This window comes from Pontibacter amylolyticus (assembly GCF_014638845.1).
GTDB lineage: Bacteria > Bacteroidota > Bacteroidia > Cytophagales > Hymenobacteraceae > Pontibacter > Pontibacter amylolyticus.
In genome coordinates this window covers 655,566-770,908 of record NZ_BMFP01000001.1, presented here as the reverse complement: position 1 = coordinate 770,908, position 115,343 = coordinate 655,566, and the positions used below count along the sequence as shown (strand labels likewise).

The 115,343-nt window shown below is 53.0% G+C and carries 96 protein-coding genes (1 of these 96 only partly in view); 34 read left to right on the top strand and 62 right to left on the bottom strand.

Going from position 1 to position 115,343, the window contains the following annotated elements; genetic code table 11:
* The 3 genes from IEV97_RS03415 to hemN form a co-directional block, all read right to left on the bottom strand.
* Window positions 1-647, bottom strand: partial view of a hypothetical protein gene (locus IEV97_RS03415; protein ID WP_188500084.1) — the 5' portion only. The gene continues 13 nt to the left of window position 1, outside the view; 647 of the gene's 660 nt are visible here — the first part of the coding sequence; the start codon lies at window positions 645-647; its stop codon lies beyond the left edge, outside the window.
* A gap of 59 nt (window positions 648-706) precedes the next feature.
* Window positions 707-1,255 carry a CopD family protein gene (locus IEV97_RS03410; RefSeq protein ID WP_188500083.1) on the bottom strand — a complete coding sequence of 183 codons (549 nt, stop codon included), beginning with the start codon at window positions 1,253-1,255 and terminating at the stop codon, window positions 707-709.
* A 272-nt stretch (window positions 1,256-1,527) separates the two neighbouring features.
* Window positions 1,528-2,898, bottom strand: coding sequence for an oxygen-independent coproporphyrinogen III oxidase (hemN, locus tag IEV97_RS03405; protein WP_188500082.1), 1,371 nt, complete (start codon window positions 2,896-2,898; stop codon window positions 1,528-1,530).
* Between the two features lie 229 nt (window positions 2,899-3,127).
* Here hemN and IEV97_RS03400 point away from each other — a divergent pair, with 229 nt between their 5' ends.
* Window positions 3,128-4,240, top strand: a complete 1,113-nt coding sequence (locus IEV97_RS03400) for an alanine racemase (RefSeq protein ID WP_188500081.1) — start codon at window positions 3,128-3,130, stop codon at window positions 4,238-4,240.
* A 67-nt stretch (window positions 4,241-4,307) separates the two neighbouring features.
* Here IEV97_RS03400 and IEV97_RS03395 read toward each other — a convergent pair whose 3' ends face one another.
* Window positions 4,308-5,171, bottom strand: coding sequence for a M28 family peptidase (locus IEV97_RS03395; protein ID WP_188500080.1), 864 nt, complete (start codon window positions 5,169-5,171; stop codon window positions 4,308-4,310).
* A 193-nt stretch (window positions 5,172-5,364) separates the two neighbouring features.
* Between IEV97_RS03395 and IEV97_RS03390 the strand changes: the two genes are divergently transcribed.
* The gene (locus IEV97_RS03390; RefSeq protein WP_188500079.1) at window positions 5,365-6,246 is read left to right on the top strand and encodes a glycoside hydrolase family 25 protein; all 882 of its coding nucleotides are present in this window, start codon (window positions 5,365-5,367) and stop codon (window positions 6,244-6,246) included.
* A 32-nt stretch (window positions 6,247-6,278) separates the two neighbouring features.
* Here IEV97_RS03390 and IEV97_RS03385 read toward each other — a convergent pair whose 3' ends face one another.
* Window positions 6,279-7,019, bottom strand: coding sequence for a hypothetical protein (locus IEV97_RS03385; RefSeq protein ID WP_188500078.1), 741 nt, complete (start codon window positions 7,017-7,019; stop codon window positions 6,279-6,281).
* An 85-nt stretch (window positions 7,020-7,104) separates the two neighbouring features.
* Window positions 7,105-8,916 (bottom strand): glycosyltransferase, encoded by a 1,812-nt coding sequence (locus tag IEV97_RS03380; RefSeq protein ID WP_188500077.1) that lies wholly within the window; start codon window positions 8,914-8,916, stop codon window positions 7,105-7,107.
* Window positions 8,917-9,140: 224 nt separating this feature from the next.
* Between IEV97_RS03380 and IEV97_RS03375 the strand changes: the two genes are divergently transcribed.
* Together IEV97_RS03375 and IEV97_RS03370 are read left to right on the top strand one after the other, a co-directional pair.
* Window positions 9,141-10,454 carry a glycoside hydrolase family 2 TIM barrel-domain containing protein gene (locus IEV97_RS03375; protein WP_229733767.1) on the top strand — a complete coding sequence of 438 codons (1,314 nt, stop codon included), beginning with the start codon at window positions 9,141-9,143 and terminating at the stop codon, window positions 10,452-10,454.
* A gap of 237 nt (window positions 10,455-10,691) precedes the next feature.
* On the top strand, window positions 10,692-11,507 hold the full coding sequence (locus IEV97_RS03370; protein WP_188500076.1) for a nucleotidyltransferase: 816 nt from the start codon (window positions 10,692-10,694) through the stop codon (window positions 11,505-11,507).
* 72 nt (window positions 11,508-11,579) lie between these two features.
* On the opposite strand, the gene IEV97_RS03365 is transcribed toward IEV97_RS03370, so the two are convergent.
* From IEV97_RS03365 to IEV97_RS03350, 4 genes are all read right to left on the bottom strand, one after another.
* On the bottom strand, window positions 11,580-12,092 hold the full coding sequence (locus IEV97_RS03365; protein WP_188500075.1) for a DinB family protein: 513 nt from the start codon (window positions 12,090-12,092) through the stop codon (window positions 11,580-11,582).
* A gap of 29 nt (window positions 12,093-12,121) precedes the next feature.
* Complete coding sequence (locus IEV97_RS03360; protein ID WP_188500074.1) at window positions 12,122-12,607, bottom strand: GNAT family N-acetyltransferase; 486 nt, start codon at window positions 12,605-12,607, stop codon at window positions 12,122-12,124.
* A gap of 3 nt (window positions 12,608-12,610) precedes the next feature.
* A complete protein-coding gene (locus IEV97_RS03355; RefSeq protein ID WP_188500073.1) occupies window positions 12,611-13,036 on the bottom strand; it encodes an EamA family transporter in 426 nt (141 codons plus the stop codon).
* Window positions 13,037-13,132: 96 nt separating this feature from the next.
* On the bottom strand, window positions 13,133-14,161 hold the full coding sequence (locus IEV97_RS03350; protein ID WP_229733766.1) for a phosphatase PAP2 family protein: 1,029 nt from the start codon (window positions 14,159-14,161) through the stop codon (window positions 13,133-13,135).
* Window positions 14,162-15,149: 988 nt separating this feature from the next.
* Here IEV97_RS03350 and IEV97_RS03345 point away from each other — a divergent pair.
* Window positions 15,150-16,613: an aminoacyl-histidine dipeptidase gene (locus IEV97_RS03345; RefSeq protein WP_188500072.1), complete on the top strand. Its 1,464-nt coding sequence runs from the start codon at window positions 15,150-15,152 to the stop codon at window positions 16,611-16,613.
* Between the two features lie 77 nt (window positions 16,614-16,690).
* Here IEV97_RS03345 and IEV97_RS03340 read toward each other — a convergent pair whose 3' ends face one another.
* From IEV97_RS03340 to IEV97_RS03315, 6 genes are all read right to left on the bottom strand, one after another.
* The gene (locus IEV97_RS03340) at window positions 16,691-17,902 is read right to left on the bottom strand and encodes a sensor histidine kinase (RefSeq protein WP_188500071.1); all 1,212 of its coding nucleotides are present in this window, start codon (window positions 17,900-17,902) and stop codon (window positions 16,691-16,693) included.
* Window positions 17,892-18,464 (bottom strand): chemotaxis protein CheB, encoded by a 573-nt coding sequence (locus IEV97_RS03335; RefSeq protein WP_188500070.1) that lies wholly within the window; start codon window positions 18,462-18,464, stop codon window positions 17,892-17,894. The genes IEV97_RS03340 and IEV97_RS03335 overlap by 11 nt, the downstream gene beginning before the upstream one ends.
* Entirely contained in the window at window positions 18,464-19,294 is an 831-nt protein-coding gene (locus tag IEV97_RS03330) for a CheR family methyltransferase (protein WP_188500069.1), read from the bottom strand. Before IEV97_RS03330 ends, IEV97_RS03335 begins: the two co-directional genes overlap by 1 nt.
* Window positions 19,284-23,339, bottom strand: a complete 4,056-nt coding sequence (locus tag IEV97_RS03325) for a response regulator (protein WP_188500068.1) — start codon at window positions 23,337-23,339, stop codon at window positions 19,284-19,286. Before IEV97_RS03325 ends, IEV97_RS03330 begins: the two co-directional genes overlap by 11 nt.
* 162 nt (window positions 23,340-23,501) lie before the next feature.
* A complete protein-coding gene (locus IEV97_RS03320; RefSeq protein WP_188500067.1) occupies window positions 23,502-24,026 on the bottom strand; it encodes a DUF421 domain-containing protein in 525 nt (174 codons plus the stop codon).
* 93 nt (window positions 24,027-24,119) lie between these two features.
* Window positions 24,120-24,518, bottom strand: coding sequence for a GNAT family N-acetyltransferase (locus tag IEV97_RS03315; protein ID WP_188500066.1), 399 nt, complete (start codon window positions 24,516-24,518; stop codon window positions 24,120-24,122).
* Window positions 24,519-24,862: 344 nt separating this feature from the next.
* On the opposite strand from IEV97_RS03315, the gene IEV97_RS03310 reads away from it, so the two are divergent.
* Complete coding sequence (locus IEV97_RS03310; protein ID WP_188500412.1) at window positions 24,863-25,078, top strand: hypothetical protein; 216 nt, start codon at window positions 24,863-24,865, stop codon at window positions 25,076-25,078.
* A gap of 160 nt (window positions 25,079-25,238) precedes the next feature.
* On the opposite strand, the gene IEV97_RS03305 is transcribed toward IEV97_RS03310, so the two are convergent.
* The 15 genes from IEV97_RS03305 to IEV97_RS03235 all read right to left on the bottom strand — a co-directional run bounded on the left by IEV97_RS03305 (window position 25,239) and on the right by IEV97_RS03235 (window position 46,422).
* Window positions 25,239-25,700: a hypothetical protein gene (locus IEV97_RS03305; protein ID WP_188500065.1), complete on the bottom strand. Its 462-nt coding sequence runs from the start codon at window positions 25,698-25,700 to the stop codon at window positions 25,239-25,241.
* 92 nt (window positions 25,701-25,792) lie between these two features.
* Window positions 25,793-26,296, bottom strand: a complete 504-nt coding sequence (locus IEV97_RS03300) for a hypothetical protein (protein ID WP_188500064.1) — start codon at window positions 26,294-26,296, stop codon at window positions 25,793-25,795.
* Window positions 26,297-26,374: 78 nt separating this feature from the next.
* Window positions 26,375-26,743 carry a methylglyoxal synthase gene (locus IEV97_RS03295; RefSeq protein ID WP_188500063.1) on the bottom strand — a complete coding sequence of 123 codons (369 nt, stop codon included), beginning with the start codon at window positions 26,741-26,743 and terminating at the stop codon, window positions 26,375-26,377.
* 266 nt (window positions 26,744-27,009) lie between these two features.
* Window positions 27,010-28,212, bottom strand: coding sequence for a threonine synthase (locus IEV97_RS03290; RefSeq protein ID WP_188500062.1), 1,203 nt, complete (start codon window positions 28,210-28,212; stop codon window positions 27,010-27,012).
* Window positions 28,213-28,274: 62 nt separating this feature from the next.
* The gene (locus IEV97_RS03285; protein WP_188500061.1) at window positions 28,275-29,180 is read right to left on the bottom strand and encodes a LysR substrate-binding domain-containing protein; all 906 of its coding nucleotides are present in this window, start codon (window positions 29,178-29,180) and stop codon (window positions 28,275-28,277) included.
* Window positions 29,181-29,254: 74 nt separating this feature from the next.
* Window positions 29,255-29,500 carry a hypothetical protein gene (locus IEV97_RS03280; protein WP_188500060.1) on the bottom strand — a complete coding sequence of 82 codons (246 nt, stop codon included), beginning with the start codon at window positions 29,498-29,500 and terminating at the stop codon, window positions 29,255-29,257.
* A gap of 116 nt (window positions 29,501-29,616) precedes the next feature.
* On the bottom strand, window positions 29,617-32,346 hold the full coding sequence (locus IEV97_RS03275) for an alpha-L-rhamnosidase-related protein (RefSeq protein WP_188500059.1): 2,730 nt from the start codon (window positions 32,344-32,346) through the stop codon (window positions 29,617-29,619).
* Window positions 32,347-32,790: 444 nt separating this feature from the next.
* Window positions 32,791-33,969 (bottom strand): aldose epimerase family protein, encoded by a 1,179-nt coding sequence (locus tag IEV97_RS03270; RefSeq protein WP_188500058.1) that lies wholly within the window; start codon window positions 33,967-33,969, stop codon window positions 32,791-32,793.
* A gap of 19 nt (window positions 33,970-33,988) precedes the next feature.
* A complete protein-coding gene (locus tag IEV97_RS03265) occupies window positions 33,989-35,575 on the bottom strand; it encodes an alpha-amylase family glycosyl hydrolase (RefSeq protein ID WP_188500057.1) in 1,587 nt (528 codons plus the stop codon).
* A 427-nt stretch (window positions 35,576-36,002) separates the two neighbouring features.
* Window positions 36,003-38,471 (bottom strand): glycoside hydrolase family 31 protein, encoded by a 2,469-nt coding sequence (locus tag IEV97_RS03260; RefSeq protein ID WP_188500056.1) that lies wholly within the window; start codon window positions 38,469-38,471, stop codon window positions 36,003-36,005.
* 145 nt (window positions 38,472-38,616) lie between these two features.
* Window positions 38,617-39,657, bottom strand: coding sequence for a SusE domain-containing protein (locus IEV97_RS03255; protein WP_188500055.1), 1,041 nt, complete (start codon window positions 39,655-39,657; stop codon window positions 38,617-38,619).
* Window positions 39,658-39,732: 75 nt separating this feature from the next.
* Entirely contained in the window at window positions 39,733-41,358 is a 1,626-nt protein-coding gene (locus tag IEV97_RS03250; RefSeq protein ID WP_188500054.1) for a RagB/SusD family nutrient uptake outer membrane protein, read from the bottom strand.
* Between the two features lie 11 nt (window positions 41,359-41,369).
* A complete protein-coding gene (locus tag IEV97_RS03245; RefSeq protein ID WP_188500053.1) occupies window positions 41,370-44,663 on the bottom strand; it encodes a SusC/RagA family TonB-linked outer membrane protein in 3,294 nt (1,097 codons plus the stop codon).
* Window positions 44,664-44,680: 17 nt separating this feature from the next.
* Window positions 44,681-45,715: a FecR family protein gene (locus IEV97_RS03240; protein ID WP_188500052.1), complete on the bottom strand. Its 1,035-nt coding sequence runs from the start codon at window positions 45,713-45,715 to the stop codon at window positions 44,681-44,683.
* A 143-nt stretch (window positions 45,716-45,858) separates the two neighbouring features.
* On the bottom strand, window positions 45,859-46,422 hold the full coding sequence (locus tag IEV97_RS03235; protein WP_188500051.1) for an RNA polymerase sigma factor: 564 nt from the start codon (window positions 46,420-46,422) through the stop codon (window positions 45,859-45,861).
* Window positions 46,423-46,633: 211 nt separating this feature from the next.
* Between IEV97_RS03235 and IEV97_RS03230 the strand changes: the two genes are divergently transcribed.
* Window positions 46,634-49,453 carry an alpha-amylase family glycosyl hydrolase gene (locus IEV97_RS03230; protein WP_188500050.1) on the top strand — a complete coding sequence of 940 codons (2,820 nt, stop codon included), beginning with the start codon at window positions 46,634-46,636 and terminating at the stop codon, window positions 49,451-49,453.
* A gap of 83 nt (window positions 49,454-49,536) precedes the next feature.
* On the opposite strand, the gene IEV97_RS03225 is transcribed toward IEV97_RS03230, so the two are convergent.
* Window positions 49,537-50,991 (bottom strand): M48 family metalloprotease, encoded by a 1,455-nt coding sequence (locus tag IEV97_RS03225; RefSeq protein WP_188500049.1) that lies wholly within the window; start codon window positions 50,989-50,991, stop codon window positions 49,537-49,539.
* A 136-nt stretch (window positions 50,992-51,127) separates the two neighbouring features.
* Window positions 51,128-51,769 carry a dioxygenase family protein gene (locus tag IEV97_RS03220; protein WP_188500048.1) on the bottom strand — a complete coding sequence of 214 codons (642 nt, stop codon included), beginning with the start codon at window positions 51,767-51,769 and terminating at the stop codon, window positions 51,128-51,130.
* 114 nt (window positions 51,770-51,883) lie between these two features.
* On the opposite strand from IEV97_RS03220, the gene IEV97_RS03215 reads away from it, so the two are divergent.
* Window positions 51,884-52,345 carry a DUF4268 domain-containing protein gene (locus IEV97_RS03215; protein WP_188500047.1) on the top strand — a complete coding sequence of 154 codons (462 nt, stop codon included), beginning with the start codon at window positions 51,884-51,886 and terminating at the stop codon, window positions 52,343-52,345.
* Between the two features lie 89 nt (window positions 52,346-52,434).
* Here the strand turns inward: IEV97_RS03215 and IEV97_RS03210 are convergent, their stop codons facing one another.
* A complete protein-coding gene (locus IEV97_RS03210) occupies window positions 52,435-52,677 on the bottom strand; it encodes a DUF3820 family protein (protein WP_229733765.1) in 243 nt (80 codons plus the stop codon).
* A 473-nt stretch (window positions 52,678-53,150) separates the two neighbouring features.
* Here IEV97_RS03210 and IEV97_RS03205 point away from each other — a divergent pair, with 473 nt between their 5' ends.
* Window positions 53,151-53,915: an oxygenase MpaB family protein gene (locus tag IEV97_RS03205; protein ID WP_188500046.1), complete on the top strand. Its 765-nt coding sequence runs from the start codon at window positions 53,151-53,153 to the stop codon at window positions 53,913-53,915.
* A gap of 65 nt (window positions 53,916-53,980) precedes the next feature.
* Here IEV97_RS03205 and IEV97_RS03200 read toward each other — a convergent pair whose 3' ends face one another.
* The 3 genes from IEV97_RS03200 to IEV97_RS03190 form a co-directional block, all read right to left on the bottom strand.
* A complete protein-coding gene (locus IEV97_RS03200; protein WP_188500045.1) occupies window positions 53,981-55,039 on the bottom strand; it encodes an ArsO family NAD(P)H-dependent flavin-containing monooxygenase in 1,059 nt (352 codons plus the stop codon).
* Between the two features lie 269 nt (window positions 55,040-55,308).
* The gene (locus tag IEV97_RS03195; protein ID WP_188500044.1) at window positions 55,309-58,584 is read right to left on the bottom strand and encodes a S41 family peptidase; all 3,276 of its coding nucleotides are present in this window, start codon (window positions 58,582-58,584) and stop codon (window positions 55,309-55,311) included.
* Window positions 58,585-58,647: 63 nt separating this feature from the next.
* Window positions 58,648-59,958: an NCS2 family permease gene (locus IEV97_RS03190; protein ID WP_188500043.1), complete on the bottom strand. Its 1,311-nt coding sequence runs from the start codon at window positions 59,956-59,958 to the stop codon at window positions 58,648-58,650.
* Between the two features lie 321 nt (window positions 59,959-60,279).
* Here IEV97_RS03190 and IEV97_RS03185 point away from each other — a divergent pair, with 321 nt between their 5' ends.
* Entirely contained in the window at window positions 60,280-62,748 is a 2,469-nt protein-coding gene (locus tag IEV97_RS03185) for a TonB-dependent receptor (protein ID WP_188500042.1), read from the top strand.
* 30 nt (window positions 62,749-62,778) lie between these two features.
* The gene (locus IEV97_RS03180; protein ID WP_229733764.1) at window positions 62,779-63,600 is read left to right on the top strand and encodes a Mut7-C RNAse domain-containing protein; all 822 of its coding nucleotides are present in this window, start codon (window positions 62,779-62,781) and stop codon (window positions 63,598-63,600) included.
* A gap of 65 nt (window positions 63,601-63,665) precedes the next feature.
* On the opposite strand, the gene IEV97_RS03175 is transcribed toward IEV97_RS03180, so the two are convergent.
* Window positions 63,666-64,739 (bottom strand): 3-oxoacyl-ACP synthase III family protein, encoded by a 1,074-nt coding sequence (locus IEV97_RS03175; RefSeq protein WP_188500041.1) that lies wholly within the window; start codon window positions 64,737-64,739, stop codon window positions 63,666-63,668.
* Window positions 64,740-64,903: 164 nt separating this feature from the next.
* A complete protein-coding gene (locus tag IEV97_RS03170) occupies window positions 64,904-65,554 on the bottom strand; it encodes a CatA-like O-acetyltransferase (protein ID WP_188500040.1) in 651 nt (216 codons plus the stop codon).
* A gap of 172 nt (window positions 65,555-65,726) precedes the next feature.
* Between IEV97_RS03170 and IEV97_RS03165 the strand changes: the two genes are divergently transcribed.
* The 4 genes from IEV97_RS03165 to IEV97_RS03150 all read left to right on the top strand — a co-directional run bounded on the left by IEV97_RS03165 (window position 65,727) and on the right by IEV97_RS03150 (window position 74,385).
* Complete coding sequence (locus tag IEV97_RS03165; protein WP_188500039.1) at window positions 65,727-66,353, top strand: OB-fold-containig protein; 627 nt, start codon at window positions 65,727-65,729, stop codon at window positions 66,351-66,353.
* A 5-nt stretch (window positions 66,354-66,358) separates the two neighbouring features.
* Entirely contained in the window at window positions 66,359-68,494 is a 2,136-nt protein-coding gene (locus IEV97_RS03160; RefSeq protein WP_188500038.1) for a flotillin family protein, read from the top strand.
* 52 nt (window positions 68,495-68,546) lie between these two features.
* The gene (locus IEV97_RS03155; RefSeq protein WP_188500037.1) at window positions 68,547-69,278 is read left to right on the top strand and encodes a PH domain-containing protein; all 732 of its coding nucleotides are present in this window, start codon (window positions 68,547-68,549) and stop codon (window positions 69,276-69,278) included.
* Between the two features lie 139 nt (window positions 69,279-69,417).
* Window positions 69,418-74,385 carry a DNA repair ATPase gene (locus IEV97_RS03150; protein WP_188500036.1) on the top strand — a complete coding sequence of 1,656 codons (4,968 nt, stop codon included), beginning with the start codon at window positions 69,418-69,420 and terminating at the stop codon, window positions 74,383-74,385.
* 50 nt (window positions 74,386-74,435) lie between these two features.
* Here the strand turns inward: IEV97_RS03150 and IEV97_RS03145 are convergent, their stop codons facing one another.
* The 3 genes from IEV97_RS03145 to IEV97_RS03135 form a co-directional block, all read right to left on the bottom strand.
* Window positions 74,436-74,948 (bottom strand): DinB family protein, encoded by a 513-nt coding sequence (locus IEV97_RS03145; RefSeq protein ID WP_308419844.1) that lies wholly within the window; start codon window positions 74,946-74,948, stop codon window positions 74,436-74,438.
* A gap of 85 nt (window positions 74,949-75,033) precedes the next feature.
* Window positions 75,034-75,723, bottom strand: a complete 690-nt coding sequence (locus tag IEV97_RS03140; protein WP_188500035.1) for a helix-turn-helix transcriptional regulator — start codon at window positions 75,721-75,723, stop codon at window positions 75,034-75,036.
* A 329-nt stretch (window positions 75,724-76,052) separates the two neighbouring features.
* Window positions 76,053-77,150: an AhpC/TSA family protein gene (locus IEV97_RS03135; RefSeq protein WP_188500034.1), complete on the bottom strand. Its 1,098-nt coding sequence runs from the start codon at window positions 77,148-77,150 to the stop codon at window positions 76,053-76,055.
* 503 nt (window positions 77,151-77,653) lie between these two features.
* Here IEV97_RS03135 and IEV97_RS03130 point away from each other — a divergent pair.
* Both IEV97_RS03130 and IEV97_RS03125 read left to right on the top strand, forming a co-directional pair.
* Entirely contained in the window at window positions 77,654-78,493 is an 840-nt protein-coding gene (locus IEV97_RS03130) for an MBL fold metallo-hydrolase (RefSeq protein ID WP_188500033.1), read from the top strand.
* Window positions 78,494-78,516: 23 nt separating this feature from the next.
* Window positions 78,517-78,774 carry a hypothetical protein gene (locus tag IEV97_RS03125; RefSeq protein WP_188500032.1) on the top strand — a complete coding sequence of 86 codons (258 nt, stop codon included), beginning with the start codon at window positions 78,517-78,519 and terminating at the stop codon, window positions 78,772-78,774.
* A gap of 424 nt (window positions 78,775-79,198) precedes the next feature.
* Here IEV97_RS03125 and hflC read toward each other — a convergent pair whose 3' ends face one another.
* The gene (gene hflC, locus IEV97_RS03120) at window positions 79,199-80,137 is read right to left on the bottom strand and encodes a protease modulator HflC (RefSeq protein WP_188500031.1); all 939 of its coding nucleotides are present in this window, start codon (window positions 80,135-80,137) and stop codon (window positions 79,199-79,201) included.
* Window positions 80,138-80,140: 3 nt separating this feature from the next.
* Window positions 80,141-81,118 (bottom strand): FtsH protease activity modulator HflK, encoded by a 978-nt coding sequence (hflK, locus tag IEV97_RS03115; RefSeq protein ID WP_188500030.1) that lies wholly within the window; start codon window positions 81,116-81,118, stop codon window positions 80,141-80,143.
* Between the two features lie 227 nt (window positions 81,119-81,345).
* Here hflK and IEV97_RS03110 point away from each other — a divergent pair, with 227 nt between their 5' ends.
* Window positions 81,346-81,957 (top strand): hypothetical protein, encoded by a 612-nt coding sequence (locus IEV97_RS03110; RefSeq protein WP_188500029.1) that lies wholly within the window; start codon window positions 81,346-81,348, stop codon window positions 81,955-81,957.
* Between the two features lie 49 nt (window positions 81,958-82,006).
* Here IEV97_RS03110 and IEV97_RS03105 read toward each other — a convergent pair whose 3' ends face one another.
* The 4 genes from IEV97_RS03105 to IEV97_RS03090 all read right to left on the bottom strand — a co-directional run bounded on the left by IEV97_RS03105 (window position 82,007) and on the right by IEV97_RS03090 (window position 85,155).
* Entirely contained in the window at window positions 82,007-82,372 is a 366-nt protein-coding gene (locus tag IEV97_RS03105; protein ID WP_188500028.1) for a spore germination protein GerW family protein, read from the bottom strand.
* Window positions 82,373-82,580: 208 nt separating this feature from the next.
* The gene (locus tag IEV97_RS03100) at window positions 82,581-83,603 is read right to left on the bottom strand and encodes an LLM class flavin-dependent oxidoreductase (RefSeq protein ID WP_188500027.1); all 1,023 of its coding nucleotides are present in this window, start codon (window positions 83,601-83,603) and stop codon (window positions 82,581-82,583) included.
* Between the two features lie 145 nt (window positions 83,604-83,748).
* Window positions 83,749-84,450 (bottom strand): DsbA family oxidoreductase, encoded by a 702-nt coding sequence (locus IEV97_RS03095; RefSeq protein WP_188500026.1) that lies wholly within the window; start codon window positions 84,448-84,450, stop codon window positions 83,749-83,751.
* 75 nt (window positions 84,451-84,525) lie between these two features.
* Entirely contained in the window at window positions 84,526-85,155 is a 630-nt protein-coding gene (locus IEV97_RS03090) for a nitroreductase family protein (RefSeq protein WP_188500025.1), read from the bottom strand.
* Window positions 85,156-85,271: 116 nt separating this feature from the next.
* On the opposite strand from IEV97_RS03090, the gene IEV97_RS03085 reads away from it, so the two are divergent.
* From IEV97_RS03085 to IEV97_RS03075, 3 genes are all read left to right on the top strand, one after another.
* Window positions 85,272-85,712 (top strand): winged helix-turn-helix transcriptional regulator, encoded by a 441-nt coding sequence (locus IEV97_RS03085; protein ID WP_188500024.1) that lies wholly within the window; start codon window positions 85,272-85,274, stop codon window positions 85,710-85,712.
* Window positions 85,713-85,833: 121 nt separating this feature from the next.
* A complete protein-coding gene (locus IEV97_RS03080; RefSeq protein WP_188500023.1) occupies window positions 85,834-87,246 on the top strand; it encodes a DUF1800 domain-containing protein in 1,413 nt (470 codons plus the stop codon).
* A 24-nt stretch (window positions 87,247-87,270) separates the two neighbouring features.
* Entirely contained in the window at window positions 87,271-88,482 is a 1,212-nt protein-coding gene (locus IEV97_RS03075; RefSeq protein WP_229733763.1) for a DUF1501 domain-containing protein, read from the top strand.
* A gap of 160 nt (window positions 88,483-88,642) precedes the next feature.
* Here the strand turns inward: IEV97_RS03075 and IEV97_RS03070 are convergent, their stop codons facing one another.
* From IEV97_RS03070 to IEV97_RS03060, 3 genes are all read right to left on the bottom strand, one after another.
* Complete coding sequence (locus tag IEV97_RS03070) at window positions 88,643-89,788, bottom strand: putative sensor domain DACNV-containing protein (RefSeq protein WP_308419842.1); 1,146 nt, start codon at window positions 89,786-89,788, stop codon at window positions 88,643-88,645.
* A gap of 212 nt (window positions 89,789-90,000) precedes the next feature.
* Complete coding sequence (locus tag IEV97_RS03065; protein WP_188500022.1) at window positions 90,001-91,599, bottom strand: M20/M25/M40 family metallo-hydrolase; 1,599 nt, start codon at window positions 91,597-91,599, stop codon at window positions 90,001-90,003.
* A gap of 157 nt (window positions 91,600-91,756) precedes the next feature.
* Window positions 91,757-92,305 carry a pseudouridine synthase gene (locus IEV97_RS03060; protein WP_229733762.1) on the bottom strand — a complete coding sequence of 183 codons (549 nt, stop codon included), beginning with the start codon at window positions 92,303-92,305 and terminating at the stop codon, window positions 91,757-91,759.
* A gap of 395 nt (window positions 92,306-92,700) precedes the next feature.
* Between IEV97_RS03060 and IEV97_RS03055 the strand changes: the two genes are divergently transcribed.
* Genes IEV97_RS03055 through IEV97_RS03040 form a run of 4 tightly spaced genes read left to right on the top strand, consistent with a single transcriptional unit; the run spans window position 92,701 to window position 95,356 of the window.
* The gene (locus tag IEV97_RS03055) at window positions 92,701-93,129 is read left to right on the top strand and encodes a hypothetical protein (RefSeq protein WP_229733761.1); all 429 of its coding nucleotides are present in this window, start codon (window positions 92,701-92,703) and stop codon (window positions 93,127-93,129) included.
* A gap of 15 nt (window positions 93,130-93,144) precedes the next feature.
* Window positions 93,145-94,239 carry a toxic anion resistance protein gene (locus tag IEV97_RS03050; protein WP_188500020.1) on the top strand — a complete coding sequence of 365 codons (1,095 nt, stop codon included), beginning with the start codon at window positions 93,145-93,147 and terminating at the stop codon, window positions 94,237-94,239.
* Window positions 94,239-94,427 (top strand): hypothetical protein, encoded by a 189-nt coding sequence (locus IEV97_RS03045; protein ID WP_188500019.1) that lies wholly within the window; start codon window positions 94,239-94,241, stop codon window positions 94,425-94,427. Before IEV97_RS03050 ends, IEV97_RS03045 begins: the two co-directional genes overlap by 1 nt.
* On the top strand, window positions 94,424-95,356 hold the full coding sequence (locus IEV97_RS03040) for a hypothetical protein (RefSeq protein ID WP_188500018.1): 933 nt from the start codon (window positions 94,424-94,426) through the stop codon (window positions 95,354-95,356). The genes IEV97_RS03045 and IEV97_RS03040 overlap by 4 nt, the downstream gene beginning before the upstream one ends.
* A 371-nt stretch (window positions 95,357-95,727) precedes the next feature.
* Here the strand turns inward: IEV97_RS03040 and IEV97_RS03035 are convergent, their stop codons facing one another.
* The 5 genes from IEV97_RS03035 to IEV97_RS03015 form a co-directional block, all read right to left on the bottom strand.
* Window positions 95,728-97,044, bottom strand: a complete 1,317-nt coding sequence (locus tag IEV97_RS03035; protein ID WP_188500017.1) for a sensor histidine kinase — start codon at window positions 97,042-97,044, stop codon at window positions 95,728-95,730.
* A 1-nt stretch (window position 97,045) separates the two neighbouring features.
* Window positions 97,046-97,720, bottom strand: a complete 675-nt coding sequence (locus tag IEV97_RS03030) for a response regulator transcription factor (protein ID WP_188500016.1) — start codon at window positions 97,718-97,720, stop codon at window positions 97,046-97,048.
* A gap of 26 nt (window positions 97,721-97,746) precedes the next feature.
* Window positions 97,747-98,679 carry a hypothetical protein gene (locus tag IEV97_RS03025; protein ID WP_188500015.1) on the bottom strand — a complete coding sequence of 311 codons (933 nt, stop codon included), beginning with the start codon at window positions 98,677-98,679 and terminating at the stop codon, window positions 97,747-97,749.
* 73 nt (window positions 98,680-98,752) lie between these two features.
* Window positions 98,753-99,682 carry a hypothetical protein gene (locus IEV97_RS03020; RefSeq protein WP_188500014.1) on the bottom strand — a complete coding sequence of 310 codons (930 nt, stop codon included), beginning with the start codon at window positions 99,680-99,682 and terminating at the stop codon, window positions 98,753-98,755.
* A gap of 226 nt (window positions 99,683-99,908) precedes the next feature.
* Window positions 99,909-101,465, bottom strand: a complete 1,557-nt coding sequence (locus tag IEV97_RS03015; protein ID WP_188500013.1) for a protein adenylyltransferase SelO — start codon at window positions 101,463-101,465, stop codon at window positions 99,909-99,911.
* Window positions 101,466-101,651: 186 nt separating this feature from the next.
* Between IEV97_RS03015 and IEV97_RS03010 the strand changes: the two genes are divergently transcribed.
* Entirely contained in the window at window positions 101,652-102,581 is a 930-nt protein-coding gene (locus IEV97_RS03010) for a 2-hydroxyacid dehydrogenase (RefSeq protein ID WP_188500012.1), read from the top strand.
* Window positions 102,582-102,995 carry a VOC family protein gene (locus IEV97_RS03005; RefSeq protein ID WP_188500011.1) on the top strand — a complete coding sequence of 138 codons (414 nt, stop codon included), beginning with the start codon at window positions 102,582-102,584 and terminating at the stop codon, window positions 102,993-102,995.
* A gap of 108 nt (window positions 102,996-103,103) precedes the next feature.
* Here the strand turns inward: IEV97_RS03005 and IEV97_RS03000 are convergent, their stop codons facing one another.
* The 5 genes from IEV97_RS03000 to IEV97_RS02980 form a co-directional block, all read right to left on the bottom strand.
* Window positions 103,104-103,622, bottom strand: a complete 519-nt coding sequence (locus IEV97_RS03000; protein ID WP_229733760.1) for a GNAT family N-acetyltransferase — start codon at window positions 103,620-103,622, stop codon at window positions 103,104-103,106.
* Window positions 103,623-103,655: 33 nt separating this feature from the next.
* Entirely contained in the window at window positions 103,656-104,543 is an 888-nt protein-coding gene (locus tag IEV97_RS02995; protein WP_188500010.1) for a dienelactone hydrolase family protein, read from the bottom strand.
* Between the two features lie 225 nt (window positions 104,544-104,768).
* On the bottom strand, window positions 104,769-105,092 hold the full coding sequence (locus IEV97_RS02990) for a type II toxin-antitoxin system PemK/MazF family toxin (RefSeq protein WP_188500009.1): 324 nt from the start codon (window positions 105,090-105,092) through the stop codon (window positions 104,769-104,771).
* Window positions 105,083-105,328 carry an AbrB/MazE/SpoVT family DNA-binding domain-containing protein gene (locus IEV97_RS02985; RefSeq protein ID WP_188500008.1) on the bottom strand — a complete coding sequence of 82 codons (246 nt, stop codon included), beginning with the start codon at window positions 105,326-105,328 and terminating at the stop codon, window positions 105,083-105,085. The genes IEV97_RS02990 and IEV97_RS02985 overlap by 10 nt, the downstream gene beginning before the upstream one ends.
* Before the next feature lie 841 nt (window positions 105,329-106,169).
* Window positions 106,170-106,805, bottom strand: a complete 636-nt coding sequence (locus IEV97_RS02980; protein ID WP_188500007.1) for a phosphatase PAP2 family protein — start codon at window positions 106,803-106,805, stop codon at window positions 106,170-106,172.
* Between the two features lie 400 nt (window positions 106,806-107,205).
* Here IEV97_RS02980 and IEV97_RS02975 point away from each other — a divergent pair, with 400 nt between their 5' ends.
* The 6 genes from IEV97_RS02975 (at window position 107,206) to IEV97_RS02950 (ending at window position 113,260) form a co-directional block, all read left to right on the top strand.
* A complete protein-coding gene (locus IEV97_RS02975) occupies window positions 107,206-109,656 on the top strand; it encodes a TonB-dependent receptor (protein ID WP_188500006.1) in 2,451 nt (816 codons plus the stop codon).
* A gap of 203 nt (window positions 109,657-109,859) precedes the next feature.
* On the top strand, window positions 109,860-110,426 hold the full coding sequence (locus tag IEV97_RS02970) for an RNA polymerase sigma factor (protein WP_188500005.1): 567 nt from the start codon (window positions 109,860-109,862) through the stop codon (window positions 110,424-110,426).
* Complete coding sequence (locus IEV97_RS02965) at window positions 110,423-111,235, top strand: HEAT repeat domain-containing protein (RefSeq protein ID WP_188500004.1); 813 nt, start codon at window positions 110,423-110,425, stop codon at window positions 111,233-111,235. The genes IEV97_RS02970 and IEV97_RS02965 overlap by 4 nt, the downstream gene beginning before the upstream one ends.
* 4 nt (window positions 111,236-111,239) lie before the next feature.
* Window positions 111,240-112,109, top strand: coding sequence for a DUF4097 family beta strand repeat-containing protein (locus tag IEV97_RS02960; protein ID WP_188500003.1), 870 nt, complete (start codon window positions 111,240-111,242; stop codon window positions 112,107-112,109).
* A 44-nt stretch (window positions 112,110-112,153) separates the two neighbouring features.
* Window positions 112,154-112,969: a DUF4097 family beta strand repeat-containing protein gene (locus tag IEV97_RS02955; RefSeq protein ID WP_188500002.1), complete on the top strand. Its 816-nt coding sequence runs from the start codon at window positions 112,154-112,156 to the stop codon at window positions 112,967-112,969.
* Between the two features lie 84 nt (window positions 112,970-113,053).
* Window positions 113,054-113,260: a hypothetical protein gene (locus tag IEV97_RS02950; protein WP_188500001.1), complete on the top strand. Its 207-nt coding sequence runs from the start codon at window positions 113,054-113,056 to the stop codon at window positions 113,258-113,260.
* 207 nt (window positions 113,261-113,467) lie between these two features.
* Here IEV97_RS02950 and IEV97_RS02945 read toward each other — a convergent pair whose 3' ends face one another.
* Window positions 113,468-113,902 carry a hypothetical protein gene (locus IEV97_RS02945; RefSeq protein WP_188500000.1) on the bottom strand — a complete coding sequence of 145 codons (435 nt, stop codon included), beginning with the start codon at window positions 113,900-113,902 and terminating at the stop codon, window positions 113,468-113,470.
* Between the two features lie 126 nt (window positions 113,903-114,028).
* Between IEV97_RS02945 and tcmP the strand changes: the two genes are divergently transcribed.
* Complete coding sequence (gene tcmP / locus IEV97_RS02940; protein WP_188499999.1) at window positions 114,029-115,153, top strand: three-Cys-motif partner protein TcmP; 1,125 nt, start codon at window positions 114,029-114,031, stop codon at window positions 115,151-115,153.
* Window positions 115,154-115,343: the final 190 nt, after the last annotated feature.

Below are 115,343 nucleotides of genomic sequence, written 5' to 3'. Positions count from 1 at the left end.
TCCTCTTCTTCGGCTTCCTCTTCCGGGTAAGCGTTCAGCTTGATCTTCTCTATCTGCAAGTAGGTTTTGAACTGGTGGATCAGCTTGTCCATTTCCTTTTCCTTCTGCTGCAGGGCGTCCACCTCTTCGTCTGATGTTTGCAGCACTGGGCGCAAACGGTTCAGGCTTTCTTTCATCTGAACCACAGCGTCTTCGGTATGGTTGATCACCTCCTGGTTTTGCTCGGCGGCCATGGCCAGTTGCAGCTGCCCGATGTACATTTCCAGAAACTCGACCATGTCCCAGGGGTTATTGGGGCGGTTCCAGGTGAAGCCTGTGTTGCAGCGACGGCACTTGTAGGTATTGCATTTCCAGCTGTACTCGTTAGTAGTGGAACCGGTGCGCTTCAGCATGTCGGCTTTGCTGCACTTGGGGCACTGGGCATTGTCTTCGATGATGTTGAGCAGGCGCTCCCGCTTGTCCATGATGGCGCTGCGGTTGGTGGCATGCGTCATCAGCTGGGTCTCCAGGTTCTGGCAGGCAGCAGTCAGTTGGGAATGCTCCGCGCTAAGCTCGCCTTCCTCCATCAGCTTGGCAGCACGCTTGCTAAAAAAGCGTATCAGTTTAATCAGTTCTCTCTCGTTGGGCTTCAGGGCGGCTTGTTTCATGGGGCTTCTATTTGTTCAAAGTTACGAAATCCGCGGCAAAGCACGAATTGTTGCGCTGATTAGCGCGTCTGCTTCGCCTCGCGGCTGCGTTTGTAAATACGGATGGCCAGCATCAGCAGGGCCGAGAACAGCAACAGTCCCATAATACCCCACACCATGCTCAGCGCACTTTTGAGCACCACCAGAAACACAATGGCGATCAGGAAAACCGTGGCCACCTCGTTCCAGATGCGCAGTTGGGTGGAGCTATAGCGAATGATGCCGTTTTGCTGTTGCTTGAAGATGCTGTGACAGAGAAAATGGTACACATAGAGGCACACCACAAAAACGATCTTCCAGATAAGCCAGCCTGGAAATGGGTCATACAAACCAAGCGTGATGACAATGCTGGTGCCGAGGATCAGAGTCAGGATAGCCGATGGCCAGGTGATGCCGTACCACAGGCGCTTCTGCATGATTCGGAACTGGTTCTGCAGAATACTACGCTCTGGTTCCGGTTTTTCCGCCGCTTCCGCAAAATAGATGAACAGGCGCACGATATAGAACAGGCCTGCAAACCAGGTAACCACAAAGATGATGTGCAGCGCTTTCAGGTATAAGTAAGGCATATGCTAGTGGGGGCTGTTTAGGCAAAGGTAAGGAAAACAATGGCTGAATCTTTACACAAGGCCCCTGGACAAAGGATTTTCAGGATTTAAGAGAGCCTCTACACCCATCAAGAAAAAAAGCAGGAGCCCGAAGCACAGGCGAGAAGCCAGCGATGCTACAGCACAGTTGCTATACCTATCCCTATCTCCGAATAAAACAAAAGCCCGGCATACCTTGCGGTACCCGGACTTTGTTCTTCAGTCTGAATAATTACTAAATCAATCCTCTCACCTTAAACAGACTTACTGAAAATTGGCACGGTTAATTTGCTGGCCCACAGGCGGGAATCCAGGCACATGGCGATGTTGCGCAGGAAGGGCTTGCCAGCCGGCAGTACCTGTATGTCGTGGTTGCTGTACTCTACCAGGCCATCGTCGGCAAGCGGCTGCAGGCGCATGAGGGCATCTACAAAGTAAGGCAGTTCCTCTGGGTCCCAGCTGGTGTAGTCGCGGCACATCAGGTTCTGGATGTGGGTACGCAACAGCATGTCCTCACCAGTCAGTTCATGGCCTTTCAGGATCGGCAGGTGACCGGTGTGTACCGCTTCTTCGTAGGCTTCCACTTCTTTGATGTTCTGCATAAAAGCTGTACCAGTGTCAGAGATGCTGGAGCAGCCCAGGCCGATCAGCAGCTCGGTGTGGCGTGGGGTATAGCCCATGAAATTGCGGTGCAGGGTGCCGTTGGCAGATGCAATGCAAAGCTCGTCTTCCGGCAGCGCGAAGTGGTCCATACCTGTCTCGATGTAGCCGGCCTCTTCCAGCATGGCTCTGCCCAGTTCGTACAATCCGCGTTTCACTTCTGGCGCGGGTAGGTCGGCCTCAGAATAGCGGCGCTGGCCTTTGCTCTTCCAGGGCACGTGGGCGTAACTGTAGAAGGCGATCCGCTCCGGGCGCAGCTCTTTCACTTTCTCGATGGTCATGCGCACGCTCTTGGCTGTCTGGTGTGGCAGCCCGTAAATGATGTCGCCGTTGATGGAGGTATAGCCGATCTCGCGGGCTATGTCAAAAATCTCTTTTGTCTTTTCAAACGTCTGGATGCGGTTGATGATCAACTGCACATAGGGGTCGAAGTCCTGTATGCCGACGCTCAGTCTGCGGAAGCCCAGGTCGTAGAGCACCTGCAACTGCTCGCGATTCGTCGCGTTGGGGTGCACCTCGATGCTGAAGGCCGCATCCGGCGTTGTTTCGGTCTTTTCCAGCAGACGCTCCAACAGGTTTTTGAGGTTGGCCGCGCTGAAAAAGGTCGGGGTGCCACCGCCCAGGTGCAGCTCGGTAATGCGTGGTTTCTCGTCGAAGAGCGCCAGGTACTGGTCCCATTCTTTGAGCAGGGCCTCCAGGTAGGGCGACTCTACTGCGTGGTTTTTGGTGATGCGCTTGTTGCAGCCGCAGTAGGTGCACAGTTTCTCACAGAAGGGCAGGTGCAGGTATAGGCTGATGCCTTCTTTGCTGTTTGTCTTGCGGAAAGCCTGCTGCACATGGCTCTTCCAACGTTCTTCGGTCAGGGGTTTTTCATCCCAGAACGGCACGGTAGGGTAGCTGGTATAGCGTGGCGACGGTACGTCGTACTTGGCCAGTAGTTCAGCAGGGGTGACAGCAGTATTCATATTTACTCTTTTTAATTCTATACCGAAGCAGACGTCTGCTCCATTACGGTTACAAAGGTCGGGCAACCTGACCGCCCAGGAAATGATATTTGTCAGTCAGCGCGTTTTTTCTGAAATTTAGGACAGGGAAAAGGGTGATATTTGTCATGAAAAATAAATTTCGGGATGAAGAATCCAGGAGCTATACCTGCTCCAACCCTGCCCGTTATACCTGTTAAGTCCTACTATTATGCTCGATCATATTACCCAAACCACGCTCTTACTCGACGAAGAAAAATGCCGCCGGAACATCGCCATGATGGCCGACAAAGCGGCCCGCAACCACATCCGGCTACGTCCGCATTTCAAAACGCACCAGTCGGCGCAGGTAGGCGAGTGGTTCCGGGAGCGGGGCGCCACCGGCATCACGGTGTCGTCGCTTAAGATGGCCCGCTACTTTGCCGCCCACGGCTGGACCGACATCCTGGTGGCTATACCTGTGAATATCCGGGACATGGCGCTGGTGAACGAACTGGCGGGCAAAGTACAGCTACATCTGGTGGCCGTCAACATCGAAACGGTGCAGGCGCTGGCAGAAGCTTTGCAGCATCCGGTCAATCTTTGGCTCAAGCTCGACACCGGCTACCACCGCACGGGCATTCTGCCGCACAGCCACGAGCAACTCGACGCCATTGTGGCACTGCTGGAACAAAGCGACAAGCTGCATTTCACAGGCGTGCTCGCCCACGACGGCCATACCTACAAACAAACCGATGCGGATGCCATCCGCACCATTCACCATACCACCGTTTTCCTCCTGAACCTGGTGCGTGACAGGTATAAGGTCCGCTTCCCGGAACTGAAAGTATCCATCGGCGACACGCCTTCCTGCAGCATTTTGCATACCATTACCGGCGTAGACGAGATCAGGCCGGGCAATTATGTGTTCTATGACCTCACGCAGCAGCACATCGGCTCCTGCGATTTCAATCAGATAGCAGTGTGCATGGCCTGCCCGGTCATCGCCAAGCACCCGGAACGCCACGAGATCATCGTGCACGGGGGCAGTGTGCATTTCTCCAAAGACAGCCTGGTGGGGGCCGGCGGTTCGCAGATTTTCGGGCGTGTGGTGGAATTGAGTGAGGACGGTTGGTCGGAGCCGCTGGAAGGTATAGAAGTGGTCTCGCTGTCGCAGGAGCACGGCACCATACGCGCCAGCAAAACGCTCTTCGACAGGTATGAGATCGGTGACTTGATGGGAATTCTGCCCGTTCACTCCTGCCTGACAGCAGATGTGATGGGGAGCTACACGACCCTGGATGGCAAGCGACTGGAGCATCTGTCAGGTATAGGGCAGGTATAGGTTAGCCTGAAGACGACTATACCTGTGGCCGGTGTCTGACGGAATTTAGCTAACAAGCACCGGTCTTTTACAGGCGGATGAGCGCCCCATATACGCCTGCCACCACTGCTGCCATCTTGTCAAAATCAAGTGTGTCGATGGTGTCGCTGGGCTGGTGGTAGTGCGGGTTGCGCAGGAAGGACGAGTCGTTGATCATGATGGCGTTGATGTCGTATTTCCAGTAGTTGCGGTGGTCGGAGAGACCCACCAGCCCAAAACTGGCCGGCAGATTTACCGATTGCACATCGATATCCGTATGCTGGCGCATGAGGTCGCGCACTTGTTGGGTATAGGCTTCCTGCCCTGTTTTGCCGACCACCACTATAAAATTGCCTGTATGCGGGTAGTGCCTGGCCAGTTCCGGGTCTGGAAACTTCTGCGAATGGGGTTCATCCGAAAAATAACCGATCATTTCATAGCAGATCATGGCCCGTACCTTTACTTTCTGTTCGTGCAGTTTTCGGGCGTGCACGGCGCTGCCCATGTCCTCACTGGCAAAGAAGGGCGGCTCCTCCAGACAGTAGGCGACCAGTTCGATGTCATACTGTAGCGGTGGCTTGTGCTGGTGCAGGAGCCGGGCAGTTTCGAGCAGGCCGGCCACACCGCTGGCGTTGTCATCGGCGCCGGGTTGGTCCCCGCATACGTCATAATGCGCTCCCACCACAATGCGCTCGGCACTGCTTTTTCCCTTAAACAGGGCCACCATGTTTTTGTAGGTCTTATTGTCGACTTTAAAGGGCTGCTCCTGCACTTCACAATCCAGCTTCTCCAATTCGCCTTTGATGTACCGGACTGCCTCCTCCAATGCCTCCAGGTTTAGGTAGTTTCGTGCTGGTTCTATACCTGTCAGCCGCTCCACATCGTGATAAAGTCGCTCTTTGCTGTTTTCCATACCCTCACTTTCTTGTAGACTTCCTTTTACGGTATTGGCTGGATCTGTTTTGCTACTAACGGGCAGGATGGTGGTCTACAGAACCCCCGAACCCGCTCACAGGTATAGCCGCCTTTGCTGCCAATCTTTTTTAACCAGACCTATACCTTCCATTTGCGTGAAAGGCATATCTTTGCCTTCCCCGCAGCAAACCATGAGCACCGTTAAAACGCCCGCACCGCTAAAGCCCATCAAGACGCCCAGGAAGGCCACGCAGGCCCCGAAGGCGCCGCGTGCTGCGCCTAAGCGGAAAAAAGGGAAGAAGAAGCAGTCCAAACTGCCGTTTTGGATCGGGGTGGGAGTAGTGGCAGCTATCGGTTTGCTGGTGCTCTATGTGGAGTTCTTTCGGGAAAAGGAACAGCCCATCTGGCCCGAGGGGCATAGTCCGCTCGGCAATACCATACTAGGTATAGACGTGTCCAAGTACCAGCGCAAGATCAACTGGGAGAAGGTGCGTGACAACGATGTATCTTTTGCCTTCCTCAAAGCCACCGAAGGCGTGAAGCTGAAAGACAGCCACTACGAACGCAACTGGGAGGGAACGCAGGAAGTGGGCATTATCCGGGGAGCCTACCATTTTTACCGGCCAAACGTGTCGCCTGAGGAGCAGGCCCGCAACTTCATCCAGACGGTGGTGCTGCAGCCCGGCGACCTGCCGCCCGTGCTGGATGTGGAGGTGCGAGGCAAGCAACCGCTCAACCACTTCCGGGGCGATATCAAGGAGTGGCTCGTGCACGTAGAGCGGGCCTATGGCGTCAAGCCGATCATCTATACCGGCTACAGCTTCTACAAGGATTACCTGGAGGGCTTCTTTGACGAATACACCCTCTGGATTGCGCACTACAACGTGAAAGAGTTGCAAATGCAGCGCACCGACCGGGCCCTGCTCTCGTTCTGGCAGCACACCGACCGAGGCGTGATCGAGGGTATAAGGGGACCCGTGGACTGCAACATCTTTTACGGTACTAAAAAGGACATCCTGAAGCTGTGTATACAACCCTCAGAGCCCGCAAAAACAGCAAAGGCGCAACGATAAGCTGCGCCTTCGCTGTTTTTTGCTATACCTGTTTACCAATCGGTATTCCAGCGGTTCTGGGCCGTGTTGAATTCACGTGGGCGGTTCTGGCGGTCGCGGTCACTGCTGCTTTGGTTGCGTGACTGCAGGTAGCCGCTCGATCCGTAGTCGCCTTCGCCATACCGGCTGCGCGATTGGCGGTTATACCCACTGCCCATGTAGTTGCCCTGGTCGTCGCCATAGTTGGAGCTGTAGTAGTCGTCGCGCTCAAAGTCGTAGCGCTCCTGCCCGCCACGTCCCTCAAAACGGCGTGACACCTCGTGTCCATAAAGATCCTCGCGGTCGGCGCCATAGCGGTTGTGGCGGCTGTAGTCACGGCCTTCCTCGCGGTAGCCGCGGTTGCCCATCGATCCTCTGCCTTCACCGCTATACCTGTGCTGAGAGCCCATGCCGCTGTCGAAGGGGTGACTCGAATCGTGGCGGCCGCCCCTGATGTCGCCGAAGCCCTGGGCACCACCGTAGCTGCCCATGCTGCCGTAGTTGCGGGAGGTGCTGTAGGTGTTGCTGTCGGTGATGTTTGGGTTAGAATAGTTGCGCGAGCCACCCCGCTCATTGCCCTGGTTGCCCCAGGTGCCCTGGTAGCTTTCGTTGCCATAGCCTCCGTGCGCAGCGGAGCCGTAATCGTCAAAACGATAGCTTCTGTCCTGCTCCGGATGACGGTAGCGCTCTGAGCGGTGGGTATGGAAACCTCCTTCGTGGCGGTCGTAATCCCGGTCTGATGAGTGTCTGTTCATAGTTATAAGTTTTAGCGTTTTACATCAATACACTATACTTATAAACGGGAGCGAACGTCAACTGTTGGGCATTTTCTACCCGGACTTACTGAGGGGTGTTCAGCAGGTTGGCGGGAAGGATCGTGTGGGTTCGGGCGGCTGATTTGACCGGCTTTTGTACGAGTGGCTTGTCCTGCCGCTGGGAGGTGCTATACGGCTTGTAGCCAAACAGCAGGAAACTGGTCGAGACAGCCACCGACACCATGGTGATGACAATGGCCACGTACCGGATACCGTCGTAGAAGCTGTGGCGCGTACGCCAGATGGCCAGCCGGAGCGGCTGCAACACAGGCTGCAGGGCGCTGGCGTGCAACACATTGTGGCGCACCCACTGAATGAATTTCTCCTGTCCGATCACCACCACCGAACCCAGTATACCGATGTTCACCAGCGAGAACATCGCCATCATCTGCACATACGGGTTGGTATAGAGGTGCCCGTACAGGTGCTGGCTGTAGGCAATGGCCCCGAGCATCAGCCCGATCATTGCGATGTTAGGCAGGCTCAGCAGCCAGTTGTTCTTTGGCTTGTCGTCCTTGGGCGTTGGAATATAAGGCACCTTCACCCGGAAAATGGAGTAGATGAGCCCCAGCAGGAAGATCCACCAGGTGCCGGTGCGCAAAATGCCGCCGAACAGGTGAAAGCCCTTCTCGTTTTTCTCGTGGTACCAGCGCTGCGCATACTGCCGGATAGCGATGGAGATCAGAAAGAAAGGCGTGAACATGATCAAAAACTCACCCAGCGACACATACCACGGAAACTCTGCCATGATCAGGGCCAGCGAAGGAATCAGGAAATCGATCAGGTTGAACACCCCGAAGAGGTAGTAGAACGGAAGCGTGCCGTAGTGAATGCGTTGCCGCCAGGTGAAGTGCCTGAACAGCCTCGGGTATACCGTGAAGAGCAGTTCAAACGTGCCGCGGCTCCACTTTACCTGCTGTTTGTAGTAAGCCGAAAGGGTGCCGGGCACCAGGCCACGGTTCAGGATCTTGGGTACGTAGACGGATTTCCAGCCCTTGGCGTGCAGTTGCATGGCGGTGTGCATGTCCTCGGCCAGTCCGGCGGCATGCCCGCCAATGCTGTCGAGGGCGCTGCGGCGGAAGGTGCAGTTGGCGCCGATGGCCTGGGCGGTGCCGTGGGCATTCATGCCCATCATCATCGGTCCGTAGAAATTGTAAGTCTGCTCGGCGGCACCATAGGCCACCAGGCTTTCCTTCTGGTTATAATAGGCCTGCACGCACTGCACATAACCTATTTCCGGGTCTTCAAAGTAAGGGAGCACCTCATCCAGAAACTCCGGCACGGGCACGTGGTCCGGGTCCAGCACCAGGCAGATGTCGCCGGTGGCCTGCTTCAGGGCATTGTTGATGTTGCCGGCTTTGGCGTTGATCTTCTGGGTACGGGTAACATGGATCACGCCCAGACGCGCGCATTCTTTTCTAAGGAATGGGTCATCGGCCTCGTCGCAAAGGTAGGTGGTGTGCGGGTAGCGGATGCGCTGAATGGCCTCCAGCGTGTTGATGATCATGTCGTAGGGCTCGCCGGGGCAGAACGTGGTGAGCACATCGACCTTAAACTTGGTGCGTAGTTTGGGCTTGACCGGCACGCTCACATCAAAGTAGTGGTACCACTCATGCAGGGTGCGCAGAAGTTTGAAACCCAGCGCAGTCGTCAGCATGATGTAGAGCGGCAGGTAGCCGATATGGTCTTTGTCGATGAACCAGTAAAGAAAAAGTGCCATCGTGATGAGGCCCATCACGATCATCAACCGGATTGTCAGGATGTCTTTCTGTTTCGGGGTAACGCCGGGAATAGAAGCTTGCTGCACTTTCGGATTACTGGCAGGAATGTTATACATCAGTAAAAGGGGTCGTGTATTATCTTAGGGGTGGCTTAATTATCATGCAAGTGCTGTTTTGTATGAATCGGGGTTACCTGGCACAATAACATCTGAGGTTTATACTCGTATTAGCCTCAAAAGTTCTAATGCTTTACCCTGAATTTTATCACACATATCCCCGCTATACCTAACTTATGTTCACCCACAGTACGGTTTATCTTACCAGTAAGAGTACAATTTTATTGTTTTGCTTACTCCTGGTCAGCGCTTGTTCATTCAGAGCATCTGATAATCAGCAATATGCCAAACAAGGCCGCACGGTAGAGGTGGTGAAAGAAGGTGACAAGTATACCCTGTACCGCAATGGCGAACCCTACTTTATAAAGGGAGCCGCAGGATATGAGCATTTCGACAAAGTGGCGGCCTATGGGGGCAATTCCATACGGGTATGGCACACGGATGAGGACACCCAGCGCATTCTGGACGAGGCGCATCAGCAAGGCCTGAGCGTGATGCTGGGACTTTGGATGGAGCGGGAGCGGGAGGGCTTCAACTACTACGACAAAGACGACGTGGCCGCCCAGAAAGAGCGTCTGCGTGCGGAAGTACTCAAATACAAAGACCACCCTGCTCTGCTGATGTGGGTGGTGGGCAACGAGCTGTACGCCGAAGGGTCAAACGTGAAGGTATGGGATGCCGTGAATGGCGTGGCCGAAATGATTCACGAAATCGACCCCAATCACCCCACCACGACCACGGTGATGAACGTACCAAAACAGGTGGTGAACCTGATCCGCCGCCGCTGCCCGGCCATCGACATCCTGTCCATCAACTCATTTGGCGCTTTGCATGACCTGCCAACCGAATTGCGCGACACGGACTGGGATGGTCCCTATGTTATAGCCGAGTTCGGGGGGCGGGGCTATTGGGAAACCAGGACCACTTGGTGGTATGCACCCATCGAGCAGACCAGCTCGGAGAAAGCCTCCTTTGCCCGTGAGAGGTATGAGAGTACCGTGCTGGCCGATCCTGACCGCTGCCTGGGTGCCTATGCTTTTATCTGGGGCTACAAGTACGAGACGACTCCAACCTGGTTCAGCATCATGACCGAGACCGGCGAGGAAACCGAAATGGCGCAGGTGATGCGGGAAATCTGGAGCGGAAAGCGCGACTTCAACCGGGCGCCGCATATTGCTTACCTGTCACTCAAAGGCATCTTCCCATTAGACCAGGTATACCTGCAGCCCGGCGAACTGTCCACGGCCGCTGTGTTTGCGACCGATGCCGACGGTGATAGTCTGCGGGTTGAATGGGAGCTGCTGCCCGAGACCGTGAGCGAAGACGGCAACGCCATCAAAGAGCAAAAGCCAGACGTTATACCTCATGTGATCCAGCAGGCGGCAGGCAACAGCGTCACGCTGAAAGCCCCACAGCAGGACGGCGCTTACCGGCTGTATGCCTATGTGTATGATGGCCAGGGGAACGTGGCCACCGCGAACTTTCCGTTTTATGTAAAGGCAGGCAACACCTTTAGTTCAGCTTTGGATTTTTATTAGGTCAATCATTGTCTGGTTAAACTATTTGGTTGGTTTTTAGGCTTTTTTCAATGTCTTGTCCTGTGTTAATCTTTATTTAGTAAGCGCTACAACCAATTTGGCGCTTCAGCAGTAAACCACTTACCTCAGTTTTAGAGTTTGGAGTAGTACAATTTAGACTGTTTCCGATAGTGGCAGTCTTCAGGCCATGCTGTCTCCTGCTGAACATTTCAATGACCCTAGAGCCTGAATGAATACATGAGCAAGCAACTGAATAATACAAAAATAAAGAAGGCCGAAACTTCCGGAAAAGCAATCGGAACAGTGGCCAAAAACGGACAGAAGTCCCCAAAAAAGCTGGAGGCGGAAGACTTTTACAAGGAGGCGCTGAGCCTGCTGGTAAAAAGCGAAGCAAAATTTCTGGTAGGCGGCGGACTGGCCCTGGATAAATACACCGGCATCAACAGAGCCACCAAGGACCTCGATGTTTTCTGCAAAGTAGGAGAGTGCCCCCGCATTCTCAAGACCTTCGCCGAGGGTGGCTACGATACCGAAATGACTGATCCCCGCTGGCTGGCCAAAGCCAAAAAGGAGGATCACCTGATGGACCTGATCTATAACAACCCCGCCAGCCTCTGCCCGGTGGACGACCGCTGGTTTGAGTATGCCACCGAAGGCGAGCTATACGGTGTAAAAGTAAAGTTCATGCCGCCTGAAGAGCTGATCTGGTGCAAACTGTATGTGCAGAACAGGGAGCGTTACGATGGCTCCGACATCAACCACCTCATCCTGCGCTGCGGCGAAAAGCTGGACTGGAACCGCCTCTGGTCCTATACCGAGCAGCACTGGCAACTGGTGCTGGCCCAGTTCATGAGCTTCCACTTCGTGTACCCATCCGACCGCGACATCATACCCCGCTGGCTGATGGACGAGCTGCTGCTGCGTGCCAAAGAGCAGTACGATGTGGAAACCCCCAAGGAGAAAATCTGCCGCGGGCCCTACATCGACCAAACCCAATACGGCCACGACATCACGGTATGGGACTACAAAGCACTGACTATGCGGACAATCTAATTCCTATACCTGCCAATCAGGTATAGGCTGCGTAAAATCGCCATTGCTCCAAGCTTGGCGATTTTTTGTTTTCTAGGTATTAGAAATCCGTGCGCTTTGCTCCTGTACCTGCTCAGAGGTAAGCCCAAAAATAGGCGGAGTTGGCACACCAAGTATGCTAAGGTAGGTATAGAGGTGTGCCCGGTGGTGGATTTCGTGCTCCACCAGCGCACGCAGCCACTTCCAGCAGGTAATTTGGCCGCCTCCGGGCGTCTGGATCTTCTGCTGCAGGTCCTCGTCGGACAGACTGCTGAAAATGGCCAGACTCTCCTGATGCCTTTCCCGGAAAAACGCCAGCACCTGCTCCGGACCATCGGCCAGCTCCTTGCCGCAACCGGTATAGGCAGCGGGTCTGCCCAGCACGGTCTCGGCATACAGGTAGCGCTCTATGGCCGCGATGTGACGTATCTGATCCGCAAAAGTGAACTTTCCCTTGTGGTAGGTCCAGTTGTAGTGGTCGGTCGGTATAGAGGCGATAACGCGCTCGGTGCGCTGCCGGATCTTGCTGTAGTAGTCCAGAAAAGAAGGTATGTTGCTGATTTCCATGAGTTTTTTAGCAAGATACAAGATTGTGATCAGAACAAGTTGCTTCGTCGCTCCAGCAGAATGGTATTGCGCCATACCCCGTGCAGCTGGGCAATGCGGTCGCGGTAGCCGATCTGCCGGAAGCCGTGCCGCTCCTGCAGGCGCAGGCTGGTGGTGTTATCGGCAAAGGTGGAGGATTGCAGCGTCCAGATGCCATTGGATTCGCTCTCTTCGATCATGGCGCGCATCAGCTGGTCGGCTATACCTCTGCCCCGGTGACGGTTGGCGATGTAGATGCTGAACTCTGCCACGCCGCGGTAGCATGCTCTGGAAGAAACAGGCAGCAGCGCCACCCAGCCCAGCACTTCGTCATTTTCGATGGCCACCAAACGGGTATGCGGCAGGTGGTTGCGGTCCCATTCCTCCCAGGTGGGCACTTCGGTGTTGAAAGTTGAATAGCCTGTCTCCAGGCCCTCGCCGTAGATGCGGAGCACCTCGTGGGCATGCTCCGGCCGCATAGCTACAAGTAGTATCATTGCTTATTTCCAGATCAGAATCAGGGTGCCGCACAAAATCACGCCCATACCGAGCAGCAGGCGCGGGGTGAGCGGCTCATTAAGCAGAAAGTAGGAGAGACCCACCGTCACCAGTATACCTGCCCGGTCTATGGTCGCCACCACCGACACATCGGCTGTTTTGATGGCTTTGAAGTACAGAATCCAGTAGACGGCAGTGCAGGCGCCGGCCAGTATGAACCAAGTGAGCGTTTTGTTGTCGATCAGCCGGGCTGTTTTGAGTCCGCCTGCGTAGAGCGCGTGCCCGAGCACCATCATAAACAGCACGCCCGTGCGTATAACCAAAGCCAGGTGCTCGTTGGCATTGTTATTCATTCCCATCTTCGCAAACACCATTGCCACGCCCCCTGTGAGCATGGCAACGAGTGCATATCCTAACCATGGTTCCATTATGCTATTAATTTCAGGCTGCAATAGTACGATAGGTTTTGTTCTCTCGCTAACGCTTGGGTGGATTTTATTCGCGGCCTGCCTGCCTGATCGCTCTTACTTCTTTGTAAGCTGGTTAGCGGCTCTCACCCGTGCTATTTCCGCTTTCATGGCTTCCAGATCAGTGCGGAATTTAGGGCTCTTCATCAGCTCGTGCACAAACTGGCGGGCAAATTCTTTTCCGGCTTCCGAGTCGCTTGGGTAGTGCACCCCACGTGTTTCTCTGGAGAAGGCCATGTCACTGGCAACACCCAGGAAGTGATCCTGATACTCCGGGAAGATGTGGCCTAGAATGTAGGCATGCACGTGCGAAGTGGAAGAGTGTCCGCTCGGGTAGGAGGCGTGGCCGGGTGCTTCGAGGTTTTCGAGGCGGCTGTCCAACTGGTATGGTCTGGGACGGTTGTAGTCATTTTTGAGCGAGAAGATATAATAAGTAGCATCCTGGATCACGTGCTGCAGCACCTGCGCAGTAACCGGTAATTTTTCTGGATTGAACCATAGACCCAGGTCACGCCCAATGTAGAAAAGGCTGTTGAGGTTTCGGGTATAGTCGGCATCGGTCGGGTTGGTGGTCAGTGGGTCGTAGTACACGGCAGCCATGGTTTCGGTGCGGTTGATGGCTTCGGCATTCCGGGTCTTTTGCAGGTATAGCAAAAAGTCGAGTTCGGCGCGGGTTTCGGCGGAGCTATTGGCCGGAAAAGGCTTCAGTTTGAACTTGCTTACCGGCACATGCAGGTATACCGTGCGCAATTTCAGGTAGGCACCCCGTTTGAAGTCTGCAGCTGGAAAGGTGATATCATCCAAAGACCGGATGGCCACATCCGACTTATTTTCTTTTGCGGATTTCTTGCCGCCATCAAACACCATAGCCGTTTGGGCAAGCGCCGCTGTTTGCAGGGCCACGCTGCAGAGCAGGACCAAGGCGAGCGTGAGTAGGGTAGAGGCCCCTTTATGCTGGCGCTCACAAGCAGCTTTGTTACAGGTATGCTGCGCATCTGGCTGCTGTTCCTTTGCCGTTTGGTTGCTTTGCTCAGCTTTCTGATTTTTGATTGACTGCGGTGTTGCGAATTGATAGATCGGTTCCATATGATGAATTGTTTAGATGTTTTTGATTCAAATTCATCAGGATGACGGGGAGGGGAGCGGAAAGACGCAGGGTTTTGGAAAATAATTTAAAGCAGGTTTTGGGAATAGAAGATTGGTGGGATTCCCTCGTGCACGATTGTCATCTTCCTGCCTCTTCGAATGGGGATTTTGGCTTCTCTATCTGTCATCCAGAAAAGATCTTGGTTGAAGGGAGAATAGGCAGTTACTATAATCTGCCCCTCCCGAGAGGGGAATTTTCAGCAGCCACTTAATTGTCAGGTATAGCATTGTGGCTTCTGCGGCTCCCTTGCTGTACCGGATCCAACCACCCCTGCCCCTCCTTGTCTAAGGAGGGGAGTTTCTGCCACTACTACTTTACAGGTATAAGTGCTGTAGTTAATTACCCCATCCCGGCCTTCCCCTTTTATCGAGGGCCCCTACCCCCAGAACAGGGGAAGGAGCGGTGCACGATTAACATCCCCCTGCCCCCTTCAAAGGGGGACTTCTGTAGCTGCCACTACACAGGTATAAGTGTTGTGGCACACACCACTGACAGGTATAGCAGGCTAACTCGCAGGGAAGCTTTGAAACAAATAGCTGTGCCCGGTGCGCTTTTCGGCGCTCCACTGTTTGAGCGGTCAGCGAGTTTGGAGCGTCTTGATTTTTTTGCTTACTTTTTTCATCAAGGAAAAAAGTAAGTGCCCGCCGCACAGGCGAAGCTATACAACAATTCAAGTAGCTATACCTGCAACGGCAGTTGCTACAAAGCAAAGTTTACATTCTAGGGCCAGAGGCCCCACCATATAAGACACGAGCGAGGACGCTTGCGCCATCCAGTGGTCATAGACTACAAAGCAAATCTGTTTGCTATACCTACAACCGATACACTTACAAACCAAAACCTTTCCCATATTCTTATTACCTTAGCACCTCATTGCCGCAGGCAACTACAGTTAATAATTTCAACACTAGATATAAAAAACCATACATGAGCACTGAAGTAAGAGCACTCGAGCCGAAAGCCCTCTGGAATAATTTCGCTGACCTGAACGCCGTGCCGCGGCCATCCAAAAAAGAAGAGCGTGTCGTTGCGTTCATGATGGAGTTCGGTCAGAAACTCGGCCTGGAAACTATCAAGGATGAGATCGGCAACGTCATCATCAAGAAACCCGCCACACCGGGTATGGAAGACCGCAAAACAGTCTTGATCCAAAGCCACGTGGACATGGTGCACCAGAAAAACGCAGACACCGAATTCGATTTCGACACGCAGGGCATCGACATGTATGTGGACGGCGACTGGGTGAAGGCCCGTGGCACGACACTGGGCGCCGACAACGGACTGGGCGTGGCTTCCATCATGACCTTGCTGGCTTCGACCGATATCGAGCACCCGGCTATTGAGGCGCTGTTTACGATAGACGAAGAGACGGGTATGACCGGTGCCCTTGGCCTGAAAGGCGGGATACTGGAAGCTGACATCATGCTCAACCTCGACACCGAAGACGACACCGAACTGACCATCGGTTGCGCCGGCGGTGTGGACATTAATGCCAGCGGCACGTACCAGCCGGAAGGTATAAGCGGCGACATGAAAGGCTACAAGGTTAGCATCAAAGGTCTGACTGGCGGCCACTCCGGTATGGACATCTACCTGGGTCGCGGCAACGCCAACAAACTGATGAACCGTTTGCTGCACCAGGCCGCTGAAAAAGTGGGCCTGCGCATCGGCTCCATCGACGGGGGTAGCCTCCGCAACGCTATTCCGCGCGAGTCAGTGGCCGTAGTGGCTATACCTGCAGGCGAGACAACCGCTTTCGAAGATTTTGTAAACGAATTGACAGCGATCCTCAAAAACGAGCACGCTACGACCGATCCGAATCTGGTTGTGGCGGTAGAGCAAATAGAGGCCCCGGCACAGGTACTGCCAGCCGATTACCAGGCCAAATTGTTGCGGGCACTTTATGCCACTCACAACGGGGTATACCGCATGAGTCCGGATATTGAGCACCTGGTGCAGACCTCCAACAACGTGGCCCGCGTGCTGGTGCAGGACGGCAAACTGACCGTACAGTGCCTCACCCGCAGCTCCGTAGACAGCGAGAAAATGGATCTGGCTGCCGGGATTAAAAGCGCCCTTGAGTTGGCAGGCGCTTCCGTGTCACTGAGCGGGATGTATCCAGGCTGGATGCCTCGTCCGGGTGCCGGCATCGTGCAGCTGATGAGCGACCTCTACAAAGAGAAGTACAACGGGGAAGCCCACGTAAACGCCTGCCACGCCGGTTTGGAGTGCGGTATCATCGGTGCAAACTATCCGGAAATGGAGATGATCTCGTTCGGCCCGAACATCCGCGGTGCCCATTCACCTGACGAAAAAGTGCAGATCAGCTCCGTGCAGAAGTACTGGGATTTCCTGCTGGATACCCTGAAGCGTATACCTGCCAAGGCGTAACACTAACGCTGGCTAAAATGGAAAGCCCCTTTCGGAATTATCCGGAAGGGGCTTTTTTATACCTGGATGCTGAGTTCTTATACCTCCTTCAGGTATACCCTGAACTCGGAGCCTTTGCCCTGTTCGCTGTCGCACTCTATTTTGCCGTCGCAATTCTCCACGATCCGCTTCACGATGGCCAGGCCTACGCCAGTACCCTCTACGTGTGCATGCAGGCGCTTGAACATATCAAATACCTTCTTCTTGTCATCTGATCTTATACCAAGCCCATTGTCCTTTACACGGAACACAGTATAGGCGTTTTCGCGGTAAGTACTGACCTCGATCAGTGGCTGACGCTCCGGTGAGCTATACTTGATGGCATTCGATACGAGGTTGTAGATAATGCTGCGCAGGTTCTTTCGCGAAAAAACAATTTCCGACACCTCAGAAAAGTCTGTGTCGATCGTAGCGTCGTATTTGAGGATCAGGTCCTGAATGTTCATTGTCACATCATCGATCAACTCTGCAAAACGTACGCTTTCGCTGGGCGTTTCATCCTGGTGCTGCAGCTTGGCCACTTCTGTCAGGTCCATCAGCGTGTGCTTGAACCGACCGATGGCATCCTGTATCATGTGCATGATAATGTTCAGTTCACCATGATCCGGCTCCGGGTTATTCAATACCTCTCTTAGCGCAACGGCCAGTCCTTCAATGTTGTTGATCGGGGCCTTCAGATCGTGGGAGGCGGTGTAGACGAAGTTGTCCAGGTCTTTGTTCACGCGGGTGAGTTCGGCGGTGCGGGCCTTTACCCGTTCTTCCAGCTCACGGTTGATCTCCTGCGTGCGTTTGTGGGCAAGCTCTACTTCTTTCTTTTGCAGGTAGAACCGCACGAAAGCCGCTACTTTGGCCTTGGTGATGGCAGGGTGCAGGGGTTTGAACAGAAAGTCCACGGCACCGGCCTCGAATCCCTCCATCACATGCACATCCTGCTGGTTGATGGCCGTGACGAAAATGATCGGAATGTCGCGTGTTTTGGAAATATCCCGCAGGTAGCGGGCTACTTCATAACCGTTCATGCCGGGCATCTGCACATCCAGCAAAATAAGGGCTATCTCTTCCTGCAAAGCTACCTTCAGGGCCTCTTCGCCTGAACTGGCAAGCAGGTACTCGGTATTGTCGCCGTCTTCCGACAGCAGGCTCACCAGGCTGACCAGGTTTTCCTGCTTGTCGTCCACGAGCAGTATCTTTACCGGATGGGTAGAAGTAGGCAAGGTCGTAATAGGTAAGATATCGTGGTCAGTGTCCATGTAAGGTTAGCAAATAAGCTTGTATGCGCTCAACATTTAGGATACTACAGCCGGGTGTGCTATGGATGGCTGCCAGCGGCATGGTAGCAATTTCCGCTTCGCCAGGGTGCTGCACAATGGCAGTGCCCCGTTTGTCAAATATATGCTTTAATCCTGAACTTCCATCCTTGCTGGCGCCACTAAGTAGTATCCCCACCGTATTTTCCCCGAAAACATCAGCTGCGCTGGTAAAAGTTACATCAATGGAGGGGCGCGAGTAGTTCTCCAGCTCCGAGTCGTCGAGCGAGAAGGTATGGTCCTTTTCGAGCAGCACATGGTAGTTGGCCGGGGCAATGTAGACGTGGCCCGCCTCCAGTGGCGCTTTGTCATCAATCTCCACCGCTTTCAGCAGCAGCTTTTTTTCGTAGAGTTCCTGCAGACTGCCCTCCTGGTTGCGCAAACGGTGCAGCACGAGCACGATGGGAACGCTGTAGTCGGCGGGAAGTGCCTGCAGTATTTTCATCGACGCCTGTATGCCGCCCCAGGAGCCACCAATTACGATCAGTCTGGAAGTGTCGTGCATCAGGAGTTTTTGCGGTATATGCGGTTATTTTTGTCTACAAAGTCATACCTGTCGCTGATGCCCGACATGGCCAGCGTTTCTTTTTTACCCAGTGCCAGGTAGCCCAAATCCACCAGACTCTCGTCGAACAACTGGTAAACGCGCTCCTGCAGCGCCCGGTTAAAGTAGATCAGCACGTTGCGGCACACGATCAGGTGAAACTCGTTGAACGAGCTGTCGGTAGCCAGGTTGTGCGGGTAAAACACCACGTTCCTGACGAGCGACGAGTTGAACTTCACGCTGCCGTAGTTGCTGGTATAGTATTCCGCGAAATCGCGCTTGCCGCCTGCCGCATAGTACGCTGCGGTATAGGCTGTCATGTTTGTGGCCGAGAAGATGCCGTCTTTTGCCTGCCGCAGCACCTTCTGGTTGATGTCGGTGGCGTAGATCTTGGTGCGGCCCAGCAGCCCCTCTTCGTCCAGCAGGATCGCCAGCGAAAAGAGCTCCTCGCCGGTAGAGCAGCCCGCGTCCCATACCTTGATGAAAGGGTAGGTGGAAAGGATCGGCAGCACGTTCTCGCGCAGCGACTTGTAGAAAGTCGGGTCGCGGAACATCTCCGTCACGTTTACGGTGATCTCCTGCAGGAAATTCTCGAAGAAGAAACTGTCCGTGAACAGAAACTTGCGCAGGTCTTCGATGCTCTGCAGGTGCTTCTGCCCCAGAAAACGCCTGATACGGCGGTACACCGAGGCCCGGGCATAGCCACTGAAATCGTATCCGTAAGCTGTGTGTATTTCCTTGATGAGCGCCTCTACCTCCAGCTCAAACAATTCATCCGGATCAGGCTTCATACAACCACACCCGCATCAGGGTCAGTAACTTATCGGTATCTACTGGTTTCGGAATATAGTCGGAAGCGCCGGCTTCGATGCACTTTTCTCTGTCTTCTTTCATGGCCTTGGCGGTGAGTGAAATGATCGGCAGTTGCTTAAAACGTAAATCCGCCCGGATTCGTTTTGTCGCTTCTATACCGTCCATTTCCGGCATCATCACGTCCATCAGCACCATGTCTATACCTGTCTCAGTGTCAAGTTTTTCCAGAGCCTCTTTGCCATCATAGGCGGCCACCACCTGCATGCCGTGCAGTTCCAGCAGACTGCTCAGCGAGTAGATGTTGCGCACATCGTCGTCCACCACCAGTATCTTCTTGCCGCGCAGCACTTCCTCGGGCACGTGCAACTTCATCTTGAACTCGTTGCCCGGCGGCAGTTTCTGGTTTACCTTGTGCAGGAAGAGTTGCACCTCGTCGAGCAGGCGCAGGTATGAGTACTCGTTTTTGATGATAATCGTGTTGGCAAACTCTTTCAGCTTCGTCTCTTCCTCTTCGCTCAGGTCCTTGCCGGAGTAAATGATGATCGGAATGTCGCCGAGTTTGGTCTGCGACTTGATCTTCTTCATCCAGTCGTAGCCCTTCATGCCCGGCAGGTTGAGGTCGAGGATGATGCAGTCCACTTTTTGCTTGGCCAGCACCTTTTCGGCTTCTTCGGCAGAGTAGGCGGAGGTAGACTTGAGTCCGTGGGCCAGCAGCAGTTCGGCCACGGCTTTGTTCTCGATCTCGTTGTCCTCCACGATCAGGATGTTCTCGATGTTCGCACCAGACCTGTTCACGATGGAGCCGAAGGCCTTGTTGAGCATCTCGAGCGTCACCGGTTTCGGCAGGTACTCTTCGTTTTCGGCGTGCTCCCCGATGACCTCTTTGTCGTAGGCCGACATCACATGCACGTTGATGTGGCGCAGGTTTTTGTCTTCGCGCACTTTCTTGAGCACATCCCAGCCACTCATATCCGGCAGCTGGATGTCGAGGAGCATGGCGTCGGGTTTGTGCTGCAGGGCCATGCGCAGGCCCTCGCGACCCGTAAAGGCCTGGTGCACCCGGAAGTTCTTGGCCTTGGCGAAGTCAGCCAGGATGTCGCTGAAGCCCTTGTCGTCTTCCACGATCAGCACACAGATGTCTTTTTTGTCTTCACGCTCCATGTCCCGGAAGACCTGCCCCATGCTTTGGCTCTTTTGCTGGCCCGCTGATAGGACGGCCTCGGCAGGCTGTGCAACTGGCCTATGGACCTGGTGCTGCTGCTGCGCAGGTATAGCCGAACCGTTTACAGCCCCTGACGGCACGCGCGGCAGGTATAGCGTGAAGGTACTGCCTTTGCCAGGCTCACTCTCCAGCATCAGCTCGCCGCCCAGCAGGGTTGCGAGTTCCTTGCTGATCGTAAGGCCCAGACCCGTGCCACCGTATTTGCGGGTGGTGGAAGTGTCGGCTTGCTGGAAGGCCTCGAACACCACCTCCTGCTTGTCCTGTGCTATACCTATACCTGTGTCGCGCACGGCAAAGGCCACCACCTCCTGTGACTCGCGCAACTGCTCTGATTTGAAGGCAGGACGCTCGGTAACCGGGTATACCTTGAACTCTACTTCGCCGCCCTCGTCGGTAAACTTAATGGCATTGCCAATGAAGTTTTTCAGGATCTGCTCCAAGCGGAAGCGGTCGGTCACGATACTGTCGAAGGCGCCTGGCAGGTGGCGCTCTTTGAAGTTGATCTGCTTTTTGGCGGCCAGTTCCCTGAACATCGACTCCATTGAAATATCGGAGAGTTGCAGCTCCTCTGTTTCCAACTTCACCATGCCTGACTCAATCTTGGAGAGGTCCAGTATCTCATTGATCAGGCGCAGCAGGTCGTTGCCCGACTTGTGGATGATGTGGGCATGGTCGATCTGCTTGGTCGACAGCGTGTTCTCGGCGTTGTCAGCCAGTAGGCGCGACAGGATCAGGATACTGTTGAGCGGGGTGCGCAGCTCGTGGCTCATGTTGGCCAGGAAATCGCTTTTGTACTTGCTCACGGTTTCGACCTGCTGTATTTTCAGTTCGATCGCTTCACGGGCATCCTCCAGGGCCTTATTCTTGGCGCCCAGTGCCTCGTACTGCTCTTCCAGGAGTTGTGCTTTTTCTTCAAGTTCGGCGTTCTTTTCCTGCAGCTCTTCCTGGTTCACGCGCAGTTCTTCTTCCGAGGCTTTCAGTTCGGCATTGAGCTGGCGCAGTTCCTCCTGCTGGGTTTCGAGCTCCTCGGCCTGGTTTTGTGTTTCGTAAAGCAGCTCCTGAGTTTGCAGGTGCGCCTTCAGGGTATGGATGAGGACCGAAATACGCTCGGAGGCGGAGTCGAGCAGGCGGCGCTGCACGTCGGTGTAAGGCGTGCGGGAAGCCAGCTCCAGCGCCCCCACGATGGTGTTGCCAAAGTAGAGCGGTATGATGATGACCGTGGCGGGTTCGATATCGGAAAGGCCGGTGCGGATGCGCAGGTATTCTTCCTGCACGCCCTCCAGCACCTTTACCTTGCGCTCCTGCACGGTCTGGCCCACAGTGCCGGTTCCGACTTCAAAAACAGGCAGTTGCGCTTTGTTCTTTTGCAGACCGTAGCTGGCGGCAGGCTCCAGTTTGCCCGTGTTGTTGTGTAGGTATAGCACGCCGGCTTCGGAGTCGGTGTAGTTGCAGAGGTAGGAGAGGGCGTGTTTGGAGACGTTGTCGAGTGTGGACTCGCCCCCGATCAGGTTGCTGAGTTCGGCCACGCCCGTGAGCACCCAGTTGCGGTTGGCATTGTCGGTGGTGAAGGAGTGCAGGTTTTCCTTCATGGTGCGGATGGACAGGCTGAGCGTGTCTGCTTCGCTCTGTGGCTCCACATCCATGTCGTAGCGTCCCTCGCCAATGGCTTTGGTCACTTCCGAGAGTATCACCGTTTTCTTGACCACCCCTTTGAACGAGTCTGCCACGCTGCCAATCTCGTCGGTACTGTCGATGTCGATCTGCACGTCGGTGGCACCCAGCCGGATGCGGTCGGCCGCGTTTTTGAGCTTGGCAAGCGAGCCGGAGATCAGGCTGATGATGTAGTACGACAGGAAGCCAACCAGTAGCAGGATCGCCGCCAGGCTGGCAAACAGTACCTGCAGGTAGCGTTCTTTGCGCTCGCTCTCGGCTTCAACTCCAACTCTGATCTGGTCTATCAGGGCCACCTCCGCTTTGCGAAGGGCTTCGATGTTGTTGGTGAAAAGGGTATAGACTTTGAGAGGCTGAAACCTGTTCAGGTCTGTTTCGGGATTCTCCTGAAATGTCTTCAGAATGGCGTCCCCGCGCTTGTACTCGTCAGACACCACGATCTGCTGTACCACATTGACCGCCTCATTTTCGCCATAGCGGTAAAACTCTCCCAGAGCAGCGCTGTGCGCCGCGTACTGCGCCATGAGCTGTGCATAATCCTGGTACGAGAAGATGCCTTCCTGCAGGGATTTCATGAGCTGGCTACGCATGCGTGCAAGGTGTATTTTTGCCTCCGACAGACTCTTGAAGCTGATCAGTTGCTTGCTGATTTCAGCATTGTTAATGCCGATGGCGCTGGCATCCATGCGGTTCAGCATGCTGAAAATAAAGTCAGAAGAATAGCGCCGGAAGTCCACAGCGTCGAGTGTGCCCTTGTCGAGTTCGCTGCGGTATTTTTTAAGGTCATCCAGCATGCTGAGTGCTGGCAAAGCCCGGTTGTTCTCGCTCAGGAAATTGGTTAACTCCAGTCCGGCCGCATCTGTCAGACCGCGTTGGGCGCGGGCATCCAGCATAAAGGCGGAGTCGCCGGCAGAGGCGGCCAGGATGCGGGCCCTTTCCCGTTGGAAGGAGTGCACCAGGGCGGAGATCTTTTCGGACTCGTTTAACTGCACCACCTCATTTTGCAGTTTCTCGTTGTCTTCGAGCTCGCGCTGCACGGTGGTGGCCACAAAATAAACGAGCGGGAAGAGGAGCAAAGCTAATAGGAGGAGGAGTTTATCCCTGATCTTCAGGTTACGGATAATGTTCATCGAGTATGCGTAGGGTTAAGCAAGGGTGAATAAGAACCTGTTGAAAAGGCAAGTTAGGAAAACATAAGGAATTTTGGGCGCAGGTTGCTAAAAAGCACAGGCAAGGTACTTCTGCTTATACCTGGGCTTATCAGGGTATGGAAGTGTTGTCAGGTGCCGGGCTTACCCCGGGAAATTGCCGGCGTCTTTCAGTGTGTTAGGCGTGTTGGATCTTAGCGTAGGTATAACCGTTATCTCACCAGTCGATTCCAGAATCATCGCATCAATTCCCGACAGGTCTTCCTGGCCTCCGTTGCGTGCAGCAGAATTGATTTCCTCGATCGTAACACGTTCTCTTTTAAGCGCATCTTTCATAAGTTCACCCTTGTAGAGCAGTAGCGTAGGCTGACTGGTAATAACCTGCTTTACTTGCTTGATGCGAACAGAAAGCCAGGTGATGAGGTACTGCAGGAAGATCAGCACGAAAAATGAGGTGACACCGTCGGCCAGCGATACGCTTTTATTAAGCGAGAGCGAAGCCAGTACAGAGCCCAGGGCTATTGTCACGATAAAGTCAAAGGCATTCATTTTGGAGAGCGTCCGTTTGCCGGAGGCTCTTAACAAAAAGATCATGGCAATATACCCCATGATCGTGACGGAGAAAGTTCTGATGATGCTTTCCCAACTATCAAAGAAGATGTTTTCCATAAGGTACGTATCCCTGGGTTCAGTTGTAGGTATATGCCCCTTGTACTGGATTGTGCTGGTGCGGTTACGGATGAGCGGGAAATAGAGACACCGCTACCTGCTCCGTTTGATCATAAAGCCATTATCTACCTTGTCAAATCCCACTTTCGGGTAGTAGTCCATGGCAGCCGGGGCCGACAGAAGTATCAGCATGCTTTGCTCTCCTATTATCTCCTTCGTCAAAGCAATCAGTTGCCTGCCGATTCCATCTTTCTGATATTCCTTCCGGACGGCCAGGTCTGACAGATAACAGGCATAGCAAAAGTCGGTGAGTGAGCGGGCTATACCTACCAGTGTTTCCCCATCCCAGGCCGTCACCACTAGGTTAGAATTAGCATACATCTTCTCGATGCGCGCATGGTCTGCAGTCGGGCGGTTTATACCTGAGCTGTCGTAGAGGTCGATGATCTGCTGGGTGTCTGGTGTCAGGTCTGATTTGTAGGTGATGTTCATGGGGTAGGAAGGATGTTGGAATTTAGGTTGACTGATTAGTGCAGGCAATGTGTGAGGCGTCAGCCGAACGTAATCCCTGTGCTTTGTTGGCGTATCGTGTTTTTCACCACTTTATTTATTCAGTGTAGGGTTCTGCTCTATACTCAATGAAATCTCTAACCTTCGTCTTTTCAAGTATCTCTAAGTTTAGCTCCCATACTCCACCTTACCACTCCTTCAGACTAGGATAAAGCAGCATGCCTACCATATAACCTTATGCAAATAACTTTTCAGGAACGGTTGGGCATTAAGTAAAACTTCATATTCCAAATGTCGTTTCTAACGAGAAACATAAAAATACTACTATGAATAACTTATTCAGAGGATTGCTTGCTGGCTATGGTGCTAAAAAACTAGGTGGAGGATGCTTCAGTACGATTCTAATTTTTGTAATTATTTGGGTGGTGCTTGGTCAATGTAGCAATACATTTAAATCGAACGAAAGCGAAGAAAACACGACTAATCAAACCGAGATAAAAGAATCTGGATTTGTCACTTTATGTGCCCCCACCATTTGGTAAAAGTTTGTGTGCTTTTATGCTAATTTACTGCCTCCCCAATTATGGGTGTAAGTAAGGCACATGATACATTTCATTAAAACAACTAACGTTGTGGTACATGAGGTAAGCGGGGCGCAGCCGAAGTTTTGCTCATATGCTTTGTTGCTTGATGTTTGTTCTTCTACCATTTGCTCCCTGGCAAGTTGATGAGGGAGTAAACAGAAAGCATTAATATATAAGTTATTCCGTTTACTTTCAGCGTTATTAGACTTAGCTTTTTAAGAGTTTGCTTTTCACGCAAAGCCACCGCAAATAGTGGCAGCTCCAGGATAACTGTGGCAATGAACGCCATGCCCATACCGAAGAAAAACCCTTGCATTTGATAGTTTCCGTAACTTGTTGTATTGCCCCAAAAGTCTGTGTTACCAAGCCACTCAGCTGTAAGGGGAGCAATAAAAAAAAGTCCTGCGACCATAGAAACATAGTTTGCAAGGACTATCAGCCATGTTCTATTTTCTACCTTTAACCTTATCAATAGTCTGCTTTCTACTACCCCAATAGCCGCGTTGATAATCAACAAGTGGAAGAGCCCAAACCACATCATAGGAGAACCAGCGTTAAGTAGAATTAAGTTTAAATTCATCTTTTTGTAATTACAAGTAACGGTTAGTACAGGCTGTGAACGAGGCGCAGCCGAGTGTGGAGCCTGTACAGGGTTATACCTTGTTGTTTTGTCTATGGCACCATATCATAAACAGTTGTGCTGTTGTTCTGAAAGATTTCTGCCTGAATCTTTGTACCTAATGCTACCATCTCTTCAAGGGTCGAATTAGATTCAATTCTGATTACTGGTGCTGGTGTCACGGATGGATAATATGGTTGATTGCCATATGTCGTCATCACACTTTCAAATTTATTCATCTGAGCAAATTCTTTTAGTTTATCAATGAATGGTGTTTGCTCTTCAACCATTGACTCAAACTCGAGGTTGAACTTTCCCTTTTCATAAACGAAGTAGAGGCAGTCAATTCCATTGGAAGTTATGCCAATGAAATCAAATTCTGTTTGCCCATTTTTTAGCTTTGTTAATGTAGTTGTCAGTTCAGCTATTTTTATTCTGTCTGCCATTTGAATGGTTTGTTCATTGTTTGTATTGACTGCCGAAATAGTGTCCGAATTCCCACAGCTTACCAATAAGGCAATTCCTAACAATCGAAGGGTGGAGTTTATTATTTTCATTTATGACTTCAATGTGGTATAACTTGTTCAATAGCGTGAACATACGGTTATTGGTACTATATCAGAAGGACTATATTCCTAATCCTCCCGCTCCAGCACAATCAAATTGGCCGAAGCTCTGTTCAACGCAATTGGGATGTTATTGAGCACTGCAGTGCGAATCAACGTTTGGATGTCGTGCTCGTGGCCGTGCGGGGTTTCCACGTCGATGAAGAAGATCACTTTTTGAATCTGGCCTTGCAGCAGGCGTGCGGCTAGCAGAATGTCACCACCGCTGGGGCCGTGTCCGAATGGCTCAATGTTCATGTCGAGCAGTTCGTTGATGAGCTTGGCGGTATTGGTGGTGCCGATCAGTTTGTATTGGCGGAGCGCCTGCTGGTTTTCCTTTACCCAGTTCAGCAGTTCTGTTTTCTTGTTGTTGTGGGCGATGAGTGCAATCGTTGACATAAAATTTTAGGTATAAGGTATGGGTACAACACCGCTGCCTGGATGTCGCGCAAGTGAAGATAGCGCTTTTCCTATTAATTGTTGATACCTGCAAGTCCGAAAGATTACGGGGTGGCATGAGTCGCAGCACTACTGCAACGGCTTTGTGTATAAAAAAAGCGCCGCCGATAACTACCGACGACGCTTTTTTATAGCAGCCTTGGTGGAAGACCGCTTTTTATCCCGTTTTTGTAAATGGGCACTACAGTAGATCAATCCTTAATCGTTTAATCCGGCTGATAGCTGCTCAGGTTCTCCATGTATTTCTGTCCCGAGCCGGTGTTGAGCAGCAGGATATCTTCATCGTACTGAATGAAGCCGGTGTCCAGCAGTTTACGGGCCGCCATCCAAACGGCTGCTCCCTCGGGTGCTACAAACAGGCCTTCGTTGGTGCCGAGCTCTTTCAGACCCGTGATCATTTCCTGTTCTGAAATGCTGATGGCCGTGCCGCCAGATTCCTGCAGCGTCTGTAGCATCAGCTGCTCGCCCAACGGACGCGGCACTGCTAGTCCGTTGGCGATGGTCGGTTTGCCTACGTAGTTTTGGGCGTTGGCTTGCCTGCCGTAGAACGTCTCTACCAGCGGACGGCAGTTTTCGGCCTGCACCGCCACCATGCGGGGCAGCTTTATGTCTTCCGGCAGCCAGCCTATCTGTTTCATCTCCTTGAAGGCTTTCCAGATGCCGATCAACCCCGTGCCGCCACCGGCAGGGTATAGGATGACGTCTGGTAGTTGCCAGTTGCCTTGTTCGGCAATTTCATAGCCCATGGTTTTCTTGCCTTCGAGGCGGTAAGGCTCCTTCAGTGTCGACACGTCCAGCAGTTCGCCCTTGCTGTTGAGCTCCTTCACTTTGGCGGCACAATCGTTGATCAGGCCATCTACCAGCACCACCTCGGCACCATACCAGTAGCATTCGTCCCGGAAAGCCTTGGGCGTATGGCGGGGCATCACCACGGTGGCGCGCATACCTGCCTTGGCGCAATAAGCGGCCATGGCCACCCCGGCATTGCCTGCCGTAGGTATAATGCAGCCCTCCACGCCATGCTCTTTGGCTTTGGAAATGGCCATGCTCAAGCCGCGGGCCTTAAACGAACCGGTTGGGTTCTGACCTTCATCTTTCAGCAGCAGTTTACGCAGCTCGTGTTTCTGCGCCAGGTTCTTCAGTTCCAGAATAGGGGTATAGCCTTCCCCCAGACTCACGATGTTTTCTTTGTGCAGCACGGGCAGCAGCTCGAGGTAGCGCCACATGGTACCTTCCCGGGTGAGCAATGCCTCTTTCTCAGGCATCACCTCAGGGGCATAGCCAGCTAAAAGCGGCAGCTGGCAGCAGGCCGAGACCGTTTGTTTTTCGAAAGGAGAATAAGGGGCGCCACAGCCGGAGCAGGTAAGGTTGTTCAGGTGGCTAATAAGAGGTTGAATTGTGGTTTTCATATCAGTATCTACGGCAAATAGCACCCCTGATATGACCAAACAAAATAGCTAAAAGGAATAGCCTATTCCATTTTGGAATAATAGCGCTTGGTAAACTGAATGAAATTCTTGTAAGGGAAATTGTTCTCGGTGCCTTTGCGCTGAATGAAGTTGAAGCTCCGCTTGATGGTAAGCCCATTGATGGGCACCTGCACCAGTTCGCCGGACTGCAGCTCTTTGATGACAGCCTGCCGGGGCAGGAAGGAGAGGCAGGTATCTACCCGCACAAAGTTTTTGAGGGCTTCCGTGCCGCCAAGTCTTATTTTGATAGGCAACTCATTCAGCTTCACTTGTTTTTTCTCCAGCGCCATTTCCAGCACGGCCAGCGTACCCGAACCACGTTCGCGCAGCGCCAGCGGAATCTCATACAGGTCACGGATCTCGAGTTGCTGCTTTTTGAGCGGATTGCGCGAAGAGCAGACCGCGATCACCTCGTCCGTCAGGAAAGGGGTATAGGTCACGTTGCTCACCTTGTTGACACCCTCCACAATGCCCAGGTCTATTTCATGGTCGAGGAGGGCTTTGAGGATGTTCTCGCTGTTGCGGTTCTTGAGGTCGAGCTGCACGTTCGGGTTCTTCTGCAGGTAGGCCGAAAGCACGGGCGGCAGGATGTACAGCGAGATGGTGGTGCTGGCCCCCAACACCATGTTCACTTGCGGCGAGAAGTTCTCGCTGAGCTGCTTGAAATCCTGGAACAGCTCGTGCTGCAGCTGCTTGGCCGACAGTAGTTTATCGTACAGCAGCCTGCCGGCGGGCGTGAGAACCACAGTGTTGCCTAGTCTCTCAAAGAGGCCGGTTTTATAGAACTCCTCCAGCGCTTTGATGTGCTTGCTGATGGCGGACTGGCTGATGAAGAGCGTCTGACTGGCTTTGGTAAAGCTCAGCAGCCGTGCCACTTCCATGAAAATCTCGTGCCTGTGAGAGAGCATACCTGTCGAAATGTGTTCCTGCCAATATAACGAAATGCGGTGTGGTTTGGTAGCAGGTATACCTACCGAGGGTATTATTGCTGCTGCGCCTCGATCTGATTAGCCAATTCCTCGTCGGTTACGGCTTCCATCCAGTCTTTGGGCAGTTGCAACCGCACGGTCTGGGCGCCGCCGCTCGGGGTGCAGACTACTGTCACTTCGCCGTTTGTATCTTCAGTCAACTCAGCGGCCTTGTCGGCATTTTCCTGTGAAAGGGTGCCATAAACCTGCACGCAGGTCCAGGTGGTGTTTTCGGTGTCGGTTACTTCTCGTTGTGTCATTCTTCGTGTTTTAAGGTATACCCTATACTCATTTCGGCGGGAGAAGATGCCAGTTCAACAAAAAAGCCCCGGCCTGTTTAAGTCAGACCGGGGCTTTCCTTAATTTCTACCAAAATCTATTGTACCCGGATCATACGCAGGTGGTCGATCATGGCCTGGTTGATCTCACCGTTCATGTTCTCGTTGGCAGGCTCGAAAGTGAGTGACAGTTGATTACTGCCTTTCCCGAGCTGCATCCATACCTTGTTGGTATAGCCCCAGTCGCTCCACTCGCCAATGCCACGCTGCGGCAGCACGACGGTGCCTGCCATTTCCTTGCCCTTGCGGAGGGTGCGCATGGCCGCTTTGTTGTCGGTGTTGATCGGGCCGTTGCCGTTGGCATAGCGGAAGTCGATGGCATACAGACCCGCCTGCGGGGCTGTCACTTTAAAGTGGACGGTCGTGTTCGCCTTCTTGCTCACTTCCACAAAGCCCTTGCCTGTGAAGCCTTTGTAAGGTTGTTTGGCTGGCCGTGCCACTGTCTCAGCTTCGTATACCTGTTCCAGCGCCGTAGGGTATACCGCCACCGGTTCGCTGGCAAAAGAGCCAAAACCTGCCGCATCGGTCGCTATCACCTGATACTCGGCATAGCCATTAGCCTGCACCGCTATACCTGTTTCTTTAGTATCCTGCAGGGCTTTGCCGTTCCGGAGCACAGTAAAGTTTATCGCGCCTTCCACTGGCTTCCAGCTGAGTTTGCCGTTCGCATAGCTCGTCGTCGGGGCAGGCGGCGTGACGTGGTGGGCTACTTTATTCTGACTTCCTTTGTCGCTTATCTCATCAGAAAGCTCGATCTGTACCTTGTGCTGACCGGTGAGGCTGGCAGGTATAGCGGCACCTTCCAGCGGCTTGCCGTCTAGTGTGATGCTACGGATGCTGTTGCCAAAACCCTGCATTTCGATGTCGAGCACGGCGTTCCTATACCTGAAGTTGGAGAGGTGATGCTTGCCTTTGTACACCTCCGGCACAAAGGGTTTGAACACCAGTTTATCCGCCTGAAAATCCATCCCGAAAAGCAATTTGTAGGTCATGCCCAGGAAGCCGCCCACACTCCAAAGCTGACGGTCGGAGTTCACCTGCGTACCAGCATAATCGCCGTTGCTGGCCACGAAGTTCTCTTTGTTGGTCAGAAACAAAGCAGCCGGTCTGTAAATGGCGTTCAGGCTCTCCACGGTAGCGGTTTCGTTACCGGCTTTGGCGGCCGCCAGTGTCCAGTAGGCCTGCACAAAGGGCCAGATGCCGTTGTTGTGGTAAGGCGGAATGTTCGGGATCTGCGGGAAAATACTCGGCACACCAAACTCATATACCGGCGTGTTGGCTACAATACGCTTTGCCCGGTCAGCATCGGCAATGCCAAACAGCACCGTCAGTGCCTCACCCAACGCCTCAGACCTGGGTGACAGTGACAGGTAGTTACGGCCATACAGGTACTGCCCGTAATAGCCCTTGTCTTCCTGCCATAGATGCTGGTTTATACCTTCCTTGATGCGCGCGGCCAGTTGGCTATACCTGTCAGCCGCCTGTTTGTCGTTTAGCATCGTCGCCATCTGGCTCAACAGTACGTTCGCCTGGTAATGCACGGCATTGGTGCCCAGGTTCTGCGAAGCGTAAATGTCAGCCGGTTGCATCCATTTCGGGTAGGTCTGCTCGCGCCAGTCCAAGAACGAGGATTCGCCACGCATCAGGTTCGTTTTCTGGTCGAAAGCGTTGAGCAGATCGTCTTCCATCGAGTTGCGGATGATCTCGTAGGCCTCTTGCAGCCAGTTCTGGTCGCCGGTCACGGTATAGATCTCCCATGCCGCGATGCCCCATACGATGCGGTCGGTAGAAACCGGATAAGCGCCTCCCGTGCCAGTATCCTGAATGATGCGCTGGTTCTTCACTTTGCGCATCAGACTTTTGCGGGCTATCTCCGGCTCGATGGCCGCTAAACCTAACACCAGGGCATAACTGATGTCGCGGGTCCACACCCCGGCCCATTCTTTGCCCGTCCGGAACGTGCTGTCGGCTTCGATGTTCTTCACCACTTCCTCCAGCGTCATGTTGTAGAGCGCATCGGTGAGCACATAGTCAGATTTGTACTGGGGATAATGGTCGATCGGTGCACTCAGCTTCCAGTGCGAGGCCGTGAATTTCTCTTCGCGGTGAGCGTTCATGGTGAGCGTCACTTCATAAATGCCATCGCCGTCCGGGTCCTCCAACTGCATCCCTTCCCGACTCGCCAGGTTGTCGAAATCCCAGGAAAGGGGCGTGGTGTTGCCGGCAATGTAAACCCCCTTGAAATCGTCTTTGTATACCTTGCTGCCGTTGTAGGCCGTGTAAAAGCCGTCTTTCTCAAACGCAGCCAGCACTTCCCGCATATCCACCCGCACGGTCAAAGGCGTGTTCGGCGGCAGAAATGCTTTTGGCGGAGCGGGCGCAGTTGCTTTCAGCTGTTGACTGAACTTGATAAGCGGGGTTTCGCAGCTGCCACCTTCTTCGGCAAGGCAAACGAACTGGTGGTCCATACCCGGCGGCATCTCGTTGTCTTTGCTGTTGATGCTGAACTTGAACATGATCTCCGGCGACTGGAATTCGTTAGCCGGGCTCTGGTAACTGGAGGTGATCTCGGTAGGGGAAAGTGCCTGTGCTACGTGGTCGCCTTGCACTACCCGGTCAGGGTATATGCTGTAGGCTTGGGATTGCCAGAGTGGTGCCGTGACTACCTGTGACTCGGAAACGCCTGAGTCAGGCTGTTGCGTTTTGCAGGCGGTAGCAGTTAGTAGCGCTGCTAAGCTTAATACCTTTATGTACGTGTACTTGGTCATGGTTTATTTTTATGTTGCATTGCTTGCCCTGGCCGGGCGGGCCTCACTTTTTTCCTTGATGAAAAAAGTAAGCAAAAAAATCAAGACGCTCCAAACTCGCTGAACGCTCAAACAGTGGAGCGTCAATTAGTGCACCTGGCAAGTGTTTTTTGTTTCATAGCTGGCATGCAAGTTAGTCTTGCCATACCTGCCAGTGCTCTGTGACGTCTACAACAGTGCTTATACCTGTAGAGTGGCAACTGCAGAAGTCCCCCTTTGAAGGGGGCAGGGGGATGTTAATCGTGCACAGGAAACTGCAGCTACAATGCTATACCTAAAAGTTAGGCAACGGCAGATTCCCCTCTCGGGAGGGGCAGGGGGATGACAATAGTGCACGAGAATCCTGTCAATCCTTCAATCCTGTAAATCCTTGGGGTAGGGGCCCTATATAATGATTCAGACAAGCTATTCCCCCTTCACTTCAAACTTATAAATCGTCGTCTCACTGTACTTTTCCCCTGGCCGGATGATCGTCGAAGGGAAGCTTTCCTGGTTCGGGGAATCGGGGAAGTGCTGGGCTTCGAGGCAGAGGCCGGCGTAGCGGTTGTAGGTTGTGTTGTTGTGGCCGGTAAGGGTGCCGTCGAGGTGGTAGGCGGTGTAGAACTGGATGCCGGGCTGCGTCGTTTGAACCTGCATCACGCGGCCTGTGCTGGGGTCTTCGACTGTCGCAGCAGGCACCAATCGGTCACCTCCGTTTCGCACCACGTAGTTCAGGTCGTAGCCGTAGCCTTGCAGGTTTTCAATGCGGTCGCCTACGCGGGTTGGCGTCCGTAAATCGTAAGGCGTGCCTTTCACTGGTTTCAGCTCGCCGGTAGGTATAAGCGTCTCGTCGGAAGCTGTGAACTGGTCGGCGTGGATCGTGACGATGTGGTTGAGGATATCCTTTTCCTTGCCTGCGCTCAGGTTAAAATAACTGTGATTGGTCAGGTTCACCGGCGTGGCTTTGTCGGTGGTGGCTTCGTAGTCGATCTTCAGGGCATTGAAGCCGGTCAGGGTATAGGTGACCACGACAGTCAAATTGCCGGGATAGCCTTCTTCGCCGTCCTTGCTCACATAGGTCAGCCGGATGGCATTTTGCTTCTGCAAAGGCTCTGCCTGCCACACCACTCTGTCGAAACCTGTGATGCCCCCGTGCAGGTGGTTGGGCGCATTGTTCACAGCTAGTTTATATTCCTGACCGTCCAGGGTAAATTTTCCTTTGGAGATACGGTTGGCATAGCGCCCCACAATGCCCCCGAAATGCGGGTCGTTGGGTACATAACCGTCCACGCTGTCGAAACCAAGCGCCACTTCACCCAGGTTGCCATCCCTGTCCGGTGTCTGGATAGAGGTGACGATGGCGCCGTAATTGGTGATCTTCACGGTCATGCCGCTATCGTTGGTCAACGTATAGAGCTGCACTTCCTGCCCGTTGGGGGCGGTGCCAAAGGACTCGGATTTTATTTCCATGTTGTTCACTTCTTGTTTACTCAAACTTTGTCCGGGCTGGTCCGGCTTGCTGCCGCAGCCTGTAAGCGTCGCAACACTCAGGCAGGCGAACAGCGCCAGGGAGCGCAAGGTATAGAGGCCATTACGTTTTTTCATAAACTCTTTTTGGTTTGGTTTATTTTCTCAGGATAAGGGAACTGTAGGGTGGAAGCTGCGCCGTAGTGCCATTCAGTTTGGCGCCATTGTGCTGATGCAAAAGCTGTTTGTGCTCTTGCAGACTGGCAGGTATGGTGACGCTCACTTCTTTACCGGAAAGGTTGTGCAGCACTAGTACCGACTCATCGGCCATGGTACGCATAAAAGCACTCACCGCCCGGTTGCTCAAATTCACAGGTTCGAGTTCTCCGTGTGTCAGGGGTTTGCTGCTGTTGCGCAGTTGGATGTAGGCTTTGTAGTGGTTGAGGAGGGAGTTCGGATCCTGTGCCTGCTGTGTCATCGGCTTCACGCTTTGCTCGGTGCTAAACTTCGGCGTTACCCAGCTGGTGCGGCAATCATCGTTAGTTTTTGTGTCCCACAGGAAAGGCTCCCGGATCATTTCGTCCGGCTTTTTGCCCAGCATCCCGATCTCCTCGCCGTAGTACACGTACGGAGCGCCTGGCAACGTAAAGAGCAAGGCCGCTGCTACTTTAGCTTTGTTCAGGTCGCCGTTCACCTCGCTCATGATGCGGTTCTGGTCGTGGTTGCTCAGGATGGTGGCGTCCACAAAATCGGGATTTACCTGCTCATACGTATTGATGATGCGGTCATGGTGGATGGCCAGTGAGTCGCCGTTTCCTGTCTTCAGCGCATCGAGTATTTTCCAGCTCATCTCGAAGTTGAAGAGGGCGGGAAGGCCTTTGGTATAAGGAGCTACCACATCAGCCTCAGCCCATACCTCGCCCACCAGGTATACGTCCGGCTTTACCTTTTGCATCTCGGCCCTGAACTCTTCCCAGAAAGCGTGGTTATCAGCCGGTCTGTCGTCCGGGAAAATATGGCGGGCTGCATCCAGACGGAAACCATCCACACCCACTTCCTCGAGCCAGAACTTGCCGATCTTGTAGACCTCTTGTCGCACCTTTGGATTGTCGAAGTTGAGGTCGGGCATGCCGCCCCAGAAGTAGCCAAAGTATTTGTAGTCGCTTCCTTTCACCTCATGCCAGTGCTGCACGTTACGGGAGTCGTCGCCCGTGGTTTTGCCCTCGCCTTTGGTCTGCGGATCGTCTTTGTGCGCCCACACGTAGTAGTCGCGGTAAGGACTTTTCTCGTCTTTGGCCGCCTCTAAAAACCAGGGATGCTGGTTGCTGGAGTGGTTCACCACCAGGTCGATCACCACTTTGATGTTGCGCTTGTGCGCCTCTTCCAGGAAGGTTTTGAAATCCTCCATGGTACCGTAGTCGGGGTGAATGCCGGTATAATCGGTCACGTCGTATTTGTGGTAGGAGGGAGAGGGGCTCATCGGCATCAGCCAAATGCCTTCTATACCTAGCTCAGCCAGATAGTCAAGTTTGGAGGTCATGCCTTTGATGTCGCCGATGCCGTCGTTGTCGGAGTCGCAGAAGGACTGCACAAAGATCTCGTAGCTTACACTGTGGGGCCATTCGCTGGCCTTGGCTTCGGTCGTAGTCCCAGACTCACTGTCGACTACGGTAGGCGTACTGCAGCCCGTCGCCAGGTATAGCGCAGGTATAAGCAGGAGGTGATGCAGGTTTCGTTTTTTCATGGTTGTTCGTTTACCCCACCCCAGCCCTCCCCTAAGAACAGGGGAGGGGGTTTAGGAATGATTAGTTTCGTTATGGCTTTGTAGTATTGTCTTCGTCTATCTGTGTTTTGTATGCTCTCGCTCGCGTCCGGGGAGTATGAGTTAACTCCCTGTGCACGGTTGTCATCCCCCTGCCCCCTTCAAAGGGGGACTTTAAGCTAATACTTTTCCATCTGTCAGCCAGAAAGGATCTTGGTTACAGAGAGGCTTTCAGTAGCTATTACCCACCCCTGCCCCTCACTTTATTGAGGATCCCTATCCCCAGAGGGGAATTAACGTGCAGGATGTCCCCCTTTGAAGGGGGCAGGGGGATGACAATCGTGCACTGGAATCCTGTTAATCCGTGGGGGTAGGGGCCCTCTTTAATCCTGTAAATCCCGATTCAGACTTAATACCCCACCGTAAACTTTCCATTCTCATTTCGTACCACCAGGCTACGCACGCTATACCCAATTCCCGGATTAGCAGTGCCTTGCGGATCAAAGCGTGACACCGGATCAATGAACGAGGCAAAGTCCTCCTGCACGTTAGTGCGCTTTCCGTTGAATTGGAACCGGGTCTTCGCGTCGAAACCGTGCAGCATCAACTTCACGTGGTTGAACTTTGTTTTGAAATTGCCTTCCACATCACCGAACGTAATGGTTTTGCGACGCGGGTCGTAGGTAATCGTGCGCTTGTAAAAAGCACCTTTCTCGTAGTCGTAGCTCTCTCCGTCGTCTTCGTAGTACACAAAGCTGTTGGCCACATCGCCCCGGTATACGTGTACGGTCAGCGTATCCGTCGGCTTTTCACCGGTGTGCTGCACCAGCGACTGCATCGGGATGATGCTGCTTTCTTTCACATAGATCGGCAGCTTGTTGTATTGCACGGCTATCATCTCCTCTCGGTTGCCCTCCTTCACTTCGCCGGTCCAGAGGTCGTACCACCTGCCGCGCGGGAAGTATACCTTGCCGTAGTTTTTGGTGCTCTCAAACGGCATGATCAGGAAGGCCTTTCCGAACTGGTACTGCGACTCGAACTCACCGTTGTATACCTTGTCGTCGTGGGTATAGTCGATGGCCAGCGTGCGCATCAGCGGCTGTCCAGTCTGGGTGGCTTCGTACATGTTGGAGTAGATGTAGGGCATCAGGCGGTAGCGCAGGCTTATAAAGTTGCGGGCGATCTCGGTTACCTCTTCGCCAAAGGCCCAGGGCTCGGCAGAGCGGGTGTTCACCCCGGTGTGGTTGCGGAAGTAAGGGGTGAAGGCACCCAACTGAATCCAGCGGGCAAACAGGCCAACCGGCGCGTTGCCCGTGAAGCCGCCAATGTCCATGGCCGAGAAACTTACACCAGTTACGCCAAGGCTGTTGAGCAAACGTATACCCAGGAGCATGTGACTGTCTTCGGCGCGGTTGTCGCCGGTCCAGATGGCCGAGTAGCGCTGCGAACCGGAGTAGCCGGCGCGGGAGAGGATGAACGGGCGCTTGTTGGGCATGTGCTGACGGGCTCCTTCGTAGCTGGCGCGCGCCATTTGCAGACCGTACACGTTGCGACCTTCCTTGTGCGTCGTGAGGTGGCCATCGTAGTCGAAGAGCACATTGTTCGGCATTTTCTGGCCCCAGGTGGCAATCTCGTTCATGTCATTCCAGAAGCCGTCCACATTCGTGTCAGCAAAGAATTTAATCTCCTTTTTCCACCATTCCCGGCCTTTTGCGCTTGTAAAATCCGGGAAGTGCGTCCAGCCCGGCCATACCTCACCGGCGTAGTATTTCCCGTCAGGGTACTTCAGAAAAACATCGTCTTTGATGCCACGCTCATAGGCGCCGTAGCCTTCTTCGATCTTAATGCCCGGGTCCACGATCACAGTGGTCCGGAAGCCCATGTCCTTCAATTTCTTGTTCATGCCGGCCGGGTCGGGGAAGCGCGTTTTGTCCCAGGTGAAGAGTTTGTAGGCATCCATGTAGTGGATGTCGAGCGTGATGCCGTCGGCAGGTATACGCTTCTCGCGTAGGGTCTGGGCGATACGGAATACCTCTGTTTCGGGGTAGTAGGAGTAGCGGTTCTGCTGATAGCCCAGACTCCAGAGCGGGGGCAGCTCCATGCGGCCAGTCAACCCGGTATAGCTCCCGATGATGTCGGCCAGTTTGGTATGGTAGAAGAAGTAATAGTCCATTTCGCCACCCTGCGCCCCGAAAGAAGAGAAGCGGTTGTTGCTGGCCCCGAAGTTGAAATCGCTCTGGTAGCTGTTGTCGAAAAAGATGCCGTAGTTGAGGCCGTTGTGTATACCAATGTAAAAAGGAAAGGTGGTATAAAGCGGATCCTGGTTGGTCGTGTAGGCATAAGCATCGGTGTTCCAGTTGGTATAGCCGCTGCCGCGACGGTCAAGCCCGCCTGTTTTCTCGCCGAGGCCGATGAAGCGCTCGCCCTTTTGCATCTTTTTGTAAGTGGTCACTTCTTCGCCTATCCAGGATGTGGTCAGTCCTTCTTCATCCTGGTTGATCACTTTGCCGTCGCGGGTATAGAAAGCGACTGAGAACGGGTTTTTGGCGATGCGGGCCTGAAGCGAGTCCGTCTGGATAGTGACCTCTTTGTCGTTCTGGGTAATGTTCAGTTTGGTTTGCTGCGGCTGTGTGACCACGGCATAGGAGAAATCCTTGCCAAGCGGTTGCTTGTCCATGCGCACGCGCACCACGGTTGGGGTATAGACGCTCACCTCTATATGGGTGTTCCGGTCGGTGGTCAGGCTCACTTTCTGGCCCGAGATGTTGACCTTATTGACGGAGCCGACTTCCTTGATGGGGCTGTTCTGCGCATGGCTCGGCAGGTATAGCAACATAGCCAGCAGGAGGGCAGTAAGCGGCATGTAGAAAATCTTCATAGGCGGGATTTTTTCGAAAGATTGAAAACAAAAGGACTTTATATAGCAAACCCGGCCAGACGCTGTAGCCTGCCGGGTTTGCTAAGTTTAAGGGTGCCGTTCGCAGCAGGATACTTCCGTAAAGTCTGTGTGCGAGCGTAGCATCTTAGAGCTTGGTCAGCGTGTAGGTATAGTTACCCGGATTTGCCAGATTCAACACCACTTCGTACCGACCCGCCTCTGCTACCTTGATGTTGGCTGCGCCATACTCCAGGCTGGCATCGGCATTGTCGTCACCGAAATTGATATCCCATTTGTCATTGGCTCTGAACTTGATTTCTCCAACAGACAATTGGAGCGTGGCCTTCCATACCTGAGCAGTCGCATCGTAAGTCATGTCCTGGTCGTTATCCCAACTGCCGGTGGCATCACCTATTACACCCCAAGACGTTTTAATAGCCTCCCAGGTCAACTGGTTGGTGTTGGCTTTGAGCAGGTAGTAGCCTGCGCCGTCTACCTGTAGGTCAGAGCCTTTTGCGACCAGTGTACCTTTGTTGCCGCTGCTTGTTCCTCCAAAGTCGTTATCCCAATTAGGTGCGGGGTTTAACTTGAAATTCGTCTTGTTATCAGGGAAGTTCACATAGCCTTCGTACACACCGTCGTCTTTAACAGATGACACTTTGGGGGCTTTGCCCGGATCCCAGCCCTGGTGGCTGCCAGGTACCCAAAGCGACACGTACTCGATGATGTCGAGGAATGGCGTCACTTTAAATGACACCACGTTAGAGTGCGTCGGCGAGATGCTTTCAGCCACAGAGGACTGCACACGTACCTGCACTGTTCCTTCGTTGTTCGGAGCCAGACCCAGCTGTACGGCCAGCGTGTTCAGCTCTGCTACGGTAAGGGTTTCGCTCAGCATACCCGGTGTGGCTTCTACTTCTCTGGCTGACTCAAAATCACCGCCCTCGGCAATAAACTGCAAGGTATAGGTAACAGCTGCCGGGATGCCATAGTCAGCAGCCGTCCAATTAAGGGTGATCGCGTCCTCGCCTTTATTTTCAGCTGTCAACTCCACACTGTTGGCTGTGGCAGCAAGGGTAGGGACAGCACCCGGGCGCAGTACCAGACGTTCTTCGTCTTTCTCACAGGAGAACAGCACCAGCGACATCAGGCACAAAGTGAATAACTTATTTATCGTGCTTTTCATAATTGATGATTTCAAAAAGTGATTTATCTAACCGGAAGCCTACTGCTAGTGCAGCCAGTTTCCGGTTTTTTCAGATTATCGCGTATAGCCCGGATTCTGCGTCAAGTTCGGGTTAGCAGTCAGGTCTGTGCTTGGGATCGGGTACAGGCTGCGGAATTCCTCTACACCTTTACCCTCCGGAACACCACCTTTCCACGGCCACACATAAGTAGCTGATGTGAACCTGTTGAAGCGGATCAGGTCTGTTCTGCGGTGGCCTTCCCATTTCAGCTCGCGGGCGCGCTCGTTGATGATGAAATCCAGCGTAAGCTGACCCTGGCTGATCGTGCCTCCATTGCCTCTAACATTGCCAGCAGCATCGGTGTAGGCACGACGGCGCAATTGATTCACGTAGCCCAGCGCATCGGCAGCAGAACCGCCTCCACCACGTAGCACCGCTTCCGCATACATCAGGTACACGTCAGCCAGTCGGAACATCGGAAAGTCTGTGTCCGGGTGGTTACCGCTCGGATCAGAGCCTGCTATGCCTGCTCTGTTCACGTTCTTGTATTTCGTGATCGGGTAGCCCTCCGTAAATGTGAAGATGTCGCTAATCTCAAGGCTCTGTCCGTCGGTATGGAACATAGCGCGCTCATCCGGGGTTGCGTTGGTGCTCGGGAAAAGCTCTACAATGCTTTTGGTGGTGCGCAAACCTCCCCAGCCGCCGTTGATGCCAAATGAGGCTGCGTTCATGTTACCTCCCACCGGAGCGTGCACCAGGTAGGTCATACCGCCCCATGTAGTGGTACGCATCCCATCAAAGGTGATCGGGAAAATGATCTCGCTGGAGGTATGGTTATCCGCCAGAAACAGGTGGCCGTACTCTGCCTCCAACTGGTAGCGTCCTGCGTCAATCACCTTTTTAGAGTAGGTTGCAGCTTCGGCAAATTTGCCCTGGCCGGTGTATACCTCCGCATTCAGGTATAGCTTGGCGAGCAGCGTCCAGGCTGCGGCCTTGTCAGCTCTTCCGTACTCAAAGCCCGGCTCTCCCAACTCATTTTCGATGGCGAGCAGTTCGCTCTCCACATAACTGAAAAGATCGGCGCGTGTGGTCTGCTCCGGCAGGAAAGAGCCTACGCGGTCTTCTTCCGTCACAAAAGGCACGTTGCCGTACAGGTCAAGTGCGTGCCAGTAGCTCAGGGCGCGCAGGAAGCGGGCCTCGGCACGGAAACGCCTGGCTTCTTCCAGGTTAGCGCCTGAGATGCCACGCTCGCTCAGCAGGCCGTCCTGCGTTTCGCGGATGAACTCGTTGGTGAGTGATACCTGGTAGAAGATACGGTTGTAAAGCGCACGCAAAAATTCGTTGGCCGGGGTCCAGTCCATGTCATGCAGGTCGCGCAGGTTGCCGTCGTTCCAGGCAATGATCGCCTCGTCGGTCGACAGTTCTTGTGCCTGCCAGTATTGGCGCAGGTAGTTCGAAAAACCCTCGTCGATACCGCTGATGTCGGGACGGCCGGTCGGGCCCTGCTGGCCTGTCACGGCATAGCCGGCGTACATTTTTGCCAGGATGGGCTTGTAGTTGGCAAAGTCGCGGTACACGTTGGCTGACACCACATCGTACTTCGGCTCTATGTCCAGATCGTGGTCGCAAGAGGCAGCCGACAGGGAAATAACGCCTGCCAGTGCTATGTTTCTTATATTTCTGAAATTCAGAGTTCTCATAATGGGACGAATTAAAGATTAACTGTCAGACCTAAGGTGTAGACTCGTGGCCTTGGGTAAAAATTATTGTCTATACCGCTGGCAATCTCAGGATCAAGACCGTTGTATTTGGTGATAACAAACAGGTTCTGGATGTTGGCATTCAGGCGCAGGTTCGCTTTCTCGTTGAAGATGCCGCCCACATTGTAGCCAAAGTTGATGTTCTCCATGCGCAGGAACGAAGCATTCTCCATGTAGTAGTCAGAGAACAGCTGGTAGTTCATGAAGTTGGTCTCCAGCACGTTTGGCGACACGTTGGTGAGGTAGCCCGGGAACATGAAGGAGCGGTAGGCCCCGTTGTTAGAGTATATGTTGTTATACATGTAGTTGCCCACGCTGCCACGCATCACAAAGCCAAAATCGAAGTTGCCGTAGGTCAGGTTGGAGTTGAAGCCCATGAAGAAATCCGGCTCGGGTTTCTTGTAGCGGTAGCGGTCAGCTTCACTGATCACACCGTCCTCGTTCAGGTCGGCATACAGACCTTCGATCGGTTTGCCCTGCTCGTCATACACCTGCTTGTATACATAGAACACATCCGGCGCGTAGCCAACCGTTCTGATCTGGATGTTGTTACCTACGCCACCGGCAATGGTGCCAACCGGGTAGCCTTCAAAGTTTGGATCTTCTACCTTGCTCAGATTCGTGATCTCACGCTTCTGGTACGTGCCGTTAACGCCGATGCTCCAGGTCAGCTTTTCGTTGCTGATGGCCACGTAGTTCAGGGCTGCTTCCAGACCTCTTGTTTCCAGGTTACCAACGTTTGTGATCAACTCATTCACCAGGTTGGTACCGGCAGGAACCGATACAAGTGCCAGCAGGTCACGGGTGTCTTTAAAGAAGTAGTCAAGGCTACCGTTCACTTTGTTGTTAGCAAAGCCAAAGTCTATACCTGCATTGTAAGTGGTAGTTTCCTCCCACTTAATGCCAGCATCATAGCCTTCCGGACGGAGCAGGTTGTAGAACTGGTTGCCTAACTGGTATTGCGCTGTGTTGTCGCTGATGGTATAGCGTGCCAGGTACGGGAAGAAAGGGCCGATGTCCTGCTGACCTGTAACACCCACGCCCAAACGGAGCTTCAACTCAGAAACAGTTGGAGAGTTTCTCAGGAATGCCTCTTCGTTGATTCTCCAGGCCAGCGCCAAGGCCGGGAATGTGCCCCAACGAACGTCATCACTAAAGCGTGAGGTACCGTCACGGCGCACAGTGGCTGTCAGGATATAGCGGTCGAGGAGCACGTAGTTCAGTCGGCCAAAGTAGGAACGCAGGCGGTAGAAGTCGTTTGTAGGAAGTCCTGGCTCCAGGTCGCTAAGCGGTGTGCCCTCTTCGTTAGTTGGGATAAACTGCGGGCTCTCGTTCTCAAACTCCTGGAAAGAGTAACCGGCTGTCGCGTCAACGCGGCTGTTAATGCCGGTCAGGTCTTTCACATAGTTCAGGTAGAAGTCGACCAGGCTGTTTTTCTTCTCTTGCTCAAACCGGGTTCTTCTGCCATTATTTGGCGCCTCGGGCGCGAAGGCGGCAGGGTAGAAAGTAGTGCCGTTGCTGTTGGAGCGGTCAAATCCCAGGTTGAGGTTGGCGCGCAGGTCGGGCAGGAAATGAAGTTTGTAGTCAAACTGCACATTACCGATGTGGCGTTCCACTTCGCCGCGGTCGTCGCGCTGCTCCAGCATACTCACCGGGTTGCGGGTAGCCAGCGGATTATAGCGTCCGTTGGCATCCAGCCACTGGAAGTAACCGCCAAACGCATCACTGCCAGACATAACAGGCTGTGTCGGGTCCATGGCAACAGCCGCTCCAATGGCGCCTACGTCTGCAAACTTGCTGTCAGTGATGGCCCCTTTGTAGTTTAGGTTTACAGTCAGGTGATTGTCGAGGAAACTCGGGTTCAGGTTGACGCCGATCGAGCCACGTTCAAAATTACCTGTGCGCAATATACCATCCTGATTCAGGTAGCCCAGCGACACACGGTAGGGCAGCATACCCACCGAGCCGCCTATGCTCAGGTTGTTGTCTGTGGTATAGGCTGTCTGAAAGATTTGGTCCTGCCAGTTGGTGTTGGCATTGCCAAGCAGCGCGATCTGAGAAGGCGTACCCTGCTCATTCACTACTCTGCGGAAATCGTCAGCTCCTAGCACATCAACAGTTTTGCCTACATCGGAGAGGGAGTGCTGTGTCGTAAAAGTGACCGCGAGCTTCTGCCCGGCTGTGCCTTTTTTGGTCGTGATGATGATCACACCATTGGAAGCGCGCGATCCGTAGATGGCCGTGGCAGAAGCGTCTTTCAGAATGTTGAAAGTCTCGATGTCATTCGGGTTGAGGAAGTTGAGCGGGTTAGCCGCACCTGACACGCCTGAGTTATCGAGCGGTACACCGTCGATTACAATAAGCGGATCGTTGCTGGCATTAAGGGAGCCACCTCCACGGATACGGATACGGCTACCGGAACCAGGCGCACCACCGTTTGGTGTGATCTGAACACCAGCTACCTTTCCCTGAATCAACTGCTCTGGTGTGGTGATCTGCCCCTGCACGAAGTCTTCGGAAGAGATGGCAGTTACGGCGCCCGAAATATCAGATTTGCGCTGTGTACCATAGCCTACTACCACTACTTCCTGTAACGCCTGCGCGTCGGGGCGCATTGTCACATTCACAGTAGCCTGGTTGTTGATGGCCACTTCCTGCGTGGTATAGCCAATGAAAGATAACACTAGTGTGCCGCCAGAGGCGGGTACAGGCAGTTTAAACTCGCCATTGGCATTGGTGGAAGTACCGCGGGTAGTGCCTTTGAGTACCACCGTTACACCCGGCAGTGCTTCGCCGTTTTCGTCCAGCACGCGGCCGCTAACGGTTACATCCTGCTGTACAGTTGCGCGGGGCTTGGCTACCACAGTTGTGGTGCTGGCTGCGGCAGGGCGTGCCTTCAAGATAATGTAGACGCCCCGCACTTTTTTATAGGCGAGGTTATTGCTGGCCAGTGTGGTGCTCAGGTACTCGTCCACGTTCTGCACACCGCCTTTCGGCTCCGGCACAATCAGTTGCACATCATCGGCCAGGCTAGCCTGGTAAGAGAACTGTATACCGTGTGAGTTTTTGAGATCATTGAGCAGATCCTTGAGCGACTTGGCCGTCAGGGCTTGTCCGGAGGTGTGGTTTACTGCAAGGTTCGGACCCGGGCCCGGGTATCCCTGAGCGGTCCCCGGCACCTGAAAGCAGCACAGGGCTACTGCCAAACCAAAGGACCCTAGTCTCTTAGTAGATTTATTTGACATGGATTATGCGTTAGTTTTTATAATGAGCTTATGTATATAGTGTTCTCTTGTTGGGTGATCTGGAGTTCAAATGTCTCAGCCAGCGTGTTCAGGATGTCTTCAGGGTTTTTTACTTCCAGGAAGGCAGTGATGCGCTGACCGGGAAGCTCTTTGCCACTGAATTCTACTTTATAGCCGTACTGCTCCTCAATCAGAGCGCCTACCTCGCGCAGTGTGTAATCGTCAAAATATACCTTGTTGTGCTGCCAGGCAGTGTATAGGTCCGGGTCTACGCGCCGGTGGCTAAAACCGCTTGCTGCAGATACTGTTACCAAGTCGCCGGGCTGCATTTCCATTTGTCTGGTTGCACCGTTTTGTGTGGCGCTCAGCCTTACTTTGCCGCTTGTCAGTACAACCCGGTCTTCCTGGCCGCGGTCATATACGTTAAATTCCGTCCCCAGTACGTTTATTTTGGTGCCTTTACTGGTTGTCACGATAAACTGCTGTCTGTTAGCCTGCTGTGTTACCGAGAAAAAAGCCTCGCCGCGCAGTTGGACTGTTCTGGGCTTGTCTTTTTCCCAATTTTCAGGAATAGTTATACTTGAATTAGCATTAAGTACTATTACGGATTTATCAGAAAGTTGGATAATGCGCTTCTCTCCGTAGGCTGTGGCGTAGGTGACCGGCTCAGCGCTCTGGCGGGTGAAAAGAAGGGCGGCAGATGCCAGCAACAGAGTGATGACGGCTGCTGCCGACAGCCAGGTTTTGAGGGGATAGCCCCAAATCGAGAACACACGGCCACCATCCGGTCCGCGGTCCCGGTCCTGCTGCATCGCTTCCTGCAGTTGCTCCCATACCAGCTGCGCCTCTTCATCGAAACTGTGATCATCGGCCTGCTCCTGCGAGAGCAACAATACCAAACGACGCGCCTCCGCCATTTCCTGCGCCTTGTCGGGGTACTGTTCAGCAAACTGTGACCAGTACAGCATACTTTCCTGCGTAGGATATTTAACCCATTGTATAAAGTCATGGTCGGCTGCCAGTTCAGCGGCAGTGGCTGTTTCGTGGTTCATGTCAGGCGTCTGTTTGTTGAGCGGTTTCAGCGTATAGGCACACGCTATATACAATAGCCGGCAGGGTCAGGAATTATCCCTCCTTTTGGCTGGAAAAAATAAAATAATTGCTAAAGCCTTGTGAGTGAGCGGAAAAATTTTCCTTAGAAGAAGAGTATAAGGAGCAGGAGGGCGCTGTTGTGAAGCAGCTGTTGCAGGCGGGCGATGGCCTTGTAGGTCGTTTTGTATACCGAGTCCTGCCCGATGTCCATGATGGCGGCGATCTCCTCATACTTGAGGTTGGCATAGTATTTCAGGAAGATGACTTCCCGCTGACGGGCCGGAAGCTGCGAGAGCAGCTCTGTGATCCGTTGGCGCGTCATTTCGGCTGTCTGCAGTTGGATCATGGTTTGCTCGTGCGAATCCTCCAGCTCAAAGTGGTAATTCTCGGGCAGTTCATCATGCAGTTTAGCGCGTTTGCCTTTCTTGATGAGTTCGTTGCGGATGGCTTTGAGCAGGTAATGCTGCACGCTGGCAGGGGTGCCGACAGTGGCACGGCTTTTCCAGAGCGAAAAAAACACCTGTTGCAGACAATCGCGTATAAGCTCTTTGTCAGTCGTGATCCGGTTGCCGTAGCGCAGCATGATGGGAGCAAAATGACGGTACAGCAGCGAAAAATCATCTTCGCTTCCCGCTTTATACCTGCCCCAAACTTCCTGCTCGTCCATGCGCGATTGCACCGTTTTCGAAACGGATTACAACAATTATATCAGAATTTAATCGGATATCATACCTTTAGGCTCTGAAAAATATACAATCGTATCTGGTGTTATAACACTAAGGTCAGAGTAGGGACCCGCTTCTATGTGAGGAGATGTCCCCGGTGGTTGGTACGCGCTGTTATGTTCCTGAATCTCTTTTATTTATATAATTCCCTTTATGGCAAACCTATACCTCAACCGCTTGCTGGTGCTTTTTGTTTTTTTGGCAGGTATAGCCTGGCAGGCAAAGGCGCAGGCAGTGCAAACCATACCTGAGTTCCCGACCGGTGACCAGGAAATCACGATCATCTTTGATCTGAAGCAGGCCAAAGATGGGCGCGCCGCCGGACTGCTGGGCAAGACCGACGATGTATACCTGTGGTCGGGTGCGGGCGTTGTGGGCAATCCAAATGCTTTCTTGTACCAGCCGGCTGGGCAGACGAGTTTTAATCAGCCTTTCAATCCGGGCAAGATGACCTCGCTTGGCAACGACCGCTGGCAGATCAAACTCACGCCACGCACTTACTTTGGGGTGCCCGCCGGTCAGACCATCGACAAACTGGGCCTGCTGCTCAAAAACGGCAACGGCACCGCCCAAACCGAAGACTTTATCATCCAACTCTATGACGGCAGTCTGCAGGTAGCCTTGCGCGAGCCGGAGCAGCAGAACTTTTTCGTAGAAGCCAACAGTGCTATACCTGTGCGGGCCGTTGTCTCGGCTAAAGCCGACGTGACGGTGAAGCTGGACAATTCGGTGGTTTACAGTGCCAGCAACACGGACCAGATACAGACGAGCGTCAATGCCGGCAGTCAGCAGGGGGTGCTGCGCACTGTCACCATCGAGGCAAAACGTGGCTCGGAAACCGCCACCCAAAGCTTCACGTTCCGGGTGAGGCCGCAGCCGGTGGTGACAGCGCTTCCGGCAGGTATGCGGGACGGCGTGAACTATACCGGGGCCACGAGTGCCGTGCTGGTACTCTATGCGCCGCACAAGAATTTTGTGTACGCCATCGGGGAGTTTAACAATTGGGAAACCTCGCCGGAATACCTGATGAAGCGCACGCCAGACGGCAACCGCTACTGGATCGAGCTGAACAACCTGCCGGCAGGGCAGGAGGTGGCCTACCAGTACCTGGTGGATGGCACCCTGGCCGTAGCCGACCCCTATACCGAGAAGATTCTCGACCCGGCCATGGACCAGTACATACCTGCCAGCACCTACCCTAACCTGAAAGCCTACCCGCAGGGAGCAGAGGGAATCGTATCCATTCTGCAGACAAACCAGCCGGGCTATACCTGGAAAGTGACGGACTTCGAGAGACCCGATCCGGAAACTCTGGTGATTTACGAACTGCACGTGCGCGATTTTATTGAAGCCCGTAATTACAAAGTGCTGGCCGATACGCTCACCTACCTGAAGCGCCTCGGCGTGAATGCCATCGAACTGATGCCCGTCATGGAGTTCTCGGGCAACGACTCCTGGGGCTACAACCCAATCTTCTTTTTCGCACCTGATAAAGCCTACGGCACCAAAAACGACCTGAAAGCTTTTATAGACAAGGCGCACGAAATGGGCATTGCCATCATCCTGGACATTGTACTCAACCAGGCCGACTACGAATACCCTTATGTGAAAATGTACTGGGACGGTAACCAGCCTGCCGCTAACAATCCTTTCTTCAACCAGCGGGCTACGCACCCTTTCAGCGTTTTCTTCGACTTCAACCACGAGAGTGAAGCCACTAAGGCCCTGGTAGCGCGGGTGAACCGCCACTGGCTAGAGGAGTATAACATCGATGGCTACCGCTTTGACCTTTCGAAGGGCTTTACGCAGAAGAACACCGGAGAGAACGTGGGCGCCTGGAGTGCCTACGATGCCGGCCGCGTCGCCACCTGGAAGCGCATTTACGACGAGATCAGGAGCTACGATGAAACGGCCTATGTCATACTGGAGCACTTTGCCGACAACCAGGAAGAAAAAGAGCTGTCCAACTATGGCATGCTGTTCTGGGGCAATCACAACCACGACTACCGCAACATGGCAAAGGGCGTATTGGCCAATCCGCAGGGAATCTCTTATAAAAACCGCACCTGGGAAAACCCATACCTGATCGGGTACATGGAGAGCCACGACGAAGAGCGGATATTATACGATGTGCTCACCAATGGCACCCGCAACGGCAATTACAACACCCGTACCCTCAGCACTGCTCTTGACCGCGCCAAACTGGCCGCCGCCTTCTTTTTGCCTATACCGGGTCCGAAGATGATCTGGCAGTTCGGAGAGCTGGGCTATGATGTGTCCATCGACCAGAACGGGCGCACGGGCCAGAAACCGATCCGCTGGGAATACCGGCAGCAGCCGGATCGTCAGAAGCTGTACCAGGTATACGCCGAGCTCATCAAACTTAAACTAAACGAACCCGCCTTCGCCACCGATGATTTTGACCTGCAGCTGAATGGCCAGGTAAAGCGCATTTTCCTTTTCCATGAGGACATGGATGTGTTCATACTCGGTAATTTTGATGTGCGGGTGCAGCAGGTAAACGCCAATTTTCCAACTACTGGGATGTGGTACGACTATTTTACAGGCCATGAAAACAAGATAGAAGACCCCGGTCAGGCAATGGAACTACAGCCCGGCGAGTTCCACATCTATACCACCAAAAAGCTCGAAACGCCACAGCCTAACCTGGTGCCCTGGCAGGGACTTGTGCTCTCAGCGGAGGAGGAACTGGCCGAAAGGGGCGTGACCGTATACCCGAACCCCATGCAGGAGGCCACCGTGCTGCACCTGGAGGGCGAGTACCGTGGTCCGGTGCAGGTGCAGTTAGTGGATATGACCGGTCGCAATTTGCAACACGTTCGCTTCCTCAAGCACCAGCAAAGCCACCAGGAGCAGCTCCGGTTACAGCGGGTGCCAGCAGGCATTTACTACTTGCAGGTGGAGCAGGGCGGTAAAAAGTCGGTGCACAAACTGCTCAGGGCAAACGAATAAAGCCCTATCGGACAGGTATAGCGCAAAGCAAAAAGCCCTGCTTCCTATTTGGGAGGCAGGGCTTTTTTATGTACTGGTTATACCTATTTCTTCACCACTTTGATCAGGGTGCCAGCGGGCAGCTGATCACTTAGCTGCATACCGTTGAGCACGGCCAGTTCGTTGTGGCGGGCATCAGGCATGTTGTGGCTGCGCAGCGCCCCGGCCAGCGTAGTGGCCTTCGGAACCGTTACGATGCTGATACGCTCCGGCTTGCGGTTCAGTTTCTCTGGGTCCGAGAGCACCTTGAAGCTCTGCATACTGCCGCTGAAAACCTGGAAGTAGTTGTTGAAGTTCTGTGCCGTGGTAATGCCCATCAGGCTGTAAATGTTTTCGCCGTGCTGGATAAAGTACGTAAGCGTGCGCAAAGGCTGTTGCTGCTGCTGTTGCTGCTGCTGCGGTTGTGGGTCAGCCACGACCGCGATGGCGGGCAGTCCATTCACGGTTACCTGCTTGCTTTCAACGGGCTGCAGGCCGTAATTCTGCAATTGTTGCTGAGCGGCTTCCTGCAGGCTGGCTCCAGGGGCGAGGGTTAGTGCCATCACGGCGCTTCCGTCCTTCGGCCCCATCTGCACCTGCTGCGGGGAGTTCTGGTAGCCCCAGTTAGTTGGGATCGAAAACTGGAATTTCAACACCGGGTGATAGAAAACCTGATTCTCGACAAAGCCCTGTTTCGGGTCTTCTCCGTAGACGATGCCGTCAATCATTTTGAGGTAGCTGTTGCGGCCCACCTTCGGATCGGTCAGGTTCTGCTTCTTTTGTTCCGCATCCGCCAGTTGGTGCACGGTATTGTAACGGTCGCCCGGGTCGGGGTGTGACGACAGGAGAGAAGGGATCGCCTGTCCGCCTTCCTCCTGCTTGCGCTGCAGGGTGGTGAAGAAGTCAGCCATCTCAGAGGCATCATAGCCGATCTTGGTCGAGTACTCCACCCCCAACTTGTCCGACTCCCGTTCCGCATCGCGGCTATACTTGAGCATCAGCAGACCAAGTCCCTGCGAAACCTCCTGCCCATACTGCGCGACCGTAGGCGACAGGATCATGCCGAGCAGCAGGCCGCCCTGCGCCAGAATGGACTTGCTCTGCTGCTGTGCCGAGTGGCGCGCCGTGATGTGTCCGATCTCGTGGCCCAGCACCCCGGCAAACTGCGCCTCGTTGTTGAAGTGGGCCATAATGCCGCGCGTGAAATAAACGTAACCCCCCGGCACGGCAAAGGCGTTGATCACAGGGGAGTCCACGATCTTGAACTCGTAGTTGAGGTTGCTTCGGTGTGAGACCTTGGCCATTTGCTGGCCTTTTTCTTTGATGAAGCTTTGCAGTTTCGGGTCCTCGTAAAGTCCAAACTCTGCTACAATCTGTGGGTCTGCTTCCTTGCCGAGGGCTATTTCCTGGCTCTCCGACATGAACATCACGTCTTTCTTGCCTGTGACCGGGTTGGTCTGGCAGGAGCTGCTTAGCAGGAACACGGACGCCAATAATCCGGATATTATGTTCTTTCTCATCGTTTTATCGTTTTAAGCCTCCCTGACTCCTCCAAAAAGCTGGGTATATCGCGGAGACTGAATATGTAACAAGCAACGATAATGCAATTTTTAAGTTGCAGAAAACGCTTGTCTGGTATCACTAAGCCATTTTTCGCTAGGGAGTATAGTCCGGTATATGCAGCCCCAGCGTGATATCCCGGTGGCCGACGAAAGTATCGCCTTGCCGTTGCAATGTCACAATACCTGAGCCTCCGCGTTCAGGCCTCTCTTTGCGCACTTCCAGGGTTAGGAGCGGATCGTCCTCAAAAAGAAAATCATCCAGGTAGTATTCGTTCTTGTTGGGTTCCTTGACGGTGACGTGTATGTGGGCGGGCTCATCTCTGGATGGGTAGGTCCCGGGCCTGGTGGTGTAGAACGTATACCTGCCGTCAACCCCAGTCTTGATCCAGCCGCGCAGATAGCCGTGCCGCCTGGCCCAGCCTTTTTCATCTCCCTTCTTGGGGTAGATGCCCGTCTCGTCGGTGTGGTAAACGTACAGAATGACATCCGGTGCAGGCGTTTTGCCATCCGGCAGGTAGACCGTACCCGTCAGCTTGAGCTTGTTTTTCGCATCCGGATGAAAGTCCGGCAGGGTGTCCGTCGGGCTGAGCTTTTTGTCGCCGTACTCATGCAGCGCCTCGCAACCTTCGCAGGGGCCTCCCACGTGCCGGGCAGGCTGTTGGGTTTCCCGGTTGTCCTGCGCCTGGCAGCTGGCAGCAGTGATGAGTAGCAGGTATAGGAGAATCATTTTTTTCATGGGCCGCGCACCATCAGGTATAACATCCTTTTTACGTAGCATTTACCGTATAAGGCGACGAGTGCACTATGCACCTTACTTTGTTCTTAATCCTACAATCACCAATTTTACCACATGTATACACGGGAACAGGCTTCTAAACTCAGACAGGCATTCTGGACAGCATTCGGGCAGTACATGTCCCCCGTGCTTTCGGCGGAAGGGATGCCAACCAACTGGATCAATTACAAAACGGGCCTGAAGAACGTGTACTTCCGCATGCAGGCCGACAAAAAACTGGCTTCCATTGCAATCGAGATGACCCAGCCGGACCCGGAGATCCAGCAAATGTTTTTTGAGCAGTTTGGGGCCATGAAGGAGCTGCTGCACGATACGGTAGGAGAGGAGTGGACCTGGGACCTGCACACAACAGACGAAAACGGAAAAGGAATCAGCCGCATCTACACCGAGCTAAAAGGGGTGAGCGTCTTCAGGCAGGACGACTGGCCCGCGCTGATCTCTTTTTTCAAACCCCGCATCATAGCCCTCGATGCCTTCTGGAACGACGCCAAATACAGTTTTGACGAGCTACGCTAGGTATAGGCCTAATGTCTACAAATAAGGCGTGCGCTCTAAAGGCTCAGACGCCTGAAACAACCCTTCATAGCCCTATATTAAGTATAGCACTAGCGCTTGCGGGCCTGCCGCTTGAGTGGCTCCAGCAAGTACTCCAGTCCGTTGATCTTGATCTCGTAAAGGGTGGCCAGCAGCATGCCGAGTTTGCCGGGCGGAAAGCCTTCGCGGGCGAACCACTCCAAGTATGAGACAGGCAAATAGCACAACACCGTGTCTTTGTATTTGCCGAAGGGCATTTTCATGCGCACCAGTTCGGTGAGCATGGAGGAGTCGGGTTGCATAGGCGTATTCATGTTCTCAAAGATAAGGTATGAAGGCAGTCACTAAAAAGCATCCGGAAACAAAAGCTGCGGCACCTCAAAAAAAACCGGCACGTTGTGCTTCATACTTCCCCTGTGGGTGTTCTGCTTTTCAGAAAGTTTGGCCTTACTGGGGCTAGGGCCTGCTTTTCATTCAGGCTAAGGACAGGATCGTAAGATAAAGAACCCTTCTTTGGGATTATGGATGGCCCTAAAAAGAATTCCGCTTAGCCCGTCCCAAAAGTGTGTGGGCAGGCTAAGCGGGGTTCAGTTTGGCTAAAAGCTGAACCTAAAGATAAGCACAAAATTTTTTAGCGTGCAAGCCTTGTTATCGAAAATAAGTATATTGTTTTATTTATGTATTTGATTATCAGCGAAATAAAGTTATTTCAGGCTACATAGGATGTTATGCCACTGAATTTGCATCCTTAGCAGCACATTTCGGCCACCACCTTTGTTGTCTCATTATGGAATACTTTGTAAAGCACGGCAGTGTCGTGCGTGAAATCTGGGGAAAAGGTGACACAATCCTGTTCATATTTGCGGGTGCCTCGGCCGAATTTGCGCTCAACAAGGCGGTGGACTGGCTTTATTTCACCGGACGGCTGCCGGCCGACCCGCTGGGACGCCTGTTCTCGACGGTAGGCTATGCCCGGCAGATCGTGTTTTCGAGCATGGAAGGAGCGCACAAGGCGATCGATACCATGGCCAAGATACACGCCGGGGTGGAAGCCAAACGCGGCATGGCGATTCCTGACTGGGCTTACCGTGATGTGCTCTTTATGCTGATCGACTATTCTATTCGCTCTTTTGAGTTACTGGAGCGGGGCTTGACCGAAGCCGAGAAAGAAGATGTGTTCGAGGTATTCTATCGCGTAGGCACCCGCATGGGCTTGCAAGGTCTGCCAGGCAGCTACCCAGCCTGGCTTCACATGCGACAGCAGCACTTAGAGGAAAACCTGGCGTCCAGCCATTTCACCGCCGATTTGTACAAGCAGTACCGCAAGCACCTGGGGCCGATCAGGTATACGCTGTTGCTGGAAGGGCAGAAATTGATCGTGCCCGGCACCGTGCGCGAACAGCTTGGCCTGAGTAAATGGTCGGCTCTGAGCCCGGTGCTTCGCGTGTACAAACTGAGTCGACACGTGCGCGCCGACTGGTTGATCAAATCCCTGATCCTGCCACCGGCTTACAAAACCGAGATTAAAGAATTGGATGTGCACCCTGCCTGAGCGCTGTAGTTTGTGTGTAGTTGCTTATTTATGTTAAATAAGTGCCGGCTATACCTGAGCCTTTGCTATACCTGCTGCAGGTAGCTTTGGATTTCCGCGACAGTCTGACGGGCGCTGCGACCTACACCGATCAGGGTACCGGAGGCAAAACCGGTCCAGTTGCCGTAGCCAACCAACCACAGGCCGGCTTTCTGTTTTACTCTCGTGCCTTCCACTTCTATTTTGCCTTTCTGGTCTTTTAGCTGCAGGCAGTCCAGGTGGTCGAGCGCATACCCGAAACCTGTGCACCAGATCACCGCATCCACCGGCTCTTTCTGGCCGTTCGTCCATACCACCCCCTCTTCGTAAAAGCGCTGGAATGGCCGTACTGTATGCAAGACTCCACGGCTGCGGGCCTCTTTCACAGGAGGCACCATCACAATATTGCCCACATGAAACTGGGAGGTGTTTACTTCCTTGCCGTGCTGCATGGCATAGTACCGGGCGGTTGCCTGGTCAAAGAGCACACGACCATCTACATCATCGGGTAGGAAAGTCACTTCGTCTAAGGTCACCCAGGTCGTATTTGCCACTTTCGAAACCTCTGCTAAGATCTGGGCTCCAGAATTTCCGCTACCTACTACCAATACCCGCTTGTTTAGGAACGGCTCCGGATTCTTATATTCAGAGGAATGCAACTGTTGGTTTTGGAAAGTGTCGGCACCGGGGTAGGCAGGTATAAAGGGCTTTCGGAACGTACCCGTTGCGCTGACCACGGTGCGTGTCAGGTATGTTTTATCAGCACTCTTCACTTCGAAAAGTCCTTCGCGAAAGCATACTTCCTCTACCAGTACAGGCCGCTCAACTGGAAATTCGTAGCGCTGCTCGTACCTAGTCAGGTAGTTGATCACTTCCTTACGCGAGGGAAAGGCTCCCTGGCTCTCCGGCATAAGCCAGCCGGGCAGACTGCTGAAGGCAGCGGGAGAGAAGAGGGTGAGGGAATCCCAATACTTGCGCCAGGAGGCGCCCGGCGCTGGCTGATCGTCCAGTAGAATGTAGTGGAGCTTGGCTCTTCGCAGATAATAGGCGCAAGCCAGGGCACTCTGACCGCCGCCAATCACCACAGTATCGAAAATCTCTTGCATGTTGCTCAAGGTATAGGAGTGCTCCCGAAGTTAGCAAAAGCATGGTATGTTAGAAAACGCCATATTCATTTAAGGACAACGATTCCTTTCTGTCATCTCGACAGCATGGAGAGATCTGGATTTTGCCGGTGCATTGACAATATTCCAGATTTCTCCCAAAGGTCGAAATGACAATAATCTGTTTAGATTAATCTTACATAAAAGGAAACTATTCATAAAAAAAGCCCCGACAGAAGTCGGGGCTTTCTGGTTTAATGGAAGAGCTTGGCCTATTTCTGGGCGCTTCCCTGTGCTTCTATGTCTTTGAGCAGCTCTTTCACGGCTGCCTCCAGCTGCTGGTCTTTGCCTTTGCTTACGAGCTCGTACGCATTGGCTACTTTCACGTCCGGCTCAGTCTGCAGGTTTTCCAGGTACTGGCCCTGGATATCCTTCACGCCTAGCGGCGGCACGCCCCAGCGTACGCTGCCGTTCTGCAGCATGGCCCATCCGCCGAAGGTACAGGTGCCCGGCACCGGCATACCTACTAACTTGCCCAGTTTCAGGTCGATGTAGCTGTAGGCGAAGCAGTGGCCGTCGCTGTAATTGGCTTCGTTGGCCAGTGCGATGCTCGGCTTGGTCCAGCGGAAGGATGGCTCAAATCCGGTAGAGCGGGTGTCAGTCGTGTAGTCGAGGAACTTCTTGCCGCTTAGGAACATGGCCAGGTCGGCCACCAGGTCACCGCCGCCGTTGTTGCGGGTATCCACCACCATGCCTTTGCGGTTGGCGTACTTGCCCATCACCTCTTCGTACACTGTGCGGTAGCTCGGGTCGTTCATGCCTGGTATGTGCACGTAGCCCAGCTGGCCGTTGCTTAGGCGGTCCACTTCCTCGGCATTGCGACGCACCCAGCGTCTGTAAAGCAGCGGGTTCTCTTCGCCTAGTGTAATCGGCTTCACGGTGATGTCTCTGCTGTTCTTGCCGTTCGCATCGGTCACGGACAAAAGGGTGTTTTTGCCTGCCTTGCGGTTCAGGTACTGCGCCAGGTCCTTGTCAGGGCTGATCGTCTCGCCGTCAATCTTCTCGATGATCATACCTGGCTTCAGGTTTAGGCCGGCCTTGTCCAGCGGACCGCCAACAATGATCTCATCCAGTTTGATGCCGTTTCCGGTATAGGTCTGGTCGTAGAAAATGCCCAGCGAGGCTGTAGCATCACCGTTCGGATCATTTTTGAAGAAACTCGCGCCGGAGTGTGACACGTTCAGTTCGCCTAGCAACTCGCTCAGCATCTCGGCAAACTCGTGGTCGTTGCTGATGTGCGGCAGATAGTTCTCGTAATCGCCTTTCAACTCGTCCCACTTGGTGTTGTGCAAATTGGCGGTATAGAAGGTCTGCTTGGTGCGGCGCCATACGTGCTCAAACATAAAGGCACGTTCCGCGGCCACGTCCAGGTTCATCTCGCCGTCCACCTTCACGGTTTCCTGCTTGTTGTTGCTCGGGTCCAGCTTTACGATTTTGCCGTCTGACTCCAGGAAGAGGTTTTTCTGCTCTTTGTCCCATACCATGCGGGCGCGGTTGGCGTTCAGGGTTACCAGCATTTTGGTTTCCTTGCTGCGCAGGCTTGTCGACCACAGATTGAAGCCTTTTTCGAATTTGGCTAGGTAGTAGAGCGTCTCGCCGTCTTTCGACACCAGGGCGTCGGACAGGCTGGAGGAGTGCAGCGTCAGTTTCGCCTTGCGGTTGGTGATACCGTCCCAGTCGATCTGCAGCGCTTCTTTTTTAGGAGTGTCGTCTTTCTTGGACTTCTTCTTATTCTTGTCCTGCTCTTTTTCTTTCTCCTTGTCCTTTGCCGCTTTTTCCTCCTGCTCTTTTACAAGGGCATAATCTTCCTTGCTCAGTCTGAACTTGTCAAAAGCATCCTGGGTGAAGAACAGGGCATACACGTCGGCTTGGGCACCGCCGCTGTTAGCCTGACTGCGCATGCCGTCGCGGTTGCTGTTCCAGATCATCATCTTGCCGTTCATCATCCATTTCGGCGCGTAGTCGTTGTAGCCACTTTCGGTCATGTTGATCTTCTTGCCTTTGCCGTCAGCCGCGATAATGCCGACCTCGCCGTTGGCAAAACCGGGCTCCGAGTATTCGAACAGAATCCATTTGCCGTCCGGGCTCCAGCTGTAGTACTGGTCGTTGTCCCGCATCGAGAAGAGCTCGGTGGTCGTGAGCAGCGTGCGTACCTGCTTGCTGGCCAGGTTCAGGATCTTGAGGGTGGCACGGTTTTCCAGGAAGGCGATCTCTTTGCCGTCCGGAGAGTACTGCGGATCGTAGTTTTCCTTGTCGTTTTCGATCAGGGGCGTTTCTTTGAGCAGGGTAGAAGCGTAGAAATAAGGCTCCTCCGAACGCACGATATCTGTCTTGTAGATCTTCCAGCTCTTGCCGCGCTCACTGGCGTAGAGCAGCGACTTGCCGTCCGGGGAGAAGCTCACGCTGCGTTCCTGCTCCGGCGTGTTGGTGATGCGCTTGGTCACAGAACCCTCCACGGCGCTCACAAACACCTCGCCACGGTAGATGAAAGCGACTTCTTTTCCGTTAGGCGACACGGCCAGGTCACTGACGCCATTGCCCACTTTCAGGATGCTCTCGTTGTTGTTTCGGGCATCAGTCGCGATGCGGACGCTCACCTTCTGCGCCTGTCCGTTCGGCTTTTTGGTATAAAGCTCACCATTCTGGCTGAAGGAGAGTGTCCCGTCCTTGGCTGCGCTCAGGAAGCGAACCGGGTGCTTTTCGAAGTTGGTCACCTGCTCCGGTTTGGCAGGACCCTGCGCCGCCATCCGGTACACGTTGAAGGTGCCGCTGGCTTCGCTCAGGAAGTAAATAGACTTCTCGTTATCAGCAAAAACCGGGTTGCGGTCTTCGCCCTCGTAGCTCGTCAGCTTGGTGTGCTTGCCGGTCTTAGTGTCGTAGGTCCAGATGTCGCGGGCTACGGAAGACACGTGGTGCTTGCGCCAGGTGTTCTCGCCGCCCTTTCTGTCGTGGTAGAGCATGGTGCTGCCATCACGGCTCAGCTTCACATCTTCGGCCGGTGTCGTGAGCACCTGCTTTACACGGCCCCCCGTAACGGCCACTTGGTACAACTCCGGGTGATAAGCAGTAGGGTACTGGCGGTTGCTGGCCGCATCGAGGCGGGTAGAGCCGAAGTACACCGTTTTGTTGTCGTGGCTGAACTCGTAGGGGAATTCGTTGGCCGAGTGGTAGGTGATGCGCTGGGCCGTACCGCCCGTCGCCGGCATCACAAAGATGTCGAAGTTGCCGTAGCGGTCGCTGGCAAAGGCAATGGACTTGCCGTCGTGGCTCCACACCGGCATGAAGTCATGCGCCTCGTGCAATGTCAGTGGCGTAGCCGTGCCACCCGCAGCCGGCACGGTATAGAGGTCGCCTTGGTAGGTGAAGACGATGGTTTTGCCATCAGGGGAGATGGCAGGGTAGCGCATCCAGGAGGGTGCGTCCTGCGCAGCAGCCGAAAGCGCCGAACCGGCGGTCAGCAATGCTGCCAGAGCAAATTTTCTGATCATAGAGTCTCGGATTGAAAGCCCCTAAGATAAGGAAGATGCCATTAATATGATATAGCCAATGTTTTAATGCGTCTGCATCACCAACGCCAGTACGCAAAAAGCAACGATAACCCACAAAGTAATCGGGATGCTGCGGCTCTGACCGGTCGCTACTTTCAAAACAGCCCAACTCAGGAAACCCCAGATAATGCCCTGTGAGATAGAATGGGTGAAGGGAATCAGCACCATCGCCAGAAAAGCGGGTATCGCTTCATCCATTTTCAGCCAGTTGATCCGGACGATCGGGCGCACCATAAAAGCCCCTACCAGCACCAGGGCAGGCGCTGTGGCGATGGCCGGAATCATGGAAAGCAGCGGCGCCAGGAACAAAAAAGGAAGAAAAAGCAGACCGGCTACCACCGCCGTCAGACCAGTTCGGCCACCTGCCTCTATACCTACCGCCGACTCCACATAGGCCGTGCCGGGACTGGAGCCCAGCAAGCCCGATATGGTGGTAGAAACTGCATCGGCTGTGAGGGAACGGCCCACGTTGCGGGGCTCCCCGTGCTCATCCGTCAGGTTGGCGGCTTCGGCCAGACCCACGAAAGTGGAAAGACTGTCGAACAGGTCCGTGAACACGAAGGCGAATATGACAGGGAAAACCGCAAACTGAAGGGAGTTGACCAGGTCCAGTTGCAACACCAGGCTGAAGTCGGGAGCCGAGAAGACGCCCTGCCAGTTGATGACCGGGGCCGCATCCAACGCCCACCACCTCCCCAGCGGATAGGCAGCCAGCGTAGTGAGCACTATACCTACCAGTATGGCACCGGTCACGTTGCGGGTTACCAGAATAGCCATCAAAAACAGACCGCCCAGAAAAGTGAGCACCGGCGGAGTGAGCGGACCCAGGCCCGTCGTGGTGGCTTCATCCGGCACAATAAACCCGGCGTTGGCGAAACCGATGATCGTGATGAACAAGCCTATACCTGCAGCGATGGCGTAGCGCAACGGACGAGGTATAGCCTTCAGGATGAGGACACGCACCTTAAACACAGAAAGCATGAGGAACACAATGCCTGACCAGAAAACGGCCCCCAGCGCCACCTGCCACGTAATGCCCATCCCCAGTACCGCCGAGTAAGTGAAGAAAGCATTCAGTCCCATACCTGGTGCCACAATAATCGGGTTGCGCGCATAAAGGCCCATCATCAGGCTGCTGAAAAAAGACACAAGTACTGTGGCCGTCAGCGCGCCTGAAAAAGGCATGCCCGCCTGGCTCAGGATGGCCGGATTCACCGCAATGATATAGGCTGTGGCCAGAAAAGAAGTGAGTCCTGCCAGGACCTCTGTTCGTATGCTCGTGTTGTTCTTTTTCAGCTCAAAGTAGGACTCCATGCTTGGACGTGGGTTAGGAAGGTATGGCTGCTCAAAATTAGGGAATATATACGGTCAAGCGTTAAAAATATGTTAAACTCCTGCCTTTTTGCCTCATAATTCCAGCCGCAAAGCAACCCTCTACCTACCGCCTCTCTCTTTTGCTTATACCTGTCATCAGGGGCGTGTCCGATTTCAAAACAGGGTGTTCATTTTCAGACACTTATAAATTGGTTTTAGATCTATTTTTAGGTATAAGTAGCTGTTTATCAGGTGGTTGCATAGATGGCACATAATTAGAATAAGCAATATTAAACTATGAAAAAATAATTACCAGGGCACATGAAAAAAACACTAACTCTCCAGTCTCATCGCAGCGGCAAAGCCTACTGGCTGCTGCTGTTTTTTCTCTTTGTTTACACCTCTGTTTCGGCGCAGCAGGCTACCATTGCGGGCAAGGTGATGGAAGCGGATGACAAGCCCATGGGCTATGCCAACGTGCTCCTGCTCAAAGCGGCAGACTCCTCGCTCGTGAAAGGTACACTCTCTGATGAAAGTGGCGCTTTCCTGTTTGAAGGGATAGACGTGGGCAGGTATAAGGTGGTGGCCAGCATGGTAGGTTTTGACAAGTCGAAGGCCATGGAGGCCAATGTGACGGCAAAGGCAGAAACGCTTAAACTGAGCCCGATTATGATGAGCCAGGCTGCCACGGCGCTGAAAGAGGTGGTGATCGAAGGGCAGAAACCGCTGATAGAGCAGCACCTCGACAAAACGGTGCTGAACGTGGAGAACAGCATTGTGTCGGCCGGCAACACGGCGCTCGAGGTGCTGGAAAAGGCGCCGGGCGTGGTCATCGACCAGAACGACAACATCAGCATGCGCGGTCGCCAGGGCGTGATCGTGATGGTGGACGGAAAGCCGGTGCCGATGTCGGGTTCCGAGCTGGCCAACATGCTGCGCGGCATGTCGGCCAGCAGCGTGGAGAAGATCGAGCTGATCACCAATCCCTCGGCCAAGTACGACGCAGCCGGTAACTCGGGCATCATCGACATTCGCCTGAAACGCGACAAGAGCCTGGGCACCAACGGAACACTCAGCGCCTCCTACGGACAGGGCCGCTTTGCCAAATCGAACCAGGGCGTGCAGCTGAACCACCGAACCAAAAAATTCAACCTCTTCGGCAGCTACAACTACGTGCTGCGCAAAGACTTCAACGACCTGGACATCAACCGTCGCTTCCTGGACGAAAACGGGACTTTCACGGGTGCTTACGACCAGCAGAACAGGTTCGACTTTGTATTCAATAATCACAGCGGCAGGGTGGGGGCCGATTACTTCCTTTCGCCTAAAACGGTACTGGGCGTGGTGGCCAGCGGCTTTGTGTCGGACATAGACCGAGGCACGAACAACCGTTCCAGCGTGATCAACGCAGGCGGACAGGCAGAATCCTCTTTCGTGACGGGCGCTGATGTGGAGCACGGTCGTCGCAACCAGGCCTACAACTTCAACCTGAAGCACACGATCGATAGCCTGGGCCGCGAGATCACCGCCGACGTGGACTACATCAGCTACCGCAACACCGACGAGCAGAACTTTACCACCAACTACTATAACCTGAGTGGCGAGCAGATCCGAGACCCTTATTTGCTGTACGGCACCCTGGACGGTGACCTGACCATCAAGTCTGCCCGCGCTGACTACCGCCAGCCGCTGCGTGCCATCGGAGGTAATTTTGAGGCCGGCCTGAAAAGCAGTCTGGTGACAGCCGACAATGACCTGGCCTTTTTCGACCGTAGCAACGGCGGCAACATACTGGACACAGACAAGAGCAATCACTTCCTGTATGACGAGAACATCAACGCAGCCTATGTGAATGCGAACAAAAAGTGGAAAAAGACGGGGCTGCAACTCGGCCTGCGCCTGGAGAACACCATCGCCAAGGGCAGGCAGCTGACCGACGGTCAGAAGTTTGACCGCAACTATACCCAGCTGTTCCCGAGCGCCGCCGTTAACTACAGCCTGAACAAAAAGCACGACCTGGGTATGTCGGTGAGCCGCCGCATCAACCGACCGTCCTATAACCAGCTCAACCCCTTCAAGAACTTCCTGGACCCAAGCACTTACTCAGCTGGCAACCCCTTCCTGAAACCAGAGCTGTCTTATTCCTTTGAGCTCACCCATACTTTCGATCAGCGCTTCATCACCAAGCTGAGCTACAGCCGCACCACCGACGTGATGGTGCAGGTGCTCTCGCCAGCCGAGGAAGGAGAGAAACTCGTGGTGCAAACCTTCCGCAACCTGGCCTCGCTCGACTATTACGGCCTGACCCTGACAGCGCCTTTCTCGATCGGCAACTGGTTCAACAGCGTGAACAATGCCACAGTTTACTATGGTCACTACAAAGGTTTTGTGGCCGACACTGACCTGAGCAACGGCATCCCGACCTTTAACCTGAACTCGAACAACACCATCAAGCTGCCGAACGACTGGTCGGCTGAACTGGTGGGCGTGTACCGCGGCCGCGAGGTATACGGCTTCCTGGAAGTAGACCCGCTTTGGTTTATGTCGGTGGGCGTGCAAAAGCAGTTCTGGGACAAAAAAGCGAGCCTGAAACTGAACGTATCCGATGTGTTCTATACCAACAAAGTGAACGGCTATACTGCCCTGGCACGCTACGAAGAGAATTTCTACCAGCGTCGCGATACGCAGGTGGCGACCCTGAGCTTCAACTACCGTTTCGGACAGGCGCAGTCCGGTCCGTCACGCCGCCGCACGGGCAGTGCCGAAGAAGAGACGAGAAGAGCGAATTGAGTAAAAGTGAAAGAGTGTTAAGACTGGTTTTTGTTAATTGATAAAGCGCCCGGGTTTTGCCCGGGCGCTTTTACGTTTGGGTGCGTATACCTGTCTGGCTATACCTTGCACCCCATGTCCTATACCGCTAATTTCCGGTTTTACGGCTCCCTGAATGACTTTCTGCGGCCCCGCCAGCGCCATACTACCTTCAGCTATACCTTCGCGGCACACCAAACGGTCAAGGACATGATCGAGGCCATGGGCGTGCCCCATGTGGAGGTTCGGGATGTGCTGGTGAACGGGGAGAAAGTAAGTTTTAGCCATCGGCTTTTGCCCGACGACCAAGTAGAGGTATACACTTACGAAAACGGGGAGGAGACGCTACTTTCAGGTATAGCGGAGCGGCGTTTTGTATTGGATGTGCACCTCGGTTCGCTGGCCCGCGCCCTGCGCATGCTGGGCTTCGACACGGTATACGGGCAACACCTGCATGACCCGGAACTCGTTCGCATTTCCATCGAAGAAAAGCGTATTCTGCTCACGCGAGATGTCAACCTGCTCAAGCACAAGGCTATACCTGCCGGTTACTGGCTGCGGTCACAGCAAACCGAAGCGCAGCTGCTGGAAGTGCTCACCAAGTATAAGCTGGCGGATCTGTTTCGACCCTTCACACGCTGCATGGTTTGCAACGGCCGCATTGTGCCGGTCGATAAACAGCAAGTACTGGAGTTGTTGCCTCCTAAAACCCAGCTATACTTCGACGAGTTTTACCAGTGCCAGCAATGCAGGCGGGTCTACTGGAAAGGCTCGCATTATGAGCGGATGCAGGAGTTGATCCGGCGAATAAAGGAGAAGGAAAGGTATAGCTGATACCGTAAAAAAAACAGGCCCCGCTACTGATAACGAGGCCTGCCTTGCTGATCTTAAACCGATTGCTATACCCGATAGCAGATGGCGTTGATATTCATGCCAGCCCCAACGGAAGCAAACAGGATGATGTCGCCATCGTTGAGTTCGTGCTTCTCATCCTGACCCTTTCGCACAATGTCGTAGAGCGTCGGCACGGTGGCCACAGAGCTGTTGCCCAGGTAGTGGATGCTCATCGGCATGATGTCTTCCGGAATGTCGCGCCGGCCGTAGAGTTTGAAGAGCGCCTGTATCATACCCTCGTCCATTTTCTCGTTGGCCTGGTGGATGAACACCTTCTTCACGTCTTTAATATCCACGCCACACAGATCCAGGCACTCCTTCATGGCCTCCGGCACCAGCTTGATGGCGTACTCGTATACCTTGCGCCCCTTCATCTTGATGTAGCGCACACGCGGGTCGCCGTTCGGCATGTAAGACTTGTTCATGTTGATGTAATAGGCTTCCTCCACGCTGTGGCTGCGGGCGCAGCTGGCCAGTATGCCGCTGCCGTCTTCGGGCACCTGCTGGTACTCCACCACCGAAGCCCCGGCGCCGTCGCTAAAGATCATGCTGTCGCGGTCGTACATGTCGATGACGCGGGAGAGGGTTTCGGCTCCGATCACGAGCGCCTTCTTCGCCATGCCTGCCTTAAAAAAAGCATCCGCCTGGATCATGCCCTGCACCCATCCCGGACAACCAAACAGGATGTCGTAGGCCACGCAATTCGGACTTTTGATCTTAAGGTTGTGCTTTACGCGGCTGGCAAGCGCAGGCACAGCATCCGACTGAATAGTGCCCTCGATGACGTTGCCGAAGTTATGCGCCACAATGATCATGTCGAGCGTTTCAGGATCGATGCCGCTGTTGCGAATTGCTTCTTCGGCGGCGAGCGTAGCGATGTCGGAAGTGGTGAGGTGGGAGGCCACGTAGCGGCGCTCCGCTATACCTGTTATCTTTTGAAATTTCTCAACAACTACGTTCGGGCAAACCCCGATCGGCTCGTTCTGATCAGTGTAGAAATTGTGTGAGGTGAAGTCCTGGTTGGTTTTTACTTCAGTCGGAATATAACTGCCGGTGCCAGTGATAACGGATCGCCACATATTGGTAGATTATAGGGTGAGGAAAAGTCAGTTGGGTACAAGACCCAACTGCTACACAATATATTGGTTGTCACTATATACGGCAAGATAATTCTACCGAAAATGTTTAAACATTATTGCATTTTATACTGACTTCAGGTATAGCGCAACAAATACGTAGAATTCTACAAGGTATAGCGTTGGACCACCCGAGTCAGCTCCTCCATAAACAGATGCATGTGGTAGCCATCCGCCAGGGCGTGGTGCAGTCCGATGCTGATAGGCAGGTATACCTGGTCGCCGCGCATCTCCAGTTTGCCATACCCGATTTTCGGTACGCCCGGGTCTTCTTGTCCGATCGAAAACGCATGCTCCATCCCTCTGAAGGTGAACCAGGGTAGCGTGGTCATGTGCAGCAGGTCTATACCTTGATGGCCGTTGAAGAGCTTTGTGCTTTGCTTTACGGCTGCAATGATGCGGGCGCCTTCGGCACAGAAATCGGCCAGCTTTTCGTGGTAGGGGAAGTGGGTGAATGCGATCTGCTTGTTGTCTTTCAGGATAGTGGTCGACAGGTCCAGGCCGCTATACCTAACCACCTGCCCGTTTTCGATGCGCAGCAGGAAGTTCTCTACCTGCCGGGCAGCCTGCACGGTGGCGTGCATGTAGGCCAGCGAAATAGACAAACCGTGCTGTTTGCAATACTGATAAAGCGGGGTGATGTCGGCTTCTGTGTGAACGTTGAAAAACGGCTGGGTGAAGGTGCTGAAAAAGCGGAAGGTTTCTTCCCGTTCCCACCCTTTGATAGGGATTATTTCTTTGCTGTAGCGGTTCTGCATGTATAAGTAGGACAGTTTCTCGGTAGACTGTCATTTGTAAACGAAAGCGCAAAGATAGGGGATGCTGCACATTTCTCATTTTTTCCAGGGGCGAAATGCAAAAAGTATATGCTTTGTTATGAATATTCTTTTATATTTATAGCACAATACATGTCATTATCTGCAATTGCCTATGAACGAACTTTTACAAGCTACTTTTTCCGCCGTCAACATCATCCCCACCGCCTTGCTGGCCTTCGTGCTGCTGTACTGGCTGGCCGTCATCTTCGGCTTGCTGGACCTCGACTTTTTTGATGTGGAGGTGGAGCCTGAGGTGGATGCCGATGGTGTGTCGGCCGTCAGCTGGCTCAACAATGTGCTGGCCTTCTTCAACCTGGGCAAGGTGCCTTTCATGGTGTTCCTGACTTTCCTGGCGCTGCCCTTCTGGGCGTTCTCGATCCTGGCCAACTACTACCTCAACGACGGCTATACCCTGCTAGGCTGGCTATACCTGATCCCGTCCTTCGTGGGCGCGCTGTTCGTTGCTAAGTTTCTGACCATGCCTTTCGTGCGCGTCTTTTCCGCCATGGAGAAAGAGCACGAATCGGCTGCCAATATCATCGGGCAGATCTGCACGGTTACCTTGCCGGCCAACGGCAACGAGCTGGGGCAGGCTGCCGTGAAGACGACTGGTGCGCCGCTCTTGCTGAATGTCAGAACCACCCAAGGCTCCGCTGTGCAGAAAGGGGAGACAGCGCTCGTGCTTGAGTACAATGCTGAAAACAAATTTTACCTCATAGAACCTTACCAAACCATTTAATTCGCATGCTAGAATCTTTATCCTTGTCTATCGTCATTATACTGGCGGTATTCGCGATTGGCTTTATCGCCATCGTCATCAAAATGTACCAGAAAGCCATTCAGGGCGAGGCCATGGTGCGCACCGGTCTGGGCGATACGAAAGTGTCCTTCTCCGGCATTTTTGTGGTGCCCGTTATCCATAAACTGGAGGTGATGGACATTACGCTCAAGACGATCGTGATCTCCAGAACCGGTTCCGAAGGCCTGATCTGTAAAGACAACCTGCGCGCCGACATCAAAGTGAATTTCTTTTTGCGCGTGAACAAAACGCCGGAAGACGTGATCCAGGTGGCACAGTCGATTGGCTGTAAGCGTGCCTCGGACCATTCGGCGTTGGAGAGTCTGTTCGATGCCAAGTTCTCCGAAGCACTCAAGACCGTGGGCAAGCACTTTGATTTCGTGGACCTCTACCAGAGCCGCGATGATTTCAAGCGTCAGATTCTGCAGACGATCGGCACCGACCTGAACGGCTATGTGCTGGACGACTGCGCGATCGACTACCTGGAGCAAACACCCCTGACCCACTTGAACGAAAACAACATCCTCGATGCCGAGGGTATCAAGAAGATCATCGACCTGACGGCCAAGCAAAAGGTACAGGCTAACCTGATCGAGCGCGAGAAGCAGAAGACGATCAAGAAGCAGGACGTAGAAGCGCAGGAAACTATCCTGGAGCTCGAGAAACAACTGGCAGAAAACGAGGAGAAGCAGAAGCGTGAGATTGCCAACATTAAATCACGCGAGTTTGCCGAGATGGAAAAAGTACGCCACGAAGAGCGCCTGAAAGCGGAGAAAGCCCGCATCGCTACGGACGAAGAAGTAAAAATAGCCGAGCAGAACAAAGACCGCCAGATCCTGGTGGCCGAGCGCAGCAAAGAGCGTACGGATGCCATCGAAACCGAGCGTGTAGAGCAGGCAAGATTGCTGGAGGCGAACGAGAAAGAGCGTATCGTGGCACTGGCGCAGATTGAGAAAGAGAAGGCCATTGAAGAAGAGCGTAAGAACATCCAGGGCATCATCCGCGAGCGTGTGACCGTGGAGAAAGCCGTGGTGGAGGAAGAAGAGAAGATCAAGGATACCAAGGCCTTTGCCGAGGCTGATCGTGTGAAACTGGTAGCTATTAAGAATGCGGAGAAAGAAGCAGAAGAGTCGCTGGTGAAAGAGATCAAGAGCGCAGAGGCGGCCCGTCAGGCGGCGGAGTTCCGTGCGAAGCAAATGCTGATCGATGCGGAAGCAGAGCAGGTATCTTCGAACAACCGGGCACAGGCCATCAAGACCATGGCAGAAGCCGAGGCAGCCCAGGCAGCAGCGATCGGTCTGTCAGAGGCACAAGTGATGGAAGCCAAAGCCCATGCCCGTCAGAAAGAAGGCGAAGCGGAGGCACTGGTGATCAAAGCCAAAGCCAACGCGCAGGCCGAAGCCGACGAGAAACTGGGTATGGTAACTGCCAAAGTGACCAAGGAGCAAGGTATAGCCGATGCGACGGTAGTAGAAAACCTGGCTGCCGCAGAAGAGAAACGCGGTCTGGCAGAAGCCCGTGTGATCGGCGAGAAGTTCACCGTGGACGCCAAAGGTATAGAGGAGAAAGCCGAAGCCATGCGCAAGCTGGATGGCGTGGGCAAAGAGCACGAAGAGTTCAAGCTGCGTCTTGAGAAAGACAAGGCCATCGAACTGGCTCAGATCAACATCCAGAAAGACATCGCCGCTTCTCAGGCCGAGGTGATCTCCGAAGCCCTGAAGTCAGCGAAGATCGACATCGTGGGTGGCGAGACCATGTTCTTCGACCAGATCGTGGGCTCCATCACCAAAGGCAAGCAGGTAGACCGGTTGGTAGGCAACAGCGAAGTGCTGAACACCGTGAAGGAGACCTTCTTCCAGCCAAACGGTAACGGCCATGTAGACTTCCGCGAGAACCTGCAGCAGTTTATCAACCAGTTCGGTATGACCTCCGACGACGTGCGCAACCTGAGTGTTTCGGCCATCCTGCTGAAGATGATGCAAAGCAGTGCCGACGAAAGCACACTCAACACCCTGAAGCAGCTGACTACCACGGCTACGGCTATGGGGATCGCGGATAAGCCGTACATTTCATTGAATTAACCTCACCCCAAACCCCTCTCCTAAAACAGGAGAGGAGCTTTTTATACCTGCGGTGGCGATCATATCAATGCAAGAAGTTTTACAAATAAATAAGAAGCACCAATTAAAATCTATCTCCAACGGAGCATTAGTGATCTTAGGCTATCCTGTAGGTCTTCTGTTACTTTGGTTAAAGGAGTTACTTGGGTTTAAAGGGAGTAATGCGCTTTTAGAGCTCGACTTCTACTTTCTCCTGTTTGGGGTTTGCCTCGTCTCCTTTCTACCAGCATTTTACTTACATATTGTATACTTTCTAACGAATAGAAATACAGTAGTTGAAGTAGATAAGCAGCAGCAACTAATAACAATTAATTACAAAAGAGGCAGGCATATTATACATGCCTCAGATATAAAGCATGTAGTAAGGGTGGTTCAGCGAGATTACCGGCTTCCAGAACAGCAGCAGAATTGGTTTCCTGTTCCATGGAGAAAGTATGGATATCTGAAACTAATCACCCATGACAATACCGTCTTCTTGTTAACATCCCTCATGCTTGACCCGATAAACCCTCCTATAAAGGAAACAGAGACCCAGTACAAATTCCTGCCCGACTTAGATGAAACTGTCGAAGAAGAATTGACACATGCAGAGATTGATGGCCAGCTACGGGTATCAGTAGAAAGCTTTAAGCTAAAATTTAAGAATCACACTGAACAAGAGCTTTTCGAGAAGATTTCTAAGAAGGGGTACAGGAAAGAAGCAGTAATGGCGGCTGAAGAGCTTTTGCATGAAAAATATACTTAACAACAAAAACTATTGCGCACTTAGGCAAACTTTATTAAAACCGTTATAAAAGCCACTAGTACAAAATAAGCCGTGAAAACAATTGGCTTTAACTGAAGCCAAAAACTTACAATCATTCATTCTTAATCCTCCAACCCAAATGGAAGATACCAATACCGCCGCCACACCTGCTGCCGAAAACGTGCAGTTGGAGGGTGGTACCTATGAAATCTTACGGAACCGTCTGCAGAAAAGCGGGGCCGAACTGCGTGCGCAACTCGAGCAGCTGAACCAGGAGCGGAAGAGCGTGTTCGGCGCCATTGAGACGCAGCTGATCACCACCGAGCGCATCACGACCGAGAACAATTGCGTGCCCTGGGACATGGTGCCGGTGGGCTATACCTTGCTTTTTGGCTACAACGTATACCTTGGCCTCAAGTCAGAGGTGGAGCTGTCGGATGTGTTTGGGGTCTATACCTACGAAGGCCACAGCTTCCATCAGCAGCCGTTGGATGTGCTGCAGGACAAGACGTTTCAAGACGATTTTCAAAAGCTCTACAAATACTACAAGAACACCCAGTTTATCAAGTTTGCGCACATCGGCAACTACCTCTACATGGTGTTCCGGGTGGGCAAGGGCCTCAACGATATCAAGACCTTTAAGTGGTTGCTCAAAGGCGGATCCATCACCTATATCGACAACCGCAGCGACCATGAGTATGTGTTCCCGAACCAGCATGATTTCAGCTGGAAGCGCACCACCCGTGAGGCGCAGCGCAAGGGCAAGCACCCGCACGTGTCTATCGAAGATAAGGTGTTCGTGGAGACGGTCGGCGGCGACCTGACCATCAAGGTAGAAGACAATACCGACTCCGGGCGGGGCATTTATTCGGAAGAGGTAGAGGACAAGGACCAGACGCTCGACGACTCGGAGATCTACTACGCCGTGGTAGGCAATATCATCATCCTGAAGATCCGGCCATACCGCGAGAATAACTACCGCTACTTCGTTTACAACTCCAAACTGCAGGAGGCCCGCCGCATCGATGCGCTGGAGCACAGCTGTGTGCTGTTACCAGACGGGCAGGGCATCATTTACGCTTATGGTTACTACCTGCAGACGGGCGAGTTCAAAGCTTTCGACAACAACCTGCAGGACATGCTCTTCGAGAAGCGCATTGCTTCCCCGAATGGTGAGGATTTCCTGTATGTGTTCTACAACAAAGAATCAAGCGTATACCTGTTGCTGTCCTACAACCTGATCACGCAACAGATCGAAACACCGATCGTGTGCCACGGTTACGCCATTTACGAGAACGGGGAGCTATGTTACTTCCGGGCCGATGAAGAGGCGCAGAAGCACCACGCCATCCAGATCTGGCAAACCCCCTACATCGGGCCGAACTTTGTTATACCGGTTACGCAGGAATCTTATCTCTACAAGATTGGCAACAAGGACATTGTGCGGGCCATGGCCGAGAGTAACGAAGTGCTTTCGCTGCTGCACAAGGACGATTCCTACGCCAACCTATACCTTGACCTGATTAAGAAAACCACGGATGTACTGGATTCTTACCACTGGCTCAACCGTGCGGAAACTTACAACCTGGCAGCACCCATTACCGCTATCCGGCAGACGGCCACAGCAGCGGTGGAGGAGTACGAAAAGGTGCTCAGTATCAAGAAAAACACGCAGGCACAGATAAGTCAGGTGCTGGGGCAGGCCGATGGGCTTATCCAGACGCTGAAGTTTAAAAAGGCTGAAAGCATCAACGATTATGTGAAGTATCTGGCCGATTTGCGCGGTATACGCGGCGAGGTGATCTCGCTGAAAGAGTTGCGCTACACCGATCTGCCGACAATCGAAAAATACGAAGCGCAGCTGCAGCAATTCGCGCAGGACACTGCCAACGGAGCGGTTGAATTTCTTCTGCAGCCCAATGCCTTGACGCCTTACGAGAAAAAGGTAAAGGAGATCAACACCGCCATTGAAGGTATAGCCAAAGTGGTAGAGGCTGACGCAACTGACAAAGAGATTGCGGCGGTGTCGGCGGAACTGGAAATGCTAATCGATGTGGTGAGCAACCTCAAGATCGAAGACGCCACCCAGACCACCCGCATCATCGACACCATTTCGGCCATCTACGCCACCTTCAACCAGACCAAAGCCACCCTCCGCCGCAGGCGCAAGGAGCTGCTGAGTCAGGAAGGAAAGGCCGAGTTCAATTCCCAGATCAAGCTCATCAGCCAGAGCGTGGTCAACTACCTCGACGTGTCGGACTCGCCGCAGAAGTGCGAGGAGTACCTGGCCAAGCTCATGGTGCAGTTGGAGGAGCTGGAAGGCCGCTTCCCGGATTTTGATGAGTTCATAGAGCAGCTCACCGTCAAGCGCGAGGAGATTTACAGCGCTTTTGAATCGAAAAAGGTGCAACTGCAGGAGGCGCAGAACAAACGCGCTAACAGCCTGCAGCAAGCCGCCGACCGCATCCTGAAAGCCGTGCAGAACCGGGCTGGCAAACTGACCTCGGTCAACGAAATCAACGGCTACTTCGCCTCTGATCTGATGATCGAGAAGGTGCGGAGCACAGTGGAGGAACTGCTCAAGATCGGTGACACCGTGAAAGCCGATACCATCCAGAGTCGCCTCAAAACGCTGAAGGAAGACGCTGTTCGCCAGCTGAAGGACAAGCAGGAACTGTTCGTAGATGGCGCCAATATCCTGAAGTTTGGTAAGCACCAGTTTTCCGTCAATACACAGCCGCTGGAGCTGAGTGTGGTGCACCACGACGGCGCCATGTACTACCACCTCACCGGCACCAACTTTTTTGAGAAGATCACCGATGACCAGTTCTTAAGCTACCGCCCGGTGTGGGAGCAGACGCTGGTGTCGGAAAACAACCAGGTATACCGCGCCGAATACCTTGCCTTTAAAGTGCTGGAAGCGGCGCAGGACAGAGGTATAGCCGGCCAGCAAACGGAGAACAGTTTGCGCTACCTCACCATAGACGAACTACACAAACTTACCGAGTCGGAACTGACAGATTACGTGAACAAGTTCATGGCTGTCCGCTTCAACGAAGGCTACATGAAAGGTGTGCACGATCACGATGCCGCGCTGATCTTAAGCGCACTGATCCGCCTGATCAAAACGGCCGACCTGTTGCGCTATACCTCCCTCGACCGGTCCTGTGCGCAACTGTATTGGAAGGCATTTGTGCCGGAAGCCAAAAAGAACACGCTTAACCACCAACTCAAAGGTATAAGCGCCATCTTGCAGGTATTCCCCGACACCCACGAGTTTGATGACGTGAAGGCCGATCTGCAGGAGGAACTCTATACCTTTCAACAGGAGACGGGGCTATGCAAAGAGTCTAATGCAGGAGAAGCAGGGGAGTACCTGTTTTACGAACTGACCCGAGGGAATCACTTTGTAATCGACAGTCAAGCTGATGTGCTGTATGGCGGCTTCAGGCATTTCCTGACGGAGCGGAAGGTGCTGCATACTTTTGAGGATTCGGTGAAGGCGCTGCAGGAGAATGTGGCCCACCAATTTGAGCTGATTCAGCACTGGGTTAAAGCTTATATCGCACAGGCTGGTCAGCACGACAAGGCAGAGTTCGTGTCCGAAGTAGCGACCTTGCTATTAACGGACAGCTACAATCCGCTACACGTGGTGCACACGGTGTTGAAAGAAAACCTGCAAGGTATGCAAGGTGCCCACCAACAGGTGCAGGGACAAAGCTACCAGCTAAACTATCACCAGTTCCTGCACAGGTTACGCGACTACACCTCCGGCACGGCTACGGCTTTCACAGCTTTCACAGAGCTTAAAAAGAACATGACGCAGCAGGCAGAGCATGCACTTCGACTGAACGAATTCAAGCCACGCGTGCTTTCGTCTTTTGTGCGCAACAAACTGATCGATCAGGTATACCTGCCGCTGATTGGAGCCAACCTCGCCAAGCAGATAGGTTCGGCGGGGGAGACCAAGCGCACCGACCTGATGGGCATGCTACTTTTGCTTTCGCCTCCGGGCTACGGCAAGACCACCATCATGGAATACATCGCCAACCGCCTGGGCATCATCTTTATGAAGATCAACGGGCCGGCCATCGGCCACCAAGTGACGGCGCTGGACCCGAAAGAGGCACCCAATGCCGCTGCCCGCGAAGAGTTGGAGAAGCTGAATTTGTCTTTTGAGATGGGTGATAACGTGATGATCTACCTCGATGACATCCAGCACTGTAATCCGGAGTTTTTGCAGAAGTTTATCTCGCTTTGCGACGCCCAGCGCAAGATCGAAGGCGTGTACAAAGGCCGCAGCAAAACCTACGATTTCCGGGGCAAGAAGGTATGCGTGGTGATGGCCGGCAACCCCTATACCGAAACAGGGGAGAAGTTCCGCATCCCGGACATGCTCGCCAACCGCGCCGACATCTACAACCTCGGCGACATCATCGGCGACACGGAGGATGTGTTCAAGCTGAGCTACATCGAAAACTCCCTGACCTCCAACACCGTGCTGGCAAAGCTGGCGGCGAAGAGTCAGAAGGACATCTATGCGCTTATTCAGCTGGCGGAGACCGGCAACAGCGAAGGCCTGGAGTTTGAAGGCAACCACTCCGCTGACGAACTCAACGAGTATGTGCTGGTGCTGAAAAAGCTGCTGAAGATTCAGGATGTGATTCTTAAGGTGAACCTGGAGTACATCCGTTCGGCGGCGCAGGCAGACGAGTACCGAACCGAGCCCGCCTTTAAGCTGCAGGGCTCTTACCGCAACATGAACAAGCTGGCCGAGAAGGTGATGCCAATCATGAACGATCAGGAGCTGCAAACGCTAATTTTGTCACACTACGAAGCCGAGTCGCAGACGCTGACATCCGGTGCCGAAGCCAACATGCTCAAGTTCAAGCAACTGATTGGTATCATGACCGAAGTGGAAGCCCAGCGTTGGGAGGACATCAAAGCCACCTTTGTGCGCAACAACAAGCTCAAGGGCTTCGGAGGCAACAACCAGGTAGGGCAGGTGCTCACCGAAATGGAAAACATCTCCGGCGGACTGGCGGGTATAAAAGACGTGCTGAGTCAGTTTAAGCCAAGCAGGCTGGAAGCAGCGGAGGAGCTCTAAGGTATAGCAAAAGCCCCTGCAGGCATAAGACTGCAGGGGATTTTTATGATTTAAAAACCTGTTTCGTCGGCGCTCGGGCCGTAGCTGCCCGGTATGGGAATGTCGAGCAGGCGAAGGTATACGCCCAGCTGCGCGCGGTGGTGGATGATCTGAGAAATAGACATGCGGATGACGTCGGCTTTGGAAGAGGTGCTGTAGATCTGGTCGCCTTCCCGCAAGGTCCAGGGTTGATCCAGTTGCTCGTCCTGGGCCTCGGCCAAGGCAGCTAATCCTTCGGCCTGTGACTTTTCGAAATAGGCCACCAGTTCTTCTGTGTTGGCTATTTTCACAGGCTGGTAAGGATTTTGGGCAAAATCCAGTTCATCAGTCGTCAGTACCATTTTTATCCAGGCTGGCAGTTCGGCTACGTGTGTTGCCAGCTGGATCATACTCATACTTTTTTGGTGAAGCTTCCAGTCGTACTTGTCGGCGGGCACGCGCTCGAGCATTTTGCGGGTGGTTTGAGCTTCCTGCTCCAGTTCTTTCGAGAACAATTCAATTACGGTCATGGAGGTTACTGTCATAGTTTTATTTTTTTAGTTTAAGACAAAGTAACCATGGCCCACTGACAACCCTATGGCAGTGTACTTTGGAAGCTGAATATTTTTTTCAGTAATCGACCGGCAGCAGCTTCATGTAATCGCCCAGCACGATATGGTCTGTCTTTTCAAAAGGCTGTTCGGTGCTTCTGATCCTCAGGATGCGCGAAACACGGAAGTCGCGGTACTCGTGCCGCAGGTGGCACCAGGCGATCAGGTGCCAGTTCAACGCATAGAACACCAGCCCGATCGGCTCTACCAAACGGGCGCTTACTTCCTCTTTTTTGTTTTTGTAGGCCAGCTCCACCATCACTTTTGTGGCAATGGCATGCTGCAGGGCAGCCAGGTAATCGGAGTTGAGCTGGAAGCAGGCCGGGATCTGTAAACGGATGTTGCTGGTCAGCGCTTCGAGCTTTTCCTTCTGCGAAGCCTTCAGCACGTTTTTGACTTTGGTCAGGGCGCTGGAATAATGCGTCTGGATCGACCTGTCGGCAAACCCATAGACCATGGCCTCCATCAGGAGCAGTGCATTGGCCTCTTCGGAGCTGAAGGAAACCGGCGGCAGAAAATAACCCTGCACGATAAAGTAGCCCTTGTGCTGCTCGAAACTCACCGGTACGCCTTGCTCCCCCAGCGCCTTCACATCGCGGTACACGGTTCGGACACTGATCCCGAACCGCTCGGCAATTTGATCTGCTGTCACATATTTCTTAGACTGCAACAGCGTCAGGATACCAAAGAGCCGGTCAATTCTGTTCATGGTTTTAAATCGAGGAGAAAAATGCAAAATCAAGAAGCGCCGTTGTTCCTGTTAGATCATCGTCTTCCAAGTATACGAAAACATTTCTTCCGGCTATGCCAATTCTTTTTCAACTGCAGAAGTAGAAGCCTCCAACTCCTCCTGCAGCCGTAGCCAACATGCTCAAGTTCAGGCAACTCATCGATCTGGCAGGTATAAAAGAGGTACTGAGCCAGTTTAAGCCGAAAAAGCTGGAGGCCGAAGAGTTTTAAGGTATAGCAAGTTTCAATGGAAAGCCCCTGTAGGTATACATCCTGCAAGGGCTTTTTTTATCTCAAATAGTCAGTTCCTCACTTCAACAGACTGGCCAGTTTTTCAGTTAGTTCGGCGCCTTTTACATTAATGGCCGCAATGTTGCCCTCCTGGTCGATCAGGAAGTTATAAGGTATAGCATTCACATTGTACTTCTCAGCTAAATGGCTGTACCAGCCTTTTAGGTCAGTATAATGGATAAAAGGCATCTGGTACTTATCCATGGCTTTCTGCATTTTCTCATCGTCCACATCGAGCGAAATGGCCAGCACCTCGAAACCCTGGCGCTTGTGGCTATCCGCGATTTTGATGAGTTCAGGCATGTCTTTCAAACAAGGTGCACACCAGCTTGCCCAAAACTCAAGCAGCACCACTTTGCCTCTAAACTGATCGAGTGTGAGTTTCCGGTTATTATGGTCAAGAGCAAAGGCCGGGGCTTTGAATCCGACAGCAATAGTATTCTTAGGGACCGTCAGACTCATAAAATGCTGCCCTAGGTCAGAGGTTTGCACTTCTAGACTCAGCGACTTGAACAGAGCCAAAGATTCCTCCGGGTTCTTTTTATCGTAAATGGCAGGCAAAAGGAAGGCGCTCGCATGGGAACTTGGGTGCTGCCTGATAAAAGATATGATTTCTGCTTTCATCAAGGCCTCGCCCTTCTCCACTCGCTCCTTTAGTTCCTCCACTTTCACCCTGTCTTTTCGTTTCATAGCAGCCGCGAGACTATCCTGAATAGCAAGGATACTACCTCCGTTGGCATGCGTGATTCGCTGCTCTAGATCGGCTAGCTGGTTGTTCAGGCTGTTGGGGGCAGAAGAGTGGATGTTTGCCTCATGCAGGTTCTTAACCCCATTGAAAAAAATGGTTCCGGGCTCAACAAAGAAGACCTTTCCCCCGGTATGATCATCTCCTATGCTGACCATGTAAGGCTCGTCGACGGGTAGCGTAAATGAAAACTCCCCGTTTTTCATGAGCACAATTTGTGACAGTGGGTAACTTTTAGAGATCGAAACTACCCGGAGCGTATCGGTCCTGCCGGAGCTCAGCCTGCCTTTAATAACACACTGTTTCGTTTGAGCATTTGCTGCCATGGGCAAAGCAAGTACCAGGAAGAAGAGGAGAAGAAGTTTTTTCATACAGGTGAGGATTTAGCTGAGAGATACAAATGCATTGATCAAACCCGAAGGTTGGGTCATTCTGTCATCGAAAAAGATTCAGCATGCCGCTCCATACAGGTATAACTGCCATATTAGGCCAGGCAGATTCCACCTCGTTCTCCTTTTGCTGATAAAGTGGGTATTTTAGAGAAATTCACGCAACACCTGAACTTTTAATTCAGGCATAGACTTTATTACTTTTAATCTTTAACGGAAAGTGAATACGCTTGTTAAAGTTTTAATATATCAAAAATACAATAATTATCCATGTATGCAACCGAATTCAGGTATAGCTTCGAATTTAATCTGATTCATTTTCTCAGAAAGCAATCATGAAAAGTAACAGGTAATACCTGGTTTAACTTATGCGGCTGGTATAAGCAGACTGGAGATTTTTGCACCTTCTTGTAACAGGGTATAACCAAAATTTAGAACTTCAGCGAGTTGAATTATCCCCTTAAAACCCCGACCTTTGTACCTCTATGCAATTAGCCATCACCTCATTAAATTCCGGCAGCAACGGCAACTGTTACTACATCGGCAACGAGCAGGAAGCCGTGCTGGTGGACGTCGGCATTTCGTGCCGCGAGACCGAAACGCGTATGCGCCGCCTGGGCTTATCCATGCGCAAGGTGAAGGCTATTTTTGTGTCGCACGAGCATTCAGATCACATCAAAGGTATACCGGTGCTAGCGCGTAAGTACAAATTGCCAGTATACATTACGACCAGTACTTTGTACCGCTCCCGCATGGACCTGAGTGGGGTGGAGGTGGTGTCCTTTACAGGATACGATCCTGTGAAGATCGGTGGTTTATCCGTGACTGGTTTCCCGAAGTTTCATGATGCGGCCGATCCACACAGCTTTGTAGTGGAAGGTAATGGCGTAAAGATCGGTGTGTTTACAGACATCGGCGCGCCATGCGACCACGTCATCCGGCACTTCCAGCAATGCCATGCCGCCTTCCTGGAGACAAATTACGACGAGGGGATGCTGGAGCAGAGTTACTACCCTTACTACCTCAAGCGGCGCATTAGCAGCAATCACGGGCACATGTCCAACAAGCAGGCACTGGAGCTGTTTGTGGCGCACAAGCCGACCTTCATGAGCCATGTGTTCCTATCGCACCTATCTAAAGACAATAACTGCCCGAAACTGGCGAAGAGCCTGTTCGAGACCTGCGCCGATGGTACGGAAATAGTGGTAGCCTCCCGATTTGAAGAGACCCCCGTGTATAACATCAGCTGCCAGGGCGATATTTTCGAGCGTACTTTATCTGTCAGCGATATCACGCCGACCGGGGAGCAACTGTCGTTGTTTTAGCCTCTGCTTTATATGCCTGAATAATGAAATTTAAGACAAACAAGAGCGACTTTATCAATACTTTAATCGCTGCCATTGTCTTATTAGTAAGCGGTGTATGGATGATACTGACAGACAAAGTTGCGGTTGGGGTTCATAGCAAAACACTTTCTGTTTCAGGCTATGGCGGACATCTACTGATCTTGGTTAGTTTAATTTTCTTCTATGTCGCCTATCACTGTCTTTCCCCTTTCAGCAAAATCAGGCGGTTTTTTGAGGGTAGGAGAAGAAAGAAAAAGTAAAATGAAGACCTGGCGGTTTCACCCAATCGAGTGGCGATGAAACCTTATTCGATTTGCAACCAATCCCTAGTAGCTTATACCTGCGCCCTCCGCGCATATAAATTTTCTGTGCACGATTCGGACAGGTCGCGACCTGTCCCTACAAACGATTGCAGCTTCTAAATGCCTCTGCAATAATGCTCTGCGGGATTTATCAATCCCGCAGCATACCGTAGGGGATTTCCTAATCCCCGTGTGCCGGTCTTGCAGGTATACGGGGACAAGGATGTCCCCAGCAGAAATGCTTTCGGACATGGATGTCCGAAAGAGCCCAACATTTAGAATGGGAGCGTTCAAATTGGTTTATGCCCGAAAACGACGTTACATTGTAACATTACTCCATCATAACTTACTAACTCCAAAACTCCCCAACTCTTAAACTCCCTCAGTTCGCCCGCTTCAGATACTTATACAGCTCCGAGTCTGTAGACAGGATCACACTCGTTTTATCATCAAACGACTTCTCCAACGTTTCCATAGAGCGGAGGAATGAGTAGAGTTCGCGGGCCTGTGCATTGCGGTTGTAGGCGGAGGCATAGATCGAAGTGGCCTGGGCATCGGCTTTACCTCGGATCACCTCGGCTTCGCGGGTGGCCTGGGAAGTGATCTGGGCCAAGTCACGCTCTTTGTTACCTTGTATCTTGCGCGCCTCTCCCTGACCTTCGGAACGGAACTGATCGGCAATCCTGTTACGCTCACTAATCATGCGGTCGTATACCCGGTTGCGCACTTCGTCCACGTAGTTCATGCGCTTAAAGCGGAAATCCAGGATCTGCACACCCAGGTCGGAGGTACGCTCGTTGGCTCTTTTCAGAATCAGCGCTTCAATCTTGTCACGGCCGACCGTTATTTTTTCCAGGTTCTCCAAATCTTCCATCACCTCGTCCGACACCTCAGGCTCCCGGTTGGTGGAGCGCACGATATCGAGCAGGTCGTGGCTGGCGATGGCGTTGCGGGTCTCACCGTCCAGGATATCGTCGAGGCGTGACTGGCCGGAGCGCTCGTCGCGCAGACGGATGAAGAACTGCAGCGGATTGGTGATCTGCCAGCGGGCATAGGAGTCCACAAAGATGAATTTCTTATCCTTGGTAGGCACCTGGTTCGCATCGCCGTCCCACTCGAGGTAGCGCTTGTCAAAGAACTGCACTTTCTGAATGATTGGGATCTTGAAGTGCAATCCGGGCTGGGTGCGGGGTTCGCCTACGGGTTTACCGAACTGGGTGACGATGGCCTGCTTGGTTTCGTCGAGCACAAATACGCTGGTGAAAAGCAAAGTAAGCAGCAGCACAGCAGCTAGGAGCGATAGTATTTTCGGGGTATTCACAGGCTATTTCGTTTGCGTTTTGTTCTGATTCAGGTTCAGCAGCGGCAGCACGTTGTTGCCGCGCTCGTCCACAATCACTTTGTCGCCTATTTTTGGCAGGATTCGCTCCATGGTCTCCAGGTAGAGACGCTTCTTGGTTACCTCCGGGGCTTTCACGTACTCATCGAACAGTGCGTTGAAACGGGCGGCCTCACCCGTGGCCACGTTCACACGGGTCAGCGCATAGGCCTCGGCCAGCTGTACCGTTTCATCGGCCTCGCCACGGGCACGCGGAATGATGCGGTTATACTCCGACTCCGCCTGGTTGATCAGGGTTTCGCGTTCCTGCTGGGCCTGGTTTACGGCGTTAAAGGAGGGCTTTACAGTTTCCGGGGGATTCACGTCCTGCAGCACCACCTGGTCAATGCGGATGCCGTTCTCGTACTCGTCGCACATGCGCTGCAGGAGCACTTCCATGCTGGTCGCCACTTCCTGGCGACCCACGGTGAGCACTTCGTTCACGGTGCGGTCGCCTACTATTTTGCGCATCGCCGACTCCGACATATCGCGCAGGGCCTTCTCCGCGTCACGCACCTTGAACAGGTAATTATAAGAGTTTACGATCCGGTACTGTACCACCCACTCCACATTCGCCAGGTTCAAATCACCGGTCAGCATCAGCGACTCGTCGTTGAAATCGGCTTTTGAGTACTGGGTGTTCCGGTCTGTATTTGCTGTTCTAAAGCCAAACTCCTGCTTGAGCTGGCGCTGTACTGGGATCTTCTGCATTTCTTCTATACCGAAAGGTAAAATAAAATTCAGACCGGGTTGCACGGTGCGGTCGTAGTGGCCCACATACATCACCACGCCTTCTTCTTCAGGCCCCACCGTTTTGACGGAAGTGAGCAGGAGGATCAGCAAAAACAGTCCAAGCAGGATCTTGCGGAAGTGCTTGCTGAGCAGAAACATATAATACTGCAGGCGGTAATTCGGCTCGGCCATGGGCAATGCGTCAGTTAGTTGATAGCGTTAAGATAACTAAAATATCTCAATATGTTAATGTCTTGATAGGTATTGCCGCGTGGTTTCAAGGTGCTCGTGTGCAGGTATAGACAGGCGCAGCTAAATGTGAATTGGTTGTGATGCAAGCTTTTTCCGGCTTTTCCTCGTACAGGGTAAGACCAATTGAATCGTCTCTGTTTTGTCAGTTTTCCTAGCCTCAAACCGATATGAAAAAGTTCTTCGCACTTGTTTTTACTGTAATGACAGGGTATGGCGCTCATGCCCAAAGTACTCCTTTACCTACAGCCGAGAATCAGGTTAAGACCGCCGTGCTGGCCGCCCCTGCCGACAAGCGGGAAGGCGCCACCGTGCTGGGCTATAACCAGAAAGGGGAGGTGGTGACGTTGCGCAAAGGTACGAACGAACTGATCTGCCTGGCCGACGACCCCAACCAGCCGGGCTTTTCGGTGTCGTGCTACCACCGCGACCTGGAACCTTTCATGGCCCGTGGCCGCGAGCTGCGCAAACAGGGTATGAGCGCCAACGACATCTTCGAGACACGCGAGAAAGAGGCCAAAAGCGGAAAGCTGACATTGCCCAAGCAGCCGACTTCGCTTTTCGTGTACAGTGCGCCAGATGAGCAGGTAAACGCGCGCACCGGTGAGGTGACAGACGGCTATTTGCGCTACGTGGTCTATATTCCGTGGGCCACTGCCGAGAGCACCGGACTTCCGCTCAAGCCTGACCAGGGCGCGGCTGCCATGCCCTGGATCATGCATCCCGGCACGCACGGGGCGCACATCATGATCAACCCGCCAAAAGTCAAAGCAGGACAGTAAACAGCACTATTCCTACGCAGACTGGTGAACGGCCGCTAACTCATCAACGCTAGCGCCTGTTCACCAGTTTGTCAACGCCTTTCAGTATAAAAAAAGCCATTACACCGCTCACGGCAATTATTTTGATGACTCTTTCCGGATCGGGGATGGATCTGAACTTTGTGTTGCCGTCTTTTATTTCGATGTAGCCCACTGGTTTGATGCCCACGCCGCCACCGCCGCCAGTTCCTTCTTCTCCCGCTTTGGAGCCACTACCACCGCCGAAACCATAGGCTGCCTTGGCCGCAGGTATAACCGTTACGCCGTCACGCTCCACGGGCTCACCGTAAATCGTGCTGGCATTTGCTGAAATGCCCAGCCGTTGTGCCAGGCGTTCAATAAAGCTGTTCTGCTCTTTCTTTGCTGTCTCTTCCATGCGCTATTTTGATTTGTTTAATCAGTTGTACGTGAAGGAATCTAATCGTTTCAGAAAGCAAGAGAGAGGCATCCAATTCGGGGTGAGCATCGCCAATGGGCAGGTATAGGTATAAAAAAACAGACCCGAGCATGGTCGGGTCTGTTTCTGAATAGCGGGCCAGGCAGAGTGCCTGCGCCGATTATGTTCTAAGGATCAAGGTATAAGCTTATACCTTGGCCGCTTTCAGATCTATTAGTTCCGACAACAAGGTATAGGAATGCTGCCGCTTCTCCGGATCAAAGATGCCCGTTGAGATCATCAGCTCGTCCACCTGCGTTTCGTTCACATAGGCTTCTAACTCTTCTTCTACCGACTTCTTACTGCCCACAAAGCTGTAGCGCAGCATTTGTTTCACGGCGTATTCCTCCTGCAGGCTCCAGCGGTCTTTCATGCTCTCCACGGGCGGTTGCATCGGCAGGGCCTTGCCCTGAATCACATTCAGGAAAGACTGGTAGAGTGAGGTGGCCAGATGGTTCGCCTCTGCATCGGTGTCGGCCGCCACTACGTTCACACAGGCCATGGCATAGGGTTCCTGCAGCTGTTCAGAAGGGCGGAAACTGTCGCGGTATACCTTGAGGGCATGGTGCAGGGCGGCAGGGGCAAAGTGACTGGCAAAAGCGTAAGGCAAGCCCATAATTCCGGCCAGTTGCGCCCCGAAGGTACTCGAGCCCAGAATCCAGACAGGTATATCCAGCCCTTCGCCCGGTATAGCGCGTACCTTGGCCGTGCTGTTTTCCTTGCTCAGGTACTGGCGCAGCTCGGCCACGTTGTTCGGGAAGTCCTCTACGTTGCCCTGCAGGTCGCGGCGCAGGGCGTGGGCCGTCACCTGGTCGGTGCCGGGGGCGCGTCCCAGTCCCAGGTCGATGCGACCGGGGTACAGGCTCTCAAGTGTGCCGAACTGCTCGGCCACGACCAGAGGGGCGTGGTTGGGCAGCATGATGCCGCCGGAACCCACCCGCAACGTAGACGTGCCACCGGCAATGTACCCGATCAGGACCACGGTGGCGGAACTGGCGATGCCGGGCATGTTGTGGTGCTCCGCCAGCCAGTAGCGGGTGTACCCGAGTTCCTCCACATGACGGGCCAGGGCCAGACTGTGCTGAAAGGAGTCGTGGATGCTCTTGCCGGTGCGGATCGGCACCAGGTCGAGTACGGAAAGCTTTATATCGCTCAGTTTTTTGTCTGCCATCGTTTTTGGTTAATATGTGGGACAAAAGTCGTTTGATTTTACAAAAGCACACTGCGTTAGGCAGCCATCTGAATGAAATGCTTTGGTCTTCAAAAAATCTTTTGTCCTTTGTCTAAAGTTCGTTTGTCTTAGTGCCTGTCAGGGTTTAGCATACCCCACCTACTTCGCAGCTGTTGCCTTCCAGGTCGAGTTTCTGAATAGCAGGTGCGACTTGCTTAAATACATTCAGGAAAGTCTCGGCGGGCTGCGCGCCGCTCACCAGGTACTGGTCGTTGATCACAAAGGCGGGAACGCCGGTTATACCTGCGGACTGCGCGAAGGCTTCCATCTCGCGTACTTCCTTTTTGCCTTCTTCGCTTTCAAAAAAGTTCTCCAGTCGCTCGGCCGGTATGCCCTGTGCTATACCTATTTCCTTGAGTACGGCCGTGTCATTCATCGGGCGGTTATCCGTAAAATAGGCTTTGAACAGGGCGCTGGCTACCTCGTGCTGCACACCGTACTGGCCTGCCAGCCAGATCAAACGATGCCCGTTGAAGGTGTTGTTTATCGGCATGCTGTCCGAAAAGTTAAATTTGATGCCCTCTTCTGCGCCGGCCTGCGTCATGCGCTGGTCCATGGCCGGCAACTGCGACACGATCTGTTCGCCGTAGTTTCCTTTGAAATAGTCGAGGCGGGCCAGGCCGTCCTGAGGGATGTTCGGGTTCAGCTCATAGGCTTTGAAACTGATTTCGGCCTCGTATTGGTTACCCGCCTGCTGCAGCGCTTTGTTGAGGCGGCGTTCGCCCACGTAGCACCAGGGGCAGTTGATGTCGGAGAAGATGTCTATTTTGATTTTCTGCTTTGTCATGGTATTTTATTTAAATGCGTAAGCCGACAGCTACCCGCTAGAGGCAATTGTCGGCTGAACATGCTATACTGAAGCCTATGCTTCCAGTACGAATTTTTCTTTCTGGCGTCTTACTTTCGGCAGTTTGGCCAGCCAATCGTTGTCGGCATCGCGGTAGCCGAGCGGCATCAGGGTAACACTGCGCAGGCCTTTGGCAGGCAGGTCAAAGAGTTTGTCCAATGCGGCGGCGTCGAAGCCCTCCATCGGCGTGGCGTCCACTTTTTCGGTGGCGGCGGCTACCAATCCCACCCCAAAGGCAATGTAGGCCTGACGGGCGGCCCAGTTGAAGTTCTGCTCCTGCGTGTTACGCTCAGCGGTGCTCAGTAGGGTGCTCTTGAAGTCCTGCAGGTTCTCGACAGGTATGCTGCGCTCCGATGCGGTATGCGAAATAAATTCGTCTATGTGCGCAGGAGTCACGTTGTCCCAGGCGGCAAACACCAGCAGGTGAGAGCTCTCCTCAATTTGCGGTTGGTTGTAGGCCACTGATCGGATCTGCTTTTTCAGGTCTTCGTCCTCGATCAACAGCACCGTATAGGGCTGCAGGCCCATGGAAGAAGGAGCCAGGCGGATGGCCTCCAGAATACGTTCTACTTTATCGGAAGGCACGCGCTGGCCGTTCATGCGTTTGGTGGCATAGCGCCATTTCAAAGTTTCTAAGATATTCATGTCTATACAACAGTTAAAAACCCAGTAATGTTTCATAACTAGGTTACTTTTGGTAACTCAAAGGTATTTCTTAAATTTGGACCTGTCAAGCAGGCACTTTAAACACACTTGGTAACATGGAAGTAACTATAGTTGAGAATCAGCGACTTGAGATCCAGAAAAAGATCGATAAAGTTTTGTGCGGCAAAGCAGAGGTGGAGTCCTGCTGCCCGATCAAGGACATTCTGGCCCGTTTCGGCGACAAATGGTCCATCTATACCATCCTCACGTTGGGGAAGGAGGAAAAGGTGCGCTTCAACGAACTGAAAAACCAGATCAGTGGCGTGTCGCAGCGCATGCTCACTGTTACGCTGCGCTCGCTGGAAGAAGACGGCCTGGTGAGCCGCCAGGTATACGCTGAGATTCCGCCCCGGGTGGAGTACAGCCTCACGCCGCTGGGGCAGGGGCTATTGCTGCAACTCCTGCAGCTCGCCGACTGGGCCAAGCTCAACATCGACCAGATCCTGGAGGCCCGGGAACGATACGCAAAAAAGGAAAAACTGGCACAGCTTGCTTAGCAGTTTGTCGGTTTAAACCGGCTGACTTTAAATTTGTTAGATGCCTTGCCTGCTAACATATATTTTCAGGTATATTTAAACCCTGATGAGACTTTTTCATCTAAGTTTAAATGGCATCTGTATGAAAACTTCAGCACGCGAACAAAAGCTACAGCACCTCTACTGGCGGGCGGGCTTCGGTATACCTTTCAGGCCGGATCAGGCAAGCCCTGGTATCAAACAGGCCGTTCGTGAACTGCTTCATGCGTCGGGTCAGGCGACCCCCCTGCAGGTAGCGCTTGCACGCACTGAAGCAGACCCGCAGACCGATGCGCAAAATGCCGAGATGCGCCAGCAGCGACAACGCGAGCGTCAGCAGGGTTTCGTACTGCTCAATAATGCCTGGCTTCAGCAGATGGCTACCTCCGAAGCCCAGCTGCGCGAGAAGATGACCCTTTTCTGGCACGGGCACTTTGCCTGCCGTCTGCGGGAGCCCCGCTTTGCGCTGCTGCAGCACAACACCCTCCGTGCACATGCGCTGGGCAAATTTCCGGATCTGCTGCTGGCCATCTCCAAAGACCCCGGCATGCTGCAGTTCCTCAACAACCAGCAAAACCGCAAACAGCGCCCCAACGAGAACTTTGCCCGCGAACTGCTCGAGCTCTTCACACTAGGCCGGGGACACTATACCGAACAGGACATCAAAGAAGCCGCCCGCGCCTTTACCGGCTGGTCTTACAACCCACAGGGTGAGTTCGTGTTTCGCGCACGGCAGCACGACCGGGGCCAGAAGACCTTTATGGGGAAGCGGGGGAATTTTGGCGGAGAGGATATCCTGCAAATGATCGTGGAGAACCCGCGCACGGCCGACTTCCTGACAGCGAAGCTCTATGCCTTTTTTGTAAGCGATGTGCCCAACCCGGAGCGTATCAAAGACTTGAGCAGCTACTTTTACGAAACAGGGTACGACATCCCCAAACTGCTGGAGAAGATCTTCAGGGCGAAGTGGTTTTACGGACCGGATGTGGTGGGGACTAAGATCAAATCACCGATCGAGCTGCTGGCTGGTTTGCAACGGCAGTTTGACCTGACCTATGCCGATGGCCGCAGTCCGCTGGTGTTGCAGCGGGCGCTGGGGCAGGAGCTGTTCAGGCCCCCGAATGTGAGCGGCTGGGCCGGGGGCCGCAACTGGATCGACAGCTCCACGCTCGCTTTCCGGCTGCGCATCGGGCCGGCGCTGCTGCAGGAGGCGGCGCTGGAGGTGAACCTGAAACCGGACGACGACACCGAACCAACCGCCCCGCGAAAGCGCCGGCAGGATGGCCTACGGACCGTGCGCGCCAAAGCCGACCTGAGCGGACTGCACCAGCAAATGCAAGAAGCAAAGGAACGAGAGCTGATCGAAAAGCTGAGCCAGAAGCTACTGCAAGTGCCGCTGCAACCGGAAACCGCCGCCCTGATCCAGCAGCACATACCTTCAGGAGTCGCACATGCCGATAAAGTCACGCTGCTGACGCTTCGGCTGCTTTCTTTACCTGAGTACCAGTTATGCTAGTTTTCCACCGCTCACGTTTGCACTATGGCAACTAATTCCAGAAGAGAGTTTATCAAAATGTCGGCGCTGGCCTCGGGCATGCTGCTGGTCCCCAATTTCCTGCACGGCCTGGACGGGGGCGGACTGCCGCTGCTGGCCAGCTCCAACGGCAAGCGGCTGGTGGTGATCCAGCTCAGTGGCGGCAACGACGGCCTGAACACGGTGGTGCCCTACCAGAACGACCTGTATTACAAGGCGCGTCCCAGCCTGGCCATACCTTCCCGCGAAGTGCTCACCCTAGAAAAAGGGCTCGGGCTGAACCCGGCGATGGAAAAGTTGCGGCTGCTCTACGATCAGGGCTACGTGTCTGTTCTCAACAGTGTGGGCTACCCGGATCCGGACCGCTCGCACTTCCGCTCCATGGACATCTGGCACTCTGCCAGCGCCTCCGATGAGTACCTGAGCACCGGCTGGCTGGGCCGCTACCTCGACAGCTTATCCGGGCCATCGGCCAACTACGCCGCTATTGAGGTAGACGACACGCTCAGCCTGGCGCTGAAAGGAGCGCAATACACAGGTATAGCCGTACAGGATGTGAAGCGCTTTTTTCAGGCGACCAACGACCAGTTCCTGAAGCAGGCGGCGCAGTTACATGCACAGGACCACACGCACCACCAGGTCGACTACCTCTACAAAACCCTGATCGAGACGCAGCAATCGGCCGGTTACCTGCAGGAGAAAACGAAGGTATACCGGAGTAAAAAAGACTACCCGAACGGGGAGTTCGCCCGGAACCTGAAAACTATTGCCGAGCTGATCGCATCGGGCGTGGAGTCGCGGGTATACTATGCCTCCCTCACCGGTTTCGACACGCATGTGCGGCAGGCGGGGCAGCAGGCGAGCCTCTTGCGGGAGCTCTCGGAGGGTTTGTACAGCTTTGTGGATGACCTGAAGCAGCAGCAGGAGTTTGATAATACCGTGATCATGGTGTTTTCGGAGTTCGGCCGACGCGTGGCCCAGAATGCCAGCAACGGAACAGACCACGGCACGGCCAACAACCTTTTCCTGATCGGCGGGAAACTGAAGCAGGCAGGCCTATACAACGAAGGCCCCAACCTGCAGGACCTTGACCAGGGCGACCTCCGATATAGCATCGACTTCCGGAACATCTATGCCACCCTGTTGCACAATTGGCTGGGTGGAGACGCAGCGGGTATACTGGGCGGTAAGACGCAATTGCTGACCGGGCTTATCTAAGGTTTAGGTATAACAGATTCAGGCGCTTATGCCTGAGCGGCCAGGTTTTTTTATTGTATGACGATCTTAAGGATTGTCTCATTGCTGATTCTCAATCTTGCTTTCAATACGATGCCGTCGAGCGATAAATATTGCAGTTCGCCACACAGAAAACAGACACCTATAGCAGTAGCGAGTCGATGCGGATGGCCTGCACCATGTTCTCGCAGTTAGACCAGCTGAAGATAGTGAATCGACCATCTTGGGAGGCAACCAGGGCAACCGCGTCGCGCTGATCGTGCACGAACTGAGCCGCTGATAAATGCCGTGTGCCACCGCTCACCGCAGGCTGGTCGATTTTTGCCCCGCCACCGATGACGGGTTCTGTCAAAATCAGCTTTTCTACCGGAGAGCTTCCCGGTTTTTGGGTAATCTTGGCGCCAAAGCCATACAGCGCATACTTGTCACTGATGATGGTGGCGCCGTCCACTGCTGTAAAACCGGCCAGCGCATCTATCGCCCGTTTCATCTCATCATGCCATTGCAGGTCCTTGTCTTCTTTCCGCAACATCAACTTGGCCAGTTCCGAATAGGCGGGGCCCACCGCGTAGCGCATCGGGTGCCGGATCGACTGCCGCCATGCTTCCGAACCAGAGGGCACCACCAGCAGGATGCCGCCTTTCTTGTGGGAACGCATCGACACGGCCAGCTGCACCAGCACATTCAGCGACTTGTTCCAAGCACTCAGCGTACTAAAACCCAGCAGTGAGTACAACAGACTGGGGCAGTCAGGTATCTGGATGCTTTGCTCGTCTACAATTTTTACCTGGTCGCCCGTCAGCACGGCCACGTTCACAAATTTGCCGAAGCCATCCTGCCTGCGGTGTTTGATCACCAGCAATCCGGGTTCTGATACATCGAGCACGAAGCAGAAGTCAGGTATACTGCGCGTCATGCCCCAAATGTGCAGGTAATCTCCTTCGTGCCACACGCCCAGGTGGATGCCCGGCCGCTCCACACCCGGCCCTATCTTCGTCAGCACGGCAGGGGACAGGGTGAGGCGGTGCTCAAACAGCAGAGGTTGTTCAGATTGCTCGGGTGGCAACAGAGCAAGGGATATTTTAGGAGACTGCCCTTCTTCCCGTCGCAGGCTTCCCCAGAAGGCGGCGTCGATCATGGTTTCGATGATGCGGGCCGGAGGTATAGCCGCCAGGTTGGTAGCGTTTGCTTCTTTGGCTGCTTGGATCTGCCTGGAGAAATGGTCTTCCGCAATCTGGGCTACTTCGCGTGCGGCCTTGTAAGTCGATTTACCAATCATGTGTGTCATCCGGTTTCAGGTATGGGCGGCAGCACGAAAGCCTATGAGGGTGTTGCACTGCCAAAAGTTTTATACGGCGTTCCGTATGAAAACTAGCAGATTCCTGTAAGAACGGTAGTCGAAGCGGAGACAGGTATAGCCAAAAACAGCACAGCCGCTACAGAAAGTCTGCAGCGGCTGTGCTTTTAGAATACCAGGTATAGCACCTGCGAAATGACGGTTTAGTCTAGACCACCTTTGCGGGTGGCAGGTCTTGCCTCAGGCCAGGTCATTTTTTCGCCTGTGCGTGGGTTCACCGGCATCACACTGCGCTCACGTGATACCAGTTCCGGCTCTTCGCTGGCCATGTAAGCCAGAATAGCCGTCAGGATCACGTTGCTGCGCACGTCGTCGAACACCACTTTGTCGTACGTGTCGCGGTTGGTGTGCCAGGTATAGTTGCCGTAAGACCAGCTCAGGGAGCTAAGCATAAAGGCCGGGATGTTGTGCGGAATGAACGAGGCATGGTCAGAACCGCCGCCGCCCGGGAAACCTGGGTATGAGGTCTGGATGTCTTTGGTGATCTCACGCGGCACGGCGTTCAGCCAGCGGCCCATGTAGTCATAGGAGTTCAGGAAGCCCTGACCAGAGATGTTGGCCACGCGGCCAGTGCCGTTGTCCTGGTTGAAGACAGCCTGCGTCTTCTTCACGATCTCCGGGTTGTCCTCCACGAAAGCGCGCGAACCGTTCAGGCCCTGCTCTTCGCTACCCCAGTGACCCACCAGGATGGTACGCTTCGGGTTCGGGTATACCTGCTTCAGAATGCGCATTACTTCCATCATCAGGATCGTGCCGGTACCGTTGTCAGTAGCGCCGGTACCACCGTCCCAAGAGTCGAAGTGGGCTGACAGGATCACGTACTCGTCCGGCTTCTCAGTGCCTTTGATCTCAGCGATGGTGTTGAAAGTAGGAACCGGCTTCTTGGAGTGCTTCGACTCGGCCACTACTTTAATGCGTGGCTTGCTACCGTTTTCCGCCAGGCGGTACAGCATGCCATAATCTTCCAGCGCGATATCAACGGTAGGGATTTTCTTGGTATAGGCGCTGAAAATCTTGTTCACGCCAAAACCCTGCGACCAGTTCGACATCACGATACCCGCGGCACCAGCCTGCTCCAAAGCAACCGGCAGGGTACGGGCGTTTTTGCCGGTGGCGGCAATGCGCTTGCTCCAGGCAGCGTTCTGCTCGTCGCGCTGTTTCTTCATTTTCTCAAACGACTCCGGCGTGGCGAACTCTTTCCAGTTGTACTCAGGACGGCCGCTCGCCTGGTTCATCGATACCATCACCATTTTGCCTTTCACGCTTGGCAACCAGCGTTGGAAAGCTACAGAGTCAGCAAATTCCGGCATGGTGATCACCTCAGCCGTCACGCCTTTGGAAGGCGTAGATGGGCTCCAGGCCAGCTGCATGCCTTCAATTGATTTCACACGCGGGTGCACCATGTCGATGTGCGTCACACCGCGCTCCCAGCCGCGCCACTCGCCGTAGTTCTGAACACGGGCATCAATGCCCCAGCCTTTGTACTTGTTCACAGCCCAGTCAGCGGCCTGCTGCATTTGCGGGGTGCCTACCAGTCTTGGTCCGATGCCGTCCATCAGTTCGTGGCCCAGTTTCTCGAGCTGCGAGTTTTCAGTGGCCATCTTGATGATGTTCTGGATCACAGGATCCTGTTGTTTTTGAGGCTGTTCCTGCTGCTGCGGACGCTGCGCGAAAGCCACGCTGCTCACACCGCCTGACAGCATTAAGGCCAGGGCCAGCATGTGAATAGGGTTTTTTTTCATGGTAAAGTTTAAGGTATGGATTGTTTGTATAGTAAGTAAAGCGTATGCCCGCTCAAGATAGTAAAATTGTGTTATTTAAGCCGAAAGCCCTCTATAGACTGGTGAATGCCGCTTTGGTTTAATAGCTGCTGAAATTTTAAGGTATAAGCGCTTGCCTTCACCCCAAGTCAAAGTTCTCCACTTCTGTTACAGCACCTGGCTCAAATGCTTCCAGCTGCATATTCCCGATCCGCACACGCACCAGCCGGAGCGTTGGGAAACCGACGGCGGCCGTCATTTTGCGGACCTGCCGGTTTTTGCCTTCCGAGATGGTGATGGACACCCAGCTGGTCGGGCCGTGGCGGTCGTCGCGGATGCGGCGGCTGCGCTCCGGGAAATCGGGTGCATTTTCCAGGAGGAAAGCGGTACAGGGACGGGTGCCGTACTGCTCGCCGTACAGCCCGATGGCCACGCCTTCCTGCATCCGGGCAATGGCTTCCTCCGTGATAAGGCCGTCGACCTGGGCATAGTATTCCTTCTCCACATGCCTGCCGCGCACCAGTTCGCTCGTTTTGCCGTCGGTGGTCAGCAGGAGCAGGCCCTCGCTGGCCTCGTCGAGCCGCCCGATGGCCATGGTGCCGGCCGGGAAATCGTGCAATTCGCCCAGTAGCTTCTTCTTTTTCTTATCGGTGATGAACTGGCTGATGTAGCCGTAAGGTTTATGCAAAATAAAATGCCGGTGCTGCATGCAAGCAAAGGTATAGAATCAGGTATAGCTCAGGCTGCAAAATAGACAAAACCCCCGAATTTATCGGCAAGCCGTGTAAAGGCAGCAGCCCGTTTTCCGTAATAGGACAAACATAAGACACAGTCGCCACGGGAACAGGCGCACGCTATACCTTGTTTATCCTATCCCGGTCCCAGCGACAGCCCGTGCAACCGCTTCCGCGTATAGAAGATGAAAGAAGGCCGGTCAGGTATAGACAGAAACAGTGGAGAAAGGAATCATTCGGGCTTTGATTGGTCAATTCTAAAGACATCCATCCCGCCTACACTTGATTACTTCAATTTATTTTGCTTCATTACATAAGTAATTGAGCTTTTAACTTTATTAATACAAAAGTGATTTTTTGGACATTCTTAATAGCAGCGATATTAGGTTACATTGTGGGGCATTACGTGATGCCGAACCGCAAGCTACGCCAGGCTTTGCAGGATGTACGCAAACAATGCGCCGCCGCACTTGAGGAAGGCAACAAAGGCGTGTACAAGACCATCGTGACCGACAACGGAAAGTCGTCGGAACTGGTGGTGGAAGTGCGCGAACTGGCCATCACCAAGACCGGGCAGGTGAAAGTGGAGTATGTGAGCGCACAGTACCGCAACCCGGATTTCAGAACAAAAAAAGGCGAAGCCCTGCTAAATGAAGTGCGCGACCTGCTGGGCGAGTACCTGCCGCTCAACGACATTGAGTGGTACGAGACCACCGACCGGCACGAAAATATCAAAAAGTACTTAAACTCATTGGACCTAATCAACCGCAACCTTTAGAGGTAATAAAACAAGATGGAAAAAACAGCGAAAACAGAGATTACGATCGTAGAGAATCAACAGAAGATACAGGAGAAAGCCCTGGCGATCTCTAAATCCATAGATCCGGGCAATCCGGAAAGCCTGAGCAATTTTGGGGTGGAAACGCAGCGCAAACTGGGGCACTACTCCAACGAACTGCTGACCAAAGTAAAAGCCAAAGACTCTGGCGAGGCGGGCGAAGCCATTAACGAACTGCTCAACCAGATCAACATGATCAAGATCGAGGAGCAGGAGAAAGGTGGTTTCTTTTCGCGCCTGCCCTTCGTGAAGAAGATTTCTGATAAGTCGAAACAGCTGGCCACTCAGTATAACACCGTATCGGCCAACGTGGACGATGTGGTGGTGAAGTTGGAGCGCACCCGCCAGAGCATCATGAAAGACTCGACCAGTCTGGAAGTGATGTTCAACCAGGCAGTGGAGTACATCCACGAGATCCGCTCCGTGATTGCGGCCGGCAAGATGAAGATCGAGGAAATAGAAACCGATTTAATTCCGAAGCTGCAGGATGAAGTGGAAACCAGCGGGCAGGACGAGCTGGCCGTGCAGCGCCTGAGCGACATGATCGCCTTCAAGGAGCGCCTCGAGAAAAAGGTGCACGACTTCCAGCTGTCGCACACCATCGCCACGCAGTCGATGCCGCAGATACGTATGATCCAGACCACCAACGATGTGCTGGCCCAGAAGATCCAGAACTCGATCGTGACCGTGATTCCGGTATGGCGCCAGCAGGTGGCCATTGCCCTGGGTTTGGAGAAGCAGCGTAAGGCTCTTGAGATTCAGAAAAAAGTGACCGACACCACCAACGAAATGCTTCGCAAAAACTCGGAGCTGCTCAAGAAAAACGTGGTGATCGCGGCACAGGAGAACGAGCGCGGCATTGTGGATGTGGAGACGCTCAAGAAAGTGAACAAGGACATGGTGGAGACGCTCGACCAGGTGATCAAAATTTCGGAAGAGGGCAGCAAGAAGCGGGCGGAAGCCGTAAAAGAACTGGCCCAGGTGCAGGAAGAACTCAACAGCAAGATCATCGGCACGTTCGGCAAGTCCAAACAGATTGAGATTGAATAATGATATATAAAGGGGATAAGAAAGAAGAAGAACTAGCCGTCCGGCACCGCATCCTGAGCGACGAACAGGAGGCGGTGCTGGACCTCTATATCCAGCACATCGACAATGTGTTTGAGGAGATGAAACTCTCGGAAAAGCTGCAGGTCGAAATCGAAACCCAGCACCTCAAACGCATCCTGACCAGATGATGGGTTTTTTTCGTTCACTTTTCGGAATGGGGCAGGAGAACACCCGTACGGTGGTAGCGCACCCTGGTGCCGCCGACGCCCGCGCCATGCAGTACATCCGCGCTTCCAATGCCAGGCTCAACGCCCTCCACAGGCTGTACGAACGCTACCAGCACACACCGCACGCCGATAAACTGTTGGCCGTTTTCGAAAAGACCAAGCTGGTACACAACTACCTGGTGACGCGCAAGCGCATACAGGAGCTAGAGCTGTTTCATGTGCAAAACACGGAACACTTCATCAATACCTTCACAACGGTGATCAACGTGCACGAGCGGCACATCAAGGACAGCTATATACCGGAGCGCGAAAAGCCAAAACCGGTACCGCAGGTACAGAAGCCGCGTCCTCCCGGACAGGCGCAACCGCGTCCGGCTGCTCCGCCACGCCAGGATAATCCCGGTCATCCCTTTGAGTCGAAGGTAGAACAGGTGCTCAAGCGCATCGAATCCGAAACGATCAAGGGCATCTATACCGCCCAGAAAGTAACGGAGATGGTGAAGCGGGTAGCCAACCAGGCACCCATGGCACCGCCCGATGTGATGCAGGCCAAGGTGCCCACACTGGCTGTCCCGGTAATCGCCATCGAAACCTACTCCCGTGTGTTTTATTCACCGGAGCTGGAAGGTGGCGCCACCATGTCGCGCGAAATTTCCTATACCTCTTCGGATACTGACAAAGACCTTTTTTTGCAGCATGTAGCGGGTAAGCTGGCCATTGATAAGGGGGAGCTGAGCTACATCGGAAACACCATGCTGGCCATACCTGACACCAAGGGTCCAAGTCCGGCCCGTCACGTTCCGGTCGTGCATTGGCGGGGCTATCCGTATGCGGTGAGTTTGATCGATTACCGGTTGTTTCCGGTAAGGATGCACCGGAAGAGTTTTTAAATCTGATACTTGACATGATTATAAAAGAGCCTCTGATTTGTCAGGGGCTCTTTCAGTTTCGTTGTCATTCGCCGGTCAGGCTTTGAGAAGACAGGTGCTTTCTGTTTAAACCGCAAGAGGCAGCTCCGGACAAGGCTCCCCTGCCACAGAGCAGGGCTGTCAAGTTCTGTATAAAACTATCCCTTTGGGGGATTATAGGGGTGTTGCTTCAGTACTAAAATGCTGATAGCTGGCCATATTACCGTTTTAACACAATTGTAAACACCCCTCTGAGAGCTACGCTCGCAAGTTTCGAACTCCCGTTCTCACTTGTCCTCAAGGGGAGAATTAGCTAGAACTTAACGGCCCTACCTTCACTAAGGGGAAATGCTTTACAACTCTTTAAACACCAGCTTGAAATCAGTGCCCTTGCCTGGCTCCGAACTTACGTCCAGCTTAATCCTGTGAAATTTGGCTACTGTCTGTACAATCGCCAGTCCCAGGCCATGACTTTCACCATCGGGGGCATGGTTGCGTTTGAAACGGCTGAAAATCTTCGGAAGCTGGTCTTCTGCTATACCTGTGCCGGTATCGCTTACACAAAGTTCATATCGGGTGTCTTTCCGTACGCCATCGATGTGAATACTGCCACCCTCTTTGTTGTACTTAATGGCGTTGTTCACCACGTTAAAAAGCATGGTAAAGAGCAGCGAATAGTTGGCTTTCTGCAGTACCGGGCTTTGTGAAAGAGACATGCTGATGGTGACGTTTTTCAGCTCAGCCCTGTCACTTATTTCATCCACCACGTCCTGCACCAAAGCCAGCAGATTAACCCGCTCGTTTTTTAGGTACTGTTCATTCTCAATCCGCGAGATCAGGAGAAGCGCCTGGATGATGCTTTTGAGGCGATGGAGGGTTTTCTGGTTTTCCACCAGCTTGAGAAGCACTGTGTCAGGCACTGCGAGGTCCGCCATCAGGTTCTCCAGGCGATTCTGTAAAATAGAGATGGGCGTGAGCAACTCGTGGGACACGTTCCCGATAAACTCCTTTTCCTTGCGGAAAGCTTCCTTTACCTGCCCCATCATGGTATTGATGGTTTCGTTCAGGAAGACGAAGTCGCTGGTGTTGGTGGGCAGTGGCGTGGGTTTGAAAGAATCCGGGTGCCCGATGCGCTGGAGTTTACGCAGGATGAGGGTGAGCGGGCGCAACAGCACCTTTATGAAAGCCAGGTCCATGAAAACGGTCAGCAGCACGACACTGAACAGAAAGTACAGCGCATACCTTTGCAGGGTGCTGCTTGTTTCCCGTATCGTGTCCAGGCTGCGGCCGATTTCAAGCAGATAGGTAGCGCCGTGCAGTTCAAACCCAAGACTCAGCACGCGGTATTCCACCACTTCATCCTCTACTTTCCGCAACGTGTTCTCTATGCGGTTGTTGATCTGAGACGGGTCGATGGGCTCCATGGAGATAAACTCCTCCTTCAACAGGTTGTAGCTTCCGTAGGTGTCGTCCGCTCCATCGGACAGAAACGACTCAAGCCCCCTTTCCTCAATAATATCAAACACCTGCTCCTTTTTCTGGAGCAGGCGCTGATCGGTGTTGTGCAGGGCGATGCGGTTGACGACAGGCGGCAACACCATTACCAGCACCAGCAGAATGATAATTTTGGTGGCCGCACTGAAAAGAGTGAGCTTGGACTGCAGTTTCATGCTACGCAACAAGTCGGTAACCTACGCCACGAACGGTTTCAAGCCAATCATTCGGGATGTACTCCGATAGCTTTTTGCGCAGGTTCTTAATATGCACATCAATGTAGTTGGAGTCATAGCTATCCTCCAGAACATTGCCCCATATATGCTCCGTGAGCTGCAGACGGGTCATGATGCGCTTGCGGTGCAACAGCATGTAATGCAGCAGGTCAAACTCCTTTTTGGTGAGCGAAATTTCAGTACCCTGGTAAGTCACTCGGCGGGCCATGCTGTCGAGCTCGATCCCTCGAAACTCCAGCACATGCGACTTTACCTGAAACTTGCGGCGCACGATCGCCTGCATGCGGGCCTGCAGCTCCAACAGCGAAAAAGGTTTGGGCAGGTAATCGTCTGCCCCCATCCCAAGTCCTTCGATCCGGTCTTCGAGGGCACCGCGGGCCGTGAGCACGATGATGGCGGGCTCATGTTCCAGTTGTCTGGTTTCCCGGAGAAGATCCAGCCCTTCGTAGTCGGGGAGACCCAGGTCCAGCAGGATGAAGTCGTAACGGTTTACCGCAATTTTCTCTGAGGCCTCACGTCCCGTGAAGGCCCAGTCACAGAGGTAGTGCTCCTGGGTAAGAAAGTGCATCAGTTCATTTGCCAGGCTAACCTCATCTTCTACTATGAGTACGTGCATGTTCGGGAGAGCTGTATGAGTAGGTGCTAAAACGTGTACTTCACGCTTAAAGTATAAAAGGACTGGGCGCGCGATTCGTCGCCTTTGATTTTGTTGACAGGTATAGCATATCGCCAGGACGGCTCGAACTCGAAGCTGCCATAATAAACCACCAGCGGCACTTTCAGCTCGTAGTTAAGCACTCTGAAGCGACTCACATTGGTTGTGGTGGTCGTGGTGGTGGTTTCCTCCGTTGTGCCGTCGTCCGGGTTTTTGCTGCCGCCTCCGGGCTTCAGAGGATCAAGGATGCCGCCTATGGGTCCGCTACCGGAAGAGCCTCCTGAGGCGGCTTTCTTACGGGTAGTGGTGGCTGTATGGGTCTCCGAAAAACGCTGTGTACCTGCTGTTATACTCACCTTCGGATCCAGCCCCACAGGTATGATGCCTTTCCAGATGGGGTTGAGCGGTATATAGCGCGAGTTCTCCAGCACGGTAAACACATCGTTGCCGCTACCGATGATGTAGCTGCCGGTCAGGGAGGTGTACACATACTTCCAGTCATAGGCGGTTTTTACCAACAGGGCATCCGTCGTGCTGGCATTTACCAGGGGCGTATGCTTTCCAAAGGTGAAGTGGGAGTAAGCCAGGTCCACCTCAAGTCGCTTGCGGATTTTAAAGCTATACCCTAAGGTCATATCCAGCTGGTCGATGTAGTCTTCGGTGTTGAAGAGCTGATAGGCTGAAACCGAAGCCCATAAACCCGTGCGGTGAACGTAAGTCACAGACGGGGCGACATAGGGGTAGCGTGTGGCGGTGTTGCGGCCAAAAAAAGATGAGTTGTTAGAAGCTTCCATCCCCAGTACCCACCACCCACTCCTGGTTGTGTCGCTGGCCGCCAGGGTCTCTGCCTGCACCGAAAAGGTGCCCAACAGGAGCAGCGGGAGCAGTGCCAACCCAATGCGTGTCCAAAATGTCTTCATCTGATTCATCTTTAGTAGCCTGGCAGTGCGAGTGGTTACCCAGACTGCCAGGCATTACTGAATTGGATAGGAATTAGTTACCTACTTTTATTTTGGAGCCTACGCCTACGTTCACAGCGCCGCCTACCTGCACAGGACGGTTAGAAACACCTGGCGTTACGACTCTCGTGGATTTGTTTACTGTGCTGCCAACTTTGGTAGTTGCTCCGGCACCTACACCTGCCTTGGTGCGGGATGCGCCGCTTGCTCTTGTTACACCGGCTGCACGGCTGGCGCCGCCTGTCACTCTGGCTTTGCTGGCTGCTTCGCCTTTCGCACTGACAGTAGCAGGCTTTTCCTTTACTTTAGCGGTGGCCACTTCTTTTACCTCCTGGCCTTTAGCCTGTCCGGAGGCCTGAGTGCCCTGCGCTGTTTCTACAACCGCCTGGCCATGTGATTGGGCATTCTCAGCCTGCGCTTTGCCATCGGCTTTTACTTTCGCTTCTGTCTGCTGGCTTACTTCTACGGCTGTCTCAGCGCCATTTCTGGTCGCCTGGCTCCCTTTAGCTTCTACTGCTGCTACATTGCTCTGTGCTACTTCAGCCACGGCATGACCGCGCTGTAATGCCAGCTCGCCTTCTGTAGCGGCTGTGCCCTTCAGGCTGTGAGCTGTTTCAGAAACAACCTGGCCATGGTTTTCCTGTGGAACTTTTTCGCCGTCCTGCGCGGGTGCTTCCGGAGCTGGCGAGGTTTCAGCCGGTTTGTTCTTGCCTTTCTTCACTTTCACTTTGGCAGTGCCTTCCAACGCCGCTTTTCCATTGGCTTTTCCTTTGGTAGAACCGGCGTCTGTTTCAGACTTGCCAGTCACACCTGATGTATGATTAGCGCTAATCGCTTCGCCTTTGTCGTTGGCAGTTACCTGTACCGACGTGTTAGAAGAGGTATTTACTGAGGTGTTGTTTGATTGGGCGAACACTGTTGCGGTGCTTAGCAGAGCTGCAGCAAGGATCGTTATTTTCTTCATGTCTCTAGTGGTTTTTATTAGATGATGCTCCAAAACTATAATGTCAAGATGAAGACAACATGAAGAACAGTTTTTTTTCGAAAATTTTTAAAATATTTTTTTCGGGACGCTTTTCCGACTGATTGATATAGTCACAAAACGGCCCTCTACCTGACATTTCGGGGTACGGAATGCCAGGCAGAGGGCTCGAATCTTTAGGATGACCTGTATTTTCCCTGATGTTAGCCTACGAACTGCAAGAGAGCATCGAGCAACCCGCTTTTTGCGAAGCCCACTCTGGTCTTGTCTGGAAAAACTCGTCAAATTTATTAGAGTACGGCTTCTTGATCGCTTCCTGTAGCTTTACAAAAAGGGCATCGTCGCCTTTCTCCAACCCTTCAATGGCCTGGTGCAACAGGTAGTTACGCAGCACAAAACGTGGGTTGGCTTTGCGCATCATATCCTGAGAATCTGCGCGTCTGATTTTGTTGGTGTTCAGTCGCTCCAGGTAGTTGCTGATCAAGGTATAGAGCGCTGTTTTTTGCTCTGAAGTAAGGTCATCATATAAGGCCTGCTTGAAGAAATCGGCCACAGCGTCTTCATCTTCTACGGACAGCGGCAAGTCGATGAGCAGCTGGTAGAAAATGGTCATATCAGGTTGTAATTCGGCCAGCGTTTTTTCAAACTGACTGATCAGATCTCGATCCAACTGTGTTACCTGGTCAAGACCCAATTTGCGGCCCATCATGGCATAATATTCCGTCCAGTATACATCTTTGAACGTTTCGAGCGTGGCAACCAGTTGGTCTTTATCGGCCAGGGGAAGCAGGGCACCGGCCAGGGCACCCAGGTTCCAGTAGCCGATGGAGGGCTGTTTTCCAAAGGCGTAGCGTCTGCCGGGCAGGTCGGTCGTGTTCGGGGTGAAGTTCGGATCGTAATTGTCCATGAAGGAGTAGGGGCCGTAGTCGATCGTGAGGCCGAGGATGGACATGTTATCGGTGTTCATCACGCCGTGCACAAAGCCTACGCGCATCCATTCCACCATTAGCTTTGCGGTGCGGTCCACCACTTCTTTGTACCAGTTAATCACTTTGTTCTCGCCTATAATATGCGGGTAGTAGCGGCTGATGGTCCAGTCGATGAGCTGGCGCAGGTTGTCGACTTCCTTGCGGGCGTTCAACATCTCGAAATTACCGAAGCGCAGGAAACTCAGTGCTACCCGCATCACGATCGCGCCCGGTTCGTAGGCCGCATTGCCGTTGTAGAACATGTCGCGCAGCACGGGCTCGCCGGTACTCACCAGGCTAAGGGCACGTGTAGTCGGCACGCCTAAATAGTGCATCGCTTCGCTCATCAAATACTCGCGCACCGAAGAGCGCAGCACGGCACGGCCGTCAGCACGACGGGAGTAGGGGGTGAGGCCGGCGCCTTTCAGCTGCAGTTCCCAGGTTTTACCATCGGGAGCTTCCCACTCGCCCAGCGTAATGGCGCGGCCGTCGCCCAGCTGACCCGCCCAGTTACCGAACTGGTGTCCGGCATAGCAGGCGGCGTAGGGGTACATGGTGTCTGTCACATGGTTGCCACCCAGTATGTCGATCTCCTGCTGCTCGCTTGGTCGGGCTATACCTAGCTCATCCGCAAGCTCATCGGACCAGGCCAGGAGCGTCACTTTCTCAACTGGCGTAGGCCTGGCTTTGCTGTAGAGCACACCTGGCGTCTGGCGTGGCGTGAGGGTGCCGCTATCGTCGCCTGCAAAGGCTTCTACAAATTCTTTTTTATAAATCTTTGAGCTCAGTTGCTCCATCTTATTCAGTTTTAGGTATAAGGTAGCTGGCCAGGGCATTTGTTTTAAACCTTTTGCCAGCCTTTTGATTTCTATTAACAAGATTTGTGCAAGATTAGTTAAATTTAGCAGACTATCCCTGTTTAACACATGGGATGGGGCCAGGCTATACCTTGCTACGCATCACCGAACAGACTTACCGCATCTATGTCAATCACCATATTCAGCCAGGGCCGGAACACGGGCCGCTGGGAAAATGCCCTGAAGGAACGCCGCCCGGGCTTAGAAGTACACGTTTATCCGGACACAGGCCCGGCCGAGGAAGTGGAATTCGCCCTGGCCTGGAACCATCCGCCGGGCGCTTTTGCAAACTTCCCCAATCTGAAATGCATTTCCTCCACCGGAGCAGGTGTCGATCATATTCTGCGCGACCCCGAGTTGCCGCAGGGCGTTCAAATCACCCGCATCGTGGACGAAGATCTGACGCAGGACATGGCTACTTTCGTGACCGCCCAGGTGCTCAACTATGTGCGCGGCCTGCACAAGTACAAGGAGGCAGAACGCAGCCATACCTGGGAGCAGCACAGGTATAAACGCACCTCCGATGTCGTGATTGGAGTGATGGGAATGGGCGTGCTCGGTACACACACGGCACAGCAGCTGAGTAAACTCGGCTTTAAGGTGCAGGGCTGGTCTCGTTCTCCCAAACTATTGGAAGGCATCGGGACTTTTGCCGGGATGGAGGAACTGCCTACTTTTCTGGAGAAGTCCAACATCCTGATCTGCCTGCTTCCTTTAACCAGGGAAACGGCCGATATTCTAAACAATGACACGCTGGGCAGGCTTCCCAAAGGAGCTTACGTCATCAACGTAGCGCGCGGCGAGCATGTGGTGGATGAGGATCTGATGGAACTGCTTGATCAGGGGCATTTGTCCGGGGCCAGTCTGGATGTGTTTCGGGAGGAGCCGCTGCCGGAGGAGCATCCGTTCTGGGAGCACCCGCTGATCCATGTCACGCCGCATATTGCCAGTATTACCAATCCGGCTTCGGCGGTGTCACAGATCCTGGAAAACTACGACCGCATGCGCCACGGGGAAGACCTCATCAATGTTGTATCAAAAACCAAAGGATATTAAATGAACCCATTTCACTACGCCTTCAAAGTGAAGGACATCGAATCGACGCGCCAGTTTTATGTGGACATTTTAGGCTGCCGGGAAGGGCGCAGCACCGAGCACTGGATCGATTTTGACTTTTTCGGTCACCAGCTCTCGGCTCACGTGAGTGCCAACATACCGGAGCCAGACTATTGCGGACAAGTAGCCGGGATTAGTGTGCCGGTGCCGCACTTTGGCTGTCTGCTCAGCTACGAGCAGTTCGACCAGGTTCTCGACCGACTGGTGCAACATGCTATACCTTTCGTGGTGGAGCCCTATACCCGCTACGAAGGCCAGGTAGGAGAGCAGCGCACCATGTTCATCCTCGACCACAGCAAGAACCCGCTTGAGTTCAAGGCCTTTAAAAATCCGGAGGAGGTGTTTGCTTCCTGACCAGTTGCTATACCTGCTCTAACAGCAAAGGCCAGCCTGTAATTGCTACGGGCTGGCCTTTGTGCTTTTCTCAGGTATAGCTATACCTATACCTGAAGCAGGCTATACCTAGTCTTGGTTTAGGTCAGGCCGCCTGACCGCATAGATCAACTCGTCCTGGTATTCCCCATTCTTGTAAAAAGTCTTCTCCAGCTTTGCCTCCAGCACAAAACCGGCTTTCTCCAGTGCCCGTTGCGAGCCGATGTTATACCCAAAGGGCCGGGCATAGATGCGCGTGATGTTCCAGTTGACGAAGCCGTAGTCCACCATCTGGCGGATAGCCTCCGTGATAATGCCTTTGCCCCAGAAAGGCTCGGCCAGCCAGTAGCCCATCTCGGCGTTCTTCCGGTAGATGTCCTGCTGCAGATGTAACCCTATACCTCCGGCTGCCTCGCCTTCGATGGCAATCGCCAGAATGTTGGGCGGGTCGTTTTGGGTCGCCATTTCTATAAATGCCCTACCCTTCTCGTAGGTATAGGGATGCGGAAAAACATCCGCCATGTTGCGTGCTATGTTGAAATTGTCCCCATACCGCACCAGGCTGTCGAGGTCCTCTATGGTCCAGGGGCGTAGTTTGAAGTTCATCATGTGGCTGATTCAGGTATAGCCTTTTAAGGTCCGTTATTTCAAGCGCTGCTTAAAAAAGTCGACAGTCCGCTGCCAGGCGAGTTCGGCGGCTGCTTTGTCGTAGCGTGGCGTGGTGTCGTTGTGAAAGCCGTGGTTGGTGCCCGGATAGAAGTGAGCGGTGTACTTTTTGTTGTGCGCTTTCAAAGCCTCCTCGTATGCCGGCCAGCCTTCGTTTACACGTTCATCATGCTCGGCATAGTGCAGCAGGAGGGGCGCCTTGATCTGGGCTACATCCTCCACCGGCGCCTGCCCGCCATAAAATGGAACGGCAGCCGCCAGATCAGGTATACGCACGGCCATCATGTTCGAGATCCAGCCGCCAAAGCAGAAGCCCACCACACCGGCTTTGCCAGTGCATCTTTTATGGTTTTTGAGGTAATCGTGTGCCGCTATAAAGTCCTCGAGCATTTCGATGCGGTCGCGCTGGCTCTGCAAAGTACGTCCCTCGTCATCGGTGCCGGGATAGCCTCCCAGCGGCGTGAGGGCATCTGGCGCAAGTGTGATGAATCCAGCCAGTGCCGCTCTTCGGGCTACATCCTTGATATGCGGATTCAGTCCCCGGTTTTCATGCACGACCACCACACCCCCAAGCCTTTTCTTCGCCTTGGCCGGCATCGACAGCAGCGCCTTTATCGGCCCCCCGCCTTTGGGAGAGTGGTAGGTAATATACTCCGAAATGATGCGCGGATCGTCTGCCGCTAGCTGTACCTTGCCCTTGTAATCCGGCATCAGGAAGCTCGCAAGCGAACCAACCGTAAGCCCGCCCACCGCATAGATCGAGAGCTTCTGCATAAAATCCCGCCGGTTGATGCGGTTGTGGGCATAATCATCGTACAGGTCAAACACTTCCTGCTTGATGTCTTCTTTTTTGATCTCGTCCATAGGGGGTGGCTGATTTGTTCTAGATTAGTGATGTGGCTTTGCTATACCTGATAGGATTCTACGAAGCGCTGAAACATCCTTTAAGTTAATGAAAATGAGTGGGGAAACAGTTGGTAAAGACTTAGATTATTTTGACTCTGATCAAGCGTGTAACGGATAAGTGCAGTCTAAGTTTGAAGCGGAGCAAGGGTTAAGGCTGCGCCGGGATACCTCTCGTCGTTTTTATTAGTCCACGTAGGTTTCTTTTATCACACTTTTGCAGGAAGCTGCTTCTGAGGGGCTCAGATTTCCTAACACTTTAACAATGCGGACTTTGTCAATAGTCCTTATCTGGTCAATTACCACCCACCCGACTTGATTGTTGTGCTTTACTTTCACACGAGTAGGATAGCTACGGCTCTTGGGGGTCATCGGTGCGATAACTACTGTTCTTAGGTTATGATTAATCTCATCAGGGGATATCACGACACATGGCCTTGTTTTCTGTATTTCACTTCCTACAGTAGGGTCCAGATTCACCAGGACTATTTCATATTGACTTATTTCCATTCGTCAAAGCTTTCATCACCAAACACATCATCCAGTAAAAGCTGGTCATCACCGTTCTCGTGCATTTTCTTGAATGCCTTATCCCAGCCTTTCCTTGGATGCTCAACTGGCTTTAAAATAATCTGCCCCTTTTCCAGAATTAGCTCAACTTTATCCTTGATGTTATACCTTTCCAGAATGGATTTTGTCAGCCGTAATCCCTTGGAATTTCCTATTTGAATGATTGATACTTCCATAGTATTTTTATTTAATGTAATTACAAAGTTATTACATTAACGCTTAATTACAAGACAAAGTTCTATAGATTACTATGACAGGTAACGGACTGGGCTATAGGATGGCGAAGCTAACCTATAGGTGTGGTTGGGGATGTGTTCTTTTATTACTAACATTTGCCTATCAATCCTACTCTATAGATTTATTACGTTTTGAATTTCTTCTTTTCAAGTACACTACCGTTGCTATCAGTAGTCCTATAATAATGAAGACCAATAGAATTGAATTAGTTGTTCTTGTTGGAATATTATGACCAGAACCTATTGCCATAATCCAAAACAATAGATTAGCTACCCCTAAAAGTATAAGAACACCCAAGCATATATTTAATAAAACCTTCATTCTGCTGTTCTTCAAGAGTAAGTTTTACTTCTATGGTTAATTTATACTTTTGAATATGCCCCAACTATTGTGTAAAAGGAATTCTATTCCGGTTATCTGCACTGTGTATGGAGTCCCACAGTAATAGCTTCAAAAGCTGAAAACTTCCATAGCGCTTTACTAATATAGTGCTTTTACAGAAACTCTCCACCTGACCCACTAATTTTCCTGCGTCTATTTGATTGTTGAGGTAAAAATTATGTAAATCAAGCCATTAAGGTGAAGTATTAGGTTTTTTCTGAGTGTGTTCAGCAATTTCTCGCGCCAGGAAATAGACAGTATGATACTCATGCAATGTAGGAAAAACCAGTAAGCGTACATAAACGCAACTATACGTTTCAGAAAACGGATGTTGCATCTATCAGCGTTGGGCTTGGCCAGTTTTCGCCTGACAAGTTGCACCTTAAGGAAATGCTATACCTACCGCACTATCTTTAAATTCCGGCCTCTCTTCAGCAAGGTATAAAACTGCTCGCGGTGTTTCCGGAAGGCGTAGGTGGAGAGGAAAGCGGCGGTCGATCCAAGTAGCATGGAGCCGAGCACGTCGCTGGGGTAGTGCACGCCCAAGGCCAGCCTGGAGTAGGCCACAAGCAGGGCCCAGGTCAGGATGAGGCCGCGTAGGGTGGGGTTGCGGAACATCAGCACAAGCACTACGGCCGACGTGAAAGCATAGGCCGTGTGGCCGGAAGGGAAGGAGGTACTACTAGCCTCCGCAATCTGCTCAATCGTGTCGTGCGTCACATAGGGGCGGGGACGATCGACGGTGTACTTCAGCAGGCCAATGAACAGAATGTTCAGCCCCATGGCAAACACATACTGGTAAGCCTTCAACTTAAGCGAAGCTATCTTCCTGAAATGCCCCGCCAGGTATAGGCAAAGCGGTACCATGGCACCAAGTCCGTAGGCAGTAACAGTCAGGGTAAGCAGCACGAAGTCGAGGTCTGTAGCACGGCTTCCATTAAGCAGTTGCAGAGTAGCCAGGTCCAGGTTTGCGAAGGTTTCGAAGAGGGTGGTAGTGAGTATGAGCAGAAATGCCAGATGCGGAAGCAGAAACATGGGTAAGCTTTAATATTTTCAAGTACTGCTTCCTATACGTGGCTTTTCTAATTTGATTGTCTGAAAACAGCATAAAATACAGCCAATCAGCTAAGGCGCTTCTTATACCCAATGCCTTATACCTACAAAAAAAGAACAACAAATGTTGTAACCTTCTCCAAAACTGAAGTTACCTATTGTATACACTACCCTGGTGCTGCTCATCCCTTGGCAGCCTGTGTGTAAAATAAATTTGAAAACCCTGTAAGGTTTTAGCAACCCGGTCGTCTCCCTAATGGGGAGGCGCAGCAAGATGGCAGATTTAATTTTGTGCGGATGCAACTATACAGCGGAATGCGTGTCTTTAGCTTACACCCCACGAATACAAAAGCGAAAAAATAAAATCATAATTCTATAGACTATGAAAAAAAGTGTACTTTTTTTGATGGGAATGCTATGTCTTCTCCTGTCCGTTTCAGGTGCCGCATGGGCGCAGGAGGCAGGTAAAATATCCGGAACACTTTCCGATTCGCTCACCGGCAAGCCCATTGAGTATGCAACAGTCGCCCTGCTCCAGTCAGGCAATACGCAGGCACTGCAAAGCGCACTCACCGATGCCAATGGCCGCTTTTCCTTCACGGCAGTAGCGCCTGGCAATTACCAGTTGGCCATCAGCTTCCTGGGCTATCAGAAGAAATTTATGAGTCAGGTGGTAGTCAGTGCGGCAAAACCGGAAGCTACAGTCGGGAACATCAGGCTGGTACCCAGCACAACCCAGCTGAAGGAAGTTACGGTGGAAGGGCTCCGCCCCACCATCACCCAGGAAGCCGACCGCATGGTGGTAAGCATTGAGGGGACGGCACTGGCCGCAGGCCGGACAGCCTATGATGTGCTGGCCACCTCGCCGGGCGTGTTCATAGACCAGGAAGGCAACATACAGCTGAATGGCAGGGCAGGGGTAACCATTATGCTGGATGGAAAACTGACCTACCTCTCCGCCCGCGACCTGCGCTCGCTGCTCGAAGGTATGTCAGCCGAGAACATCCGCAACATCGAGATCATCACCAACCCCTCGTCCAAGTACGATGCGGAAGGTTCCTCAGGTATACTTAACATCAACCTTAAAAAGAATACTGTGCAAGGTTTGAATGGCAGTGTGTATGCTGGAGGAAACTACAACTTTAAGCAGTACGGCTACAGCACAGGAGCCAGCATTAATTACAGAACCGGACCCTGGAATTCTTTCCTGAACCTGGACATGGCACGCCGGGTAGGGGGGCGCGATGCCACCTTCACCCGTGTGTTCAAAGGCGATGAATCCTCCACCTACTTCGACCAGGTGGCGGATGGCAATTATAAGGTGGAAGGCCCGCCTGCTGTTCGTCTGGGAACAGACTACAGCTTTAACGACCGGCACAGCGTAGGCGTCATGGGTTACTATGCCACTAACCAGTTGCATGCTGACTTCCTGACAGAGACTTATATTGGGCCTTCGCCTGACCAGCCAACCCAGTTTATAGATGCGGATAATTTCAACCAGAACCGCTTTTCTAACAGAACGGCCAATCTGCACTATATGGGCAAGTATGACACCCTGGGCACGACACTCACCGCCGATCTGGACTTCGTTAAGATCAAGAACAGGGGAGACGCCGACTTCTACAACTACTACTACGATCTCACCAATCCGGGAGCCGTTACGCAGGATTTCCTGTATACCAACACGCCTAACGAGTTCGATATTTATGCTGCCAAAGTAGATTTTACGAAACCGCTGGCCCAAGGGCGTAAGTTGGAAGTAGGAGCAAAAGCCAGTCGGGTGATATCCGACGCCGACTCCCGCTTTTACTTTAATAACGCCGAAGTGCCGGTGCTGGACACCAAGCGTACGAACCATTTTGTGTACGATGAGAACATTTATGCCGCCTATGTGAATTTCAACACTAAACTTACTGAGCGGTTTAGCTTGCAGTCAGGCTTGCGGGCAGAGCAGACCCAGTCGAAAGGGGAGTTGCTGACCACAGGGGATGTAACGAAGCGCAGTTACCTCAACTTTTTCCCAAGTTTGTTTCTGCAGCAAAAGGTAAGCGAGGACTACCAGATCAACTATAATTACAGCCGCCGCCTGCAACGCCCGAATTACGGACAGCTCAATCCCTTTTTCGCCTACCGCGACCCCTTTACCTATTGGCTGGGAAACCCAGACCTTAAGCCACAGTATACCAACGCGTTCAGCATCTCTCAGGTGTTTAAGAAGGCTTACAACCTGACCCTGAGCTATCAGCACACGCAGGATGTTATTGTAGAGCTGGTCGCTATTGATCCTGAAACGGCCACCACCGTGTATTATATCGGCAACGCAGACGACTCAAAAAATCTGAGTCTGACAGCTAATGTGCCCTACAGTGTCATGAAAAACTGGGAGTCGAACAACACACTGATAGTGGCTTATAACGAATACAATGTCGCGATTGACAATGGACAGACTGTAAACGACCAGGTGTTCTATATGCTACAGTCTAACCATACCATCCTGTTACCTAAAAAAGTAAAGCTGGAGCTAAACGGAGTATACCAAGGGCCTAGTGTGTACGCCCTCTACCGTGCCGATGCGCGCTGGTGGTTAAATGTGGGGGTCAAAAAGAGCTTTATGGATGATAAACTGGACTTGAGCATCAACGCCAACGATATTTTTGGAACGCAGCACCTGATCATTGGAGCTACGCTGGGTGAGGGCAACGTGAGTGACTGGGATCAATATTTCCGACAGCGTAACATCAGTTTTACCCTGCGTTACAAGTTTGACAGAGGCGCTAAAGTAGAAGAGCGCCGCCGCAACAATCTGGAAGAACTGAACCGCACAGGCGGTTGATCGAATTATTGCTTGTTTGTAATGGTGAGAATAAAGGGGCTTTCTGAGCCCCTTTAACTTTTATGGGCAGGCAGTGTTCAGCTTTTATGGGCAGGCAGTGTTCAGCATTTTTGCTCCTTTTACCCGAAAAATAAGTGCCGGAATGCTGTAACTTTTCCTCAAACCGGAGTTTCTATAGATGAACACCAAAACATCCTGCTCATTTGGAAATATTGACTGACAATGCTTTGATGCTACAGGTCAAGTCTGGTGACCTTGACAAGCTCAGCCTGCTCTTTAAGCGGTATGGCAAAAGCCTGTATGGCTTCTATTTCCGCTTTACCCGGAATGCTGAGCTGAGCGAGGACCTGGTGCAGGATGTTTTTGAGCGGGTGCTCAAGTACCGCCATACCTTCCGGGGAGATGGCAAGTTTGTCACCTGGCTCTATCACCTGGCCCGCAACGTGCTGGCCGACCACATTAAAAAGGCAAAGAAAGCTGGCATTACCACTGACATCGACGGGAAACAGGATGTGTTGGCGGACCTCACGGTTCCGGGGGAAGCGAGGCAAAAAGAAGAGCACCTGCTGCTCATGGAAAGGGCCCTCGACCAGCTGAGCAACGACAAAAAGGAGCTGCTCCTGCTAAGCAAACTGCAGGGGGTGAAATACAAAGACATTGCGGAGCTGCGCGACTGCACCGAAGCAAATGTAAAGGTCCGGGTGTTCCGGGCAATAAACGACCTACGGGAGGTCTTTTTGAAATTACAGGCGAAAGGTATAAACATATGAACACCGAGAGACACGAAGAACTGATCCTGGACTATCTGACTGGAAATCTGGATGAAGCCCAACAGCAGGAATTTGAAACCCTGGTGGAAACAGGCATGATACCTGCCGCCGAGCTGGAAGCAACACAGGCTGCCTACAATGCATTTTACACCCTGCCAGCGCCGGAACCGGGCCCTGGACTGGAGGCCAAATTCAACCACCTGCTGGCTGCCGAAAAGCAAAAGGTAATGCCTTCAGGGGCCGCTTTTTCCTGGGGAGACCTTTGGCAACAACTGAATATTTTTCTGAGCCCGGCCAAGTTTGCCTATACCCTGGTCATCTTTTTTGCCGGCTTTTTAGTGGCCTGGCTCGCCTTCTCGCCAAAGCAGCAACAGCAGCAGGACCCTGATGTAAAAATGCTGGCCACGGAGCTGAGCCAGATGAAGCAGGTGCTCTTTACAACACTCATCGAGCAGCCCCTGGCTGTGGACCGGTTGCGGGCCGTGAATATCTCGCAGGAGATGACGAACGCCGATAGCCGGGTGATTGATGCCTTGTTCAACTCCCTTAACAACGACCCTAACGTGAATGTGCGGCTTGCGGCTGTGGAGGCCCTGAAAAACCACACGGCAAGACCGGAGGTGAGGGCTGGGCTGATCCTATCCATCAGTCAGCAGGACTCGCCCATGGTACAGGTCGCCCTGGCTGACCTCATGCAGGCCCTGCAGGAGAAGGAAGCGGTGCCGCAGCTCAAGCAGCTCCTGCAGGACGAAAGCACCAACGAGCTGGTGAAAGATAAAATCAAAGAAAGTATAAACGTCTTAATCTAATACTATGAAAGTCATTCGATCCCTAATGTTACTTGTGGCATTCCTCACTGTCAGCAGTGGGCTGATGGCGCAGGACCACACCGAAAAGATCGTAAAGGAGCTGCGCTTTAACCGCAAGTCACCAGGCAATGTGGTTAAGATCGAGAACATCGATGGGTTTGTGCATGTGGAGACGCATAAAAGCGATAAGGTGTTGATCGAAGTGGAGCGCATCATCAAACCAGGCACAGCAGACGGATTGGCGAAATCGAAGGAGCTGAGCCTCGAGTTTGAAGTGAGCGGCGACAGCATCATCAGTTACCTGAAAGCGCCTTACATCCAGTCGCACAGAACGGGCTCTTCCAATCGGGGCGTGAATATCACAAAAGATCTCGGGTACAGGTTCACCCACAATTTCACAATCAAGGTACCGCAGAACACCAATATCTCCCTGATTACCATTAACAACGGTGACGTGAAGGTCAAAGACCTTACGGCCAGCTATATTCATGCTGCCAATGTAAACGGGGCCATCCTGCTGGACAATATCTCGGGAGACGTAGACGCCAAAACAGTGAATGGGAGCGTGGTGGCCAAATACCGCGAAAACCCAAAAAAGCAGGCGAGGCTGGAAACGCTGAACGGCAACGTTGAGCTGCTGTACCGTAAGTCGCTTTCAGCCACCATCAGCTTCAGCGCCTTCAACGGCGACTTCTACACCGACCTGGAAGACCTGCAGCAACTGGCTCCGAAAGTAGAGAAAGTGAGCAATCGAAGCGGCGCCACCACAACCTATAAACTCGGAAAAGAATCAACTTATAAAACGGGAACAGGAGCGGCCTTACTGCATCTGAAAACCTTTAACGGGAATGTAATTGTGAAAGCACAAAGCTAAACTGCCAAACCCGGCCACATACATTAACTAAAAAAAAAGAACCCATGAAACGCAACATCCTTTTTTTTATATTTCTGATGCTGAGCACCTCTTTATTTGCTCAGAGTACAACCGGAGAAGAGATTACGGTTCCCCTTACAAAGCCGAACAACACCGGCAGCCTGGAGATTAGCCTGGTAACCGGTTCCATCAGCGTGACAGGCACCAAGGGCAAAGAAGTGGTCATCAAGGCAAGTGCTGGCGAAAGCCGGGCAAAGGAACGTGAAGATGCCGGTGGTCTGAAGCGCATCCCGAACACCAACCTGGGCCTGACGGTTACAGAGCAAAACAACCAGGTGCATGTAAGCACCGAAGCCGTGAACAGGAAAGTGAACCTGGAGATACAAGTGCCCCAGAACTTCAGTCTGCGGCTCGCCACCGTCAATGGCGGCGACCTGACCGTAAGCAATGTGAACGGTAACCTGGAACTCGCCAATGTGAACGGCAGCATCCTGCTGGAGAACGTCTCGGGCAATGCAGTGGCCAACACAACCAATGGCAACGTGAAAGCCAATATCCTGCGCTGGGACGGCAAGTCGCCGATGGCCTTTTCGACCCTGAACGGGAACGTGGATATTACGCTGCCAGCCAACTCAAAATTCAACACTAAGCTGCGATCGGACAGGGGAGAAGTATACACCGATTTTGAGATGACCCGGGAGGCTTCGCAGGCACAGGTGAAAACCGGCACCCGAAATGAGAAAGGGATTTACCGGGTGAGCACCGCAGATTTTATCACCGGCAAAGTAAATGGCGGCGGGCCAGAGATCCTGATCAAGAACATGAACGGCAACATCTACCTTCGCAAAGCCGCCAAATAACTACCGGTATCAGGTATAGCTTTTCTGAAATTTCCCTATCTATTAAGCTCCTGTTCCCGTAAGCAAAAGGAAAAAAGAAAGACTATGAAAACCAATACAGCAAAACCCTCAAACCCTTTGAACTACCTGATGGAAAATCCGGGCGAGATCATGAACGTGTTTAAGAATCCCGGCAAGTTCGGACTGGACACCTACAACGGCCTGGACACGAAGCAGAAACAGTATGTGCTCTTCGCTGTGGGTGCCGGCCTGATCGGCTACGGCATTTACCTGGGGATGAACAAAAAGTAAGTGTCTGGACATCAACCTGCTGCGCCAACTTTCGTATACCTGGTATAGACATTATGTTATCGTTCAGACAGGCGTAAACCTGAATTAAAGCTTGTAGAAGCTTTTGGAAGAATTGCTTCCATGTTTGACGGAACATGAAAAGGAAAGACCTGCTATAAGCATCGCTTAAAGCAGGTCTTTCTGTTTTTATACCTGGCTGTCGGCAGGCTATTTCTTTTTTTTGCCTGTGCCCTTGCGGGAATGCCGGAGTTTGTGCTGCTCTTCTTTCAGCACCTTGAACTCCTCGTTCGGAACCGTGACCGTATACTCCACCGACGACAGCACGTGCTCCTGTTCAAACTCGTCGTACGCTAGCAGTACCGACAGAAACCTGTTCTCGTTCAGCACATAGTCCCCATCTTCCTTGTCATACACATCAAAATCGTACTCGCCTTCCTGCAGGTGTTTCTCAGGTTTGCGGGCCAACTGATCTCCGGTGATCACGAGCGGCTCATCCAGCTCCACCTCCAGGTTGAAGGGCTGGAAGTACTTGCCATCCTTCTTGTAAGTCACGTATTCGATCTTGTCCACCTCGATGGCTATGCCTGCATTGCGGTCGTCGCGCTTGTTTTTAATGTTGAGAATGTTGCCCGTCAGTTTCATGCTGCAAAATTACGCTTATAATTGAAACAAGCCCTAACTTTACCTCTCCATTAAACCCTGAGCCGCCCTGCAGGTATAGGAAGCAATCCTTTCTAACTCACCGGGCTTCAGAATTGACCATTTTCCATGTCTACGGCCGATACAAACGATTTTTTTATAGAACAACGGAGCAGCGCTGAGATCAAGTCGGAGCTGCTGAACGAATTTTTTAAGGCCTGGTGCAGTGCCCAGCTGCAGGGGCAGCGCTATAAAACCAACCCGGTGCTGGCCTTCATCGACCTCTACGCCGGCGACGGAAAGCCGGAAGACGGCAAGCCCGCCGCGCCTGTCCGAGTGCTCAACAGCATTTTCGGCGCAACTGACAAGTACAACCTGAACAAAGTGGTGCGCACCTTTTTCAACGATGAAAAGAAGACCGTTACCGCCAAACTAAAGGAGAACCTGCAGCAACTGCCTTACTACGCAGATTTGCAGCACAAGCCCGTTTTGCTGCACGAAGAAACCAGCCTGGCCGCGCTAGCCAAGCTCCTCGGCAACGATGTGCCCACCCTGCTATACCTGGATCCGTTCGGTTACGAGTTTTCGCAGCAGCTGCTCTTGCAGTCGGTGCGCCGCTGGGGGCTCGATCTCTTCATGCTCTTCACGCCAGCCAAACTGCGGGCAGCAGTGCAGGGCGCTACGGACGACAGCATCATGGCCGACGTGTTTGGCAAAGAGCGCCTGCAGAAGATCCGCGAGTTCTGTGACCGCTACCAGGATGCCGGTCAGCGCGAAGACTTCATGGTGGATCAGTTCGAGGACGTTTTCCGGGAGAAGGATTACAAGACGTTCCGTTTCAAGATCAGTCTGCCCAAAAAGAACCAGACAAGTCACTACCTGTTTTTTGTATCGAAGAACGATGCACCTTACATGAAAATGAAAGAGCTCATGCTCATGTACAGCGACTACCAAGAAGACGGCGTGCCGCTTTTCGGAGCCAACATCAAACACCAGTTGTCGCTGTTCCAGGAGCAGTACCGCTACTCGATCAAAAACCTGATCACCGATCTGGCCGGTAAACGCGCCTATTACCATAACCTGCCAATCGACAGCATTTACCGGCATCACAACATCGGCACGAATTATATCCGGGGCAATTACAAAGAAGCGTTAGAGGCGTTGAAAGCGGAGGGAGTAGTGGAGGCGATTAATCCTGTTTCCCGACAACCGATGCGGAAGGTTGCGTTTACTTCGATTATTGGGTATAAGTAATAGGGGAGTGGTTTTCGCCTGGCCAGCGGGGCTTATTGCAGGTATAGCTTCATAGCGCGAGCGTCCTCGCTCGTGTCTTATATGGTGGGGCCTCTGGCCCAGGTATAGCTTACTTGGTTTTTTAGCTACGGCTGTTGCAGGTATAGCAACCTGTTTTGTTCTATAGCTTGCCCTGGCCGGGCGGGCCTTG

Coding starts and splice junctions, on each gene's coding strand:
- IEV97_RS03175 (WP_188500041.1), bottom strand. CDS start 64,739: ATGTGGCGATCCGTTATCACTGGCACCGGCAGTTATATTCCGACTGAA.
- IEV97_RS03105 (WP_188500028.1), bottom strand. CDS start 82,372: ATGGAAGAGACAGCAAAGAAAGAGCAGAACAGCTTTATTGAACGCCTG.
- IEV97_RS03190 (WP_188500043.1), bottom strand. CDS start 59,958: ATGGAGTCCTACTTTGAGCTGAAAAAGAACAACACGAGCATACGAACA.
- IEV97_RS02950 (WP_188500001.1), top strand. CDS start 113,054: ATGAAAACCAATACAGCAAAACCCTCAAACCCTTTGAACTACCTGATG.
- IEV97_RS03315 (WP_188500066.1), bottom strand. CDS start 24,518: ATGAACATCACCTACAAATCAGACCTGACACCAGACACCCAGCAGATC.
- IEV97_RS03355 (WP_188500073.1), bottom strand. CDS start 13,036: ATGGAACCATGGTTAGGATATGCACTCGTTGCCATGCTCACAGGGGGC.
- IEV97_RS03170 (WP_188500040.1), bottom strand. CDS start 65,554: ATGCAGAACCGCTACAGCAAAGAAATAATCCCTATCAAAGGGTGGGAA.
- IEV97_RS03345 (WP_188500072.1), top strand. CDS start 15,150: ATGAGCACTGAAGTAAGAGCACTCGAGCCGAAAGCCCTCTGGAATAAT.
- IEV97_RS03015 (WP_188500013.1), bottom strand. CDS start 101,465: ATGGAGCAACTGAGCTCAAAGATTTATAAAAAAGAATTTGTAGAAGCC.
- IEV97_RS03410 (WP_188500083.1), bottom strand. CDS start 1,255: ATGCCTTACTTATACCTGAAAGCGCTGCACATCATCTTTGTGGTTACC.
- IEV97_RS03005 (WP_188500011.1), top strand. CDS start 102,582: ATGAACCCATTTCACTACGCCTTCAAAGTGAAGGACATCGAATCGACG.
- IEV97_RS03245 (WP_188500053.1), bottom strand. CDS start 44,663: ATGTCAAATAAATCTACTAAGAGACTAGGGTCCTTTGGTTTGGCAGTA.
- IEV97_RS03185 (WP_188500042.1), top strand. CDS start 60,280: ATGAAAAAAACACTAACTCTCCAGTCTCATCGCAGCGGCAAAGCCTAC.
- IEV97_RS02955 (WP_188500002.1), top strand. CDS start 112,154: ATGAAACGCAACATCCTTTTTTTTATATTTCTGATGCTGAGCACCTCT.
- tcmP (WP_188499999.1), top strand. CDS start 114,029: ATGTCTACGGCCGATACAAACGATTTTTTTATAGAACAACGGAGCAGC.
- IEV97_RS02960 (WP_188500003.1), top strand. CDS start 111,240: ATGAAAGTCATTCGATCCCTAATGTTACTTGTGGCATTCCTCACTGTC.
- IEV97_RS03090 (WP_188500025.1), bottom strand. CDS start 85,155: ATGAATATCTTAGAAACTTTGAAATGGCGCTATGCCACCAAACGCATG.
- IEV97_RS02945 (WP_188500000.1), bottom strand. CDS start 113,902: ATGAAACTGACGGGCAACATTCTCAACATTAAAAACAAGCGCGACGAC.
- IEV97_RS02985 (WP_188500008.1), bottom strand. CDS start 105,328: ATGGAAGTATCAATCATTCAAATAGGAAATTCCAAGGGATTACGGCTG.
- IEV97_RS03235 (WP_188500051.1), bottom strand. CDS start 46,422: ATGGACGAGCAGGAAGTTTGGGGCAGGTATAAAGCGGGAAGCGAAGAT.
- IEV97_RS03045 (WP_188500019.1), top strand. CDS start 94,239: ATGATATATAAAGGGGATAAGAAAGAAGAAGAACTAGCCGTCCGGCAC.
- IEV97_RS03225 (WP_188500049.1), bottom strand. CDS start 50,991: ATGAGAAAGAACATAATATCCGGATTATTGGCGTCCGTGTTCCTGCTA.
- IEV97_RS03220 (WP_188500048.1), bottom strand. CDS start 51,769: ATGAAAAAAATGATTCTCCTATACCTGCTACTCATCACTGCTGCCAGC.
- IEV97_RS03270 (WP_188500058.1), bottom strand. CDS start 33,969: ATGAAAAAACGTAATGGCCTCTATACCTTGCGCTCCCTGGCGCTGTTC.
- IEV97_RS03265 (WP_188500057.1), bottom strand. CDS start 35,575: ATGAAAAAACGAAACCTGCATCACCTCCTGCTTATACCTGCGCTATAC.
- IEV97_RS03130 (WP_188500033.1), top strand. CDS start 77,654: ATGCAATTAGCCATCACCTCATTAAATTCCGGCAGCAACGGCAACTGT.
- IEV97_RS03150 (WP_188500036.1), top strand. CDS start 69,418: ATGGAAGATACCAATACCGCCGCCACACCTGCTGCCGAAAACGTGCAG.
- IEV97_RS03125 (WP_188500032.1), top strand. CDS start 78,517: ATGAAATTTAAGACAAACAAGAGCGACTTTATCAATACTTTAATCGCT.
- IEV97_RS03380 (WP_188500077.1), bottom strand. CDS start 8,916: ATGTATAACATTCCTGCCAGTAATCCGAAAGTGCAGCAAGCTTCTATT.
- IEV97_RS03335 (WP_188500070.1), bottom strand. CDS start 18,464: ATGCACGACACTTCCAGACTGATCGTAATTGGTGGCTCCTGGGGCGGC.
- IEV97_RS03365 (WP_188500075.1), bottom strand. CDS start 12,092: ATGGAAATCAGCAACATACCTTCTTTTCTGGACTACTACAGCAAGATC.
- hemN (WP_188500082.1), bottom strand. CDS start 2,898: ATGAATACTGCTGTCACCCCTGCTGAACTACTGGCCAAGTACGACGTA.
- IEV97_RS03000 (WP_229733760.1), bottom strand. CDS start 103,622: ATGATGAACTTCAAACTACGCCCCTGGACCATAGAGGACCTCGACAGC.
- IEV97_RS03250 (WP_188500054.1), bottom strand. CDS start 41,358: ATGAGAACTCTGAATTTCAGAAATATAAGAAACATAGCACTGGCAGGC.
- IEV97_RS03395 (WP_188500080.1), bottom strand. CDS start 5,171: ATGGAAAACAGCAAAGAGCGACTTTATCACGATGTGGAGCGGCTGACA.
- hflK (WP_188500030.1), bottom strand. CDS start 81,118: ATGGCCGAGCCGAATTACCGCCTGCAGTATTATATGTTTCTGCTCAGC.
- IEV97_RS03275 (WP_188500059.1), bottom strand. CDS start 32,346: ATGACCAAGTACACGTACATAAAGGTATTAAGCTTAGCAGCGCTACTA.
- IEV97_RS03165 (WP_188500039.1), top strand. CDS start 65,727: ATGAACGAACTTTTACAAGCTACTTTTTCCGCCGTCAACATCATCCCC.
- IEV97_RS03050 (WP_188500020.1), top strand. CDS start 93,145: ATGGAAAAAACAGCGAAAACAGAGATTACGATCGTAGAGAATCAACAG.
- IEV97_RS03290 (WP_188500062.1), bottom strand. CDS start 28,212: ATGAAAACCACAATTCAACCTCTTATTAGCCACCTGAACAACCTTACC.
- IEV97_RS03300 (WP_188500064.1), bottom strand. CDS start 26,296: ATGAAAATAATAAACTCCACCCTTCGATTGTTAGGAATTGCCTTATTG.
- IEV97_RS02980 (WP_188500007.1), bottom strand. CDS start 106,805: ATGTTTCTGCTTCCGCATCTGGCATTTCTGCTCATACTCACTACCACC.
- IEV97_RS03080 (WP_188500023.1), top strand. CDS start 85,834: ATGAAAACTTCAGCACGCGAACAAAAGCTACAGCACCTCTACTGGCGG.
- IEV97_RS02990 (WP_188500009.1), bottom strand. CDS start 105,092: ATGGAAATAAGTCAATATGAAATAGTCCTGGTGAATCTGGACCCTACT.
- IEV97_RS03340 (WP_188500071.1), bottom strand. CDS start 17,902: ATGGACACTGACCACGATATCTTACCTATTACGACCTTGCCTACTTCT.
- IEV97_RS03230 (WP_188500050.1), top strand. CDS start 46,634: ATGGCAAACCTATACCTCAACCGCTTGCTGGTGCTTTTTGTTTTTTTG.
- IEV97_RS03065 (WP_188500022.1), bottom strand. CDS start 91,599: ATGAAAAAAAACCCTATTCACATGCTGGCCCTGGCCTTAATGCTGTCA.
- IEV97_RS03295 (WP_188500063.1), bottom strand. CDS start 26,743: ATGTCAACGATTGCACTCATCGCCCACAACAACAAGAAAACAGAACTG.
- IEV97_RS02995 (WP_188500010.1), bottom strand. CDS start 104,543: ATGGACGAGATCAAAAAAGAAGACATCAAGCAGGAAGTGTTTGACCTG.
- IEV97_RS03210 (WP_229733765.1), bottom strand. CDS start 52,677: ATGAATACGCCTATGCAACCCGACTCCTCCATGCTCACCGAACTGGTG.
- IEV97_RS03040 (WP_188500018.1), top strand. CDS start 94,424: ATGATGGGTTTTTTTCGTTCACTTTTCGGAATGGGGCAGGAGAACACC.
- IEV97_RS03310 (WP_188500412.1), top strand. CDS start 24,863: ATGAATAACTTATTCAGAGGATTGCTTGCTGGCTATGGTGCTAAAAAA.
- IEV97_RS03260 (WP_188500056.1), bottom strand. CDS start 38,471: ATGAAGATTTTCTACATGCCGCTTACTGCCCTCCTGCTGGCTATGTTG.
- IEV97_RS03075 (WP_229733763.1), top strand. CDS start 87,271: ATGGCAACTAATTCCAGAAGAGAGTTTATCAAAATGTCGGCGCTGGCC.
- IEV97_RS02975 (WP_188500006.1), top strand. CDS start 107,206: ATGAAAAAAAGTGTACTTTTTTTGATGGGAATGCTATGTCTTCTCCTG.
- IEV97_RS02965 (WP_188500004.1), top strand. CDS start 110,423: ATGAACACCGAGAGACACGAAGAACTGATCCTGGACTATCTGACTGGA.
- IEV97_RS03240 (WP_188500052.1), bottom strand. CDS start 45,715: ATGAACCACGAAACAGCCACTGCCGCTGAACTGGCAGCCGACCATGAC.
- IEV97_RS03280 (WP_188500060.1), bottom strand. CDS start 29,500: ATGACACAACGAGAAGTAACCGACACCGAAAACACCACCTGGACCTGC.
- IEV97_RS03325 (WP_188500068.1), bottom strand. CDS start 23,339: ATGAACATTATCCGTAACCTGAAGATCAGGGATAAACTCCTCCTCCTA.
- IEV97_RS03370 (WP_188500076.1), top strand. CDS start 10,692: ATGAGCAAGCAACTGAATAATACAAAAATAAAGAAGGCCGAAACTTCC.
- IEV97_RS03110 (WP_188500029.1), top strand. CDS start 81,346: ATGAAAAAGTTCTTCGCACTTGTTTTTACTGTAATGACAGGGTATGGC.
- IEV97_RS03350 (WP_229733766.1), bottom strand. CDS start 14,161: ATGGAACCGATCTATCAATTCGCAACACCGCAGTCAATCAAAAATCAG.
- IEV97_RS03140 (WP_188500035.1), bottom strand. CDS start 75,723: ATGAACAGAATTGACCGGCTCTTTGGTATCCTGACGCTGTTGCAGTCT.
- IEV97_RS03255 (WP_188500055.1), bottom strand. CDS start 39,657: ATGAAAAGCACGATAAATAAGTTATTCACTTTGTGCCTGATGTCGCTG.
- IEV97_RS03200 (WP_188500045.1), bottom strand. CDS start 55,039: ATGCAAGAGATTTTCGATACTGTGGTGATTGGCGGCGGTCAGAGTGCC.
- IEV97_RS03195 (WP_188500044.1), bottom strand. CDS start 58,584: ATGATCAGAAAATTTGCTCTGGCAGCATTGCTGACCGCCGGTTCGGCG.
- IEV97_RS03205 (WP_188500046.1), top strand. CDS start 53,151: ATGGAATACTTTGTAAAGCACGGCAGTGTCGTGCGTGAAATCTGGGGA.
- IEV97_RS03305 (WP_188500065.1), bottom strand. CDS start 25,700: ATGAATTTAAACTTAATTCTACTTAACGCTGGTTCTCCTATGATGTGG.
- IEV97_RS03070 (WP_308419842.1), bottom strand. CDS start 89,788: ATGACACACATGATTGGTAAATCGACTTACAAGGCCGCACGCGAAGTA.
- IEV97_RS03330 (WP_188500069.1), bottom strand. CDS start 19,294: ATGAAGCCTGATCCGGATGAATTGTTTGAGCTGGAGGTAGAGGCGCTC.
- IEV97_RS03390 (WP_188500079.1), top strand. CDS start 5,365: ATGAGCACCGTTAAAACGCCCGCACCGCTAAAGCCCATCAAGACGCCC.
- IEV97_RS03385 (WP_188500078.1), bottom strand. CDS start 7,019: ATGAACAGACACTCATCAGACCGGGATTACGACCGCCACGAAGGAGGT.
- IEV97_RS03035 (WP_188500017.1), bottom strand. CDS start 97,044: ATGAAACTGCAGTCCAAGCTCACTCTTTTCAGTGCGGCCACCAAAATT.
- IEV97_RS03215 (WP_188500047.1), top strand. CDS start 51,884: ATGTATACACGGGAACAGGCTTCTAAACTCAGACAGGCATTCTGGACA.
- IEV97_RS03360 (WP_188500074.1), bottom strand. CDS start 12,607: ATGATACTACTTGTAGCTATGCGGCCGGAGCATGCCCACGAGGTGCTC.
- IEV97_RS03025 (WP_188500015.1), bottom strand. CDS start 98,679: ATGAAGACATTTTGGACACGCATTGGGTTGGCACTGCTCCCGCTGCTC.
- IEV97_RS03320 (WP_188500067.1), bottom strand. CDS start 24,026: ATGGAAAACATCTTCTTTGATAGTTGGGAAAGCATCATCAGAACTTTC.
- IEV97_RS03020 (WP_188500014.1), bottom strand. CDS start 99,682: ATGAAGAAAATAACGATCCTTGCTGCAGCTCTGCTAAGCACCGCAACA.
- IEV97_RS03095 (WP_188500026.1), bottom strand. CDS start 84,450: ATGACAAAGCAGAAAATCAAAATAGACATCTTCTCCGACATCAACTGC.
- IEV97_RS03160 (WP_188500038.1), top strand. CDS start 66,359: ATGCTAGAATCTTTATCCTTGTCTATCGTCATTATACTGGCGGTATTC.
- IEV97_RS03010 (WP_188500012.1), top strand. CDS start 101,652: ATGTCAATCACCATATTCAGCCAGGGCCGGAACACGGGCCGCTGGGAA.
- IEV97_RS03100 (WP_188500027.1), bottom strand. CDS start 83,603: ATGGCAGACAAAAAACTGAGCGATATAAAGCTTTCCGTACTCGACCTG.
- IEV97_RS03030 (WP_188500016.1), bottom strand. CDS start 97,720: ATGCACGTACTCATAGTAGAAGATGAGGTTAGCCTGGCAAATGAACTG.
- IEV97_RS03135 (WP_188500034.1), bottom strand. CDS start 77,150: ATGAAAAAACTTCTTCTCCTCTTCTTCCTGGTACTTGCTTTGCCCATG.
- IEV97_RS03285 (WP_188500061.1), bottom strand. CDS start 29,180: ATGCTCTCTCACAGGCACGAGATTTTCATGGAAGTGGCACGGCTGCTG.
- IEV97_RS03145 (WP_308419844.1), bottom strand. CDS start 74,948: ATGACAGTAACCTCCATGACCGTAATTGAATTGTTCTCGAAAGAACTG.
- IEV97_RS03085 (WP_188500024.1), top strand. CDS start 85,272: ATGGAAGTAACTATAGTTGAGAATCAGCGACTTGAGATCCAGAAAAAG.
- IEV97_RS03400 (WP_188500081.1), top strand. CDS start 3,128: ATGCTCGATCATATTACCCAAACCACGCTCTTACTCGACGAAGAAAAA.